General features: G+C 66.4%; 100 protein-coding genes, 1 tRNA gene and 2 pseudogenes (1 of these 103 running past the window's edge). 59 read left to right on the top strand and 44 right to left on the bottom strand.

Translation table 11 applies throughout. The annotated features are described in order from the left end of the window. From AC3WJI_RS04185 to AC3WJI_RS04170, 4 genes are all read right to left on the bottom strand, one after another. Window positions 1-628, bottom strand: the 5' portion of a protein-coding gene (locus AC3WJI_RS04185; protein ID WP_492755988.1) for a phosphatase PAP2 family protein. It extends 89 nt beyond the left edge of the window; the window shows 628 of its 717 coding nt (coding positions 1-628); the start codon lies at window positions 626-628; its stop codon lies off the left edge, out of view. Window positions 629-651: 23 nt separating this feature from the next. After that, window positions 652-2757 carry a TonB-dependent receptor gene (locus AC3WJI_RS04180; protein WP_492755987.1) on the bottom strand — a complete coding sequence of 702 codons (2106 nt, stop codon included), beginning with the start codon at window positions 2755-2757 and terminating at the stop codon, window positions 652-654. A gap of 234 nt (window positions 2758-2991) precedes the next feature. Then, entirely contained in the window at window positions 2992-4596 is a 1605-nt protein-coding gene (locus AC3WJI_RS04175; protein WP_492755986.1) for an alginate export family protein, read from the bottom strand. 108 nt (window positions 4597-4704) lie between these two features. Further along, the gene (locus AC3WJI_RS04170; protein WP_492755985.1) at window positions 4705-6561 is read right to left on the bottom strand and encodes a methyl-accepting chemotaxis protein; all 1857 of its coding nucleotides are present in this window, start codon (window positions 6559-6561) and stop codon (window positions 4705-4707) included. Between the two features lie 174 nt (window positions 6562-6735). On the opposite strand from AC3WJI_RS04170, the gene AC3WJI_RS04165 reads away from it, so the two are divergent. Next, on the top strand, window positions 6736-7440 hold the full coding sequence (locus AC3WJI_RS04165; RefSeq protein WP_492755984.1) for a Crp/Fnr family transcriptional regulator: 705 nt from the start codon (window positions 6736-6738) through the stop codon (window positions 7438-7440). Here AC3WJI_RS04165 and AC3WJI_RS04160 read toward each other — a convergent pair. Genes AC3WJI_RS04160 through AC3WJI_RS04150 form a run of 3 tightly spaced genes read right to left on the bottom strand, consistent with a single transcriptional unit; the run spans window position 7435 to window position 11510 of the window. Beyond that, window positions 7435-8961, bottom strand: a complete 1527-nt coding sequence (locus AC3WJI_RS04160; protein ID WP_492755983.1) for a tetratricopeptide repeat-containing protein — start codon at window positions 8959-8961, stop codon at window positions 7435-7437. The two genes, AC3WJI_RS04165 and AC3WJI_RS04160, sit on opposite strands and share 6 nt — an antisense overlap. Before the next feature lie 15 nt (window positions 8962-8976). Continuing rightward, window positions 8977-9789, bottom strand: coding sequence for a hypothetical protein (locus AC3WJI_RS04155; RefSeq protein WP_492755982.1), 813 nt, complete (start codon window positions 9787-9789; stop codon window positions 8977-8979). Window positions 9790-9815: 26 nt separating this feature from the next. After that, entirely contained in the window at window positions 9816-11510 is a 1695-nt protein-coding gene (locus AC3WJI_RS04150) for a TIR domain-containing protein (protein ID WP_492755981.1), read from the bottom strand. A gap of 468 nt (window positions 11511-11978) precedes the next feature. Between AC3WJI_RS04150 and AC3WJI_RS04145 the strand changes: the two genes are divergently transcribed. The 19 genes from AC3WJI_RS04145 to AC3WJI_RS04055 are packed head-to-tail and all read left to right on the top strand — an operon-like array spanning window position 11979 to window position 34562. Further along, window positions 11979-13850 (top strand): phage tail sheath family protein, encoded by a 1872-nt coding sequence (locus AC3WJI_RS04145; protein ID WP_492755980.1) that lies wholly within the window; start codon window positions 11979-11981, stop codon window positions 13848-13850. 12 nt (window positions 13851-13862) lie between these two features. After that, on the top strand, window positions 13863-14375 hold the full coding sequence (locus AC3WJI_RS04140; RefSeq protein WP_492755979.1) for a phage tail protein: 513 nt from the start codon (window positions 13863-13865) through the stop codon (window positions 14373-14375). Window positions 14376-14397: 22 nt separating this feature from the next. Then, entirely contained in the window at window positions 14398-15141 is a 744-nt protein-coding gene (locus AC3WJI_RS04135; RefSeq protein WP_492755978.1) for a hypothetical protein, read from the top strand. After that, entirely contained in the window at window positions 15138-16187 is a 1050-nt protein-coding gene (locus tag AC3WJI_RS04130; RefSeq protein ID WP_492755977.1) for a hypothetical protein, read from the top strand. The genes AC3WJI_RS04135 and AC3WJI_RS04130 overlap by 4 nt, the downstream gene beginning before the upstream one ends. Then, window positions 16184-17452 (top strand): Pvc16 family protein, encoded by a 1269-nt coding sequence (locus AC3WJI_RS04125; protein ID WP_492755976.1) that lies wholly within the window; start codon window positions 16184-16186, stop codon window positions 17450-17452. Before AC3WJI_RS04130 ends, AC3WJI_RS04125 begins: the two co-directional genes overlap by 4 nt. Continuing rightward, entirely contained in the window at window positions 17449-19566 is a 2118-nt protein-coding gene (locus AC3WJI_RS04120) for an ATP-binding protein (RefSeq protein WP_492755975.1), read from the top strand. The genes AC3WJI_RS04125 and AC3WJI_RS04120 overlap by 4 nt, the downstream gene beginning before the upstream one ends. Beyond that, window positions 19563-19820, top strand: coding sequence for a hypothetical protein (locus AC3WJI_RS04115; RefSeq protein ID WP_492755974.1), 258 nt, complete (start codon window positions 19563-19565; stop codon window positions 19818-19820). Before AC3WJI_RS04120 ends, AC3WJI_RS04115 begins: the two co-directional genes overlap by 4 nt. Beyond that, window positions 19808-20596, top strand: coding sequence for a hypothetical protein (locus AC3WJI_RS04110; RefSeq protein WP_492755973.1), 789 nt, complete (start codon window positions 19808-19810; stop codon window positions 20594-20596). The genes AC3WJI_RS04115 and AC3WJI_RS04110 overlap by 13 nt, the downstream gene beginning before the upstream one ends. A 44-nt stretch (window positions 20597-20640) precedes the next feature. Next, window positions 20641-20985 carry a hypothetical protein gene (locus AC3WJI_RS04105; protein ID WP_492755972.1) on the top strand — a complete coding sequence of 115 codons (345 nt, stop codon included), beginning with the start codon at window positions 20641-20643 and terminating at the stop codon, window positions 20983-20985. Window positions 20986-21019: 34 nt separating this feature from the next. Continuing rightward, window positions 21020-21667, top strand: a complete 648-nt coding sequence (locus AC3WJI_RS04100; RefSeq protein WP_492755971.1) for a hypothetical protein — start codon at window positions 21020-21022, stop codon at window positions 21665-21667. After that, window positions 21664-21990 (top strand): hypothetical protein, encoded by a 327-nt coding sequence (locus tag AC3WJI_RS04095; RefSeq protein ID WP_492755970.1) that lies wholly within the window; start codon window positions 21664-21666, stop codon window positions 21988-21990. The genes AC3WJI_RS04100 and AC3WJI_RS04095 overlap by 4 nt, the downstream gene beginning before the upstream one ends. Further along, on the top strand, window positions 21983-23110 hold the full coding sequence (locus AC3WJI_RS04090; RefSeq protein ID WP_492755969.1) for a phage late control D family protein: 1128 nt from the start codon (window positions 21983-21985) through the stop codon (window positions 23108-23110). Before AC3WJI_RS04095 ends, AC3WJI_RS04090 begins: the two co-directional genes overlap by 8 nt. Then, window positions 23107-23634 carry a phage baseplate assembly protein V gene (locus AC3WJI_RS04085; protein ID WP_492755968.1) on the top strand — a complete coding sequence of 176 codons (528 nt, stop codon included), beginning with the start codon at window positions 23107-23109 and terminating at the stop codon, window positions 23632-23634. Before AC3WJI_RS04090 ends, AC3WJI_RS04085 begins: the two co-directional genes overlap by 4 nt. 12 nt (window positions 23635-23646) lie before the next feature. After that, window positions 23647-23970 carry a hypothetical protein gene (locus tag AC3WJI_RS04080; RefSeq protein WP_492755967.1) on the top strand — a complete coding sequence of 108 codons (324 nt, stop codon included), beginning with the start codon at window positions 23647-23649 and terminating at the stop codon, window positions 23968-23970. Further along, window positions 23967-24341 (top strand): GPW/gp25 family protein, encoded by a 375-nt coding sequence (locus AC3WJI_RS04075; protein ID WP_492755966.1) that lies wholly within the window; start codon window positions 23967-23969, stop codon window positions 24339-24341. The genes AC3WJI_RS04080 and AC3WJI_RS04075 overlap by 4 nt, the downstream gene beginning before the upstream one ends. Beyond that, the gene (locus AC3WJI_RS04070) at window positions 24338-27094 is read left to right on the top strand and encodes a putative baseplate assembly protein (RefSeq protein WP_492755965.1); all 2757 of its coding nucleotides are present in this window, start codon (window positions 24338-24340) and stop codon (window positions 27092-27094) included. The genes AC3WJI_RS04075 and AC3WJI_RS04070 overlap by 4 nt, the downstream gene beginning before the upstream one ends. Beyond that, window positions 27091-30513, top strand: coding sequence for a putative baseplate assembly protein (locus tag AC3WJI_RS04065; protein ID WP_492755964.1), 3423 nt, complete (start codon window positions 27091-27093; stop codon window positions 30511-30513). Before AC3WJI_RS04070 ends, AC3WJI_RS04065 begins: the two co-directional genes overlap by 4 nt. Before the next feature lie 9 nt (window positions 30514-30522). Then, a complete protein-coding gene (locus AC3WJI_RS04060) occupies window positions 30523-33030 on the top strand; it encodes a DUF4136 domain-containing protein (RefSeq protein WP_492755963.1) in 2508 nt (835 codons plus the stop codon). Between the two features lie 11 nt (window positions 33031-33041). Then, window positions 33042-34562, top strand: a complete 1521-nt coding sequence (locus AC3WJI_RS04055; protein ID WP_492755962.1) for a DUF6519 domain-containing protein — start codon at window positions 33042-33044, stop codon at window positions 34560-34562. A 14-nt stretch (window positions 34563-34576) separates the two neighbouring features. Here AC3WJI_RS04055 and xth read toward each other — a convergent pair whose 3' ends face one another. Next, window positions 34577-35350 carry an exodeoxyribonuclease III gene (xth, locus tag AC3WJI_RS04050; protein ID WP_492755961.1) on the bottom strand — a complete coding sequence of 258 codons (774 nt, stop codon included), beginning with the start codon at window positions 35348-35350 and terminating at the stop codon, window positions 34577-34579. A gap of 89 nt (window positions 35351-35439) precedes the next feature. Here xth and AC3WJI_RS04045 point away from each other — a divergent pair. Continuing rightward, window positions 35440-35515 (top strand) — tRNA-Lys (locus AC3WJI_RS04045). A 551-nt stretch (window positions 35516-36066) separates the two neighbouring features. On the opposite strand, the gene AC3WJI_RS04040 is transcribed toward AC3WJI_RS04045, so the two are convergent. Continuing rightward, entirely contained in the window at window positions 36067-36948 is an 882-nt protein-coding gene (locus AC3WJI_RS04040) for an AraC family transcriptional regulator (protein WP_492755960.1), read from the bottom strand. 177 nt (window positions 36949-37125) lie between these two features. Between AC3WJI_RS04040 and AC3WJI_RS04035 the strand changes: the two genes are divergently transcribed. The 6 genes from AC3WJI_RS04035 (at window position 37126) to AC3WJI_RS04010 (ending at window position 43889) form a co-directional block, all read left to right on the top strand. Further along, entirely contained in the window at window positions 37126-37866 is a 741-nt protein-coding gene (locus AC3WJI_RS04035) for an SDR family NAD(P)-dependent oxidoreductase (RefSeq protein WP_492755959.1), read from the top strand. A gap of 237 nt (window positions 37867-38103) precedes the next feature. Then, the gene (locus AC3WJI_RS04030; protein ID WP_492755995.1) at window positions 38104-39711 is read left to right on the top strand and encodes an FAD-dependent oxidoreductase; all 1608 of its coding nucleotides are present in this window, start codon (window positions 38104-38106) and stop codon (window positions 39709-39711) included. 161 nt (window positions 39712-39872) lie between these two features. Further along, entirely contained in the window at window positions 39873-40214 is a 342-nt protein-coding gene (locus AC3WJI_RS04025; protein ID WP_492755958.1) for a hypothetical protein, read from the top strand. Window positions 40215-40830: 616 nt separating this feature from the next. Next, entirely contained in the window at window positions 40831-41856 is a 1026-nt protein-coding gene (locus AC3WJI_RS04020; RefSeq protein ID WP_492755957.1) for an NAD(P)H-dependent oxidoreductase, read from the top strand. Between the two features lie 2 nt (window positions 41857-41858). Next, complete coding sequence (locus AC3WJI_RS04015) at window positions 41859-43049, top strand: amino acid ABC transporter substrate-binding protein (protein ID WP_492755956.1); 1191 nt, start codon at window positions 41859-41861, stop codon at window positions 43047-43049. A gap of 141 nt (window positions 43050-43190) precedes the next feature. After that, a complete protein-coding gene (locus AC3WJI_RS04010) occupies window positions 43191-43889 on the top strand; it encodes a CPBP family intramembrane glutamic endopeptidase (RefSeq protein WP_492755955.1) in 699 nt (232 codons plus the stop codon). Window positions 43890-43950: 61 nt separating this feature from the next. Here AC3WJI_RS04010 and AC3WJI_RS04005 read toward each other — a convergent pair. The 7 genes and pseudogenes from AC3WJI_RS04005 to AC3WJI_RS03975 form a co-directional block, all read right to left on the bottom strand. After that, window positions 43951-44230: pseudogene (locus AC3WJI_RS04005) on the bottom strand (DUF427 domain-containing protein). Window positions 44231-44332: 102 nt separating this feature from the next. Then, on the bottom strand, window positions 44333-44785 hold the full coding sequence (locus AC3WJI_RS04000) for an OsmC family protein (RefSeq protein WP_492755954.1): 453 nt from the start codon (window positions 44783-44785) through the stop codon (window positions 44333-44335). A gap of 46 nt (window positions 44786-44831) precedes the next feature. Then, a complete protein-coding gene (locus tag AC3WJI_RS03995; protein ID WP_492755953.1) occupies window positions 44832-45842 on the bottom strand; it encodes an alpha/beta hydrolase in 1011 nt (336 codons plus the stop codon). A gap of 149 nt (window positions 45843-45991) precedes the next feature. After that, window positions 45992-46855: an SDR family NAD(P)-dependent oxidoreductase gene (locus AC3WJI_RS03990; RefSeq protein WP_492755994.1), complete on the bottom strand. Its 864-nt coding sequence runs from the start codon at window positions 46853-46855 to the stop codon at window positions 45992-45994. Window positions 46856-46869: 14 nt separating this feature from the next. Further along, window positions 46870-47928, bottom strand: a complete 1059-nt coding sequence (locus tag AC3WJI_RS03985; RefSeq protein WP_492755952.1) for an LLM class flavin-dependent oxidoreductase — start codon at window positions 47926-47928, stop codon at window positions 46870-46872. 45 nt (window positions 47929-47973) lie between these two features. Then, window positions 47974-48717 carry a nuclear transport factor 2 family protein gene (locus AC3WJI_RS03980; protein WP_492755951.1) on the bottom strand — a complete coding sequence of 248 codons (744 nt, stop codon included), beginning with the start codon at window positions 48715-48717 and terminating at the stop codon, window positions 47974-47976. Window positions 48718-48830: 113 nt separating this feature from the next. Further along, a complete protein-coding gene (locus tag AC3WJI_RS03975; RefSeq protein ID WP_492755950.1) occupies window positions 48831-49493 on the bottom strand; it encodes a hydrolase in 663 nt (220 codons plus the stop codon). Between the two features lie 141 nt (window positions 49494-49634). Between AC3WJI_RS03975 and AC3WJI_RS03970 the strand changes: the two genes are divergently transcribed. From AC3WJI_RS03970 to AC3WJI_RS03960, 3 genes are all read left to right on the top strand, one after another. Then, entirely contained in the window at window positions 49635-50507 is an 873-nt protein-coding gene (locus tag AC3WJI_RS03970) for a LysR family transcriptional regulator (protein WP_492755949.1), read from the top strand. Window positions 50508-50650: 143 nt separating this feature from the next. Next, the gene (locus AC3WJI_RS03965; protein ID WP_492755948.1) at window positions 50651-51607 is read left to right on the top strand and encodes a zinc-binding dehydrogenase; all 957 of its coding nucleotides are present in this window, start codon (window positions 50651-50653) and stop codon (window positions 51605-51607) included. Between the two features lie 76 nt (window positions 51608-51683). Continuing rightward, window positions 51684-52625: an alpha/beta hydrolase gene (locus tag AC3WJI_RS03960; RefSeq protein WP_492755947.1), complete on the top strand. Its 942-nt coding sequence runs from the start codon at window positions 51684-51686 to the stop codon at window positions 52623-52625. Here AC3WJI_RS03960 and AC3WJI_RS03955 read toward each other — a convergent pair. The 5 genes from AC3WJI_RS03955 to AC3WJI_RS03935 all read right to left on the bottom strand — a co-directional run bounded on the left by AC3WJI_RS03955 (window position 52622) and on the right by AC3WJI_RS03935 (window position 56222). Then, window positions 52622-53164, bottom strand: coding sequence for a hypothetical protein (locus AC3WJI_RS03955; RefSeq protein ID WP_492755946.1), 543 nt, complete (start codon window positions 53162-53164; stop codon window positions 52622-52624). The two genes, AC3WJI_RS03960 and AC3WJI_RS03955, sit on opposite strands and share 4 nt — an antisense overlap. Next, window positions 53161-54162, bottom strand: a complete 1002-nt coding sequence (locus tag AC3WJI_RS03950; RefSeq protein WP_492755945.1) for a zinc-dependent alcohol dehydrogenase family protein — start codon at window positions 54160-54162, stop codon at window positions 53161-53163. Before AC3WJI_RS03950 ends, AC3WJI_RS03955 begins: the two co-directional genes overlap by 4 nt. A gap of 70 nt (window positions 54163-54232) precedes the next feature. After that, window positions 54233-54529, bottom strand: coding sequence for a putative quinol monooxygenase (locus tag AC3WJI_RS03945; RefSeq protein ID WP_492755944.1), 297 nt, complete (start codon window positions 54527-54529; stop codon window positions 54233-54235). Between the two features lie 60 nt (window positions 54530-54589). Next, entirely contained in the window at window positions 54590-55231 is a 642-nt protein-coding gene (locus tag AC3WJI_RS03940; protein ID WP_492755943.1) for a hydrolase, read from the bottom strand. Window positions 55232-55352: 121 nt separating this feature from the next. Then, window positions 55353-56222: a pirin family protein gene (locus AC3WJI_RS03935; protein WP_492755942.1), complete on the bottom strand. Its 870-nt coding sequence runs from the start codon at window positions 56220-56222 to the stop codon at window positions 55353-55355. A gap of 110 nt (window positions 56223-56332) precedes the next feature. On the opposite strand from AC3WJI_RS03935, the gene AC3WJI_RS03930 reads away from it, so the two are divergent. After that, on the top strand, window positions 56333-57274 hold the full coding sequence (locus AC3WJI_RS03930; protein WP_492755941.1) for a LysR substrate-binding domain-containing protein: 942 nt from the start codon (window positions 56333-56335) through the stop codon (window positions 57272-57274). A gap of 79 nt (window positions 57275-57353) precedes the next feature. Here the strand turns inward: AC3WJI_RS03930 and AC3WJI_RS03925 are convergent, their stop codons facing one another. Continuing rightward, the gene (locus tag AC3WJI_RS03925) at window positions 57354-57959 is read right to left on the bottom strand and encodes a TetR/AcrR family transcriptional regulator (RefSeq protein WP_492755940.1); all 606 of its coding nucleotides are present in this window, start codon (window positions 57957-57959) and stop codon (window positions 57354-57356) included. A gap of 267 nt (window positions 57960-58226) precedes the next feature. On the opposite strand from AC3WJI_RS03925, the gene AC3WJI_RS03920 reads away from it, so the two are divergent. The 3 genes from AC3WJI_RS03920 to AC3WJI_RS03910 all read left to right on the top strand — a co-directional run bounded on the left by AC3WJI_RS03920 (window position 58227) and on the right by AC3WJI_RS03910 (window position 59964). Continuing rightward, window positions 58227-58397: a KOW domain-containing RNA-binding protein gene (locus tag AC3WJI_RS03920; protein WP_492755939.1), complete on the top strand. Its 171-nt coding sequence runs from the start codon at window positions 58227-58229 to the stop codon at window positions 58395-58397. A 24-nt stretch (window positions 58398-58421) separates the two neighbouring features. Next, the gene (locus AC3WJI_RS03915; RefSeq protein ID WP_492755938.1) at window positions 58422-59510 is read left to right on the top strand and encodes an NADPH-dependent F420 reductase; all 1089 of its coding nucleotides are present in this window, start codon (window positions 58422-58424) and stop codon (window positions 59508-59510) included. Between the two features lie 85 nt (window positions 59511-59595). Further along, entirely contained in the window at window positions 59596-59964 is a 369-nt protein-coding gene (locus tag AC3WJI_RS03910; RefSeq protein ID WP_492755937.1) for a DUF427 domain-containing protein, read from the top strand. A 49-nt stretch (window positions 59965-60013) separates the two neighbouring features. On the opposite strand, the gene AC3WJI_RS03905 is transcribed toward AC3WJI_RS03910, so the two are convergent. Both AC3WJI_RS03905 and AC3WJI_RS03900 read right to left on the bottom strand, forming a co-directional pair. Then, a complete protein-coding gene (locus AC3WJI_RS03905; RefSeq protein ID WP_492755936.1) occupies window positions 60014-60778 on the bottom strand; it encodes an SDR family NAD(P)-dependent oxidoreductase in 765 nt (254 codons plus the stop codon). A 38-nt stretch (window positions 60779-60816) separates the two neighbouring features. Further along, on the bottom strand, window positions 60817-61515 hold the full coding sequence (locus AC3WJI_RS03900; RefSeq protein ID WP_492755935.1) for an NADPH-dependent F420 reductase: 699 nt from the start codon (window positions 61513-61515) through the stop codon (window positions 60817-60819). 110 nt (window positions 61516-61625) lie between these two features. Between AC3WJI_RS03900 and AC3WJI_RS03895 the strand changes: the two genes are divergently transcribed. Next, window positions 61626-62528, top strand: coding sequence for a LysR family transcriptional regulator (locus AC3WJI_RS03895; RefSeq protein WP_492755993.1), 903 nt, complete (start codon window positions 61626-61628; stop codon window positions 62526-62528). A gap of 151 nt (window positions 62529-62679) precedes the next feature. On the opposite strand, the gene AC3WJI_RS03890 is transcribed toward AC3WJI_RS03895, so the two are convergent. Then, complete coding sequence (locus tag AC3WJI_RS03890) at window positions 62680-62865, bottom strand: hypothetical protein (protein ID WP_492755934.1); 186 nt, start codon at window positions 62863-62865, stop codon at window positions 62680-62682. Between the two features lie 1492 nt (window positions 62866-64357). On the opposite strand from AC3WJI_RS03890, the gene AC3WJI_RS03885 reads away from it, so the two are divergent. Continuing rightward, window positions 64358-67384, top strand: a complete 3027-nt coding sequence (locus tag AC3WJI_RS03885) for a TonB-dependent receptor plug domain-containing protein (RefSeq protein ID WP_492755933.1) — start codon at window positions 64358-64360, stop codon at window positions 67382-67384. Between the two features lie 641 nt (window positions 67385-68025). On the opposite strand, the gene AC3WJI_RS03880 is transcribed toward AC3WJI_RS03885, so the two are convergent. Continuing rightward, window positions 68026-69606 carry an ABC-F family ATP-binding cassette domain-containing protein gene (locus tag AC3WJI_RS03880; RefSeq protein ID WP_492755932.1) on the bottom strand — a complete coding sequence of 527 codons (1581 nt, stop codon included), beginning with the start codon at window positions 69604-69606 and terminating at the stop codon, window positions 68026-68028. On the opposite strand from AC3WJI_RS03880, the gene AC3WJI_RS03875 reads away from it, so the two are divergent. Further along, window positions 69590-69751, top strand: coding sequence for a hypothetical protein (locus AC3WJI_RS03875; RefSeq protein WP_492755931.1), 162 nt, complete (start codon window positions 69590-69592; stop codon window positions 69749-69751). The two genes, AC3WJI_RS03880 and AC3WJI_RS03875, sit on opposite strands and share 17 nt — an antisense overlap. Here the strand turns inward: AC3WJI_RS03875 and AC3WJI_RS03870 are convergent. The 3 genes from AC3WJI_RS03870 to AC3WJI_RS03860 all read right to left on the bottom strand — a co-directional run bounded on the left by AC3WJI_RS03870 (window position 69748) and on the right by AC3WJI_RS03860 (window position 72927). Then, the gene (locus AC3WJI_RS03870) at window positions 69748-71238 is read right to left on the bottom strand and encodes an ATP-binding protein (protein ID WP_492755930.1); all 1491 of its coding nucleotides are present in this window, start codon (window positions 71236-71238) and stop codon (window positions 69748-69750) included. The genes AC3WJI_RS03875 and AC3WJI_RS03870 overlap by 4 nt on opposite strands. Before the next feature lie 167 nt (window positions 71239-71405). Then, window positions 71406-72410, bottom strand: coding sequence for a FecR family protein (locus AC3WJI_RS03865; RefSeq protein ID WP_492755929.1), 1005 nt, complete (start codon window positions 72408-72410; stop codon window positions 71406-71408). After that, window positions 72400-72927: an RNA polymerase sigma factor gene (locus AC3WJI_RS03860; protein WP_492755928.1), complete on the bottom strand. Its 528-nt coding sequence runs from the start codon at window positions 72925-72927 to the stop codon at window positions 72400-72402. Before AC3WJI_RS03860 ends, AC3WJI_RS03865 begins: the two co-directional genes overlap by 11 nt. A 221-nt stretch (window positions 72928-73148) precedes the next feature. Here AC3WJI_RS03860 and AC3WJI_RS03855 point away from each other — a divergent pair, with 221 nt between their 5' ends. Beyond that, window positions 73149-74174, top strand: coding sequence for an alpha/beta hydrolase (locus AC3WJI_RS03855; RefSeq protein ID WP_492755927.1), 1026 nt, complete (start codon window positions 73149-73151; stop codon window positions 74172-74174). Between the two features lie 10 nt (window positions 74175-74184). Beyond that, complete coding sequence (locus tag AC3WJI_RS03850; protein WP_492755926.1) at window positions 74185-74703, top strand: cytochrome P460 family protein; 519 nt, start codon at window positions 74185-74187, stop codon at window positions 74701-74703. Window positions 74704-74800: 97 nt separating this feature from the next. On the opposite strand, the gene AC3WJI_RS03845 is transcribed toward AC3WJI_RS03850, so the two are convergent. The 3 genes from AC3WJI_RS03845 to AC3WJI_RS03835 are packed head-to-tail and all read right to left on the bottom strand — an operon-like array spanning window position 74801 to window position 77294. Continuing rightward, window positions 74801-75574: an alpha/beta fold hydrolase gene (locus tag AC3WJI_RS03845; RefSeq protein ID WP_492755925.1), complete on the bottom strand. Its 774-nt coding sequence runs from the start codon at window positions 75572-75574 to the stop codon at window positions 74801-74803. A 19-nt stretch (window positions 75575-75593) separates the two neighbouring features. Next, entirely contained in the window at window positions 75594-76007 is a 414-nt protein-coding gene (locus AC3WJI_RS03840) for an organic hydroperoxide resistance protein (RefSeq protein WP_492755924.1), read from the bottom strand. A gap of 21 nt (window positions 76008-76028) precedes the next feature. Further along, entirely contained in the window at window positions 76029-77294 is a 1266-nt protein-coding gene (locus AC3WJI_RS03835; RefSeq protein WP_492755923.1) for an epoxide hydrolase family protein, read from the bottom strand. Window positions 77295-77463: 169 nt separating this feature from the next. On the opposite strand from AC3WJI_RS03835, the gene AC3WJI_RS03830 reads away from it, so the two are divergent. Then, window positions 77464-78570, top strand: coding sequence for a redoxin family protein (locus AC3WJI_RS03830; protein WP_492755922.1), 1107 nt, complete (start codon window positions 77464-77466; stop codon window positions 78568-78570). 20 nt (window positions 78571-78590) lie between these two features. On the opposite strand, the gene AC3WJI_RS03825 is transcribed toward AC3WJI_RS03830, so the two are convergent. Next, on the bottom strand, window positions 78591-81629 hold the full coding sequence (locus AC3WJI_RS03825) for a TonB-dependent receptor plug domain-containing protein (protein ID WP_492755921.1): 3039 nt from the start codon (window positions 81627-81629) through the stop codon (window positions 78591-78593). A gap of 215 nt (window positions 81630-81844) precedes the next feature. Here AC3WJI_RS03825 and AC3WJI_RS03820 point away from each other — a divergent pair, with 215 nt between their 5' ends. From AC3WJI_RS03820 to AC3WJI_RS03790, 7 genes are all read left to right on the top strand, one after another. Continuing rightward, window positions 81845-82303 (top strand): nuclear transport factor 2 family protein, encoded by a 459-nt coding sequence (locus AC3WJI_RS03820; protein ID WP_492755920.1) that lies wholly within the window; start codon window positions 81845-81847, stop codon window positions 82301-82303. Between the two features lies 1 nt (window position 82304). After that, window positions 82305-83723, top strand: a complete 1419-nt coding sequence (locus AC3WJI_RS03815) for an aldehyde dehydrogenase family protein (RefSeq protein ID WP_492755919.1) — start codon at window positions 82305-82307, stop codon at window positions 83721-83723. A gap of 66 nt (window positions 83724-83789) precedes the next feature. Continuing rightward, window positions 83790-84758: a quinone oxidoreductase family protein gene (locus tag AC3WJI_RS03810; protein ID WP_492755918.1), complete on the top strand. Its 969-nt coding sequence runs from the start codon at window positions 83790-83792 to the stop codon at window positions 84756-84758. Between the two features lie 789 nt (window positions 84759-85547). Further along, window positions 85548-86243 carry a 3-keto-disaccharide hydrolase gene (locus AC3WJI_RS03805; RefSeq protein ID WP_492755917.1) on the top strand — a complete coding sequence of 232 codons (696 nt, stop codon included), beginning with the start codon at window positions 85548-85550 and terminating at the stop codon, window positions 86241-86243. Beyond that, window positions 86240-87946, top strand: coding sequence for a GMC family oxidoreductase (locus AC3WJI_RS03800; RefSeq protein ID WP_492755916.1), 1707 nt, complete (start codon window positions 86240-86242; stop codon window positions 87944-87946). Before AC3WJI_RS03805 ends, AC3WJI_RS03800 begins: the two co-directional genes overlap by 4 nt. Beyond that, window positions 87943-88638, top strand: coding sequence for a gluconate 2-dehydrogenase subunit 3 family protein (locus AC3WJI_RS03795; RefSeq protein ID WP_492755915.1), 696 nt, complete (start codon window positions 87943-87945; stop codon window positions 88636-88638). Before AC3WJI_RS03800 ends, AC3WJI_RS03795 begins: the two co-directional genes overlap by 4 nt. Before the next feature lie 256 nt (window positions 88639-88894). Beyond that, window positions 88895-90256 carry a tyrosine-type recombinase/integrase gene (locus tag AC3WJI_RS03790; protein WP_492755914.1) on the top strand — a complete coding sequence of 454 codons (1362 nt, stop codon included), beginning with the start codon at window positions 88895-88897 and terminating at the stop codon, window positions 90254-90256. 382 nt (window positions 90257-90638) lie between these two features. Here AC3WJI_RS03790 and AC3WJI_RS03785 read toward each other — a convergent pair whose 3' ends face one another. Beyond that, window positions 90639-91031 carry a hypothetical protein gene (locus AC3WJI_RS03785; RefSeq protein ID WP_492755913.1) on the bottom strand — a complete coding sequence of 131 codons (393 nt, stop codon included), beginning with the start codon at window positions 91029-91031 and terminating at the stop codon, window positions 90639-90641. A gap of 20 nt (window positions 91032-91051) precedes the next feature. Then, window positions 91052-91579 carry an SOS response-associated peptidase family protein gene (locus tag AC3WJI_RS03780; protein ID WP_492755912.1) on the bottom strand — a complete coding sequence of 176 codons (528 nt, stop codon included), beginning with the start codon at window positions 91577-91579 and terminating at the stop codon, window positions 91052-91054. Window positions 91580-91628: 49 nt separating this feature from the next. Between AC3WJI_RS03780 and AC3WJI_RS03775 the strand changes: the two genes are divergently transcribed. From AC3WJI_RS03775 to AC3WJI_RS03765, 3 genes are read left to right on the top strand one after another with little or no spacing between them, the layout of a single operon-like run. Then, a complete protein-coding gene (locus AC3WJI_RS03775; protein ID WP_492755911.1) occupies window positions 91629-92252 on the top strand; it encodes an SOS response-associated peptidase family protein in 624 nt (207 codons plus the stop codon). Next, a complete protein-coding gene (locus tag AC3WJI_RS03770) occupies window positions 92245-92673 on the top strand; it encodes a DUF1810 domain-containing protein (RefSeq protein ID WP_492755910.1) in 429 nt (142 codons plus the stop codon). Before AC3WJI_RS03775 ends, AC3WJI_RS03770 begins: the two co-directional genes overlap by 8 nt. 7 nt (window positions 92674-92680) lie before the next feature. Beyond that, window positions 92681-93070, top strand: coding sequence for a thermonuclease family protein (locus AC3WJI_RS03765; RefSeq protein ID WP_492755909.1), 390 nt, complete (start codon window positions 92681-92683; stop codon window positions 93068-93070). Window positions 93071-93096: 26 nt separating this feature from the next. Here the strand turns inward: AC3WJI_RS03765 and AC3WJI_RS03760 are convergent, their stop codons facing one another. Then, window positions 93097-93432 (bottom strand): hypothetical protein, encoded by a 336-nt coding sequence (locus AC3WJI_RS03760; RefSeq protein ID WP_492755908.1) that lies wholly within the window; start codon window positions 93430-93432, stop codon window positions 93097-93099. A 382-nt stretch (window positions 93433-93814) separates the two neighbouring features. On the opposite strand from AC3WJI_RS03760, the gene AC3WJI_RS03755 reads away from it, so the two are divergent. The 4 genes from AC3WJI_RS03755 to AC3WJI_RS03740 all read left to right on the top strand — a co-directional run bounded on the left by AC3WJI_RS03755 (window position 93815) and on the right by AC3WJI_RS03740 (window position 95504). Continuing rightward, window positions 93815-94258, top strand: a complete 444-nt coding sequence (locus AC3WJI_RS03755; protein WP_492755907.1) for a LuxR C-terminal-related transcriptional regulator — start codon at window positions 93815-93817, stop codon at window positions 94256-94258. 60 nt (window positions 94259-94318) lie between these two features. After that, window positions 94319-94690, top strand: a complete 372-nt coding sequence (locus AC3WJI_RS03750) for a hypothetical protein (protein ID WP_492755906.1) — start codon at window positions 94319-94321, stop codon at window positions 94688-94690. A 183-nt stretch (window positions 94691-94873) separates the two neighbouring features. Next, window positions 94874-95173: a hypothetical protein gene (locus tag AC3WJI_RS03745; protein WP_492755905.1), complete on the top strand. Its 300-nt coding sequence runs from the start codon at window positions 94874-94876 to the stop codon at window positions 95171-95173. Next, window positions 95157-95504 (top strand): hypothetical protein, encoded by a 348-nt coding sequence (locus tag AC3WJI_RS03740; protein WP_492755904.1) that lies wholly within the window; start codon window positions 95157-95159, stop codon window positions 95502-95504. The genes AC3WJI_RS03745 and AC3WJI_RS03740 overlap by 17 nt, the downstream gene beginning before the upstream one ends. Before the next feature lie 576 nt (window positions 95505-96080). Here the strand turns inward: AC3WJI_RS03740 and AC3WJI_RS03735 are convergent. From AC3WJI_RS03735 to AC3WJI_RS03700, 8 genes and pseudogenes are all read right to left on the bottom strand, one after another. Next, a pseudogene (locus AC3WJI_RS03735) lies at window positions 96081-96766 on the bottom strand (IS5 family transposase); the annotation flags it as partial. Between the two features lie 540 nt (window positions 96767-97306). After that, window positions 97307-99850 carry an excinuclease ABC subunit UvrA gene (locus tag AC3WJI_RS03730; protein ID WP_492755903.1) on the bottom strand — a complete coding sequence of 848 codons (2544 nt, stop codon included), beginning with the start codon at window positions 99848-99850 and terminating at the stop codon, window positions 97307-97309. 52 nt (window positions 99851-99902) lie between these two features. Continuing rightward, the gene (locus tag AC3WJI_RS03725; protein WP_492755902.1) at window positions 99903-100745 is read right to left on the bottom strand and encodes an aldo/keto reductase; all 843 of its coding nucleotides are present in this window, start codon (window positions 100743-100745) and stop codon (window positions 99903-99905) included. Next, complete coding sequence (locus tag AC3WJI_RS03720; RefSeq protein ID WP_492755901.1) at window positions 100745-101086, bottom strand: antibiotic biosynthesis monooxygenase; 342 nt, start codon at window positions 101084-101086, stop codon at window positions 100745-100747. Before AC3WJI_RS03720 ends, AC3WJI_RS03725 begins: the two co-directional genes overlap by 1 nt. A gap of 42 nt (window positions 101087-101128) precedes the next feature. After that, complete coding sequence (locus tag AC3WJI_RS03715; RefSeq protein WP_492755900.1) at window positions 101129-102232, bottom strand: ion channel; 1104 nt, start codon at window positions 102230-102232, stop codon at window positions 101129-101131. A 54-nt stretch (window positions 102233-102286) separates the two neighbouring features. Beyond that, a complete protein-coding gene (locus tag AC3WJI_RS03710) occupies window positions 102287-103033 on the bottom strand; it encodes a type 1 glutamine amidotransferase domain-containing protein (protein ID WP_492755899.1) in 747 nt (248 codons plus the stop codon). A gap of 73 nt (window positions 103034-103106) precedes the next feature. After that, entirely contained in the window at window positions 103107-103700 is a 594-nt protein-coding gene (locus tag AC3WJI_RS03705) for a hypothetical protein (RefSeq protein ID WP_492755898.1), read from the bottom strand. A gap of 11 nt (window positions 103701-103711) precedes the next feature. Further along, a complete protein-coding gene (locus AC3WJI_RS03700) occupies window positions 103712-104887 on the bottom strand; it encodes a zinc-dependent alcohol dehydrogenase (protein WP_492755897.1) in 1176 nt (391 codons plus the stop codon). Between the two features lie 135 nt (window positions 104888-105022). On the opposite strand from AC3WJI_RS03700, the gene AC3WJI_RS03695 reads away from it, so the two are divergent. From AC3WJI_RS03695 to AC3WJI_RS03675, 5 genes are all read left to right on the top strand, one after another. Then, entirely contained in the window at window positions 105023-107287 is a 2265-nt protein-coding gene (locus AC3WJI_RS03695) for a PAS domain S-box protein (RefSeq protein ID WP_492755896.1), read from the top strand. Between the two features lie 69 nt (window positions 107288-107356). Further along, complete coding sequence (locus tag AC3WJI_RS03690) at window positions 107357-108160, top strand: Crp/Fnr family transcriptional regulator (RefSeq protein WP_492755895.1); 804 nt, start codon at window positions 107357-107359, stop codon at window positions 108158-108160. A gap of 370 nt (window positions 108161-108530) precedes the next feature. Then, the gene (locus AC3WJI_RS03685) at window positions 108531-109247 is read left to right on the top strand and encodes an RNA polymerase sigma factor (RefSeq protein ID WP_492755894.1); all 717 of its coding nucleotides are present in this window, start codon (window positions 108531-108533) and stop codon (window positions 109245-109247) included. Window positions 109248-109315: 68 nt separating this feature from the next. Continuing rightward, complete coding sequence (locus AC3WJI_RS03680; RefSeq protein ID WP_492755893.1) at window positions 109316-110254, top strand: FecR family protein; 939 nt, start codon at window positions 109316-109318, stop codon at window positions 110252-110254. Next, window positions 110220-112136, top strand: a 1917-nt coding sequence (locus AC3WJI_RS03675) for a TonB-dependent receptor (protein ID WP_492755892.1), incomplete at its 3' end; no start/stop codon positions are given. The genes AC3WJI_RS03680 and AC3WJI_RS03675, both read left to right, overlap by 35 nt.

Genomic DNA, 112136 nt, shown 5'->3' with positions numbered 1-112136 from the left:
CGCTGGGCCAGTGGACGCCGAGATAGACGCGGCTCACGCCGATCAGCGCGACCAGCAGCATCGCGGTGGCGAGCACGAAGCCGCGCATCCGCCAGCCACGGACCAGCGGGAAGACCAGGGTCGCCAAGGTGAGGTAGACGATTGCGCTGTTGGCGGCGTGGCCGCTCGGGAAGCTGTGGGACGCCTCCGCCATCAGCTGCTGGACGATGTCAGGGCGCGAGCGGGCGATAAGCGCCTTGACGAAGGTCACCGCGAGCGCGCCGAGCGTGGTCGCGCCCACGACCAGCAGCGCCGAGCGGAAGCGGCGCTGCAGCGCGAGGAAGCAGGCGGTGATCGTCACCACCATGGTCAGCACCGTCGTGCTGCCGAGTGCAGTCACGTCGCGCACCGCCGAGGGCAGCCAATGCGGTCCTACCGGCTGCTCGGGATGGCCCGGCACGCGCAGCGAAAGGATGATCGCGCGGTCGAGCGCGGCGCCGTCGCCCTCCATGATCTCGTGCCCGAACCAGAACAGGCCGGACAGCAACACCGCCACCGCCGCGAGCGCGACGATCGGCCAGGGGATGCGCCGCGACGAAGCGGCTTCGGGCTTGAGCGTGACGACGGGCTCGGGGGACGGACTTTCCATCCGTTCCCAATGCGGCATGAAAGTTAGAGTTGCACGCGCAGCGTCGCGCGCAGGTCACGGCCGGCGAGCGGCGCATAGTCCTTGAGCACGCTGGTGTGGCGCCGCGCCTCGACGTCGAAGATGTTGTTGGCCGAGAGCAGCAGGCTGGTGTTCGAATCCGCGCCGAACGGCTTCCACGAGATCGAGGCGTTGACCAGGGTGAAGCCGCTGGTCGGCGTCTCGAAATCGGTGATGCGATCCTGCTTGAAGCTATGCTCGACTTCGACGCGGCCGGTGAGCGCGTCGGACTGCGCCTCGAGCCCGCCCATCACCCGGAGCGGCGGGATGCGCGGGACCGGACCCGCGTCGACCAATTCGGCATGGACGAAGTCCGACAGTGCATCGGCGTTGATGGCGAAGCCGCCGATCCGGGCGAGCCGCGCCGAGCCTTCGACTTCGAAGCCGTAATAGCGCGCATCGGCCTGGTTGTATTGGAAGATCGGCAGGCCATCTTCGATCGCGCCGGTCGGCGCGTCGTAAATATAGTCGCTGAACCAATTGTAATAGCCCGCCGCCGACAGGCTCCAGCCGTCGCCGCTGCCCTTCAGCGTGCCCTCGACGCCCCAGGCCTTCTCGGTGGTGAAGTCGGGGTTGCCGATCTCGAACGCCTGGGTGCCGGCATGCGGGCCGTTGGCGAACAATTCCTCCTGGGTCGGCGCGCGCTCGCTGCGCGAGGCGTTGATGCCGAGGCGGAGATGGTCGGCGAGCGCATAGCTGGCGCCGAGCGAGGCCGAGACGCTGTCGAAGCTGCGGTCGAGCAGCGGGTTGCCGATATCGGCGTCGGCCTGCGCGCGCAGGTCGTTATGCTCGTAGCGGAGGGCCGCCTCGGCCTTCAATTTGCCGAAGTCGAGCGACTGGAGCGTGAACGCGCCGTACTGGTTGCTCTCGGTGCGCGGCAGGAACTTCTCGTCGCCGACGATCCGGGTGTTGCGCGTCGAGAATTGCCCGCCGGTCACCCCTTCCCACTCGCCATGCGTCTCCTGGACGAGCTCGAGCCGGCCTTCGAGGCCCCGGCTGAAGAAGGTGGTGCCGACTTCGCCCGTGTCCTCGATCTCGCTGTGGCGGTAATCGGCGGCGGCGAGGCGGAGGCGGATCTGGTGGATGCCGGCGGTCTCGGTGGTCACGTCGCCGCGCACGTCGAAGCGGGTCTGCTTGGCATGGAGCCGCACCGCCTCGGCTTCGACCGAGGGATCGAGCGAATAGCGGATCGGCACGCCGTAGAGGCTGTCATAGCGCGACACCGAGAAGCCGAGGCTGCCGCGATCATCGACGATCGCCGCGCCGCCGGCCACGTCCCAGGTCCGCGCCGCGGTGTTCGGCACGTCGCCCTTCAGCCCGGCGAGCGCCTGGATCTCGGGATCGGCGCTCGCCGCAGCCTGCGCGCGCAATTCGGGCGTGAGGACATAGCCGCCGCTGCGCAGGTCGCCGGTCTTCGAATAGCTGCCATCGGCATGGACGACGAGCTTGCCCGCGACGGGCACGTCGGCCGAGCCCGAGACCGAGCGCTCGTCCGAGGCGCTGCCATAGGTCGCCATGCCGTCGAAATGGAGCGGGCTCTCGGGGAGGCGGCGCGGGATGCGGCTGTCGATGACGTTGACCACGCCGCCGATCGACGAGGGGCTGAACAGAAGTGCGGAGGGGCCGCGGAGGACTTCGATGCGGTCGGCGGTGAGGGGATTGATGATCGCGGCGTGATCGGCCGAGGTGTTCGACACGTCGATGCTGCCGATCCCGTCGATCAGCAGTCGCGCGCGATCGCCGGTGAAGCCGCGCAGCACCGGGCGCGAGGCATTGGGGCCGAACGAGGTCGCCGAGACGCCGGGCTGCCGGGCGAGCGTCTCGCCGATCGTCGGGCGTATCTCGCGGGTCAGCTCCTCGGCGGCGAGCACCGCGGTGCCGCCAAGCACATCGGCAGTGGCGCGGGCGCGGGTGCCGGTGATGACGACTTCCTGGCTGGGCTGGTCGTGCTCCTGCGCGCCATCGGCGGCGGGGGCCGGTGCCGCAGTGTCGGTGTTCGCGACGATCCCGTCATTGGCGTGCGCCGGAAGCGCAATCAGGGTGGCGGAGGCGAGCAGGAAGGTACGCAGCATGGAAGATCCCGAACTAAAGGGTGTGCTGCGCTGCGGTAGCTGCGATGATATATAGTATCAAGAGTTTTTGTCGCGCCGGGCGCACGGCTGGGCGAAGCCCCTCCTTCCATGAGGTGGCAGGCGCACCTGACGGACGGGGCGCCTCCACAAAACTCACGTCTCTTATCGTCATCCCCGCTTTCGCGGGGATGACGAAGATTGAGGTAGGGTGACCTCGCTCCGCGAAGGAGGAGATCAGAAGCGGAAGGTCGCCCAGCTGCCGAGATAGTGCGAATCCTCGAAGCCCGCCTGTTCGAGCAATTCGCCGGTGGCGAAATATTCGTAGCGCGCGACCAGCGAGAGGCGCGGGGTGACCTTCCACGTCGCCTGGAGGTGGATCGTGTCGCCGACATGGCTGCCGTCGAGCTTTTGCGTGCCGGCATAGGCAGTGCCTGCGCCGCGATAGACTGCGTCGGTGCCGTCGACCCGCCAGCTGCGCTGATATTCGAGCGTGACGTCGAGCGCCTTGCTCGGCGAGACCGTCAGGTTGGGTGACGCCTGGAACAGATTGGTCGGGCTCAGCGCGCCCTGGTAGCTATAGGCGACGCTGCCCGCGCTGACCGTCTTGCTGGTGTGAAGCGTGCCGGTGCCGTAGCTGCCGCCGCCGCTGCCATAATCGAAGTGCACGCCGATCTTGGGCGCGAGGCCCTTCTTGTCGAGCTGCAGGGTCTGCGCGGCGAAGACGTTCCAGGCGCTGATGTCGCGCCCGTTGAAGTCGCCGTCCTGGTACGCGACCGTCCAGTCGAGCGTCAGATCGTCATAGCTGCCCCACAGCCGCGCGCCGTAATAATGGCGAAGCTCGCGCGCAGTGACATTGCCCCAGCGGAGCTTCTGGTTGCGCTCGCGCCAGACGAACGGGTCGAGAAACAGCTTGTGAGTCTTGTCGTTGGCAAGGACCACGCCTGCGGTGACGCCCGAGAAGCGGGTGTCATGATCGGACACGTCGTCGCTGATCCCCGACATGCCGAGCTTGACCTGCTCGAAGTCGAACAGGTCGACGCGGACCTTGCTGATCTGCGCCCAGCCGCGCAGGCCGTCCATCGGGGTTCGGATCGTGTTGTTGTCCTTCTGCGAGACCAAGCCCGACGGACCGTCGGTGAATTCCTGGCGGCCGTAGCGCGCGCCGAGGGTGACGCCACCAATCGTTCCGCCGACTTCGCCGAAGAATTGCTGCGCGAACAGATCGTCGCGGAACTTGGCCGAGGGCGCGCCGTAATTGTCGCCCGCCAGCCCGCCATGCGCGAGCTCGCCATAGAAGCGGAACGGGCCGACATGGAGATCGGCGCCGCCGACCAGGCGCAATTTGTCCTCGCGGCGGTCCTCGCCCTGGGCGAGGCCGGGATGCGAGTAATAATCGGCGCGGACGCGGACCTCGCCCGAAAGCGTCAGGTAGATGTCGCCCTTGCCGTCGATCGGGAGATATTTGAGGCGGTCGAGCGGATCGTTGCGCTTCTTGGGATCGCGCATCAGCCGCCAATCCTCGGCCCAGCGCGACAGATTGTAGCCGCCCAGCTTGACGCCGTGGCCATCGGCCTGGCGCGGATAGGCGCGGACCGCGGGGTTGGCGGGGGCGCGCTCGGGCGTCGCTTCGCTGGGCGGAGTCGCAGGCTGCGGCGGCGGCACATCCTGCTTCTTGCCCGGCGTCTCGGACGCGGGATTGTACGATGCGACGACGAGGATCTCGTTCCCGCTCGCCGTCGCTTCGGTCGAGATCGGCGTCAGGGTCTGGGCGGTGGCGGGAAATGCGGTCAGCGCGAGCAGCGAGGTACCGAAGGCAAAGCGAGTACGGGGACGGAGCATGGGTGTTTCCAGCGAGGGACGGCGGGCGCCGCGCCGCGGGTGCGGCGGGCTACCTGGGAGAGAGAAGCGCTCCGTCCCTGGCGGCGCGCGGCGGTGGTTCGGACCGGCTTAGAAGCTGGCCCATTCGGGTTCGGCGCGATTGGTCGCGGCGAAGGAGACGGGGGCCGCGACGGGCGCGGGGCGAGGCGCCGGCGCGCTTGCCTTGGCGGCGGGGCGCTTGGCGGGGGTCGACCCTACGTTGAAGCGCGCCGACTGCTCGGTAAGCGCAGTGACTTCGCCGGCGAGGTTGCGCGCCGCGGCCGAGGTTTGCTCGACCATCGCCGCATTTTGCTGGGTCGACTGGTCCATGACGTTCACGGCGGTGGCGATCTCGCCGATCGTCGAGGATTGCGCACGATTGTCGTTCGCCATGGTCTCGACGAATTCGTGGACCTGCTCGACGCTGCCGGTGATCTCGGCCAATGCGGCATCGACCTTGAGCACTGCGTCGACCGCCGAGCGGATCTCGCTCTGCGTGGTCGAGAGCTGCTCGCGGGCGCGCTTGGCCTCTTCCTCGGCGCGCATCGCGAGCGCGGAGACGAGGTCCGCGACGACCGCGAAACCGCGGCCTGCTTCCCCCGCACGGCCGGCTTCGACGGCGGCGTTCATCGCGAGAACCCGGGTCTGGAAGGCGATCTTGTCGAGACCTTCGATGACGTCGTCGATGCCCTGGGCGCTGCCCGAGACGCGATCCATCGCCGAGGTCGCCTCTTCGGCGGTTGCGCGGCCGGTGCCGACGATGCCGATCGCCTTTTGCGCGCGCTCGACGGTGCGGTCGGCGACGTCGGCGCTCGACTTGAGGCGCGCGTTCATCTGCGACAGCGCCGCCGACGTCTGCTCGAGGCTGGCGGCGTTGCTCTCGGTGCGGCGGGCGAGGTCGTCCGAGGCGGCGGCGATCTCGCTCGATCCGCTCTCGATGCTGTGCGATGCGTCGGCGAGCGCAGCGATCAGCTCGCGCAGATTGGCGAGCGCGGTGTTGAAATTGCCGCTCAGCGCCTGATAGGTGATGGGAACGTTGCCCGAGATCGTGCCGGTAAGGTCGCCTTGGGACAGAGCCTCGAGCTTCTCCGAGAGCAGCGAGACGATCGCATGCTGGTCGGCATCGGCCTGCGCCTTGGCGGCTTCGGCCTCGGCCTTGGCGATGGCGTTGTCGCGGAAGACCTGGAGCGCGCCTGCCATGTTGCCGATCTCGTCGCGGCGGGCGGCGCCGGGGATTTCGGCCTTGGTGTCGCCATCTGCGAGGCTGCGCATCCGCAGCGTGATCTGGCCGAGCGGGCCGGTGATCGAACGGCTGATCACCAGGATCAGGCCGGCGAGGCCGACCAGCACGAACACCACGACCACGCCGAGCTTGAGCGTCGCGTCGTTCACCGCGGCGCGAATCTCTTCGTTGAACACGCCGGTCGCGATCACCCAGCCCCAGGGCTTGAATCCGCGGACATAGGAGATCTTGGGCTTGGCGCCTTTGCCGTCGGGCATCTTGTAATTGTACGAGACGAAGCCGGCGCCGTCGGTCTTCACGCGCTCGATCATCTCGCGATAATGGTGCTTGCCGTCGGCATCGGTATCGTCGGCGACGTTCTTGCCGACCTTCTCCGGCTTGACCGGATGCAGGACCATGTTGAGGTCGTTGTCGAGGATGAAGAAGTAATCGTCCTTGCCGAAGCGCATCGACGTGATCGCGGCCTTGGCGGCGGCCTGCGCCTGTTCGCGCGTCATCCGGCCGGCCTGCTCCTCGGCATAGAAGCGGTCGAACTGGCTGTAGGCGACGTCGAGCGACTGTTTGGTGCGTTCGTTGAAGCTGTCCGACAGCGCGCTGTCGAGCCGGCCGACGGCCAGCGCCAGCACGAGCATCAGCCCGAGCAGCGACGCCCCGCCGATGATCAGGATGCGCTTGCCGATGTTCATGCGCGCGAGGAACGACATCAAATATCTCCGGACTTCGTCCTGAAATTATAGAGCGTTCGACGGGGCGCCCTCGCCGGCTAGGGACATTCCCTTAGGGCAGCCGGCGCGGGCAACGCCTTGGTTTCGCGGCGAACACCGCTGGACAGGGCGCGGCGCAATGCCGATGAAGGGCATGCGCGCGTCTCAGCGCTTGTGCTCGGTTCCGGTGCTTTGGAGGAAGCAGGCGCAGTGCTCGATGAGGACGGACTCCGCGAATTCGTCGGCCGCGTCTTCCTCTGTTCCGCCGAGGTTGCCGAGCTGATCCTGGCGCGGGGCCGGCTGCATGCCTATGCCGGCCAGGCGATCATCGTGCGCCAGGGCGATCCGGCGACGCTGAGCTATCTGCTGGTGGTCGGGCGCGCGCGGGCCTTGCTCTATGCGGCGAGCGGCCAGATGGTGCTGCTCCACGAATATCGCAGCGGGGACATATTCGGCGCGGTCGGCGAGCCCGATGCCGCGGTGCACGAGGCCGATATCGTCGCGATCGAGGAATCGCAGGCGCTCGCGATCCAGGCGGCGCATCTCGCGATGCTCGCCCAGCGGCACGGCTGTATCGGGCTGGCGCTGTCGCGGCTGCTGATCCTGCGACTCCGCCAGGTCAACGAGCGGATGTTCGAGCGTGCGGCCTTGTCCTCGGTAGGGCGGGTCTATTCGGAGTTGCTGCGCCAGGCGCGGCTGCAACCCGGCCTCAGCATCAGCCCGGCCCCGTCGGTCTCGGACCTCGCGCTCATCGTCTCGACCACGCGCGAGACCGCCTCGCGCGCCCTCAACGCCGCGCTGCGCCGCGGCATCCTCCGGCGTGACGGCGACGCGATCACCGTCGTCGCGGCGCACCGGCTCGAGGAACTGATCCTATAGCCGCCGCAGCGCGAACAGCCCGATCGGGGCGGCGCTGCGCACATCGTCGAGCTCGCCGACATATTCGGCGTGGAACGCGGGATCGGCGACCGCCAGCGCCGCGGCGAAATCGTCCGAAACGCATACCGATCGCGGCGGCGCCGAGCGCGCGGCCGCCAGCGCGACCGCGAGCGCGCGACCGATGAGCCTCGGCCCGCCGCCGAACGGATCGGCGACGGTGTCGGCGACGCCGTAATAACCGCCCACCGTCGCGTCGGGCACTGCCGCGGCGAGCGCGGCGGCGCAGGCCGCGGCATCGCCCAGCCGCTCGAAGGCGAGCACCGCCGCCTCGCCGGTGAAGCTCGGTGGAACCGCCGGTGCTGGGCCCTGTGCGAGCATCGCACCGATCGCGGTGAGCGCCGCCGGTTCGGCGCGGACCGCCAGCGCGGCGAGGCAGCGGTGGGTCGCCGGGCTGGCGGCCGGCGCCGGCTCGACCGGCTCGCGCGGCGCGTGCAGGATGTGCTGCCGCGCGTGCGTATCCCCGCTGGCCCAGAGCGCTTGCGAGCGCCCTTCGGGTTCGCCCTCGGCGACGACGAGCAACTGCACCGCTTCGCTGGCGAGCCGGCGCGCATTGATCCGCGCCGCGCCCATCGCGACCTCGTCGGCAAGCCCGATCGCGACGGTGTCGGGGATCATGCCGATCGGCTCGATCGCACGCACCGTCTCGGCGGCGGCGATGACCGCGTCGAAACGCCGCCGCCATTCGGGTCCGAAGGGATCGACCGAGAGCGCCGCGAATGCCGCGGTCCCGCCGGGGATCACCAGATGGAGCTCCGCGCCGCGCGCCAGCAGCGCCTCGGCGACGAGGATATCCGCCCCCGCCGCGAGCGCGCCATAGCCGAAGCCGATCGTCTCGTCGGCGAGCAGCGCGGCGATGCCCTCGGTCAGCGGCGTCGGCCCGGTATGGGCGCGGAACGACATGTGTCCGCCGAAATGCAGCGAGCGCGGCGGCCGCAGCGGCGCCAGCCAGCCGGCGTCCGCTCCTTGCGCGGCGAGGATCAGGCGGAACTGGCGCAGCGTCGAGGCATGGTCCTCCCACGCCTGCGGCGCCGCCGCGACCGCCTCCGCCATCGCGGCCTGCGCCGCGTCGGCGCGGCCGAGCAGCAGCAATGCCTCGGCGCGGGTAGCAGCCTGGTAATAGGGCGTTTCGGGCTCGTCGGGGTTCGCGGCGATGCGGTCGAGCACCCGCCCCGCCAAGTCCGCCGACCGCGCCGCATCGCCCGCGAGCAGCGCCAGCGTGGCGGCGTTGATCAGCGGATAGGTCGCCCCGTTCCGCGCCGCCCGAGCGTAAGCCTCGGCAGCCTCGGCATAGAGGCGCGTCCGGTCGTCTCCCGAGGCCTGCAATGCGCGGTCCTTCAGGAGACGACCCTTGATCGCGAGCGTGGCGGGGTCGTCGCTCACCAGATACCCTTCCCGCTCGAAGACCGCCCATGCGCGATCGAGCGCGCCGGATTGGGCAAGTGCGATTATGTAAGCCAACATCGTTGCGCTACGCCCTCAAGGTTGCAACGGAGTCCCGTCGTTGACGCCGCCGGGATCGAAGATCACCTTCATCACGCCGGTTCCGTCGGCGAACTTGACGTCGAAGAAGATACTGAACTTGAAATTCTGGTGTTCGCCTGCATGAAGATCGTTGCCTTCATGATCCTTTTTCATGTGATTGATGAAAGCAACCGCCGTGCGCTGGTCGCTCTCACCCGGGTGCCGAAGGATGGGCATGGAAATGCGGAAATGGTCGGCATCGAAGAACGACTCGTTCGACGTGCATGCAGGATCCGTCGCGTTGGAGGTAAAGACGATGGCAGGATTTGAGCTGTTCGACGTGTCGAGCAGATGCCAGTTCGCCTCGTCCACGAACAGCACGATCCACGATCGCCGCCGCCAGGTGATGTCCTTGAAGTTGACCTGAGGAAGCGGTTGCGGGTTCTTGTCCTGCCAATCCACGCTGGGTCGGGCATTCAAGGCCAAGCGCTTGATGATGGCTTCGAGGTTCTGGTCGGCAGGCGAATTTTGATCGTTCTTGATGATCGGCCAGTCCGCATGATTTGCTGGATTTGTGGGATCGTCAGGATCTCCGGAAGGCCAGAAGTAATGACTGACCTTTAGCTTGCCGTTAGAGTTAAGTCGGAGATAATAGAAATATATGCAGTGCGGAGCGTTTTGATGATTGGGAAAGCTGGGCTGATTCAATCGCTTGTGATAAACGTTGTGATTGAACCTGCGTGGCCCTTGAAGCAATAACTCTTCGCTTTCGGTTTCGATCTGGTCCGTGATGAAATCTTCGAGCAGTGATTTGATTGCGTCGGTCATTAAAGGCTCCTCGATTCCGGCCCGGATCAAGAATCGACGCGCGACATGCACGACGCCAATTCCGCGAGCCGCGGGTTGTGTTGGTTTCGCAACGTGTCAGCCGCCTCGCTCACCCGCGCCCGTACGGTGGTGCGCGCCAGCGGAGGATCGACACCTGGCGGAAAGCTGAGCAACTCGCACTCGACGATAGTCCGGAGGACCAGCCAGTCGGCATTGTCCGGATCGCGCGCCGTCAATGTTCGCGCTTTTCGATAAGCGGCGGCGAATAGCCCCGACGCTTTATTCCAATTGCCGAGCTTGCTCTCAAGCCGCGCGACCGAGCGCTCGGCGCCGACCAGGGTGTAGAGCCTTTCGCTATCAGCGGGATCCGCTTCGAGCAGGGCCTGGTCGAGCGCATATTGCTGCAGTCGGGCGCCGAGCGAGTCTTGCCATAGCCCGCGATAATAGAAGCTGTCGGCAAGCCACGCATATGCCTGGCTGAGCGCGCTTGTGGCCGCTGCGTCGCCGGGACGGAGACGCCGGGCCCTGGCGAGCCAGACCAAGGCGTCGCGGAACAGCAATTCGGCGCGCCGATAGTCGCGATGCGCCTTAACCTGCAATATCCCGAGATTCTGTGCGCCCCAGCCGCGCTCCATCATGTACGTCGAGTTGCCGGGTTCGATGTCGGTCAGACGTGCGCCAGCGGCGGCATAGCGTTCGTAATGCGCTTTCGCCGCCGGCCAGTCGCGGCGCCGATCGAATATGCTGCCCAGCCAATATTCGCTTTGCGCATGCGTGAAGATGCTTTGGGGATCATCGGGATGGCGCTCGAGGATCGTGGCGGTCCCGGCATGCGCCTCGCGCGCCAATAGCATCGCGCCGTCGAGATCGCCGCGCTTCTCGCTGTCGTCTGCCATCGCGTGGAGAACTCGCGCCCTTCGCTCGATACTTTCGTCGGACAAGGTGACGAGCGCGCGCCTGTCGCCATAATAAGCGATCGCCCGTTGGTTGACCGCATCCATGACGTCCAGCCGTCCGACGCCCTTCAGCCTGGTGCGCAGATCGGTCAGCATGAACTCCACCAGGCCCTCCGCTTGTGCGCGCTGGCGCTCCGCCTCGTGGCGGGCGTTGAGCGCGATGATCGTCAACACTGCCATGGCTAGCATCGCGGCGAGGGCCGTGAGCGTGACGGCGGTCACGCGGCGAATCCGGCGTGCTGCATCGCGCTGGACCAGGGCGTCGAGGCCCACTCCGGCGAGCCCGGCCACCAGCTTGAGGAAGCCCAGCCGCCGCCCGTCGCCCGAGAGGCGCAGATCGGCGGCGAGCGGCTCGATCGGCGACCCGTCCCTCTGCGACCCGCCCAGCGCGGCGGGGAAGCAGTCGGCCGGTTCGCCGTCGAGGATCGCCGCCAGGATCGGCCGGCCGGGGTCGATCTCGCGGAAGGTCTCGATCTCGCGCGTCACCCAGAGCGAGGCGGCCGCGTGTGGCGAGCAGAGGATGACCAGCGCATGCGACGCCGCCAGAGCCGCGCGCACCTTTTGACTCAGATCGCCCGCCGCGGGCAGCTCGTCGCGGTCGCGGAATATCGGGGTGAGCCGGCGCGGGACCGGCCCGTGCTCGCCGATCGTGCCGACCAGCCGGCGCGGGATGCGATAGCCTTCGAGCCTTCGATGGAGCGCCTGCGCCGCCGCGGCGTCGCGGTGGCTATAGCTGATGAATGCGCGGTATCCCCCCTCCGCCATCTCGCCCCCCCCGAGCAGACCGCCGGCAAGGTGCCAGAACGACACCGCACCGACAACGACTCATCGGCGCGCCGAAAGGTCGTGCAAAGTGCCAAGGTGTCGTTCGCTACCGCCGGCGATCTTCGCCATCGCTAGAATAGTGTTTTATCGATTCCAATAAGATAGACCGATATCATTGCAGAACAGACCGGGTAAATCGAAAGAAAGTACCGGGCACTTGCGTCAATGGTCCAAATATGAGACGTTCTTTCTCCAGGGCCGACTCAAAACAAACAATAATTATGCTGTAAGAAAATTCGTTCTGCTGATCAAAATCGATCTTGCGGAAGGATTTAACTTCGTCGGCTTCACGCCTTGACGGAGCGGGTGCGTGCGCCTGTCTTCGGAGGCAATCCGTCGAACGTCTTTCAGCATGCCCGAAGGGCCCGCGGTCGGGCTTTTCGTCAGGATCGTGCATGGGAGGGACGAATGCCATCTGCATTGACCTATCCGGGCGTCTATATCGAGGAAGTCCCGAGCAACGTTCGAACGATCATCGGCGCATCGACGTCGATCGCGGCCTTTGTCGGGCGCGCCCAGCGCGGCCCGGTCAACTTGCCGGTGGTGATCAACAGCTTCGCCGATTTCGAGCGCCAGTTCGGCGGATTGTGGCTGAAGAGCCCGCTGAGCTTCGCGGTGCGCGACTTCTATCTGAACGGCGGCGGCCAGGCGGTGATCGTCCGGCTGTTCGCGCCGAGCTTCGCCGACGAGACGGCACGCGACGCCGCCTTCGACGCGGCGACCGCCGAAGCGCAGACCGCGGCCGACGCCGTGGCCACCGCCGCCACCAATGCGGTGGCAGGCGCCGCGAACGCCAATGACGTGGCGACCGCCGCGCAAGGCGCCGTCGCGGCGGCTTCGGCGCCGGGACCGGCAGCCGCATCGGCAGCCGCGGCCGTCGCCGCAGCGGTGGCGGCGGCAGCGGCGTCGGCGCCCTCCAACAAGGCCGCCGCCGGTACTGCGGCAACCGCCGCGGTCGGACCCGCAGTGAGCGCCGCCGCCGACTCGATCGCCGGCCCGGTATCCGCGACGATCGACGCGGGCGGGCTGAGCCTCGCGGCGGCGGCGCCGGGCAGCTGGGGCGACCGCCTGCGCGTGATTGTCGACCACGACGTGCTCGGCAGCGACACCAGCCTGTTCAATCTCACCGTCCGCGACGGCGCCACGGGCACGGTCGAGCGCTTCATGGCGGTGTCGACCGACCCGGCTAATGCCCGCCGCGCCGATCATATCCTCGAAGGCGATTCGCAGCTGATCCGCGTCGCCGGCACCCTGCCGGCTTCGCGGCCGACCGCGAGCACTGCACCGCAGCCGGGCGAGGATCCCTGGGCCGACAACAGCACGCCGACCAATTATTCGGTCGCCGACGGCAGCGAGGGTTCGGACGGCAATGTGCTGACCGATGACGACTTCACCCCACCCGGATCGGCGGCGAGCAAGACGGGGCTCAATGCGCTCGACAAGGCCGAGGCATTCAACCTGCTGTGCATTCCGCCGCACGAACTGGGCGGCAGCGTCGGCGCCGGGCTGATCGACGCGGCGCTCGCTTATTGCACCCTGCGGCGCGCCGTGATGATCATCGATCCGCCGGCCGACTGGAACGAGAAGGCCGATGCGCTCGCCGGGTTCGAGACCGATGTCGGCAGCGCGAGCGCCAATGGTGTGCTGTATTTCCCGAGGATCCTGCAGCCCAATCCCTTGCGCGAAGGCCGCGAGGAGGCGTTCGTGCCGTGCGGCGCGATCGCCGGCCTCTATGCGCGGATCGATGCGCAGCGCGGCGTGTGGAAGGCGCCCGCCGGGCTCGAGGCGACGCTGGTCAACGCGCCGCGCCTGGCGGTGTCGCTGACCGATCCGGAGAATGGCGAGCTCAACATCAAGGGCATCAATTGCCTGCGCGCCCTGCCCGGCGCGGGGCGCGTCGTCTGGGGCGCGCGGACGCGCCGCGGCGACGACCGGCTCGCCGACCAATGGAAATACGTGCCCGTGCGCCGCACTGCCTTGTTCATCGAGGAGAGTCTCTATCGCGGCACGCAATGGGTGGTGTTCGAGCCGAACGACGAGCCGTTATGGGCGTCGATCCGGCTCAATGTCGGGGCGTTCATGCACGGGCTTTTCCGGCAGGGCGCCTTCCAGGGCGCGACGCCGGCCGAGGCCTATTTCGTGAAATGCGACAAGGACACGACGCCGCAGGCGGACATCGACAAGGGGATCGTGAACATCCTTGTCGGCTTCGCGCCGCTCAAGCCCGCTGAGTTCGTCGTGATCAAGCTTTCGCAGATCACGCATCTCGATATCGCCTGAGGGGAAGCGAAGATGCCGCAATTTGCAGTCAACACCACCCGCCACGATCCCTACAAGAACTTCAAGTTCCGGGTGTCCTGGGACGGGCGCGACGTCGCCGGAATCTCCAAGGTCGGCGCGCTCAAGCGCACCACCGAGGTGGTCGAGCACCGCGAAGGCGGGGATCCCAGCAGCGGGCGCAAGTCGCCCGGGCGCAACAAGTTCGAGGCGATCACGCTCGAGCGCGGGGTCACGCACGACGACGAGTTCGAGCGCTGGGCCAACCGGATCTGGGATTTCAGCTCGGGTCCCGGGATGGAGGCCTCGCTGGCCAATTTCCGCAAGGACATCCTGATCACTCTCTACAACGAGGCGGGGCAGAAGGTGATCGCCTACAAGGTGTTCCGCTGCTGGGTGTCCGAATATCAGGCGCAGGCCGATCTCGACGCCAACGCCAACGCCGTGCTGATCTCGAGTATCAAGCTCGAGAATGAAGGCTGGGAGCGCGACCCCGACGTGGTCGAGCCGTCCGAGCCTGGCTTTTGATCCCTGAGGGTTCCGAACCGCCATGGCGCGTGCGCAAACCCGAGCCAGGGCCGAGGAACTCGATGCCCTGATCGACCTGTGGGAGCGCGGCGACGACCTGTCGCCGCCGCGTCGCGGGCTGCTGCTGCTCGGTGCGGCGCTGCCCGACGCGGCGCCCGCCGATCTGGCCGAGCTGCCGATCGGGCGGCGCGACACCGCGTTGCTCGACTTGGGCGACCGGCTGTTCGGCGCCAGGCTAGAATGCATCGCCGCCTGCTCGGCATGCGGTGAGCGGATCGACGTCGCGTTCGCCAGCGACGGCGTCCGCGCCGAGGCGGCGGCGCCGGGCACCCTCGTTACCGCGCAGGTGGAAGGCGCCAGCTTCCGCGCCCGGCTTCCCAACAGCGCCGACCTGATCGCGATCGAGAGCGAGCCCGATCTCGACCGGGCCGAGCGGCACCTGCTCGCGCGCTGCCTCGTCGATGCCGGGGGCGTGGATCGGCTTTCGGACTCCGCGCGCGCCGCGATCGGCGACGCGATGAGCGCGGCCGATGCGCAGGCCGAGATCGTGCTCGATCTGTCCTGTCCCGGCTGCGCGGCGCAGGCGCAGGTGCCGTTCGACATCGTCTCCTATCTCTGGGTGCGGCTCGATCATTGGGCCAAGGCGATGCTCGCCGCGATCGACGCGATCGCCAGCCGCTATGGGTGGAGCGAGGCGGCGGTGCTCGGCCTGTCGCCGCGCCGGCGGCAATCCTATCTCGACCGCATCGCCGGCGAGGCACGATGAGCCTGCTGCGCCATCTCGTCCGCGCGACGCTCGCGCCCGAGCAGGCGGCCCGGCCGGCGCTGCCGCAGCAATTCGCCAATTGGGGCGGCGAGGGCGGTGGCGCGGATCTCGAATGGGGCGAGGAAGCGGCCGAGCGCCCGGCGAGCCCGCTCGCGCCGCGCACCGAGCCGGCGCCCGACGACGCCCAGGCCACGCCGGAGCCCAGGGCTTCCGCCGGCGCGAAGGCCGCGATGCCGTCGCAGCGCGCGCCGCGGTTGCTTCCCGACGATACCGAAGTCCAGCCGCTTTCACCGCCACATCCGCCGCGCGCGAGTCGGCAGCAGGCGCCGGCGGCGGTGGCAGAACAGGCGCCACCGACGGCCGAACCGAACGTTTCCCGTCCGCGCGCGCGGCGCTCCGCCGAGCCGGAGGCGCCGCCCCAGATGCGTACGGAGCTTCGCGCGCCGGCCCCGCTTCCGGAGCCCAGTGTCGCGCGGCCTACGCAGGCAAGACCGGCGCAGGCCAAGCCGGACGCGCCGATCGCTGAGCCCGCCACGAGCGAACCGCCGCGTGTCATCGCACCGGCACCGCGTCCGGCGACGGCGGACATCGCGGCACCGGAAGCGCCCACTCGTCCGTCCGCTTCCCGCGATGCTTCGCAGCCCGCCCGCACTGCCGCGAAAGTCCCCAGCATCGCAGCGACTCCCGCCATCGCGCAGCCGCCCGCACCCGAGGCGCGTCGCGATCTCCCCCGGCTGGAGCGCCCACGGGTAACCGCGCCGGCCGCGCGTGCGGCGGCGCCCGCACCGCCGCAAGCGCACGAACCGCTGGCCGCGCCCTCGGTTACCCCGGCGCCCGCCGCCGCGCCGATGCTGACGGTACCACAAGTGATCGCCGCCGAGCCCGCCGCGCCGCCGTCGCTCCCCGACGTGCATATCAGCATCGGCCGCGTCGAGGTCCGCGCCGCCGCAGCGCCGCCGCAGCGGCCCGCGTCGCGCACGCCGGCCAAGGCCGAGCCGCTCAGCCTCGATGCCTATCTCAGCCGCCGCAACGGGGCCGCGCGATGAGCAACCATCTCGCCATCGCCACCGTCACCGCCGCGCTGGGCCAGATCGCCCAGGCCGCCGCGGCGAGCGCGGTGCCCGGCGTCCAGCTCCGCTTCGGCCGTCCGCCCGCCGACGACGCGCCGGCGCGCCAGGTCAATATCTTCCTCTATCATCTGATGCCCCATGCCGCGCTGCGCAACGCCGACCTCGCGATGCGCGGGGCGGATGGCGCGCTGGTCAATCGGCCCCGCGCGGCGCTCAGCCTTCATTATCTGGTCACCTTCTACGGCACCGACAGCGACTTAGAGCCCGATCGCATGGCCGCCGCGGTGGCGCGCGACCTCCATGCGCGGCCCGTGCTCACCAGCCAGGTCATCGCGGACGCGATCGCCAGCAACGCGGCGATCCTCGGCGATTCCGATCTCGGCGATTCATTCGAGCGCGTGACGATCACGCCCAGCGCGGACTCGCTCGACGAGATGTCGCGGCTGTGGTCGGTAATGGTGCAGACGCCCTATGCGCTATCGCTGCGCTACGAGGCGTCGGTGGTGCTGATCGACGCCGTCGAGAGCGCCGGGCCGGCGCTGCCGGTGCTCAACCGCGGCCCCGAGGATCGCGGACCCGAGGCGCTGGCCGGCACCGGGCCGGTGATCGAGGGTTTGTGGATCGGCCTCGCCGCCACCGACGATGGCCCGCCGCTGTTCCCGACATTGCGCGCGGCGCATCTCGGGGCGAAGCTGCGCTTCTCGGGATCGGGGCTCGTCGGCGACGCGGTGCGGCTCGAATTTCGTAATCTGAAGCGTGCGATCGGCGCCGATCTGGTGCCGGTGGCGAGCGGGCAGAGCGAGCTCCGCGTCACCCTGCCCGACGGCGCGCCCGACCAGACGCAATGGGCGCCGGGCATCTACGGCGTCACCGCAGTGGTGACGCGCGGCGGCCGCGAGATCCGCTCGCCGGTGTGGCCGATGCCGCTCGGCGCGCGGGTGACCGCGATCGCGCCCAATCCGGTCGCCTCGGGGTCGGGCATGGTGCCGCTCACCGTCACTTGCCGGCCGCAGGTACTGCCCGATCAGGTCGCGATCCTGCTGCTCTCGGGGCAGGAGATCCCTGCGCAGGATCGCGTCGCGGCGGGGGTGACGCTCGACTTCCTCGTCGACAGCGATTCGATCGCCGACGGCGACCTCGCGGTGCTGCGGATCGACGGCGCCGACAGCCAGCCCTTCGTGATCGATCCGGTCAGCGGGCGGCTGGCCTTCGACGACAGCCAGCGGGTGACGGTCGTATGAGCGACGATGTCGACGCCTGGCTGGAGCGCAACAACGCCTATCTCGCGGCGGCACTCGCGCATCTGCGCGAGCTGCTGCGCGCCGCGATCCCCCCTCCGCCGTCGACCGAGAATAGCGACGACGCGCTCACCGGTTTGGCGCCGGTCGGCGTGCCCGGCGCGGTCGAGTGGCCCGGCCTCAATATCTTCCGCCGCCGCTCGCCGGCCAATGCCGTGCCGCAGGTGCTGCTGCTCCCCGCCGCCGAAGGGATCGAGCCGCCGGCCGTGACCGCCGCCGCCGAACGGCTCGCCGAGGCGAGCGCCGGCGATCCGCCCCCCGCGCTGTTGATGCTCGCCGGGCGGCTGGGCCTGTCCGATTTCGAGCGCGACATCCTGCTGCTCTGTCTCGCCGCCGAGCTCGATCCCGGCATCCTCGAATCCTTCGCCACGGCGCAGGGCAGCCAGGGCCGTGCGAATCCCAGCTTCGCGCTGGCGATGACCCTGTTCGATCATGCTGCCTGGGACGCGGTCTCGCCCGAGCGCCCGCTGCGCTATTGGCGGCTGATCGACATCAACCAGCCTGGCGCGACACCGCTGACCGCCGCGGCGCTGCGCATCGACGAGCGCATCGCCAATTTCGCCAAGGGCCTCAACCATCTCGACAGCCGCGTCGCGTCGTTGCTCGAGCCGATGCCGGCCCCCGGCGACGCGGCGCTGGCGCAGTCGCACCAGATCCGTGCCGAGGAGATCGTACGGCTGGCGCGCTCGGTGGTTCCCGCGCGCATTGCCCTGGTCGGGCCCGATCGCGACAGCAAGCGCCGGCTCGCTTCCGCGGCGGCGGCGGCGCTAGGGCTGCCATGCTACCGGCTGCCGGTCGAAGCGATCCCTGCCGGTGCCGAGCTCGACAGCTTCCTGCGGCTATGGACGCGCGAGTCGCTGCTGCTGCCCTTCGCACTGCACGTCGACGCGCACGATTTGCCGAGCGGCGCCGAGCAGGCGCTGCGCCGGCTGGTGCGGCGCGCGGGCGGCCTGGTATTCGTCGACCTGCGCGACGGCATGTCCGGGCTCGAGATCGACGGGCGCGTCGACATCGCCAAGCCCAGCGCCGCCGAACAGCGCGCCGAATGGCAAGCGCAGCTCGCCGACCTGCCCGACGCGGCCGCGGTCGCCGCGCGGCTCGCGAGCCATTTCGACCTCAATCTCGCGGACATCGGCGCCGTGACGCGCGAAGCCCGCGCGGGCGAGGAAAGCGTTGCGATCGGCGACCGCCTGTGGCGCGGCAGTGTCCTCCGCGCGCGCCCGTCGCTGGCACAGCTCGCCCAGCGCATCGAGGTCAAGCCCAGTTGCCGCGACATCGTCCTGCCCGACAGCGAGGTGGCGCTGCTCGACCAGATCGCGGCGCAGGTGCGCGGGCGCGCGACGGTCTATGACGATTGGGGCTTCCGCGACCGGATGAACCGCGGGCTTGGCGTCAGCGCGCTGTTCGCCGGCGACAGCGGCACCGGCAAGACGATGGCGGCCGAGACGCTTGCCGACCGGCTCGGCCTCGATCTCTACCGCGTCGATCTGTCGGCAGTAGTCAGCAAATATATCGGCGAGACCGAGAAGAACCTGCGCGACGTGTTCGACGCGGCCGAGGCGGGCGGCGCGATCCTGTTTTTCGACGAGGCCGACGCGCTGTTCGGCAAGCGCAGCGACGTCAAGGACAGCCACGACCGCTACGCCAATATCGAGATCGACTATCTCCTCCAGCGGATGGAGGCGTTTGCCGGGCTCGCGATCCTCGCCACCAACATGAAGAGCGCGCTCGACACCGCCTTCGTCCGGCGGCTGCGCTTCATCGTCAACTTCCCCTATCCGGGCGCCGCCGAGCGCCGCCGCATCTGGGAAAAGGCTTTTCCGCCGGGCGTACCGCAGCGTGCGGTCGATTTCGACCGATTGGCGCGGCTCGACCTCGCCGGCGGCAATATCCACGGCATTGCGATCAACGCCGCGTTCATGGCCGCCGCGGCGGGCACGTCGGTGACGATGGAGGTGCTGCTCGACGCTTGCCGGATCGAGCTGCGCAAGCTCGACCGCCCGGTCAACGAAGCCGATTTCCGCCGCATCCGCGCAGTGGCGGGAGAGGCGCGATGACGGTGCGTCTCCACATCGAGCGCCTTGTGGTCGACGGGGTGGGTGCGGCCGAGTTGCCGCCGCTCCGCGACGCGCTTGAACGCGAACTCGGCCGCCGGCTCGCCGCCGATGTTTCCGCGCTCGCGCGATTCGGCGGACGGACCGCGCCGCTGCGCCGCGCGCAGGAAGGCCTGCCAGAGGCGGTCTCCGGCGCTGCGCTGGGCAGCGCCGCCGCCAATGCTTTGCATCAGGAGTTGCTGCGATGGGACGATTAGCGACGCTCGAACGGCCGTCCCGGCATGCCGGACCCGCCGCCACCGCCACGGCAACCGGCTGTGCCAAATGCGGTGGCGGCAAATCCGCCGGTGCCTGCCCGGCATGCGAGGCGGAGGAGAATACGCACGCGTTCGCAAGCGGACGCAATCTCAGCAGGGTGCCGCTGCATGCCGGCGCGTCGTCGCAAAGCTATGACGTTGGCGATGGCGGGGACGGGGAGACGAGCACGCTGGCCACCGGGTCGCCGGAAACCGCGACCCAGGCGGTGGATGGCGGGACCGGCGAATATTGCTCCCCGACCGGCAGCTTCACCAACATCCCGAGCGGCACGCTCACCCCGGTCCATGCAGGAGGCAATTTCAACAAGCATTTCCAGATGGAAGCGAGCTTCACCGCGCCGATCCCGTGCACCTGCGGGCTGGGCGTGTACCGCCAATATGTCCGCGGCTATTTCAAGAAGGACGGCACCGCGCTGACCCACCGGCTCCTGCCCGGCACGACGCTCGACCCGACGACGTTCCAGGAGGACGGGACCCCCGCCGGCGACGCTTATGGCCATCGCGAGCGGGCCGCCGTCGGGGGGAATCAATACCTTCCGGACCAGGCCGGCGGATGCACGTTCCAGGGGCGTGACACCCCCGGCTTTCGAAACGTCCAATCGGGGCACACGTACGAGATCAACCTCGACTTCCGCGGCGAGCTTCAGGACACGTCGAGCAGCAGCGTGCTCGCCACCAGCAACTGGTCGGTCGTCGGCACCGCCGCGATCCCCTGATCGGCGCGTTACGGACACCTTCGCACAATGGAACAGGCACTCTCATGGACCTTATCGTAGCCCCCGCGCAGATCGAACTCGCCGATGCCGTGATATCGCTCGAAGTCGAGCGTGCGGCGGGCGGGTGGAGCGTTGTGGTCGTCGTGTCGCGCCCGGCCGACTCGCCGACGCTGTCGACCTCCGCGATTGCCGTGCGCGCCGAGGACGCCAAGGGCGCCGAACTGCCCTCGCGTGCCGAGGCGGAAGGCGCCTTGCCCGAAGCGGGCGGCAGCCTCGGCACTTCAGCGAATGCGCGTTACGTCGTGGGAGGCGAGGCGCCGCCGACCATGATCACGGTGCGCTATGGCGGCGGCGCGGCGCGCTTCACGATCACGAAGCGCGGCCCATGACGCCGGTCCACACCTTTGCCGGACTGCGCCGCGCATGACCGGCCTGACCTCCTCGCCGCGGCTCATCAAGGGCGCGCTGATCGGAGTGGATCTGTTCAATCCGCTCGCGAGCATTGTCGTGTTCCAATACAATCCCGACACGATGACGCGCCGGCTCGAGCCGCGCGGCGCCGGCGCCGGCGGCGACAAGGGCGAGGCGTTTCGTCTGGCGGGACCTCCCAAGGAGACGATCACGCTCTCGGTCGAGATCGACGCCGCCGACCAGCTCGAGTCGAACAACCCGCTCGCGATCGCCACCGGCATCACGCCCACGCTCGCGGCGCTCGAGATGCTCGTCTATCCCAAGACCGCTTTGGTGATCGCCAATTCGGTGCTCGGCGCCGCGGGGATCATCGAGATCCTCCCCACCGACGCGCCGATGACCTTGTTCGTCTGGGGCCCGACGCGGGTGCTGCCGGTCAAGGTGGGTGCGCTCACCATCACCGAGGAAGCTTACGACACTTTGCTCAACCCGATCCGCGCCAAGGTCGAGCTGACGCTCAACGTACTGAGCTATCACGACCTGTCGCTCGGCTCGGCGGGCAATGCGCTCTTCATGGTCCACCACGTCACCAAGGAAGTGCTGGCGATGACCAACATCTTCGCGAGCATCCAGAATGTCGGAGCGGGGCTGAAGCTATGACCGTCACCACCAGCTTCCCGGCGAACAGCCGCTACCAGGGCGCCGAGGTGCTCCGCTACGTCGCCGAGGACGGCACCGAGATCGCCTATCTCGCGCCGCGCGTCGTCCCCGACCCGTCGCGCTTCACCCGGATCGGCGAGCATGTCGTCAACGAGGGCGACCGGCTCGACAATGTCGCGGCGCAGCGGCTGGGCGATGCCGAGCTCGCCTGGCGGATCGCCGACGCCAATCGCGCGATGCGGCCCAATGCGCTGACCGAGACGGTCGGCACGCGGCTGGCGATCACCCTTCCCGAAGCGATGGGAGGACCGCCGGTTGCTTGACGCGGGCTATCTGCTGCTGATGATCGGCCCGCTGGCGGCACCGCTGCCGGCGCCCCTGCCGCTGACCGAGGCGGTCAAGTCGATCTCGGTCAATTCGGGGGGCGCGCGCAGCGGCTTCCAGATCAGCTTTCACACCGGCAAGACCTCGCCGCTCAACCTGGCGATGCTGCCGCTGGGCTTCTTCGATCCGATGATCACCCGGGTGGTGATCACGATGGTCTATCGCGGCATCCCCCAGGTGCTGATGGACGGCGTGGTGACGCGTCAGGAAGTGGCGCCGAGCAACACGCCGGGCGAATCCACGCTGACGCTGACCGGCGAGGATCTGAGCGTTTTGATGGACGTGGTGCAGGTCCGCATGCCCTGGCCCGCGGTGCCCGAGGCGGGACGGGTGGCGACCATCCTCGCCAAATACGCCGCCTTCGGGATCGTGCCGATGGTGATCCCGCCGCTGGTGCCGAGCGTCGACAGCCCGACGAGCCGCTTCGACACCCAGGACGCGACCGACCGCGCCTATCTGACCCAGCTGGCCCAGGCCAATTCCTACGTCTTCTTCGTCGAGCCCGGCCCCGCGCCGCTGACGAGCATCGCCTATTTCGGGCCCGATATCCGCATTCCGGTCCCGCAGCCGGCGCTCAACGTCAACATGGATGCCTTCACCAATGTCGAGAGCCTGAGCTTCAGCCTCGACGGGTTGGCCAAGAAGCAGACGATCCTGCTCACCTACGATCCCGCCACCGGCAAGATACCGATCCCCGTGCCGGTGCCCAATCTCAGCATCACGCATCCGCCGCTCGGGCTGCGCCCGACGCCGCCCGCGCAGATCCTGTTCGAAGGCAGCGCCACACGGCTGACCCCCGATCGCGCCGCCAAGCGCGCTCTGGAGATCATGATGAGCGCGCGCGACGCGATCACCGGCCAGGGTTCGCTCGACGTTGGCGCCTATGGCGGGATCCTGCGCGCGCGAATGCTCGTCGGGGTGCGCGGGGCGGGGCTCACCTATGACGGCATGTATTACGTCAACACGGTTTCCCACACGATCACGCCGGGCAGCTACAAGCAGAGCTTCACGCTGTCGCGCGACGGGCTGATCGCGGCCGGACCGGCGGTGCTGCCATGACCGAGGGGCGCTATTTCGGCAAATATCGCGCGACCGTGTCGCTCAACATCGATCCGGAGCGGCGCGGCCGGATCCAGATGATGGTCCCCGACGTGCTTGGCCCGACCCCGTCGAGCTGGGCGGAAAGCTGCACGCCCTTGTCGGGGCCAACCGGACCCGGGATGGGCATCCACCTCGTCCCGCCGATCGGCGCCGCGGTGTGGGCCGAGTTCGAGCAAGGCGACCTCAATTATCCGATCTGGAGCGGTTGCCGCTGGAGCAGCGCATCGGACCTGCCGACCGATGCCAGCCTCGGCCTGCCGGTCTCGCCGAACATCGTCCTGCAGTCGCTTGGCCAGAACCGGGTGGTCATCGGCGATGCGCCGCCGACCCCAATGACCGGCGGCATCGTGCTGCAAAGCGCTACCGGAGCGATGATCGTGGTCAACGACAGCGGCATCTACATCGACAACGGCAAAGGCGCGTCGATCCAGCTCTTGGGCCTGAGCGTGCTGATCAACAAGTCCGCGCTGGTGGTGACATGAGGGAGGCGCGGCATGCCCGGAATGCTCGTTGAAGCGACCGCCAGCGTCATGTGCAGTCATGGCGGCAAGGCGACGCCGACCGCGGTCAACGCGCGCGTCACGCTGGGCGGGGTGCCGAGCATGACCATCGCCACGACGATGACCATCCAGGGTTGCAGCTTCCCGCCGCCCACCGCGGGCAACGGGCCGTGCGTCACCGGGCAGTGGCTGAGCGGCACCACGCGGGTGCTGTCGAACGGCCAGCCGCTGGTCGTCCAGTCGAGCAGCTCGCTCTGTGCGCCCACCGGCACGCCGCTGATGATCACCGTCCCCCAGGCAAGGGTCATGGCCCAATGAACACCCGCGTCGAGATCGACTTCCCCTTCGCGATCGGCCCAAGTGGGCGCACCGCGACCACCGATGCGGGCGATCACGTCCGCGACATGATCGAGCAATTGCTGTTCACGCGTCCGGGCGAGCGCGTGAACCGGGCCGATTTCGGCGCGGGGGTGATGCACCAGGTGTTCGCCTTCGCCAGCCCCGAGGCGGCGACTGCGCTCGAATTCACCACCCGCGCGGCGCTCCAGCGTTTCCTCGGCGACGTGATCGAAGTGCAGAAGCTCGACGTGACCGCGGTCGACGCGTCGCTCCAGGTCGAGATCCACTACATGATCCGCGCCACCGGCGAGCGCCCCGTCCAGACCTTCGTCGTGGGAGGCCCGGCATGAGCAGCGCACCACTCTACTGCGTCGAGGACGACAAGCGCCGCGCGGCGATCCGCGGCCATGATCTCAACGGAATCGATTCGGTCGAGGTCGATTGCGCGCAGACCACGCTGATCGTGACCTTTCTCGGCCGCGCACCCGAATGGATCCAGCCGGAGAATCTCCGCATCGAGGGCGGCCGGCGCGAACGCGACATCCAGGTGCTCGCCGTGTCGATCGAGCGCGCCGAGGACGAGGGGCTGGACGACCGCATGTTCGTCACGGTCGATCGGCCGGGCGACTTCTCGACCTATCGGCTGGTGATCGTCGCGCGCGACGAGAATGGGCGTGCGATCCCCGGCGCGCCGAGCGATTTCGACACGCGCTACGCTTCGGCGGAATTCAGCTTCAAGGCGGGCTGCCCGCAGGATCAGGACCCCGCGGATTGCGCGCCGTGCCTGCCCGACCCGGCGCCGCCGGTGGCGATCGACTATAGCGCGCGCGATTATCAGAGCTTCCGCCGCCTGATCCTCGACCGGCTCGCGCTGACCCTGCCCGATTGGCAGGAGCGCCACGCCCCCGATATCGGCATCACGTTGGTCGAACTGCTCGCTTATGCCGCCGATGACCTGAGCTATTATCAGGACGCGGTCGCGACCGAATGCTTCCTCGACAGCGCACGGCTGCGTGAATCGGTGCGGCGGCACTGCCGGCTGGTCGACTACCGGCTGCATCAGGGTGCCTCGGCACGGACCTGGGCGGTGTTCGAGCTCGACGGCGCCGACCGAGTCGAAGTCGCGCCGGCCGATCTGATGCTCACCACCGCACTCCCCGGCGCCCACGACCCGATGGTTCGCGCCGAGGACGTCGCCGAGATCGCCTGGCGCGACTATCTCGTGTTCGAGCCGTCGGGCGAGGCGGCGACGCTCGAATTCCGCCGCGCGCGCAATCGCATCCGATTCTACGATTGGGGCGGAAGCGAATGCTGCCTGGTCAAGGGCGCGACCGCGGCGACGCTGGTCGATCCCGGTGCGCCGGAGCCGCCCCCGGCCGAAGAGAGCGGCGGCGACAGCGTACCCGATCAAGGCGGAGGCGCTTTCCCGAGCGATACGCCCGGCGCCCTGGCGCGCGCCGAGAACCGCCCGGAAAAGCAGCCGAGCGCGTCCCCGCAGGACACCGCGGAAGCCACCCCGGGCGAGCGGCCCGACCGCCTCGGGCTCGCGCCCGGCGACGTGCTCGTGCTCGCCGAGGCGATCGGCCCGCGTACCGGCCAGCCCGGCGACGCCGATCCCACCCGCCGCCACGCGGTGCGGCTCACCGCGGTCGAGGAAGGCGTGGATCCGCTGACCGGCCGGCGGATCGTCGAGGTGCAGTGGTGTGCCGAGGATGCTTTGCCCTTCGCCTTCTGCCTCTCCGCGCGCAGCGAGGCGCCGAATTGCGAATGGCTGACGGGGGTCAGCATCGCGTACGGCAATGTCGTCGCGGTCGATCACGGGCGCAGCATCGAGCAGGCACTGCCGCCGGTCGGGGTCGGCCAGGTCGCGGCGGCATGCGACGATCGCTGCACGCCTGCCGAGACCCGCATCCTCGCCAAGCGCTACCGCCCACGGCTCGACCGCCCCGACGTGACCTTCGTCGCGCCGCCGGCCGGCGACGAGTCGCGCTGCGGCAGCTGCGGCGGCACCGCTGCATCGGTGACGGCGATGCCCGATCCGGTCGCCGCGCTTCCCGCAATACGCCTTACCAGCGTCCCGCCCGGCGATACCGAAGAACCCGACCCGGCCGAATTGCGCGGTCTGCGCTATAGCGGCGCACGCACTTCGGCCGGCGCCGCCAGCCTGTGGCGCCCGCGGCCCGACTTGCTCGATTCCGGGCCGCAGGACGCCCATTTCGTCGTCGAGACCGCCGAGGACGGCAGCGCGGGACTGCGCTTCGGCGACGGCGTCTCGGGGCGCATGCCCGAGGCGGGTGAGCGCTTCCTAGCCTTCTACCGCGTCGGCAACGGCCCGGCCGGCAATGTCGGCGCAGGCGCGCTCCAGCACATCGTCTTCCGCAACGCCTTCCCCGAGGGCGTCACCCTGACCGTCACCAACCCGCTTCCCGCGCAGGGCGGCACCCCCCCCGAGCCGATGGCCGACGGCAAGCTGCGCGCGCCGCAGCTGTTCCGCACCCGGCTCGAGCGCGCGGTGGCGGCGGAGGATTATGCCGCGATCGCGATGCGCGACTTCCCGACTTTGGTCCAGCGCGCCGCCGCGGCGCTCCGCGCGACCGGCGTGCGGAGCGAGGTCCAGGTCGCGATCGACTCCTTCGGAACCGCCGATCCGCCGCAATCCTTGCTCGACTGCATCGCCGCGCATCTCGAACGCTATCGCCGCATCGGGCACGACGTGCGCGTGGTCCCCGCGCGCACGGTGCCGATCGACCTCGCATTGCGCGTCTGCGTCGCGCCCGGCCATGTCGCCGAGCAGGTCGGCACCGAATTGCGCGAGGCGCTAGGGCCCCGGCGCGATCGGGCGGGGCGCCTGGGCTTCTTCAATCCCGATTCGCTCAGCTTCGGCGAGGGCGTGATGACCAGCCGCATCCTCGCCGCCGCGCACCGCGTGCCGGGGGTGGCGCACGCCGAAGTCATTCGATTCGAGCGGCTGTTCGAAGGGCCCGACGGCGAGATCGAGGCGGGCATCCTGCCGCTCGGCCCGCTCGAGCTCGCGCGGCTCGATCAGGATCGCGACGCGCCCGAGAACGGGCGGCTGTCGCTGGCGATGGAGACGGGGCGATGAGCGAGACGGGCTGCTCCTGCCAGGCCTGCGCCTCGGGCGCGGGCGCCTGCGGCTGTTGCGACGGCGTCGAGGCAGTCACGCCGCGCGCGGTCGCCAACCGGCCCGGCCTGTCGCGGCTGTCCGCGCGGATCGGCACCTACGCCGATTTCGTCGAGACGATGCACGCGCGGCTGTCGACTCATGCGCTGCACGACGGCACGCGCCCGCTCGCCGCGTTGCGCACGCGCGACTCCGCCGATCCCGCGATCGCCCTGCTCGACGCCTTCGCCGTCGCCGGCGACGTCCTGACCTTCTATCAGGAGCGCATCGCCAACGAAGGCTATCTGCGCACCGCGACGCAGGACCGCTCGGTGCGCGAGCTGGCGCGGCTGATCGGCTACGAGCCCGGTCCGGGCGTGTCGGCGAGCACCTATCTCGCCTTCGCGCTCGACAGCGACCCCGAGACCCCGGTGACGATTCCCGCGGGGACCGGCGCAAAGTCGCTGCCGCGCCAGAACGAATTGCCCCAGGTCTTCGAGACGTCGCGCGATCTCGCCGCGCGCGCGCGCTGGAACCTGCTCGGCGTGCGCACCAGCGAGCCCGAGCGCGGGCAGAGCCGCGACCCCGATAACAACACCACCGACATCTACCTCGCCGGCACCGATTCCGGCCTCAAGCCCGGCGATGCCTTGCTCTTCCAATATGGCGGCGGGACGCCGGAGCCGATGCGGGTGCTCGCAGTCAAGGCGGACACCGCGCTCAAACACACCTGGATCGCAGTAGAACCGTGGGAGCGGGTGTCGTCCAATGCTAGCCAGGCCGCCAGCTTCTCGGAGGCAGACCTCAAAGCACTGCTCGCGCTGCGCGACCAGGCGCCCGGCGGCACCATCGCCGCGGGGATCGTCGACTATATCGATCGCCTCGCAAAGGCCGGCGCCGCCGATCGCGAGGCCGCCTTGCTCGAGCTCCAGAAGGGCATCGTCGATGCGCGCGCGCGGATCGGCGGGCTGCCGCAGCCGGCGCTGCGCGAATGGCTCGACAAGGTCGAGAGCCATGCTCAATCGGTCGCGCTGGCCGGGGGCGAAGCGGGGGGGCTTTCGGTCAATGCTGCCGCGGCGAGCGGTGCTCCGCCGCCGCTACCAGCGAACTCCAGCACGCAATCGTCGGACGATCCCGACGACGATGATTGCGCGCCGCCACGCCCCACATGGATCGAGAAGCTCGCGGTCGCAGCCTCGGTCGCGCCGCGCAGCCCCGAGCGGCTCGCCCGCGACATCGCGACGAACTTCGCCAGGGGCTCCGACGCCGCCTACAAGACGCTGGGCGTCGCGGTGCCCGCGGTCGGCGCGCAGATCGGCGCGGCGCTGTCGGGCACGCGCGTGCGCGAAGGCGATCTCAAGGTCTTCGCCCTGCGGGTCCGTTCCGGCCTGTTCGGCCGCAATTTCCCCAAGCGCACTCGCGTCGACCGGGCGAACAGCGAAGGCGGCGGCACCGAGATCTTCGAGATCGGCGAATGGCCGATCGCCTCGACCGTGAACGATGGTCAGGAACTGTTCCTGCGCGAGGATCCGCATGTCCTCACGCTGGAGTCCCCGCAGGAAGGAATCCTGCCCGACAGCTGGGTCATGGTCGACATGCGCTCGATCCCGATTCCCAAGGACGACTATAAGGACCCCGTCACCGGCTCCAGCGAGAATGGTAGCAATTGGGAACGATGGCTGCTGGCGCCGACGCGTCCGCTGGTGCTCGCCCGAGTGGAGTCGGTCGATCCCAAGATTGCTCGCGCGGATTATGGCGGCATCGGCGACAGCACCGCGATTCACCTCGGCGACGCCGACGCGTGGTTCAAGGTCAGGGACGACTATTACAATTATGTCGGCGATCAGGAGATCATCGACCGCGACTATCAGCTGATCCGCAAGACGACGGTCTATGCCCGGCCGGAGGAGCTCGCACTCGCTCCGCGCCCGCTGGTGCAGGATTTCTGCGTCGAGCCCGAGCCGGGCCAGCCGCTGCCGTGGATCGAGCTCGACGGCACCTATTCGGGGCTGGAGCCGGGCCGCTATGTCGCGGTGAGCGGCGAGCGCGCCGATATCGAGGGCGTCGCCGGCGTGCTGGCCAGCGAAGTCGCGATGATCGCCGAAGTAGTCCACGGTGTGCGCGGCTCCGACGGCGAGCCGATCACGCCGGGTGACCGGGACGCCGCCTTGGGCGACGACGTCCATACCTTCCTGCGCTTCGCCAATTCGCTGTCTTATTGCTATGGCCGCGGCACCGTCGCGCTGCAGGCCAATGTCGTGAAGGCGACGCACGGCGAGACGGTTGCCGAGACACTCGGCAATGGCGACGCCGCCGCCCCCCGCCAGCGTTTCGCGCTCAAGCGCGCGCCGCTCACCTACACGTCGGCGCCCAATGCTACCGGGCTCGCCTCCAGCCTCGACGTGTTCGTCGACGACATACGCTGGCGCCCCGAGGCCAATTTCCTCGCCAACGGACCGCATGAGCGCGTCTATACCGTCCGCAACGATGCCGGCGGCAAGGCCACGGTGATCTTCCCGGACGGCCGTGACGGTGCCCGCCCGCCAACCGGATCGCAGAACATCCGCGCGGTCTATCGCGCCGGGATCGGGCGGCCGGGCAATCTCGGAGCGGGCCGGATCGACCAGCTCGTCGTCCGGCCCTTGGGCGTGAAGGGCGTGATCAACCCAGTCGCCGCGACCGGCGGCGCCGATGCCGAGCCGCGCGAGCGCACGCGCAGGAACGCGCCGGTGTCGACGATGGCGCTCGATCGGCTCGTCTCGATTCGCGATCATGAGGATTTCGCGCGCAGCTTCGCGGGGATCGCCCTCGCCAGCGCGCAGGTCATGGCCGCGGGCAGCCGCCGTGTCGTGCACCTCACCGTCGCGGCAGAGGACGATGCCCCGCTCGATCCGAACGGCGAATTGCTCGACAATCTGCGCGGTGCCTTCCGCCGGCTCGGCGATCCCGATCTGCCGGTGGTGGTGGCACCGCGCGAGCTCAAGCTGCTGATCGTCTCGGCCAAGGTCCGGATCGATCCCGACCGGTTGTGGGAGCCGGTGGCACAGGCGATCCGCGCCAGGCTGCTCGACCTGTTCGGCTTCGAGGCACGCGAGCTCGCGCAGGGCGCGGCGCCGAGCGTGCTGGTCGCGGCGATCCAGTCGGTGCCCGGCGTCGCCTGGATCGATCTCGACACCTTCGGCGGCGTCGCGACGATGGAGGGCCCCGCCGGCAAAAGACTGCCGCGCACCCCCGACGAAATCGCCAAGGGGGTGGCCAAGGCCGTCGCGCAGGGCGTGCAGCGCTGGGTGCCGGCCTATCCCGCGCGCACCGATCCCGCGGGCGCCGGGCTGCTTCCCGCCGAGCTGCTGCTGCTCAGCCCGGAATTGCCCGCCAGCCTCGTCCTCAACCAGATCAAGTAGGAGCACGCGATGCCGAGCCTCACCGTCGAACGCGATCCCCGCCTCGATCGGTTGTGGGAGCTGCTGCCGACGATCCATCGCCGCCGCGACATGGAGGGCAATGGCGCCCTGCGCGCCTTGCTCGAAATCATCGGCGAGCAGGCGCTGCTGATCGAGGACGACATCGCCCAGCGCTATGAGGACTGGTTCATCGAGACCTGCGCCGAATGGGCGATCCCCTATATCGGCGCGCTGGTCGGGGTGACGGTGCCACCGGGCGGCGATCCGCCTTCGCGCCGGACCGTCGCCAATGCGATCGCCAATCGCCGGCGCAAGGGCACGCTGCCGTTGCTCGAGCGGCTGGCGGGCGAGATCGGCGATTGGCCCGCGCGCGCGATCGAATTCGCCGCGGTGAGCGCGCAGAGCCAGTCGCTGCGGCTGCCACAGCATCTGCGCGGCCGCGCGGTCGACTTGCGCGATCCGCCGTCGCTGCTCGCCGATAGCGGCACCTTCGACATGCGCGCGCATTCGACTGCGCTCGGCCCCGTGGGCGGCACGCGCTCCGCCGATGTCGAGCTCTCGGTCTGGCGGCTGCGGGCATTTCCGGTGACCCGCGCGCCCGCCGCGAGCCTCGAGGATATCGGCCCGCACATCTTCGCGTTCAGCCTGCTCGGCAACGATGCGCCGCTGTTCGTCAATCCCGAGGGCGGCGGCACCGGGGCGGCGGCGCTGCCGGTGCGGATCGATCGCGCGCTGTTTGCCGCGCCCGAGCGCGACCCCGCCGGCTTCTCCACCGCGGCGCCCGAGCTCTGGGGAACGCGAATGGTCGACGGTCGCGAAGTGGTGCGCTCGGTCGCGGTGTGGGCGCCCGGCTGGCCGACCGCGAAGAGCCCCGGCACCGAGCCGATTCCGGCCGACAAGGTGATCGTCGCCGATCTCGACGACTGGAACTATCTGCCGCCGCGCGACCATGTCGCGATCGATCCCTTGCGCGGCCGCATCGTCTTCCCGCCGCGCCAATTCCCCCGCAAGCGCGTGACGGTCAGCTACCATTACGGCTTCAGCGCCGAACTGGGCGGCGGCGAATATTATCGCCCGCTGTCGGAGCAGGTCGGCGCGACGCGCTTCCACAGCTATAGCTGGGTGGCATCGGACGTCCCCGAGGACGAAAGCTCGGCGCTGCTCGGGCGCCTGCGCACTGCGGCCGACCGCGCGCTGCAGAAGCGCTTCCGCACCGGCGAGCCTGGCGAATTCGCAGTCGATCTGGCGGTGGCCGACGACCGGCTCGAAGTGAGCTTCGTCGACGCGGCGACGCGCAGGCCGCTGTGGCGCGGCGTGTCGGTGGAACGGCTCCACGACAATCCCGATCCGGCGCGGATCAACGCGCTGGCCGAGCAGGCCGTGGCCGGCTTCCCGCCGCCGCCCGTGATCCGGCGCGTCACCGGCGTCGCGGAATTGCGCGCCGCGCTCGAACCCTGGGGGCCGTCGCTCGACGACGACGGCGCGTTCGCCGCCGCGGCCGACCAGCCCGAGAGCGAAGTCATCGAGATTACCGACAGCGACATCTATCAGCTGCCGATCCGGCTGATGCTCGACACCGGCCGCACGCTCCAGATCCGTGCGGCGCAAGGTGCGCGACCGGTGATCCGCCTCGCCGACTGGCAGGCCGAATCGACCGATTCGATGCAGGTCGGCGGCGCGGCGGGGTCGCGGCTGATCCTCGACGGGTTGCTGATCGCCGGCCGCGGGGTCCAGATCGAAGGCGCGATCACCTCGGTGACGATCCGTCATTCGACGCTCGTGCCCGGCTGGTCGCTGGGCCCCGATTGCGATCCCAAGCGCCCGTCCGAGCCCAGCATCGCGATACTCGACAGCCAGGTATGCCTGACGATCGCGCACAGCATCGTCGGATCGATCCAGGTCAATAACGACGAAGTCGCGACCGATCCGATCAAGCTCCGCGTGACCGACAGCGTGGTCGACGCGACCGGCGCCGACTGCGATTCGCCCGAATGCGAGGCGCTGGGCGCGGCGGGGTCGCGGCTCGCCTTCGCAGATGCGTGCTTCGCGCGCTCGACGGTGATCGGCCGCGTGATGACGCACAGCCTGACCGCCGACGACAGCATCTTCCTCGGCCGGATCACCGTGGCGCGGCGCCAGCTCGGCTGGATGCGCTTCTGCCATGTCGCGCCTGCCTCGCGGACGCCGCGGCGCTTCCATTGCCAGCCCGACCGGGCCGAGGCCGACGCCAGGGCCGAAGCCAATGCGCTGCGCCTCACGCCCGCCGAGACCGAGGCTCGATTGACCTGGACCCGCGCCGCGGTCCGCCCGCGCTTCGACAGCCTGCGCTACGGCAAGCCCGAATATTGCCGCCTCGCCCCGGACTGCCCAGTCGAGATCAGCGCCGGCGCCGAGGACGGTGCCGAGATGGGCGTCTTCCACGATCTGCGCAGCGGGCGCCGCCTGGCGAGCCTGCGCACCGCCGTCGATGATCACATGCCGGCCGGCCTCACCGCCGCCATCCTCCTTGCCGACTGAAAGGGACTGACATGAAGGGCGATTTCTCGCGCGTCAGCTTCAACCCTGAACACGGGTTCACGCGCGTCAACTGGCAACAGGGGCGGATGCAGCTCGATGCCGATGCCAATGAACAGCAGGCGATCAACCTGCACCTCGTGCGAATGCTCGCCGCCGATCTGATCGGGCCGCATGGCGGGCTGCCGGGCAGCTTCGCGGTCGAAGCCGACGAGAAGGGCTATCTCGGCTTCCGCATCCAGCCTGGGCGCTATTATGTCGATGGCTGGCCCGCGCAGAACAATGCGAGCGTCGGCTATCGCGTGTCGGGCGACTTGCCGGTCCAGCCCTGGTACCCCGATCCGCCCGCGCTCGAGCAGGGCCAAGCCTATCTCATCTATCTCGAACTATGGGAGCGCCACCTCTCCGCCGCCGAGTTCGATCGGGCACGCGATCCCCACGAGGCCGACGCGGTGCGCGAAGTCGCGCTCGACGGCCCCGATACCGGCTCGCGCGCGCAACTCGTCTGGCAGGTCAAGGCGCGCACGACGGACAGCTTCAACGAGCCGCCCGAGGGCACCGACGATCCCTGGCCGAATTATCTGGCGCAGCTCGAGCCCGCGATGCGCGGTATGCTCAAGGCCAAGGCGGCCGAGGCGCCCGCGGCCGGCGGCCCGCCCTGCGAAGTCTCGCCGCGCGCGCGCTTCCGCGGCGACAGCGACCAGCTCTACCGCGTCGAGATCCGCCGCGGCGGCTATGCCACGGCCAAGGAGGGCGGCGCGACCTTCGTCTGGTCGCGCGAGAATGGCGCGGTGACCTTCCCGGTCGACACGATCGCCGGCCCCAAGGTCCAGCTCGCCGCCGCCTGGCGCGACGCGCGCTTCGCGATCGCCCCGGGCGACATCGTCGAGGTCGCCGGACCGGCGGAGGCGCTACAGGACACCGATGCGCCTCTGCTGCGCGTCGTCGATTATGATCCCGACACCGCAACGGTTACGCTCGACGCCACGCCTCAGGCGAATACCGACGATCCGCGCCAGCCGGTGCTGCTGCGCCGCTGGGACCATGGCAAGTTGCGCGGCCCTGCGGAAGATCGCCTCAAGCTGGCCGACGACAATGCGCTGCAACTGATCGAGGGCCGCTGGCTTACGCTCGAAGACGGCATCCAGGTGATGTTCGAGGGCGGCGTGGAAACCCCGCGCGACAATATCCCGCCGCGAGTTACGCCCAAGGGGGATGCGCGCAAGCTGCCGGCCAGAGGAGCGGCGGCGCTGGCCGCGACCGACATCGCCACGAAGCGCGAGGCGGCGCAGGAAGGGACTCGCGAGAACGGGTTCGGCAATGTCTATCGCCAGGGCGATTATTGGCAGATCCCGTCGCGGACGGTGCTGTCGGACGTGCTAGGGCCACGCGATGCTGCGGGCAATCCGCTCGCCCGCCCGCCGCACGGCGTCGAGCGGCATTACGCGCCGCTCGCGCTGATCCGCGTCGCAGGCGACGGCTCGGTCACGGTCGAACGCGACCTGCGCCGCGAGTTCCGCCCGCTCACCGGCTGACCCAGCTGGCCCGGTCAGGGATTCAGCTCGATCCATACGGGCGCATGGTCGCTGGTCTTTTCCCAGCCGCGGACATGCGCATCCACCTCGGCGCGCGCCAACCGCCGCGCGGCGGGCGCGTTGAGCAGCAGGTGGTCGATCCGTAGACCGGCGTTGCGCGCATAGGCGTTCCGGAAATAGTCCCAGAAGGTGTAGATCGTCTCGTCGGGATGCGTGGTGCGCAACGCGTCGGTCCAGCCTTGTTCGAGCATCCGGAAATAGGCCGCGCGCACTTCGGGCGCGAACAGGGCGTCGTCGAGCCAGCGCTCGGGCTTGTACACGTCGCGCTCGGTCGGCATCACATTATAGTCCCCGGCGATAACCACCGGCACCTCCATGTCGATCAGCGTCGCGGCATGGTCGATCAGCCGGTCGAACCAGCGGAGCTTATAGTCGAATTTCGGACCCGGCCGCGGATTGCCGTTGGGCAGATACAGCCCGCCGACCAGCACGCCGTTCACGGCCGCCTCGATATAGCGGCTGTGGGTATCGTCGGGATCGCCAGGCAAGCCGCGCCGCGTCTCGACGGGGTCGCAGCCCTTGGCGAGGATCGCGACGCCGTTCCAGCTCTTCTGTCCGTGCCAGATCGCGCCATAGCCCGCGTCGCGGATCGCCTGTTCGGGGAATTTCTCGTCCGGCGCCTTGAGCTCCTGCAGGCACACCACGTCGGGCGCGCTTTCCTCGAGCCAGCGCAGCAACACCGGCAAGCGGCCATTGACTCCGTTCACGTTATACGTCGCTATCCGCACGCGCGCCTCCTTACGCGCGACAAGGCCTGCAAGGGCGAAAGGGTTCCCCAGTTGACCCGCCCGGCACCCGCGCTTAGGGGCGGCAGCGTGGGTCCGTAGCTCAGTCGGTAGAGCAAGCGACTTTTAATCGAGAGGTCATGGGTTCGAATCCCATCGGACCCACCACGCAGAGCCAGCCACTTGTCGGGACAATCTGACCGTGCCCTTCGGGCAACCTTGTGGCGGCTTCGCCCCACATCTCACGCCCAGCGGGGCGTTCTCAGGCTAGTGGCGGAAGACTGGGCCTCGTCGGGCTCGGCTCTCCGCTGAGAGGCGGTCAACGATGCCAGGCAGGATCGAGGTGGTTAGAGGTATCGCTACTTCGGTCACACGATGGGTATAGCAGCGCTGGGCGAGGCTTGAAATCGGAGCGGGCCAAATAGCCGTGCCCGTCACCGGATTCGCGCGAGAGCGAATCGCGTATTTCCCAGGTAGTGATTAGCCGTCGAGCTGGTCACGCCGACCAGCGCTTCCAGGTCGTTCATATGCTGGATCCGCCACTGACGCAGTTCCGTCAGCTGGTCGGTCGCGACCCAGCTTGGTCCAGGTTGTGGAATGGATCGCCCGGTATGCGGCGGGGGAATGGTTTTGCTCACCGAAGAATCGCTCGCGATCCGGCATATTAGGTTTCAGATCCGACGGGTCAGCGATTTAAACTGTACGTTCAATCGCCCGCATCATCTCGCCAGGTCGGTGGCGGGTGGGCTCCCGAACATGCCCTTGTATTCGCGGCTGAACTGCGATGGGCTTTGATAGCCGACCTCGAATGCGACCCGCGCCACGTTAGTGCCGCCGGCAGCAAGCAACTTCTTGGCCTCCATCAGACGCATGTGCCGCTGAAAGGCGAGCGGGCTGTGGCCCGTGACGGCTTTGAAGTGCCGGTGGAAGGACGTGACGCTCATGCCTGCGCGCGCCGCGACGTCGGCGATCACCACGGGCTCCCGGTTGTTCGCGCCCAGCCAGTCCGCGGCGGCCTTGATCTGCCGGACGCGGTCGTTGCGCAGCCCGATCTGGCGGAGCGTGTCGCCCATGGAACTCTGCAGCAGGCGATAGTAGAGTTCGCTCTCGCGGTGTGGCGCCAGCATGGCGACGTCGGCCGGGGCGTTGGCGAGATCCACCAGGCTGACGAACGCCTCGCCGATCACGCCGTCCAAATTGCCCGCGGCAACGGCGCAGGTCCAGCGGTCCTCCCGCTTGGGCATATCGAGCATGACCCGCGTGAGCATGTCGACGTCCAGACGCAGGCTCGCCTCGACATAGGGATGGTCGTGCGACGCGTCGGCGATCTGGTGCGAATAGGGCAGTCCGAAGGACGACGCGACGCATTTGCCCGCCGCCATCTCGAACCGGTTGGCACCCATGGTCAGCACCTTGGTTCCCTGAAGCACGGCGTAGAACATCGGCTCGAACACCGACGAGATCGGCTTCGTCGGGACCCTGCTGGTCCAAACGGTGAGGCGCGGGACCGGCGTCGGCCGGCCAGCCGGCCCCGACTCCGCCGCGAAGTGAGGCGCCAGGACCTCGAGAAGATGGCGGGTAGTGCGGTTCAGGTCTGACATCCTTCCAAAATGGTGGCTTGGCAGGATCAGGCAAGTCTCAGGTACGATCGGGAATGCGGCGTCCGACTTGCGAGCCTATCTCCGCTCCATGTCGGCGACCGCTCAGACGCTTGGCACGGCGGCGATGGTGCCTTGTGAGCCTGCGCGAGATCGCGCGCATCAATGGAAGGATTTGACATGTTCGACCTGAGTGGGAAGCGTGCGCTGGTGACCGGTGGATCGCGCGGTATCGGTGCCGCGATCGCGCTGGTCCTGGCAGAGAACGGGGCGGACGTCGCGTTCACCTATCAGAGCGCGGCCGACAAGGCGCAGTCGGTGGCGAAGTCCATCGAGAGCCTGGGCCGACGGGCCTTTGCGGTGCAGGCCGACAGCGCGGATGCGCATGCCGTCGAGCGCGCGGTCGAGCAGGCGGTGTCCGCGCTGGGAGGCCTCGACATCCTGATCAACAGCGCGGCCATCGGCCTGAATGGTCCGATCACCGACATCGATCTCGACGACTATCAGCGGCTGATGGACATCAATGTGCGGGCGCCGCTCGTGTTCGCCAAGGCATCGATCCCGCATCTGGGCGAAGGTGGACGCATCGTCTCGATCGGTTCGGGTCTCGGCGAGAAGGTCCCCTTCCCGGGGGTGACAGCTTACGCGATGTCGAAGGCCGCACTCACCTCCTTCACGCGCGGACTCTCCCGTGAGCTGGGACCGAGCGGGATCACGGTAAACCTCGTTCAGCCGGGATCGACTGACACCGACGCCAACCCGGCCGATGGGCCTGCCGCGGATTTCCAGCGCGGCCTGACCTCACTCGGGAGGTTCGGCGAACCGCGCGAGGTTGCGAACGCGGTCGCGTTCCTGGCGAGCCCCGCTGCGAGCGTGATCACCGGCGCGGTGTTGAACGTAGACGGTGGCGCGCTCGCGTAACCGGTCCTGGTGGGCAGGCTCCGGCCTGCCCCGGATCGGCGGCGGCGAAGTTGCGGGCGTGCCGGGCGTCGCTGCCACGCGAGGGAAGCTGCGTGGCGTTCCCGCAGACGCGACAGCGCGTAGCACTTCCCGGTGCTATCTGACCTCCCGGCCAGATGCCAAAGCTATTCACCGAATTGGCATCGGCGCTCCACGCGCAGCGCATCCGACGGGAACCTGGAGAACGACGTGGAAAAGATGGGCAGAGATCTGGCCGAAATGCAGCGGGTGCCGTTGGCGCCGTCGCATGTCGAGGCGATCCGCGAAGCTGGGCGGGAGGTCGCCTATCCGAGCGGCAGCGTGCTCGTCCGACCAGGAGATACGGTCGAGAGCTTCGTCTACGTCGAGGAAGGCGAGATCGAGGTCGTCGACGTGTTCACCGGCGCGCGGCTGGTCCCCGCGACGATGGGCCCGAACCAGTTCATGGGCGAGATCTCGCTGCTCTCGGGCGGCTGCTGGTCCATGGCTTTCCGCGCCGCACGCGACACCCGCGTGATCGAGGTGCCACGGGACAGGATGCTCGACCTCATGACGCGGGTGCCGGAGATCTCGGACATCATCATCACGGTCCTGGCCGCCAGGCGCAGGATGCAGCTGGAGCTGGGCGTGGGCTCGCTGGTGCTGATCGGGGAGGAGAGCGACCGCGACGTCCGGCGCATAGCCGAGTTCGCCGGTCGCAATCGCCTCCCGTTCGCGTCCCACGCCCTCGGCAGCCCAGACGCACACGCGATCGCCAAGACCTGCGCCGCGGACCCGCATCGGCCCGCGGTGATCCTGGGGCGGGACGAGGTGCTGACCGATCCCACCCCGGAGAAGGTCGCAAGGCTGGTCGGACTGAACCGCGACCTGGTCGACTGCGACGCCGTCGATGTGCTGATTGTCGGTGGCGGACCCGCCGGGGTTGCCGCCGGCGTCTACGCGGGTGCCGAGGGGCTCAGGGGGCTAGTGGTGGAGGACATCGCGGTTGGGGGTCAGGCGGGCATGTCCAGCAGGATCGAGAACTACCTCGGCTTCCCAACCGGGATCTCGGGCGCCGACCTGGTCTGGCGCGGCGAAGTCCAGGCGATGAAGTTCGGGACGCGGTTCGCGATGCCGCTCCGCGTCATGGCGTGCGAGCGGCTTGCCGACGGCAGCTTCTGCAGCACGTTTCACGACGGGCGGCGGGTGCGTTCGCGCGCGGTGATCATAGCGACGGGGGTCCAGTATCGCCGCCTGTCGATCGACCGCATCGCCGAGTTCGAAGGCTCGGGCATCTATTATTCTGCGACAGAGCACGAGGCGCGCTTCTGCCGGGACTCGGAGGTCATCGTGATCGGGGGCGGCAATTCCGCTGGTCAGGCTGCGATGTTCCTCAGCCGGTTCGCGACGCGCGTCCGCGTGCTGGTCCGCGGAAACTCGCTTGCCGCCTCGATGTCCAGCTATCTGTCGAGCAGGCTGGAAGCGGACCCGGCGATCACGATCGAATACGGTGCGGCGGTGACCGACCTGCATGGCGCAGGCGATCTGGAGGGCGTCACGATCACTCGCGACGGCACGTCCGAGCGCGTGGACACCTGCGCCGTCTTCGTCATGGTCGGCGCCGTGCCGAACACCGGCTGGCTCGCTGGACTAGCGCAACTCGACGCCAAAGGCTTCGTGCTGACGGGCGCCGATGCCGGGGCCGCGTTCCCCTACGAGACATCGTGCCCGGGCGTCTTCGCCGTCGGCGACGTGCGGGCCGGCTCGGTCAAGCGCGTGGCGTCATCGGTCGGGGAAGGTTCAGTCGTCATCTCGCGCGTCTGGAGCCACGTAAACGCCGGGACGTGACCCTCATCGTGGCCACCGAAGGAGATCGAGGAGCAGGAGATGCGGACCAATCCGTGCATCCATGTTCTGCGGCCACATCGGGCGTCAGCGCCACGCCTAGTGCGCAGGGCAGCGGCGCGCCGCGCCCCATGTGAGTTTTCTGTAAGCTTAAGGAGTACATCATGATTGACCGAGGAAGCCAAAAAGCGTGCACCGCCGTGCTGTCGGCCGGTCTGGCAGCGATCCTGGTCGTTTCGGCCGGCCCAGCATCCGCCCAACGGTGGAACTCGAAGGAGCGCGAGGATGCGCGGACCTGCCAGGGGTTTGGCAACAGATACGGCACCCGCGCTTTCAGCGATTGCATGCTGGCGCAGCAGCACAGGCGCGACACCAAGCGGCTGAAGACGATGGAGGAGGCGGCAATGGCATCGCAGATGGCAAGGGACGGTCAGATCATGGCCGAGCGGGCCCGGCGACAGCGGTGCGACCGCAATCCGGATCGCCGTGAGTGCCGGCGGAAGTGACCTAGGCGCGGTCCGTCGAGCGCCCAGTCAACCCCGAGCGTCCGACGAGGCCATCGCATCGGTCTGGCGCCCGCGCAGTCTAGAATGGCGACCGGCCCTCAAGGCATAGTGAAGTGAGCCAGGGTGCAGCGCTTTCAGCGACACCCGCATGCGCCACGCGCAGGCAGGCGGCGAAGCGCTGGTCGCCCTTCGCCTCGATGCTGCCTGCTCCGATCATCAGCCGAAGCGGAAGCCGGAGATCGCCTTGCCTAGGGCATGTCCATGGAAGTCGAACCTTCCGGGCTCGCCTGGCGCGGCACCGGCCGCCGCCATCAACGGCTGCAAGTGATCCTCGTGCGGGTGCACGTCGCGGGCATGAGGCGCGCGGCTCCATCCAATCAGTGCCTAGTCACGGGACGACCCGTCGGTCATCGCGCCCCGCAGCCAGCGTCGAACGCCTCCGAGGCCGGATCGGGTGCGCTGCATGCCGCGGTGGTGAGCCTTCCGCGCTCAGTGCGGAGAGGCGATGAGCCCCGTCAGCGTTGCGGCAAACGCGACACAGTGTCCCGTGCCGCGGCGCTACTGGACCGCAACGGGCGATGCTAGCCGGCACGCAAATCGTCCGGTGGAGCCAGTCGTGAACAATATCCTTGCCGTCAACAGCAGCGTGTCGCGGGACGCATCCGTCAGCCAGGCGCTCGTTGCCTATGCCGTCGACCGCCTGTTGGAACGCGTTCCGGATGCGACCGTGGTGTCGCGCGACCTTTCCCACGGACCGGTTCCGCACCTCACCCCGGCCACCGTGTCCGGCGTGCGCGGGGTCGCTGGCACCAACGACGAGCTCGGCGCCCAGGCACTGTCCGACGAACTTATCGGCGAGATCCGGGAAGCGGACGTCCTCGTCATCGGCGCGCCGATGTATAATTTCAGCATACCCACGTCGCTGCGCGCCTGGTTCGACCACATCCTGCGGCCCCGCGTCACCTTTGCCTACAGTGAGGACGGACCGAAGGGCCTGCTGACTGGCAAGCGCGCGATCGTGATCCAATCGCGGGGCGGCCTCTATTCCGAGGGCCCGGCGAAGGCGATCGATTTCCAGGAACCCTATCTGAACCAGCTGCTGGGTTTCGTCGGCATCACCGACGTGACCTTTGTTCATGCCGAGAAGATCGGCTTCGGACCGGAGGCGCGCGAACTGGCGCTGTCGAGCGCGAGATCGCGCATCGATCAAGTGGTTGCCCGGATCGTCAGCGGCGAGGCGCAGGCACCGGCCAGCGCGCCAGCGGCCGGCGAGGCGACCACGGACTTCGATGCAATCATGCAGGCAAACCTGACCCGGGTGTTCGGTGAGCGGGACCCCTCACGGCGCATCGAGGCGATCCGAGAGATCTACCACGAGGGCGCCGTCCTGCACGAGCCTGATCGCTCATCGAGTGGCCACGAGGCGATCTCCCAGGCCGTCACGGAGTTCCTCGATCACCTGCCGCCGCAATTCGGCTTCAGCGCCATCCGGCCCGCGCTCGGGCACAACGGCATGGGGCGCTTGCAGTGGAGCTCCGGGCCTCAGGGCGGACCGGCTGCCGTGACCGGCCTCGACGTCGCGCACGTCGATGGCGGCCGCATCAGGACGCTCCACGTGTTCCTCGACCAGCAGGGCGCGTGACAATGCCAGGCACCGGCGCTCCGATCCGCATCGGCTACAGCCTCTCGCTCAGTGGGCCGCTCGCCGGCAACAGCCGCTCCGCGCAGCTCGCGCACGACATCTGGGTCGAGGACGTGAACGCCGGGGGTGGGCTGCTCGGACGGCCAGTCGAGCTGGTCCGCCACGACGACGAGGGCGACCCTGCGAAGGTCGCCGCGCTGTACGCCGGACTGCTCGACGACGCGGGCATCGATCTCGTCATTGGCGGCTACGGGACCAATACGAATCTGGCGGCGCTACCCGCGGTGATCTCCCGAGGACGCTTCATGGTCGGCTTGATGGCGCTCGGTGCGAACAACGAACTCCGATATCCGGACTACTTCGCGATGATCCCGACGGGGCCGGACCCCAATGCGTCGCTGACTGCGGGCTTCTTCGAAGTCGCGGCGCGCCAATCCCCCCGGCCGAAGACGGTGGCGCTGCTCTCAGCAGATGCCGTGTTCGCCAGGAATCCTATCCTGGGGGCCAAGGCGAACGCGGCGACGCACGGCTTCGAGGTGGTCCACGAGGCGACCTATCCGCTCACCACGACCGAGTTCGCGCCCTTCCTCGACGACGTGGCGGCAAGCGGCTGCGACCTGTTGTTCCTCTGCTCATACCTTCAGGACACGGTCGACCTGCTGAAGGCGCTGGACCACCATCCGTTCCGCCCCAAAATGGTCGGCGCGGGCATGATCGGACCGCAGAACGCCGATGTTCGGACGACCCTGGGACCGCTCCTCAACGGCGTGGTAAACTACGAATACTGGGTTCCGGCGCCTGCTCTGGCCTTCGATGGCGTCGATCGCATGCTCGCGACCTATGCCTCGCGCGCGGCCGCTAACGGCGTGGATCCGCTCGGCCACTACATGGCACCGCCCGCCTACGCGCAGATGCAGGTAATTGCGCATGCGATCGAGGGCACCGGCGGTCTCGATGACCGCGCCCTCGCGGACTTCACCCGCAGGACGAGCTTTGAGACTGTGATGGGCACGGTTGAGTTCGGCCTGAACGGCGAATGGAAGCGGCCGCGGGTGCTCCAGGTGCAATTCCAGGGAATCGAGGGACACGGGGTCGAGCAGTTCCGGAACGGGAGCAGGCAGGTCGTGGTGTCACCTTCGGAGATGGCATCGGGGGCGTTGATCTACCCGTTCGCGGACGCTCGCCGCACATAGGCAGATTTCTCGACGTCAGGGGTGGAACGGACGCCTTTCCGGCAACGAGGGCGCGGAGGCCTCGCGAAAGGCACGCCCTGCGCAACGCGAACGCGATGTCATATTTCCGCACACTGATCGCCTCGAAAGCGGAAGAGGGATATGTCAGACAATATCAGATTTAGACCGAATGGAGAGCGCGCCTCAGCGATCGAGGCGAAAGCCCTTGTGATGCGCGCGCCTACCCGGGTGCTGGTGATCCTGTTATTCCTCGGGCTTCTGATCCTCCCTGTTGCGATCCCGCTTCGGGTGGTGGTGCTCGCCTGCCTCGCGCTGCTTTGGACGCTGGTGGAGTCGCGGAACTTGGAGCCGCTAGGATTGGGGCGTCGGCGCGTCGCTTCAACCGTGATCTGGGGCGTCGGGCTTGCCGTTGCAGTCACGGCGGCAGGCGAGATCATTCAGCCTCTGATTGACCGGATTTCGGGGATGCGAAGTGATCTCAGCGGCTACGGCGCCCTCGCAGGCAATGCCGAAGCAGCAATCCGGCTTCTCGGCTTCGCCCTGATCAGCGCATCGCTCGGAGAGGAGATCTTGTTTCGCGGCTTCCTGCTGAATCAACTCACCGGCATCCTTGGCACCGGTGATCGGGCACGGTGGATATCGATTGTCGTGAGCGGCGGCATCTTCGGGTTGGCCCACATGATCCAAGGTCTGACCGGTGTTATCAGCACGGGGGTTGTCGGCATGATCTTCGGTTGGGGTTGGTTCCGAAGCGGTCGGAACCTCTGGGCTCTGATATTCGCGCACGCACTGGTGGACACTTATGGTATCACGATGTTGTTCCTCGGCCGCTTAAGCTAATCGACACCGTTGCCGATCTCATGCCGGCTCGGAGTCCGCGGGGTCGGTGTCGCCGCATCGATCAGCCGACCTCTACGCCCTTCCAGAAGGCGATGCGCCCCCTGATGCTTTCCGCCGCCCGCTTTGGATCTGGATAATACCAGGCGGCGTTACGATTCGCCACGTCGTCCACCTCGAGGGTGTAATAGCGCCGTTCCCTTCCAGGGGCAGACCGTGGTCGTGCCGCTCGGGCGTAGCAGCGAGGCATCGACGGCGTCGGCTGGAAAATAGTGGTTGCCCTCCATCATGACGGTGTCGTCGCTTCGGGCGATCAGTCGTCCGTTCCATCGTGCTTCGACCATCTCGTTCTCCATTCAAGGCAAATGGCTGTAGGGTGGAACGGCCGAAGGCAGCGTTGCCAGCGGCACAACCTTCCGCCGCGTGACCTAATCTACGTTTGATGTTCAGGTATCAAAGGTCTCGTCGAGCGGGGTGCCTGCCCGAGTCGTTATCAACGGCGTGTTCAGCAGGACGCGGTGGACCGGGCATTTCTCCGCCACCTCCATCAGTCGCGCCCGTTGATCGGCGCTGAGACGTGTCCCGCGGATCAGCACCGTCTTGCTGAAGACGTCCTGGGATTCAGCGCCACTGGCTGCCGATCGCTTGACGTGCTCAACCACGACCTCGACCTGCTCTAGCGGCCAATCCTTCTGAATGGCGAGCCAACGGACCGTCATTGCCGTGCATTCGGCGAGGGCGGCGGTCAGCAGGTCGAACGGACTGGGGCCGAGGTCGCCGCCGCCGGCTCGGACCGGTTCATCCCCGAACAGGACGTGGTCGCCCATCTCGATGCGGACGGCGAATGGGCTCTCTCCGGTCTCCACCACGGCCACGCGCGTGCGCGGCTCGCCGGTCAAGGCATCACCCGGAGGTAGCTGGCGGCGCCAGGGGGCATGGCTCGCATCACGACAGTGCCGGCGTGCCGGCGGCCGACTCGTTCCATCGGTTAGCGGCGAAGCGTTGCACTTCCGAGCGCAGCTCGAGATCCTCCGGCGTTCCGCCCCCGAAGCCGCCATGCGGCATAGCCTCGAACACGTGCAGCTCGGTGGGGACCTCGGCCTGCCGCAAGGCCCGGTGCAGGCGGGCTGCGTTCGAGAGGAAGAGGTCGCGCGTGCCCGTCTGCAGGAAGACTGGGGGGAGTCCGCGCAGGTCGCCGTATAGCGGTGACAGATGGGGATCGGTCAGATCCGCTCCGTCAGCGTAGAGCAGGTTGCCGCGCATCATGGATCGGGGAAGAACCACGTCCGCCATCTGATTCAGCGCGAAGCTGTCGCCTGATTCGGTGAGGTCGACCTGTGGAGACAGGAGGATCGCGCCCGCTGGCATCGGAAGGCGCTCGCTACGGGACCTAAGGAGCATGGCGAGAGCGAGGTTCCCGCCGGCCGATCGGCCCACCACGACGATGTCGTCGGGGCGATGACGCTGGAGGACGAAGCGATAGCCCGACATGCAGTCGTCGAGCGCCGCCGGATAGGGGTGTTCGGGCGGCGTGCGGTAGTCGATGCCGTAGCAGAGCTCGCCATGCTGGTCGGCCAGGGATCCCGCGCCATGTCGGCAGGCTTCGCCGCCGCCGAACACGAAGCCGCCTCCGTGCAGGTCGATGATCGCGCGCCCCGACGATCGCTCAGGTGACGCGATATGCACGAGACCGTCGCCGACCGTCACCGTTTCTACGCTCGAGCGGATTTCTCCCGACAACCCCTTCAGCGCTGCGGCGTAGCGTGCGTTGGCTGCGGACTTCATGGCCGCCCATGCGTCGAGGTCCGTCGGGTCGGGAAGCTCGTGCAACGCGTTCAAGGGGACGCCATCCTCCCCCACCGCCCGCTCGAGCGCAGCGCGTGCGGAATCTGAGATCGAACTCGGGAAAGGTAGGAGGCGCTGCGGCAGCTGCACGCCCTGGCCTGGATGGTTCATGTCTGCTCCTGCTTGTGCGTGATCGTTCTAATATTCTGTCGATTGCCCCCTCCGCGCGCATCGCTGGCGTCCCGGCAGCGGCGCCTCACGCCGAACGGACAGACGCACTCTGCCTCGCTCGGCATCGAATCCGTGAAGCTGCGCATGGTTCAACTTCGAGGGAATGGACGAAGCGGGTCGAGCATCTTGAGGTCGGAGCTGCGTGCGCCTGCGGACATCCCCACTCCACCGGATGCGATCGCGGCGCGCGACCGCGCAGGCATCTCCTCCGCGATCTCGACTAGGCGCGCTGCGGCGGCGGCCAGGTCCGACCCTGTCGATTGTAGTTGGTTCCGGCTGTCGACGAACGCGCCGAACGTTCGGCCGTAGAGCTCCCGCTGTATGGTCGACATTGTGGACGCCATCCTGGCCGCTGCCGTCACTGACCACGCATATTCGGACGTTTCGATATTGGCGGCGGTGACGACGACCACGTCGACGCCGAAGGGCTGCAGTTCGACGCGGTAGATGTCCGAGAACGTCTCCAGCGCGGAAGCCGCGGCGGCCGCCGATCCCGTGAACGCCAGCGGGCGTCCGGCCTCCCACGCGCTCACCTGCACGATGCGGCCCCTCGCCAATCGGAGAGCGGGGAGGAACGCGTTGGCGACCGAGAGCGCCCCGAACACGCTCACTTCGAACTCGTGCCTGACCAGATCGAGCGGCAGCATCTCGATCGGGCCGGGGGTCGCCAAGCCTGCGATGTTGATCAGGATGTCGAGGCCTGCCGTGCCCAGCGCGTCCGATACGCCTCCGGCCCAGGCTTTCACGTGATCGGCGTTGGTGACGTCGCAGACCGCCAGGCTGACGCGGCCGCCGGATGCGGCCCTGAGCTCTTGGGCCTCGGTGGCGCTTCCCGCCGTGCCGAACACAATGCAACCCGCAGCGGCGAAGGCTAGCGCGACTTCGCGTCCGAGGTCCGCGCCGGCCCCGGTGACCGCGACGGAACGGCAGCGACGGGCGGAGGAGCCTGCGATGGCGCGTCTCCCGCTCAGTTGCGTTCAGCGCTGGAGCGAGCATGTTCCCAGGCACGGACGGCCGGCGCGACGTCGGTGCCAAGAAGCTCGATCGAGCGCTTCATGGCCGCGGTCTCAAGCGAGGCGGTGCTCATCTGGAACGTGACGCGGGCGAGCCCTCCGAGGACGTCGTCGGCACGCCGGATCTTCTCGGCGACTGTCTCGGGACTGCCGATGAGGAAGGCTCCGTCCGGTCCGGCCATCTCGTCGAACTGTCGGCGTGTCGGCGGGGACCAACCGCGCTCGCGCCCGACCTTGCCCGTGAGATGGGCCCATCCGGGGAAGAACGCGTTCCGTGCGGCGGCGTCCGTCTCACCGACGAAGCCCATCGCGTGCACGCCGACCTTGAGCATACTGGGATCGTGCCCCGTTCGCCTTCCCGCCTCGCGATAGAGATCAACGAGGGGGCGGAAGCGTTCGAAGGCGCCGCCGATGATCGCTACCATCAGCGGGAGCCCGAGTAGACCCGCGCGAACGAAGGACTGCGGGGTGCCGCCGGCACCGAGCCAGACTGGGAGGCGCGGCTGGTGCGGCCGGGGGAAGACGCCCTGTCCGGCCAGGGGCGGGCGGAACCGTCCGCGCCAAGTGATGCTGGTCTGCTCTCCGAGCTTCAGGAAGAGTTCGAGCTTTTCGGCGAAGAGGTCGTCGTATTCCGCGGCGTCCAGGCCGAACAGCGGGAAGGCCTCGACAAACGAGCCGCGCCCGACGGTGACCTCGGCGCGGCCCCGGGAGATGAGGTCGAGCGTGGCGAACTCCTGGAACACCCGGACCGGGTCTGCCGCGCTCAGCACTGTCACCGCGCTGGTCAGCCGGATGCGCTCGGTGCGGGCAGCGGCCGCGGCGAGGATGACCGCCGGGGCCGAATCCAGGAACTCGGACCGGTGGTGCTCGCCGATGCCGAAGACGTCTAGCCCGACCCTGTCGGCCACCTCGACCTCCTCGAGGAGATCGGCCATGCGGTCCGTTGCCTCCGGAAGCCTCCCGTCGGAAGGATCGGGCAGGATGGCCGCGAAGCTGTCGATGCCGATCTCCATCTGTGTTCCCTCAACGCATTCGTGTCGGTGATTGTGCCGGCACCCCTAGCCTGCGACGGTGTCGTTCTCGCGCTCGCGCTCCTTGGGGTCGAACATCGCGATGCCGCCCAGGGCTTTTCCGACCGGCACCTCGTCCTGCAGCACGTCCCAGTGCTCCGCCAGCTTTCCGTCCGCGACCCGGAAGATATCGACGACTACCTGCGGAGTGGCCGCCCAGCCGCGGATGCGGCCGTGGATCGCGACGAAGTCTCCCTCCGCCACGATCAGGCCGGGTTCGTAGAAGACCTCCTCCGAAAGCCCCGCCACCAATGACTGCAGCGCGTCCCGCCCCTGCGGGATGCTCGGATTGTGCTGCACGTAGTCGGCGGCGTAGAGCCGCTCCACCGAGGCCGCGTCGCGTCGTTGGAACAGCGAGGTCATCGCATCCAGCACGAGCGCCTTGTTGCGGCGGGGGAGGTCATCGGCGGCAGTATCGGCCCGCCGCGTCACCGTGATCGGTCCGGACATGCGTATGAACTCGCCGCCGGGCAAAGTGGCGTAGGAATGGATCACCGAGCGGTCGAAATCCGGGACGTTTGTGACGGTCGCGCCGTCCTTCTCCTGCCAACTCACGGCGAAGATGCCACTGCCGAGCGGCAGGACCTGGATGTCGACCTCCTCCGTCTTCGCGAACGGTCCTTCTTTGATCTCGAAGCGCAGCTGCGTCGTCGATTTCAGTGTCAGGCTCACACTGAACGCGGGGTAGGTGACGTCCATTTGCTGGCCGACGGGGAAGCGATCGAGCGACACGTTCTTGCTCCTGGGTTCGAGGAATGGACCCCAGCCGCGGGTCGGGGGGAGTGCGGCCGGGGTCGGCGACGGGCGAGCAGGTGATCTCGAGCGATCACCGCCGCCCGCCGAGGTCAGGCGCCGACAGCCGGAGCAGTGGGCACGGGCGTGTTCAGGAGCTGCTGTTCCCAGAGGAACGCGATTCCGCTGCCGACCGCGTGCTCGACGATCACCTCGGTGATCGGCACGGCCGTCTCCATCCGCGCCCAGTCGCGCTGCCACTCGGCGGCGACGGCCAGCCACGTCATCACGTTTGCGCCCGCGCCGATCATCCGCTGGATGGCGACCTGGTGCGCCTCGACCGAGGTGCCGCCGGACGCGTCGGTGACGACCGTCACGTCCCAGCCCTCGCCGAGCGCCTGGATCGCCGGCATGGCCACGCAAACCTCGGTCCACAGGCCAGCCAGGATCAGCTGCTTGCGTCCGGTTGCTTTGACGACGTCCACGACCTTGGGGTCCTCCCAGGTGTTGATGAACGTGCGGTCGATCACCTCCTGATCGGGGAAGACGTTCGTGATCTGAGGGAAGATTACGCCGCCGCGCTCGGCGACGACGCTCGTCAGGATCGTGGGCACGTTGAAGGCCTTGGCCGCCTTGGCGAGGCCGACCGCGTTGTTCACCGCGATCTGCGGATCGTGGCTGTTGAGATTGGCGAGCTGATAGGGCTGGTGGTCGATCAGGACCACCACCGAATCCTCGGGGCGGAGCAGTGAATCGAGGCCGTTGCGGAAAGTCATAGGGTGTCCTCTGCTGTTGTCGTCCGAGCTGTTGCCGAAACAAGCGCCGCTGTCGCGCTGTCGGACGGGACATTGCCATTCCGCTTCCCGTAGCGGTAGCATGCGGAAACGACACGCTGTGTCGCAGTACGAGGAACGCTGATGGACATCGAGGAACTGCAGACCTTCGTCGAGGTTGCCGACGCCGGTGGGGTGACGCCCGCCGCGCGCAGGCTGGGGGTGTCGAAATCGATCGTCAGCCGGCGCCTCGCTCGTCTGGAAAGCGACCTCGGCATCCAGCTGCTGGCGAGGTCGACGCGGGGGGCGGCCCTGACGGAGGCGGGCGCAACTTTCCGGGACTACGCCGCGAAGGTCTTCGCCGAGATCGACATCGCGAGGGAGACGATATTGCCGGCGGGCGAGCTCCGCGGCAGGCTCCGCGTCGCCGCCCCGCTTTCATTCGGTCCCGACCACCTCGCGCCGGTGATCGCGGAGATGGCGCGCCGGCATCCCCAGCTCCATGTGCACACGTGCTACACCGATCGCTTCGTCGATCTGATCTCCGAGGGCTACGATTGCGCCATCCGGATAGGATACCTCCAAGATTCAAACCTGATCGCTCGGCGCGTCGGCCCGATCCACGGCAAGCTCGTCGCGAGCCCTGGCTACATCGAGGCGCACGGGGCGCCGGAGACGCCGGACGAGCTGCTCGAGCACGAGGCGCTGATGCAGGGCACCGAGAGTTGGCAGTTCCTCGACGGAGAACAGACCGTCACCGTCCGGCCGCAGGGGCGTTTCAAAGCGGACAACGGAACCGCTCTCGCCGCCGCGGCCGCGGCTGGCCTCGGGATCGCCTATCTGCCGGACGGGCTCCTCAATGCATATCTGGAGACCGGGCGGCTGGTGCCCATCATGTCGCGCTATCCGCCGCCGACGGCGGGCATCTACGTGATCCGCCCGCCCGCCCAGCAGCCGGTCCGGAAGGTCCGAGTGCTCACCGAGATGCTGATCGAGTGCTTCGACTCCGCGCCCTGATCGCTTGATGCGCAGCTGGGCTCGAGCGCTCTGGCTCTCTCCCTGCGTGCTCTGTTCCCCTGTAAGCGACACACCGTAGCGTTAGGGGCAACTACCGATAAGTCCCAGGCAGACCACCTACGGACCGAGAGGTGATTGCGGCCATGCGTGCAGTGACGATCATTGGCGGCCCTGGCGAGCAACGGTTCGCCATCGGCGAGTTCGACGAGCCTACCCCGGATGTCGGCGAGGTGGTCGTGGCGGTGAAGGCGATCTCGCTCAACAATGGCGAGGTCAGAGGCGCCCTGTCGGCGCCTGCCGGTTACCGGCCGGGCTGGGACTTAGAAGGCCACGTCGAGGCCGCACCGCGCGGCTCCGGCTTCTCCGTGGGCGAGCGGGTCGTCGGCCTCAAGTTCGAGGGAGCGTGGGCCGAGCGCGTCGCCGTGCCGCCCGAATTCCTCGGCTCCCTACCGGACGATGTCGGTTTCGAGGCTGCGTCCGTCTTGCCGGTCGCGGGCATGACCGCGACGCTTGCCCTCTCCAAGAAGCGGCTGGCTCCGGGGAGCCGGGTTCTCGTAACCGCCGCGACGGGCGGTGTCGGGATGCTCGCGATCCAGCTTGCGGCGGCGGCGGGGGCCCAAGTGACCGCGTTCGTGCGACGCGCGGAGGACGCCAGGTCGCTCGAGGGCCTGGGAGCTCAGTTCGTGGCCATCGGCGAGGCGCAGGCCGCGGCGCACGGCCCCTTCGATCTCATTCTCGAAGGCGTCGGTGGCGGCTTGCTCGGCCGCGCGCTCTCATGGCTCTCCTCGGGCGGGGTCTGCGTCCAGTTCGGCGACGCGGGTGGGGACGAGCTGACCACGTTCAATGCCAAGTCCTTCCGCCTCGGTCCCGGAGGAATGTTCGGCGGCACCTCGCTCTACGGTTTCTTCCTCGGCGAGGAGCTCACGCGACCAGGCGGGCCCTCGGCCAGAAAGATACTGACCGGTCTCGCCGACAGCCTGCGCACGGGGCAGCTGCACCCGGCCATCAGCGCGACGGCGTCCTGGCGCGACGTCAACGAGATGTCGCGGTCCCTCCTGTCGAGGCGCTTCAAGGGCAAGGCGGTGCTGCGCATAGACTGAGCCGGGGTCGCGATGGTGCCGCGACAACGAGCGGCACCAGCAGGGCGTCACGGTTCTTGATCAGAAGGAGGTTCTCATGGAGTTTGAGCTGCAGCGCGTCGCCTTTAAGAGCGAAGGGAGGGAGGTGGTCGGCCACCTGCGCATCCCGACGGATGGCGGCGGACGCCGTCCCCTTCCCGCCGTCGTGGTCGTCGGACCTGGCAGCAGCGTTAAGGAGCAGGCCGGCGCGGTCTACGCGGAGAAGTTGGCGCAGAAGGGCTACACGTCCCTCGTCTTCGACCCGTCCTACCAGGGCGAGAGCGCTGGCGAGCCGCGGGATCTGGAGGATCCGTCCGCCCGGATTGAGGACGTTCGGAGCGGGGTCGACTTCCTGATGACGCTGCCCTTCCTCGACGAGGGGGCGATCGGGCTGCTCGGCATATGCGCCGGCGGAGGATATGCCGTCAGCGCGGCGATGATCGAGCGTCGCTTCAAGGCGGTCGGGACGGTGGTGGCCAATGATATCGGCTCGGCTTTCCGACGAATGTCCCAGCAGGCGGGTGGCTTGGATGCCATGCTCGCGGAGGTCGGGAGGCTGCGCACCGCCGCAGCGCGCGGTGGGGAGCAGCGGCGGGTGGCTTGGCTGCCGAGTGCCGAGGAGGCTCGCGCCGCCGGCATCGAAGATCCAAGTTTGCTGAACGCCATCGACTACTATGACGAGCGCGGACGCAGCGACTCCCGAAGCAACCAGCGGCTGTCCATCAGCGACGCGCTCCTCGCCGGCTACGACGCCTTCCACCTCGCCGGTGAGCTGCTCGTGCAGCCACTGCAGGTGATCGTGGGCGGCAGGCTCGGCACCACCTTCTCCTACGAGGGAAGCAAGTCGCTATGGGAGAGGGCGAGAAACCGCAGGGACTTCGTGGTCATAGACGGAGCGGATCACTACGACCTCTACGACCGCCCGGAATATGTGGACCAGGCCGTCGAGAGCCTCGTCGCCCTCTACGACGCGCACCTGAGGACGCCGGCCGGAGGCTAGTGGAACCTCGGCGTGCCAACCGCCAAGCGGAGCCAGCGGCGCTCCAGGGTGCTGACCACCAATCCCATGACAGCGCCGGCGCAAAAGGCAGGGATCGCCATGAAGCGCACCTGCTCCAGCCATGGGACCGGGCTTGCGTCCGGCATGAAGAGCGCCTGATAGGCCATCGTCGCGGCGGTGCCGGCCACTTGACCTAGAATGGCGCCCGCCGCCGCGATGCGCACGCCGCTTCGTAGGCGCCGGGCAATCAGCACTGCCAGCGGGTAGCACATCATGACGGCAGGGAGGATGAGGACGGTTGCACCCACCGTCAGCGCGACGAGCGTGATGACGATCGCGAAGGCCGCTAGTGGGGCCTGATCCGGAAGAACACCGGGTTCAGCCGACATGACCAGGATGAAGGACTCGGCCGCTCCCGCCGCCGCGCAGGCAGCCCCGGATGCCGCCACGACGCCGATAAGGTGGTGGCGAAGCGCTCGACTGGTCCGGCTCGACGAAGGCCGTCGTCTGTCTGGCGCATTGACCAACTCGTTGATCACAGACTGGGAAGCTCGACTGTCTCGCCGACGACGTCAATCGCGACCTTGCCCCGCAATCCTCGGGCGCCGCCCGCCTCGAGCAACTCGTGCGCCTCGCCGATCCGCGCCAGGGGTAGCACGGCGCCGACGACCGGCTTGATCAGCCCGCGCTCCACGAGGTTCGTCAGGGCGTCGAGCTTGCCTCGGTTCTGCCGCGTGAAGACGAAGTGGTAGGCTGCGTTCTTGCTCCATGCCTCGATCAGGTTCTGCGGCTGCGCGATGTCGACGATGCTGACCACGCGGCCGGCATCGGCCAGCACGAGCGGGCTCCGGGTCAGGGCGTCTCCACCCACCGTGTCGAAGACGACGTCCAGTCCCTGGCCTTCGGTCAGGTCGGACACGGCGGATACATAGTCTTCCGCGGTATGGTCGATCACCTCGTCCGCGCCGAGCGCGCGTACGAAATCGTGGTTCGCGCGGCGTGCGGTTGCGAGCACCCGCGCCCCCATCGCCTTGGCGAGCTGTATCGCCACCGATCCCACTCCGCCAGCACCGCCGTGGATGAGGATCGTTTCCTGGACGCCGAGCTGTGCGCGGGTGACGAGCGCCTCCCAAACCGTGCCGCCGACCAGCGTGAGGCTGGCCGCCTCGATGTGCGTGGTGTTGCGGGGCTTGCGTGCCACCAAGTCTACATCCGCTACGTGCTGCTCTGCGTAGGAACCGGGTCCGCCGAAGATCTTCGGGGTGTAGTAGACCTCGTCCCCGACTTCGAACTCGCGCACGTCCGACCCTGTTTCCTCGATCACGCCTGAGACGTCGTGGCCGATGATGGCGGGCAGGGGCACGTAGTCGGAATAGTCGCCGCGCCGGATCTGGTAGTCGAGGGGGTTGATTGCGGTTGCGTGGACGCGCACCCGGACCTGCCTCGGCCCGACGCCTGGCACGGTTACTTCGCGCAGTTCGAAGGCGTCGTATCCGCCGAACGAGTCGAGGACGACGGCCCTCATGGTGTTGGCCATTGATTGGCTCCTTCGCGGACTGACTAATTAGATGGCTGGTTGACCGATGGCGCTGATTCCTCCGGTTACGCTAGACGACCCGCTTGAGGGTCAGTGCGAATTCCGTCGTCTCGACGTTCTTCACGCCGTGCGCGTGGAAGTGCTGGATGTGAGGCCCGTGTTCGTGATGTTTCATGCGGGTCTCGACCGAGGTCCATTCCTCGATGAACACGAAGCGTCCCGGCTCATCGATCCGCTCTAGCAGATCGTAGCGGATGTTGCCGTCCTCGCCTCGCGAGGGCTCGACGAGCACGCTCAGGTCGCGACGCAGCTCGTCCTCCTTGCCCGCCACCGCCTTCAGCGCGACGACCACCACCAGTTCGCTCATGGGTTATTCTCCTTGCGGTTGGGCGGCAACGGCCCCTGCCGTCGCCGCCCGGTCATCGTGTCAGGCCGCGCCGGCTTCCTGGGCCTTCTCGGGATTGAAGCCGTCGGAGCTCTGGAAGACATCCATGAAGCCCGGGACGGTTTTTTCGCGGGCCCAGTCGCGCTGCAGCTCGCAGTAGAGCTGGACGCGGCTGATCAGCTTGCCGCCCGCCTGCTCGATGCGGCGCAGCGCCGCCTCGTGCGCGGCGACCGAGGTGCCGCCGACCGCATCGACGGGCACGTAGACCTCGTAGCCCTCCTGGATCGCGTCGAGCGCGGGGAACGTTAGGCAAGCCTCCGTCCAGAGCGCGGTCATGATGAACTTGCGCCGTCCGAGCGCCTTCACCGCGTCCTTGAAGCCGGTGTCCTCCCAGCTGTTGATGGAGGTGCGATCGTAGGTCGGCAGGTCGCCGATCACGTCCTGCAGCTCCTGGATCGGCGGCTTGTTGCGGCCGGTCTGGACGTTGACGGTCGAGTGGATGATCGGGACCCCGAAGTTCACCGCCGCCTTGGTCGTGCTGACGATGTTGAACACCAGCTCGTCGCGCGGCATCGAACGGATCGACGACACCTGGATCGGCTGGTAGTCGATGATGATGAGGGCCGAGTTCTCCGGGGTGAGGAGGTGGTCCGTATGCGGATTGCGTATCGTCTCGCTTGCCATGCTCGTGGTTCCTTCGTGTTACTGCGCTGGGATGGGCGCGCGGCCCTGGTCGAGCGGACGTGCTAGCGCGCGCCCCGTCCGCAGAAGGAGGGGGTCGGTCCTCGCGGGACTCACCCCTCGATCACGCTGGCACCGTGACGAACCGGCCCCGGTTGAAGTCCTCGGCGGCCTGGCGGATCTCCGCCTCGGTGTTCATCACGAACGGACCGTAGCCCACGATCGGCTCGTCGATCGGCTCGCCGGTCAGGACGAGAAACTGGGCGTCGTCGTCCGCGTGGATGGAGACCGTGCTGCCCTTGCGGTCTAGGAGCAGCATCTGAGCCTCGGTGGCCGCGTGGTCGTCGCCGACCGTGACCCGGCCCGCGAGCACCACGATCATCGAGATGTGTCCTTCCGGCAGCTCGAGTTGGGCTGTCGCGCCTCGCCGCTGCCACACGTCCCAGACATTGATTGGAGTGAAGGTGCGTGCCGGCCCAGTGGTGCCGCGGTAGCCCCCCGCGATCACGCGGACCCTTCCCGCGCCGCCCGGCAGCGGCATCTCGGGGATGTCCGCCTTGAGAATGCCCTGATAGTCGCCCGGCGCCATCTTGTTCCTGGCGGGCAGGTTGACCCAGAGCTGCACCATGCGGAACGGCCCGCCCGTCTTCGCGAAGAAGGGGGAATGATATTCCTCGTGGATGATGCCGCCGCCCGCGGTCATCCACTGCACGTCGCCGGGACCGATGACGCCGCCGTTGCCCGCGGAGTCCCGGTGCTCGACCTCGCCGTCGTAGACGATCGTCACGGTCTCGAACCCGCGATGAGGATGCTTGCCGACGCCACGACGCCGCGTCGTCGGCGCGAACTCGTGCGGCCCGGCGTAGTCGAGCAGGAGGAATGGGCTGATGTGCGCGCCCATCGTGTCGTAGGAGAAGAGCGATCGCACCGGGAAGCCGTCGCCGACCCAGTGCCGCCGCTCGTTCCCGTATCTGCCCAGCACCTTCTTGCGCATCGTGATCCTCCGGCCTCGCGGGATCGCCGCATCGACGGTGGCGGATCTATCGCCGCGACGAATCCTCCGAAAGATTGCCTGCGGAGACGCAGCGTCCTACATGCAGGACGATGCAGGACCTGAATGACCTCTACTATTTCGCGGCGGTCGTGGACCACGGCGGGTTCTCGTCCGCGGGCCGCGCGCTGGGTGTCCAGAAGTCGCGGCTGAGCCGGCGCGTGCTGCTCCTTGAGGAACGGTTGGGCGCCCGCCTCCTCAACCGCTCCTCCCGCCGCTTCTCCGTCACGGACGTCGGGCGGGAGTTCTACGATCGCTGCGTCGCCATGATCATCGAGGCGGAGGCGGCGGAGCAGGTGGTCGCCAAGCTGCAGGCTGAGCCGAGGGGCCTTGTGCGGATGAGCTGTCCCACTGCCCTGCTGTCCTTCCAGTTCGGCGAGCTCGTCGCCCGCTTCATGATGGAGCACCAGGGGATCCAGGTGCAGCTTGAGAGCACAAACCGTCGGGTTGACGTGATCGCCGAAGGGTTCGACCTGGCGATCCGAGTCCGCTTCCCTCCGCTGGAGTCGACCGACCTCGTCATGCGGCGGCTCGACGATAGCTCCCAGTGCCTCGTCGCGTCGCCTTCGCTGGTCGGCGGCAGGACGATCCGTTCGCCCGCAGACCTTACCGCCGTGCCCAGCCTCGATCAGGCACGGCCTCACCGTGAACATGCCTGGGAGCTGCATCACGCGGACGGGCAGGCGGCGGTCGTGCCGCACGTGCCGCGTCTCGTTACGGACGACATGTCCGTCCTGCGGGATGCGGCCGCCGCAGGTGTCGGCGCCGTGCAATTGCCGACGGTGTTCATATGGGATGACGTTAGGACGGGACGCCTCGTCCACGTCCTTCCGAACTGGCGGCCGCGCGCGGGACTCGTGCATGCAGTCTACCCGTCACGCCGCGGCCTGCTCCCATCCGTCCGCGCGCTCGTAGATTTCCTCGCGCGCGAGTGTGCGGTGCAGCGCGCGCAGGCCGATGAGATCCTGCCACCCGCCCCGGAACGACGTGACTGAGGCCCGCAGTTTCGGGTGGCGCTTCCGCCTCAATTAGAGGCTCGGGAGCCTCGACCGGGCACGTGATGGTAGTTGCCTTTCAGTCCGGGACGAAAAGCGCAGCTATTGCGGTTTTCAGCACGCCGGCTTCCACTTGCAGCTGGAACATTTCGGTCGGCAGGGCTCGCTGGACGGCCAGTCCATCCAGGACGGCGAGTATGTAGTTCGCACGAGGTGTGTTGTCGCCGCGCGGCAGGGCACCTTCCTCAATGAGTATCGACAACCAGGACTTCACGCGGTGAGCGGCCTGCCGCCGCATCTCTAGATAGCCCAACCGATGGTCCGGCTTCGCCTGAGGGTCGATAAAGGCCTGGAAGATCTCCGCCCACGCCTTTCGGGCGTCGTCACCGACGCCGAGCGGATTGAGCATTTGCATGCAGCATTCGATGAGGCGTTCGCTCGCTGGCACGGAGCAATCTCGGATTCGCTCGTCTGGCAGCAGCTCTTCGTATAGCGACGAGAAGACCGCATCGAGCAGCTCCCGCTGAGTAGGGAAGTGGTGTCGAAGGGTGCCCATTCCGACGCCCGCTCTCCCGGCAACGGCGCGGACGCTCACGCGCGAGTTCTCGCCTTCGCGGGCGAGCGCCATCGCCGCGGCCAATATCCGTTGCCTGGTCGAGGGCGTCTTAGGGCCTTCCAAGATCATTTCCAGACAAAGTTAGCACAGCGTGCTACGAGGGACTAGCACACTGTGCTAGTCGGTGCTATGGACTGTCGTGAGGATCGGCCATCAGAGGACACGTCGCTGTTTACCTCGAACCGGCTTCGCGTTGCTTCAGCCGCGATCGCGCTTACGGCCGCGGCCGCTTTGATCGCATGCAATCCCGACCCGGCGTCGCGAGCGTCTTCGCGGCCGAGCCCGGTCATGGAGCGACCTACAAAACATTTGCCGCTACTTCGAAGGAGCAACGCGATGGACGAGTTCAAAGTTGGCGACACCGTAAAGATCACCGGTTCCGTGATGCCTGGCAGTGTCGGGACGATCGTTTCGAAGGACGACGAGCGTCAGAAGTATCTGGTGCGCGTTACAGGCGAAATCCAGAACTACTATCCTGCGCAGGAGCTTGAACTTTTCCAACCGTAAGCACCGGGTCGTTCTGGAAGGGATATGTCCCTCAGACCGGAGTTGGCCTGTCGCTTGGCACCGAGATCGCGGCCGCGATACGGCTGTTCCAGATGCATTTTCCGCTTCTCGGTCGCGACGCAATCGACACCACCATCGAGGCCCTTTTGTTGTCTCTCGGAACAACGGTCAGTTGCTCATCTGACCGGCTTCAACCGAGCAATCCCAGCCATATTTCCTGCATGCCGTCTGGCCGCGCCCCGCAGCCAGTCGAGTGCGACGAAGCGATGCCGCGCCGGCTCGCTCTCGCCGCTATCTCTCATGAAGGAAACGACGTTGACGCAGACTATCGGAATCATCGGCTCCGGCCTCGTCGGCAAGGCGGTCGCCCGCCTCGCGACGGCAGCCGGCTACAAAGTGGTCATCAGCAATTCCCGCGGCGCGGACACCATCGAGGACTTGGTTGCGGAGCTCGGTCCGCTTGCGAGCGCCGGTTCCACCGAGGAAGCCATCGCGGCGGGCGACATCGTCACACTCTCGATCCCCATCGCCGCCTCCGAGCAGCTGCCGGCTGGCAAGTTCGCGGGCAAGGTCGTGCTCGACCAGACGAACTATTACCCCGCATTCGGCAGTAACGAAGTCCTCGACAAAGGGGAGCTGACGTCCAGCGAGCTGGTCCAGCGACGTCTGCCGGGGGCTAAGGTCGTCAAGGGCCTTCATAACCTCAGCTGGCTCCACATGAAGGCCAACGCGACGTCCAAAGGCTCGGCGAATCGCACGACGCTGCCGATCGCGGGCGACGACGCCGGCGCGAAGCAGGCGGTGACCGCGTTCTTCGACGATATCGGCTTCGATGCCATCAATGCGGGCTCGCTCGCGGACAGCTGGCGCATCGAACCGAGCACGCCGATCTACTTCTGGGCCTATGCTCCGACGGTAGATCTGCAAGCGACCGGCCCGGAAGCCGAGCGCGCCTACACGCAGCCCGGCACGCCCGTGTCGCGGGAGGATGCCCAGCGCCTCATCGACGAGGCGGAACGCCCGTCGCCGATCGGCGGCACGTTTGAGGGCATGCCGCAGGTCCATGTCGATCTGTTCATGGCGCAGGCGAGCGCCGATACTGTCAAACAGTGATTGTCCCCGGCCGGGCGCTTGCGAAGATGCCCGGCCGACGGAACCCCCGCATCTCAAAATGGGGTGCGGGTTCGAGGAGAAGAACATGCAAGGTGGAAGAAAGCCCGGCCCCGATCATCCGATCACCATCGAGCCGGCGGCCAAGAAGGTCGTCGTGACGCTGGGAGGAGCGACGCTCGCCGAGAGCCGCAACGCGCTGCTGCTCAACGAGGCCAGCCTGCCCCCGGTCTACTATATCCCGCGCGACGAGATCGCGATGGATCAACTGGAGCGCAGCAAGACGAGCACGCACTGCCCGTACAAGGGAGACGCGAGCTATTTCAGCGCCCGGGACGGGGGCGCCAAAGATGTCGCATGGTCATACGAGGATCCGTTCGACCACATGCCGGAAATCAAGGACCACCTCGCGTTCTATCCGGACCGTGTGGACGCGATCGAGGTTTCGGAGGGCTGACAGCGCGGGTCAGGTGGCGCCGGGTGTCGCCGACCTGACCCGCTGCCCGCTAGAGCTTGAAGCCGCCGCTCGCCTCGATCACCTGGCCGGTGATCCACCGGCCTTCTTCGGAGGCGAGGAAGGCGATCACGGCGGCGATGTCCGCCGTCTCGCCGAACCTCCCGAGCGCGGTGTCGGCCTCGATGCTCTTCACGACATCGGCATTCTCGCGGACGGCTGCGTTCATGTCCGTGCGGACCCAGCCCGGTGCGACAGCGTTCACCGTGACGCCGCGCGGTCCCAACTCTATCGCGAGGGCATGGGTGAGGTTGTTGATCGCCGCCTTGGCCATTGAGTAGATCGGCACCATCGGTAGCGGGCGCGATCCCAGCGCGGAGGAAATGTTGATGATGCGCCCCCCGTCGGACAGGCGGCTGACTGCGGCCTGCGTCACGAAGAACGGCGCGCGGGCGTGAACGGCGAACATCGTGTCCCAGCTCTCGGGTGTCGCATCATCGAGCCCGCCCCAGCCCGAATTGCCGGCGTTGTTGACGAGGATGTCTAGCGATCCGCCGCCGCGCTTGGCGAGTTCCTGGTCGAGCGCATCGAACAGCGTCGGGATCGACCCCGCATCGGCGAGGTCCGCGCGCAACGCGAAGGCGTGCCCGCCGGAGCGCTCGATCGCCTGTACCGCATCCTCGGCGCCGTCCATGCTCGCGTTATAGGTGAGCGCTACCGTCGCGCCCTCGCGCGCCAGGCGTTCGGCAATGGCGCGGCCGATGCCACGCGAGCCTCCGGTCACAAGCGCGATCTTCCCTTCGAGAGACTTCGACATAGAATTTCCTTTCGACGATGTGTTGGTTGAGGGCATCTTCAGGCGATGCGGTCACGGATGACGGGGCCGGGATTCGCCTCGACGAGCGTCAGCGCCAATCGGACGAGGTCGGAATCGCCGCCGAATTCATGCTCGGCGATGTGATGAAGGAGGACGCCGAGCTGCTCGATTTGGCGAGCGACGGCGAGCGGACCGGCGTTGACGGGCTGAAACCCGGCGTCTTCGATCAGCCCGCGCGCGATCCTGCCTGCCGCCGCGTCGTCGCCCGCATAGAAGACGCTCGGACGGGCCGCGGCACCCGTCCACGCCGCGCGTTCGAGCACCGGGGCCGCCACTGTGCTGAACGCCTTGACGACGCGCGCTTTGGGCAGGCGCCGCTGCAGGTCCTCGGCGGTCGAGCTGTCGCGCATGAAGTCGCGGTCGTGGAAGTGCTGGAAGTCCGGGGTGACTCCCAGTGGGTTCATCGTCTCGATGACGACCTTGCCGTCGAGCGTGTCGCCGACCGCGTCGACGATTGCGGCGACGCGCGGCCAATAGACCGAGAAGAGGACGATCTCGCCGGCCTCCGCCGCCTCCCGGATCGACGCAAGTCTCGCGCGACCGCCGAGTTCGTCGATTAGCGGCGCCAGTTTGCGGTCCTCGCCGTCCTTGGCGACGATAAGTTCGTGTCCGGCCTCCGTCCATGCCCGGGCGAGCCGGCTGCCGATGTTGCCCGTGTTCAATATGCCGATCTTCACTGTGCTTCCTCATATGTTGGAAGCACGAGATGGAGATGCGGACAGACTTGAATAATCTTTGCAAATCGGAAAGACTGTTGACTATGTCGTCAACAATAGATTTGACCGAGATGCGGACCTTCGTCGCCGTCGTGGCCGATGGGTCCTTCACCGCCGCCGCGCAGCGCCTCGGCACTGACAAGGCGCGGATCAGCCGCACGGTCTCTCGAATGGAAGAGAAGCTGGGCGCCCAGCTCCTGACACGGTCGACCAGACGGCTCAGCGTGACGGAAGTCGGCCGTGACTATTTCGAGCGCGCATCGGGCATCCTTGCGGCCGCCGATGCGGCGACGGCCGCGGTGGCGCAGCGAACCCAGCGGCCGAGAGGCCGCCTGAAGATCACCGCTGGTGCCGAGTTCGGGAGCACGCGTGTGGACGTATGGATCGCCGAGTTCCTGAAGACCGCGCCCGACGTAGTCGTCGAGGCGGAGTACACGAACCGCATCGTCGACATCATCCACGAAGGCGTCGATGTCGCCATCAGGGTCGGCGAACTCGCAGACTCCGATCTTTCGGCACGCAGGCTGGGCGAGGTGGACTATGGTCTCTACGCTTCGCCGGGCTATCTACGTGGAGCGCATCGTCTGGACGAGGTCGCGGACCTGGCCTGTCACGACCTGATCATGCACACGCCGCGTGGTCGGCCTCGTTGGACGTTGGTGAGCGGTGGGCGAACGGAACGCATCGAGCAGATCCCCCGATGCACGCTGAACAACACGCTCGCGGCGGTCAACATGGCGCTCGCCGGATTGGGGATCGCCCAGCTGCCGCGCTACATGGCTGATCCTTGGCTCGAAAATGGCGCGCTCCAGCGCGTTCTGAGCGACTGGGCGCGAACGCCGGCACCGGTCCACGCGGTGTTCGCGTCGAGCCGCTACATGGATCCGAAGGTGCGCGGCTTCGTCGATCTGGCAGTCGAGAGATTCGCTGGGTCGGACAACAAATGGGTGCTCGTTCGCGCCGCAGAGCGCTAGATGCAGCGAATGCCTTGCCCGATTGGCACCGCAATGGGGGCGGTCTCAAGGAACGGTGCCCACCGTTCATCGTGTTGTTAGCAAACGTCCTCGCCGGGCACGGCAGCTCTTGCCGGCAGCAACCTCGAAGTCGTTGCGTCGATCCTGCCAGTCAGCAATCGCCCGCTAGCGGGCGTTCCTCGTTTTCGCCTTCGAACGGCGGGAGATGGGTCGTGATCTGCCTGTCCGCTTTCTCGCAGACGGGGTCACGCAGACCGTGCAAGAACAGCACCGGCAAGCTTAGTCTGCCGAAGTCGCGCGCCTCGCCGGCGTAAGTCAGATTGGCGTCATCGTTCATGTATCATGACATAGGCCCGGCCATCCGACCGGCTACGACATCGCGCGCCAGTCCGGCCAGCGTGGCACGTCGCGCGAAAGACTGTCAGTGTAGCGGCACCGAACAGCCCGCTCCGCTCGCGGTGTCGTCGCGCTGAAAGCTGGTTCATGCTTCAACGCTCGAGCAATCGCTGCGATCAGGCCATTCTTTTGGAAAGGACCGCGGCGACGCTGAATGACCGAGATTGGGGCGCTAGCTGCCGTCAGGGCAACCATGGCGACCGCGATTATTCAAGTTGCCGCAGGGCGATTCGATCGGCTCTTGGTTCGTGACTTCGCGCATCCATGCGGTTGAGGTTGCCACCGTCGGCGAGCCTGCCGGCTGGTGACGCTGACTGCGGTAACCGTGTAAGTTGTTGGTCCAGTCAGGCGGAACGGCAACGCACCCGCGCGCATGAGAGGGCCTCTTACTTGCCCGGGGCTCTCCCGAGCTCAGAGAATAATTAGGCTCGGTCTCACCTGAGCTCGACGAAAATTGCAGATATCCGCCGTGCCCAAGGCCGTGCTTACAGACGCGGGGGGTTGTGCATGGCTCTCCACGTTATCGGACAGCACCTCCGGCGAGGCGGCCGACGTCACCGAACCACGCCCGCCGTTCCAAGCACGTCTTTACGCAACGCCGCCTCGAAGGCGGATCAATGGGTCGCGTATGATTGTCTTTCATCGTCTCGCGGTCATTGACGGTTGTAAAGGTAAGGTTGTCAATCGTCATAAGTAATTGAAATACAGCAATCTATTAGGTCTTGGTAAGGAGATCCCAACACCACTGTCGAGACAACCTGACCGTGCCCGTAGGGCAACCTTAAGGTTGCCTTCGTGTCGCAGCGGGTGCAATCTGCGCCCAGCTCCAGATGCTACAGCCCTGATCGCGCCTGTCGAAGCCGATTCGCAAATCCGCGCCCCGCTCAACCTGGTGGACGATTGTCGCCGCGTGGTCGCGGCATCCGCTTTCTGAGCGGCGATGTCCAACATTGGGCGGTCAGCTGGCGTCCTGCCAACGATGAGCACTTATCCGCTTTGCGCCTCATAAGCAGTCGCGCGGCGCGCTCGTAGCAGCGCCGGTTAGCCGACATTTCGTTCAGCTTGGCCGTATAGCATCTTGTGTTGCGTCGGACAAGATCTTGCAGCCGCGCGGGTTACGCTTGCTATGCCTCAGTATCCTTGACAGAAACAATTCAGAAAAATAGCGTCGACTTCAGGCGGCGTATAGCGGGCCGACGGCACACTCAATTGTGCGTGACTCATCGACCCTACCGCAACATCGCAGCAACAAACCGTGTTATTTCGGCTACATTTTGTCAGAAACGTTTCGTTACAAACGTCGTCAGCTTTACGGCTGATGCTTGGATCTTCATGACCGCCCCTACCGGCTCGTAGGATCGCCCCGGTGGAAGCGACGGCGAGTTGAAACTTCGGATGTCGAACACCGATACCGGAACAAGTGAGGGATGTTCATGAAGCAAACGCAATCTGCACGTCTGTACGGCACGTCGGCCGTCTCTGCGATGGTGCTCGCCAGTTCGTTTTTTGCCGCTCCAGCTCTTGCCCAGGATGCATCAACCCCTGGCCAGACCCAGATCGAAGCGCAAACTGACGAAGCACAGAGCTCGGGCGAGATCGTCGTGACCGGGACTCTGTTCCGCCGAACGGATACGGAGACCGCTTCGCCAGTTACTGTCGTCACTAGCGAGACCCTGAGCCGCGCGGGTACCACCACCATTGCGGACGCGGTTCGGCAAGTGTCGGCCGACGGTGCGGGCTCAATCTCCACCGGTTTTCAGGCTGGTTTCTCGGCAGGCGGATCGGCAGTCTCACTTCGCGGTCTCGGGGTGTCATCGACGCTGATCCTGATCGACGGATTGCGCTCGGCGAATTTCCCGCTCAACGATGACGGTCACAACGCCTATACAGACCTGAACTCAATCCCCTTCAGCATGGTCGAGCGAGTCGAGGTGCTGAAGGACGGTGCATCGTCGACTTACGGTGCCGAGGCGATCGGCGGCGTCGTCAACGTCATTCTGAAAAAGCAAATTACCGGCGTGTCGGCCACTGTCGAAGGAGGCGTAGCCGAAAAGGGGTATGGGGCGCGCTATCGTGGAAACCTCACGGCCGGTTTTGGCGATTATGAGAAAACTGGCTGGAATTTCTTCGTCAACGCCGAGTATCAGCGTGACGGCCGCATCTCGGGGAGAGATGTTGGCTTCCCCTTCAACACCACAGACCTTAGCTCGATCGGGCTTCTGGACCAGAACGCAGACGATAGCTCGGTCACGGGTACCAGCAACAACGGCACCGTCGATGCGGTAGTTGCGCGTACGACCCAGCTGGACTTGAATAATCCGTTCACCGGCGGGCTCGCGCTCACCCCGAACGGCACCTACGTCAACGCGGCAGGGGACACCGTCCCCTATAGCAACTTCACATTGTTGAGCGCGAATTGCCCCAACGGGACGTTCACCGTGACCGGTGGCGCGGCCCGTGGGACCGCGTGCAGCCACAACACCACAAACGAATATAGCCAGGTCCAGCCTCTCCAGGAGCGTTTCTCGTTCTCCGGGCGCCTCAGCATCCGCTTGACCGACAATATCGAAGCCTATGTGCTCGGCAGCTACTCGCACAGCCAGGTCAACATCAACGGGACGCCGTCCTCCATTCGGCAGCGTCAGCCCTACGGCGCCTCGCCGACGGTCGCGTCCAACAATCCCGGCGTCGTGCTGCCTTATTACGTGTGCGCGGCGGGCGTGAACTGTATCACGGCGGCGGACCGTCGCCTGAACCCCAACAACCCCTATGCTACGGTGAATGGCGTGGATGCGGCTACGGCGGCAGCCAACGCTGCTCGCATCTATTACCGGTTCGGTGACATCGCAGCCGGTTCAGAGCGTGGCAACGAAGTGATCCGGGGCGCGATTGGCCTCAACGGCTCGATTGACGACTCCTGGAACTGGCGGGTGGAAGCTGTCGGCGCGCGCGACAATCTGGAGTATAACTCTTTTGGGGTGATCAACATCGCCGGGCTCCAGCAGGCGATCAATACGGGCACCTACAATTTCATCAATCCAAGCTTGAACTCGGATGCCGTGCGCCAGACGATTGCGCCCGACATTCAAGCGCTTTCCCATACGTCGCTTGCGTCACTGGACGCGTCGATCTCGCATGCTTTCTTCCAACTGCCGGGCGGCCCGCTCCAGGTGGCGGTAGGCGGACAGATCCGCCGTGAGACATTGGAAAACAACAGCCTGAACCCGACCCTGTCCAACTACGCCAACACGGCGGCGGCCTTTGGCTCGCACACGGTCTCGGCTGCCTATTTCGAAGTGAGCGCCCCGATCCTGACGCAGCTGGAGATCAGCGCATCCGGGCGATACGACCACTATTCGGAAGGTTTCAGCCACTTCTCCCCGAAGATCGGTGCCAAGTTCACACCGATCAAGCAATTGGCGGTTCGAGGAACCTATTCCGAAGGGTTCCGCGCGCCCACGTTCGCGGAGAGCAACCCGCGCTCTAGCTTCCCCGGCTTTGTGACGTTCACGCCGCCGGCCAGCTTCCAGAACGCCCATGGCGGTCTCGTGAGCGCCGGAAACACCAATCCCTATGCGCAGGCATATAGCGTTGGGGGCGGCTTCTCGGGCAACCCCAACCTGAAGCCAGAGACGTCGCGTAGTTTCACTGGCGGTCTGGTGTTCGAACCAACTCGCGCGCTCAGCTTCACCGTCGACTATTATAACATCAAGAAGAGCGATGTGATCGTTGCGGGCCCGGATCTCGGTGCCGCTCGCGCAGCGTACTTCGCAGGCCAGCCGCTGCCTGAGGGTTATACCGTCGGTGCCGTGGATGCGATCGACCCACTCTACCCGACGGCTCTTCCGCGCGTGTTGATCATCAACGCGCCCTACGTAAACGCAGGGTACTTCAAGACGGAAGGCCTGGATTTCTCGGCCAACGCGAACTTCGAGATCACCGATGGTGTCCGCTTCATCAGCCGGGTGGACGTCAACAAGATCCTCAAGTTCAACGTAGACTTCGGAGATGGCGTGGCCCGCAAATATGTTGGCACGCTTGGGCCTTACGAACTTTCGTCGGGGGCGGGCACGCCGGAATGGCGCGGCAATTGGCAGAACACGCTTGAGATCGGCGACTTTTCACTCTCCGCTACCACTTACTACGTGTCTCGTATCAAGTCGGTAGCCGCCGACGAGGTTGACCCTGACGCGAGCGGCAACATCGATCTCTCGTGTGACCAGAACCTGTATGGGACCGGTGACGACGCGTGCTACATCAAGCGGTTCATCTATGCCGATCTGAATATGGCTTATCATGTGAATGACAACTTCACGTTCTTCGCGAACGTGGGCAACTTCACGAATGAACGCGCACCCATCGCTCCCGCGTCCTACTCCGGGATCAACTACCTACCGACGTGGCATTATGCCGGCGTGGTCGGGCGCACCTTCCGGGCGGGAGCTTCTTTCCGGTTCTGAATGAACTTTGGTGCCGGCGCGGTTCCGAGTGGTTCCGCGCCCGCTTCAACTTCCACGTTGCCCGAGGAAGCTGCTAATATCTTCGCTGAAGCCTAAACGGTTTAAACACTGTTTAGGTGAGTCACAATAGTAGATGAGCTCTTTCCAATGGGGATTGATAACCTAAAATAGGTCCGCGAATACCTCGCTGGTTTCCCGTTCGCCGTCCTATCACTCGGCCGCACGCCACAACTGAGGGTGCGGCCGCTTTTTTTTCCATTGCACGCCTCTGGATTCCAGTAGCGTCTGTCAGCGCTGACTGGCCAGACTTCAGCTCCGATCACGCGGCGTTCCTGTAGGGGTTTACGAATGCTGCGCCGGCGGATCCACGGTTCATCCCCACACCTGCAGTCAGAGAAGGTGGCGGCGGCGACGGTGTGTCGCGGACCTGGTTCACGCCGGCGCGGAAGTAGAGTTGTGGGAGCGCTGGAGGCGAGGGCAGCGCAGCGCGGACGACCGCTTCGTCGGCAGCTGAATTCAAAGCAGTCAGTCTGCTACCGGCCCATTAACCGCCAGTCCGCCTCCGGCCCGAGAGCCGTCATTCGCAGACCTTCTCGCCCTTTGAAGCGAGGCGATACGCAGTGGCCAGAAGTGAGCGCGGCTCACCCGAAATCGAGGCGGTACTCCCGCTGAACGCCTATGGCGGCCAGGAAAGGCTGATCGTGGCTTACGAGCAGCAAGGCGCCGTCAAACCCCAGCAGCGCCTGCTCCAGCACCTCTAGCGATGCGATGTCGAGATGATTGGTCGGCTCGTCGAGGATCAGCAGCCACGGCGGGATTTCGCCTGACAAGGTTGCGGCCAATCCGGCGCGCAATCGCTCCCCGCCGGAAAGCGTCCCAACCATGCGCTCGGCATCGCGATTGCGAAATGCGAAGCGGGCGCAGGTGGCGCGTACCGCCTCTTCATTCAGGGCGGGATGAAGACGGCGCAGATTTTCTAGAATCGTCGCAGCGGGATCGAGCAGGGCGACATGCTGGTCGAGCGCGACGATGCGATCCGCCACGCGCTTGACCGTTCCGCTCTCCGGAGACAATCGACCGGCGGCAGCCTCGATCAGCGTCGTCTTGCCTGCCCCATTCGGCCCCGCAAGCGAAACCCGTTCGGGTCCGCGGATCGACAGCGTCCAAGGCCCGAGCCGACGCTCGCCGACGCGCACCGTTACGTCACGAAGCGCAAGCACTTCCGCGTCGAAGGCCATCTGGCTCGGTGGCAGCGTGATGGTAAGCGGGGTGATCACCTCGACCTTTCCGCGCGCTTCCCGCAGCCGGTCCGTCGCCTCGTCTAGTTTGCGGGCGGCGATATGGCGCGATTGTCCGCCGCTATTCTCCGCCCGCTCGGCCTGCGCGCCGAGCAGGATGCGCGGCTCCGACCCTTTCGCCGCGAATGCGCGCCCGGCCTTGTCGCGGCGCTCCTTGGCCTCGCGCTGGGCCTGCAGCGTTCGTGTCGTGGCGCGCAGCGCTGCCTCGCTGCGCTCGTGCTCGCTCACCGCCTGCGCGCGCTCGGCCTCGCGCTGCGCCGCGAAAGCGGACCAGCCGCCGCCGACGATACGCACTCCGAGCGGTGTCAGTTCAACGATCCGATCCATGGCTTCGAGCAGCGCCCGGTCATGGCTCGCCACCAGGACGCCGCCGCGCCAGCCGAGGATCATCGCCTGAATCGCCGCCCGGCCGGCGGCGTCGAGATTGTTGGTCGGTTCGTCGAGCAGCAGCATGTCGGGTCGTGCGAGCTCGAGCCGTGCGATGCCGATGCGCGTTCGCTCGCCGCCGGACAGGCTGCCCATGCGGCGATCGGTGGAGATGCCGGCCAAGCCTACGCCTCGCAGCGCCTCCTCGATACGGGTCGCCATTTCCCAATCGACGCTGTCGAAATCCTCCGGCGAGCCGTCGCCCGCCAATATCCGCTCGGTCCGCGAAAGGTGCCCGGCGACGCCCAGCGCCTCGCCGACCGAAATCGCGTCCGGCCAGTGTTGCGCCAAGGTCCCGGTCGAGCCGGAACGGGTGACGCTGCCGGCGCGGGGAAGTTGCTCGCCGGCGGCGATCCTCAGCAGCGTCGACTTGCCCGATCCGTTGCGGCCGACAAGGCCGACTCGTTCCCTGCCGATCGACAGCGTGAGGTCGCGAAACAGCGCGACTCCGTCAGGCGTGGCGGCGGAGACAGTGAATAGTGTGACGAAGCTGGTCATGGGCACCGGAACGAGCATGGAGGAAAAGATGGATCGCGTGGTCGTGCCGATGATTCACTGCTTCGCTCCTTATTCGGCCTCGATACAGGTCCGGCCGGCGGAGTCCAATCGAGCCGGCGGCGCGCTGCCGAAGCCGGCGGGCTAACTCGCCTGTCCGCCCTTGAAGCGCGACGCGGCCATCAGGACGATGCCGGAGGCTGCGGCGGCATGCGCCAAGCATTCCCGGACGGAATGCTTTTCCTCCGCGAAGGCGCGCATCGTTTCGGACATCCGATAGGTTGCCGTGCCGTCCGACAAACCGGAGACGATCAGCGACCCGGCGACCAGCGCGTCGACTGCGCGCGCGACGCTCTCGGGGCCGATCTCGCCATCCGCCACGGCCTCCATCGCTGCGTCAATGGAGAAGGGGCCGGTGAATACCGAGAGCCGCTCCAGCACGATCTGTTCGCGAGCGGGGAGTCGGTCGTAGCTCCAGTCGAGCAGTGCCTCGAGCGATTGGTGGCGAGGTTGCGCAGTACGCAGCCCCGACCACCAAAGACTGGATCGCGCGCCAATCTGAGCGGCAATAGCGGCAAGGCCGTGTGTAGACAGCCGCGCCGCGGCGAGCTCGATCGGCAATGCGATCCCGTCGAGGCGTCGGCAAATCGCGGCAATCAGCTGCGCCTCGTCATCGTCGACCACCAGTGCCGCGTCCGCCGAAGCTGCGCGCTCGTGGAAGAGCTGGACGGCAGGAAATGCGAGCAACGCCTCGCGCGGCATGCCCTTGACCTCTTTAGGATAGCCGAGCGGCGTCAGCCGAAGCACTTGCTCCATGCGGACGCGCAGCGGCTCGCGCGACGTGGCCAGCACGCGCGCCCCGGATGCCCCGCCCGTGATGCGCTCGACAAGGACGGCGACAGGCTCGGCAAGATGCTCACAATTGTCGAGGATGAGCAGAAAGGGCTGGTCGCGGATATGCGCGACTATCGCCGCAAGCGGATCGCCGGGTCCCGCGATGCCCATCGCCGCCGCAATCTTCGATGCCACTGCCGCCGGAGTATCGATGGAAGCCAGATCGGCGAAGGCGAGACGGTGTCGGAGCGCGGGCTGCAACCGATGACCCACCTCCACCGCCACCGCCGTCTTGCCCACGCCTGCCGCGCCGGCAACCGTGAGGAGCCGCGATTGCAGCACATGTTCGGTGATATATCCGACCTCGTGGTCGCGGCCGATCAACCGGGCGAGGCGGGGTGGGAGATCGCAATCCTGCGCCGCTTCGGGCATGCAGTTCTCGCCCGGGCTCGGCGCCGGGGCACCCTCACATTCGATCGGGGCGACAAAGGCGTATCCGACGCCGACCTGGGTCGTGATGAAACGATTGCCATCCACACCATCGCCCAACAGCTTGCGCAGCCCAGCCATGTGGAAACGCAGGCTGCCGTCCTCCACGACCACATCCGGCCAGACCCGCTTGAGCAAGTCGCGTTTGGAAAGGATGCGCCCAGGCTGCTCGGTCAACGCTACGAGGAGGTCGAAAGCGCGACCCCCGATGTCGACCGGCATGCCAGCACGCGTGAGAAGCCGTTCGCTCCGCGACAGGCAGAACGGTCCGAAGCATCGGCGTTCGGCGTCGAGCCGCTTCACTTGGGACATGACGATGCCGCCATCGCGAGGAGGTTGCGCAGTCGCGGCGCGATCGAGCGCCGTTCTGCGGCTGCGGCGCGGTCGCCAGGAAAAACCAGCGGTGCGGTCATGGGTCGCCTTTCCGAAAATCACGCCAAAGACGCGGCCGGATCCGAAACCCGCATCGTGCCGAGCAATTATTTTCGCATGAGCGCAATCTCGCCCGAGCCACGCACCACGCGAAGGCCGTGCAGCTCGGCGACCGTGCTTGCGAAGCGCTCGGGCTCGCCCGCGTGGAACTGACCCGAAATGCGCAACGCAGCGACGCGAGGATCGCCGACGACGATGCGGGTCCCGGCATAGCGATTGATTTCCGCGACTGCCGTGCCGAGCGGGACATCCGCGAAATCGACCAACCCGCGACTCCACGCCGGGTTCTCGATCGCCGCCATCGTTTCCACCGAAGCCGAGCCGGCGCGTTCTACAAAGCGTTGGCCGGGCAGCAAGGTCACGGTCTCCGCATGCGTCTGGGTCGGTTCCACCGCCACCTTGCCGCGCAGCAGCATCACTTTCAGCGCGTCTCCGCCCATATCGATCGCGAAGCGCGTGCCGAGCGCCACGACGCGGCGCGTCGACGCCGTCACCGCGAAAGGCCGTTTGGGATCGTGATTGACCTCGAACAACGCCCTGCCGCGGAGCAGGCGGATCGATCGGGCGTCGGCCATGAAGCGGGCTTCGGCGACGCTCCCGGCATCGAGGACCATCGTGCTGCCGTCCGCCAGCACGACGGTGCGCAGCTGCGATTGCGCGGCGTACCGGGTCCAGGCGACTTGCTGCGCCTCCTGTCCGCCACGGCTGGGAAGAACTGCGGCGGCCCACCATGAGCCCATCGCGACGAACAGCAGCAGCGCCGCGACCGCGGCGATTTGCGACCACCCGTGCCACGGCCGGTGCCGTGGTGCCAGCGCGTGCGTGCGCATCGCCGCCAGAATCTCGTCGTCGTCCGAACCGTCGAAAGCCGCCCAGCCGCGCTCGACCGAGGCGAAGGCACTGGCATTTGCCGGATCGGCGTCCAGCCATGCGGCGAGGAGCGCCTGGTCGTATGTCGAGTGCGCCTCGGCGCGGCGTACCGCGAGCAGCGCGGCGGCCTCGTCCGACGGCATCGCGCATAGCCGTTCGAGGGTCAGTACCTCACGCACCATCGCGCTTCTCCATCTCCGCGCTCAGATGCCGCACCGCGCGGACCATGTGCTTTTCCACCGCACTGACCGAAATGCCCAGACGGTGCGCGATCTCCTGGTGCCGATGGCCTTCGAGCCGGCGGAGCACGAAGACCGTGCGTGTCCGCTCCGGCAGCGAGAGCAGGGCCGCGGTCGCGGCGTCGAGGTCCTGCTTGCCGCTGAGCACGCGTTCGGGATCCAGATCGTCGTCGCCGTGACGGTCGGCGTCGAGCGCGACGTGCAGATCGCTGCGCCGCACGCCGCGGCGGCGCGCGCGGTCCGCCAGCACGCTCGCCGCGGTGCGCAAGACATAGCCCCCGAGACTGCGGATCGCCTCGCCGCCGTCGCGTGCGACCATCCGGGCGAAGACGTCCTGCACCAGATCCTCGACATCGTCGTCATCGCGGACGCGGCGGCGGAAATACCCGGTCAACCAGCGCCGCACCGAAACGGCTTCTTGCGCCAAAGTGGCGTGCTCGGATTGGTCCTCCCTGGCCATGCCGTCGCATTGTCTCACATCCGCCTTAGGGTAGCCAACAGCGCGAAAGGCGGTCGAGCATCGCATGGTGACGAGGACATGCCGGACATTGACCGACACCGCCAGTTAGCTGCTGTTAGTCGCCGCGGTCTGCTCGCGCCAACTCATGGCGATTAACAGGCGGTCCGGATCGCGCGAGTCTATCCTGTTTGGTGTTTCTCCACCGCAGAAAGGCGTCAGGCATGTCAAAGCCCGCTTCCGAATTGTCGAACCCGGATCGTCGCGGCTTCCTTCACGGAGCCGCTCTCGTTGCGACCTTGGCGAGTGGCGCCGCGCCCGTTGCCGCTGCCCGGCCGGCACCGCCCGCCTTCGGCCCGATCAAGCAGATCCCCGCCGGCCCCCTCGACATCGGCTATGTCGAAATGGGTCCGGCCGCCGGGCCCGCGGTCCTGCTCTTCCATGGCTGGCCGTACGACATCCATGCCTTCGCAGAAGTCGCGCCCTTGCTCGCGGCGCGCGGCTACCGAGTGATCGTGCCGCATCTGCGCGGCTATGGCACCACGGTCTTCCGCTCGCAAGCAACGCCGCGCAACGCGCAGCAGGCAGCACTGGCGGCCGACGGGCTGGCGCTGATGGACGCGCTCGGTATCCGACAGGCGATCGTCGCCGGCTTTGACTGGGGCGCCCGCACCGCGGACATCATGGCGGTGCTGTGGCCCGAGCGTTGCAAGGCCCTGGTATCGGTCAGCGGGTATCTGATCGGCAGCCAGGCGGGCAACGCAAAGCCGTTGCCACCCCAGGCCGAGTTGCAATGGTGGTATCAATTCTATTTCGCCACCGAGCGCGGGCGGGCCGGCTATGCGGCGAACACCAACGCGTTCAACCGGCTGATCTGGCAGCTGGCTTCGCCCAAATGGGCGTTCGATGCCGCCACCTATGACCGCTCCGCCCAGTCGTTCGTCAACCCGGATCATGTCGCGGTCGTCATCCACAATTATCGCTGGCGGCTCGGCCTTGCCGAAGGCGAGAAGCAGTATGACGCGATCGAGGCGAAGCTGGCCGCGGCGCCGCCGGTGACGGTCCCGGCGATCACGATGGAAGGCGATGCCAATGGCGCGCCGCACCCCGATCCGGCGCAGTATCGCGGCAAATTCACCGGGCCGTACGAGCATCGGACGATCACTGGCGGGGTCGGTCATAATTTGCCGCAGGAGGCACCCGCCGCCTTTGCCAAGGCGGTGCTCGACGTCGCCAGAATCGCCGGCTGAGGAGGCGACGATGCGGCGCTCTTCCGCCTGCCTCGCCTGCGCAGCGCTGCTGTTCGGCATTTCCGCCACATCGCCCAGGGACGCGCTCTCGCCGATCTACGGCGTCAGGCTTCCGCACGGCTATCGCGACTGGAAGTTGATCAGCGTCGCGCAGGAGAATGGCAGGAACAACGACATCCGCGCCATCCTCGGCAACGACGTGACGGTGCGCGCCTATCGCGACGGCAAGCGCCCCTTCCCCGACGGTACGATCCTCGTGCGGCTGGCATGGCGATACGAATCCTCCCCGCGCAACGACCACGTCTTTCCCGCGCCGCAGTCGTTCGTCGCGGGGCCGCCGATCAATGTGCAGGTGAGCGTGAAGGATTCGAAGCGTTACGCCGCCAGCGGCGGCTGGGGCTACGGCCAGTTCGAAAAGGGCGAGGCGAACCAGGATGCGACGCTCACCCGCGCGTGCCAGACCTGCCATACCAAGCTCGACGCGATCGACGGCGAAGCCGATCGCGTCTTCACCAATTACTCGGAATGAGCGGAACGCAGAAATCCCACGGCCGGCAGCGTTGGGGGACAAAGCCGGCCGTGGGACGGGGCGCCGGTGCGGGGGGCTAAGCAGCCGGCGCCGCAACTCAGCGGTTGGTCGCCGCTTTCTCGATCAGGCCGGCCACCGCCGGCGCGTTCGACACCATCACCACGTGCGAGGCGCCCTTGACCACGACCGTTCCGCGCGACTTCGCGCGACCGGCCATGAATGCCAGCGCAGCGGGCGGGATATTCCGGTCCGCATCGCCGTAGACGAACCACGAAGGAACACGCTTCCACGCCGGCGCGCTGGAGGCTTCGCCGAGGGCTGCGTCGGCGACCGGACGCTGGCCCGCAGCCATCAACCGCGCCTCCGCCTCCGGCACATCCGCCGCGAACTGGTCATGGAAGCGCGCCTGGAGGATGTAGAGATCGTTGCCGCCGCTCGCGAGCTTGACCGGGGGCGCCAATGTCGGTGCGAGCGTGCTGCCCGGGAACTTGCCGGTCAGGCCAAGCGCGGTCTCGCCTGCGTCGGGCGCGAAGGCAGCGACGTAGACCAGAGCCTTGACGTTCGCCGCGCCCTCTCCCGCCTCGCTGATCACCGAGCCGCCGTAACTGTGGCCGACAAGGACGACCGGGCCTTGGATGCTGTCGACGAGGGCACGTACCGCATCGGCGTCGGTGCGGACACCGCGCAGCGGATTGGCCGCCGCGACGACGGTGTAGCCGTCGCGCTCGAGGATCTTGATCACCCCGTTCCAGCTCGACGAGTCGGCGAACGCGCCGTGGACGAGCACAATGGTGGGCTTCGCGACTTGCGCCTCTGCTGCGGGGGCAAGCATCGCGGCGAGCATGAGGCCGCCGGCTATCAGCTTCTTCATCTTCGATCTCCTCAGCGTGTCAGACGAGCGTGACGGCTGCATCGATATTGCCCGCGATCGCCTTCGAATAGGGGCAGGTGCGATGCGCGGTGTCGATCAGCCGGCGCGCGACCTCGGGCTCGACGCCGGGAACCTGAACCTTCAGGCGCGCGGCCAGCGCGTAGCCGTCCTCGCCGTGGCGCAGATCGACTTCGGCATCGATCGCGAGGCCGGGCGGCAGGGTGACGCCCTCGTTCTTGGCGGCGATCGCCATCGCGCCCTCGAAACAGGCCGACCAGCCTGCGGCGAACAATTGCTCCGGGTTGGTGCCGACGCCGGGACTTCCCGGAATCGCGAGCTTGACGTCGAGGCGGCCGTCGGAGCTGCGGGCGGCGCCTTCGCGCCCGCCGGTGACATGGACGTGCGCAGTGTACAGCGTCTTGAGGTCGGACATGGATCGTCTCCTGAAATGCGTTTAGCGTAGCGGACGGAAGGCGGCGCGCACTTCCTCGACGAACAGCGCCGGCTGTTCCCAGGCGGCAAAATGGCCGCCGTCCGGCGTTTCGTTGAAGTAATAGAGCTTGGTGTAGCAGCGCTCGGCCCAGCTCTTCGGCGCGCGGAAGATCTCGCCGGGGAAGACGCTCACCGCGACGGGCAGGTCGATGAGCCCGCGCGCGTTGAAATTGTTCGAATGATCCTCCCAGTAGATCCGGGCGGCGGAGGCGCCGGTGCCGGTCAGCCAATAGAGCGAGAGGTCGTCGAGAATGGCATCGCGGCCGAGAACGCGCTCGGGCTGGCCGTCGCTGTACGTCCATTGTGCGATCTTCTCGTACATCCACGCAGCCATCCCGACCGGCGAGTCGACGAGCGCGTAGCCGATGGTCTGCGGCCGCGTGTTCATCATCGCGGCATAAGCGGCATTGTCGCGGTAGAAGGCCGCGAGCTGGTCGAACGCGCCGCGCTCCTTGGCCGAGAGGCTCGCAGGGGCGGGGTCGCCGACAGCGAGGATCCGGGCAATGTCGGCGGGGACGACCGCGGGCATGTTGAGGTGGATGCCGATCAGCCCGGGCACATGCTGGAGCGCCATGCGCTGCGAGATCACCGATCCGCAATCGCCGCCCTGGCTGACATAGCGGTCATAGCCGAGCCGCTGCATCAGCACCGCCCAGGCGCGGCCGATATGGTCCGACCCCCAGCCCGGCACCGTCGGCTTCGCGGAGAAGCCGAAGCCCGGGATCGACGGGATCACGAGATGGAAGGCGTCCTCGGCCCTGCCGCCATGTGCGGTCGGGTTGGTCAACGGATCGATGACCTTGAGGAACTCGAGGATCGAGCCGGGCCAGCCGTGCGTCAGGATCATCGGCATCGCGTGCGCGTGGCGCGAGCGGACATGGATGAAGTGGATGTCGAGACCGTCGATTTCGGTCAGGAACATCGGCAGCGCGTTGAGCTTGGCCTCGACCTTGCGCCAATCATAGTCGCGCGCCCAATAGCGCATCAGAGGCTCGAGTATCTCGCGGCGAACGCCCTGGCCGTCGTCCGGCGCCGGCTGCCGGTCTGCCCAGCGCGTGCCGGCGATCCGGCTCCGCATTGCCTCGATCTCCGCCGCGGGGATGCTCACCCTGAAGGGGCGAATGGCGGCGCTGCGCGTGGCGCGCGCAACGGCCGGAACGGCGCTGAGCGCGCCCGCCGCGCTCGCGCCGATGACGAATTGACGGCGCGAGGGATGGTTCGCCGGCATGGGGTTCTCCTGCTGATCTGGTCGCCGCCAGATTAGCGGACCGGCGCGGCGGCGCCCGTTAACTGGGGTGATCCCGCGTTAGCCTTCGCAGGCCGCCGGATGCCGACCGTCATCAGCACCTAACGGGGCCGCGCAGGCGCTAACACGCGGCGCGACGCCAGCGTCGTACATGGCGAACATGACTCGCAAACGCTTCCCAGGCTTCGTCGCCGTCGCAATCCTCGCCGCGGGCGCCACGGCCGCAGCCTGCTTCGGCGATGCCTTCGGGCTGGTGCGCTCCCCCGCGGAGGCCGCCGATACCCTCGGATCAATCCCCGCGGGCGCGACCACGCAGCCCGTCGCCGTGCTGAAGCGCGCCGGGCCGTGGCTGACCCCGCCGCCGACGCTGCGCGGCAAGGTCGTCCTGGTCAATTTCTGGACCTATTCGTGCATCAACTCGCTGCGCGCGCTCCCGTATTTGCGGGCGTGGAACGCGCGGTACGGCAGCCGCGGCCTCACGATCGTCGGCGTGCACGCGCCCGAATTCGAGTTCGAGAAGGATCCCGTAAAGGTCCGCGCTGCGATCGGCCAATTCGGGCTGAGCTACCCCGAACTGCGGGACAATGACTATGCCATATGGCGCGCCTTCGCCAATCAGGGCTGGCCGGGCATCTACTTCATCGACGCGAAGGGGCGGATGCGCGGCTATCGCTTGGGCGAAGGCAAATATGCCGAGGGCGAGCAACTGATCCGCGCGCTACTCGCCGAGGCGGGGCACGACCTGTCGGCGGTTCCGGCGGCTCCGATCCACGGCAGAGGCATCGAAGCCGCTGCGGACTGGGCCGATCTGGGCTCGCCCGAAGCCTATCTCGGCTACGACAAGGCCACCGACTTCGCGGGGCTGGGTGGCTTCCGGCGAGACGCGATCCATGATTATGCGGCCGCCAGAACGCTGGCTCGCAATCAATGGGATCTGACCGGCGGCTGGCGCGTGCATGGTGAATATGCGCAGCTCGCGCGCGGCGCGGGCTCGCTTCGGTTCCGGTTCCACGCCCGCGATGCCCATCTCGTGCTCGGCGGCGCGCTGGATGGCGACGCAGTGCGCTTCCGGGTGACGATCGACGGTCGCGCGCCCGGCGCGAGCCATGGCGTCGATGTCGATGCGAACGGATGGGGCGCGGTGCGGCAGGACCGCCTCTACCAGCTCGTCCGGCAGTCGGGCGAGATCGGCGATCGCACGGTGACCATCGCCTTCGAGAAGCCGGGCGTGCGCGCCTATGTCTTCACTTTCGGCTGATTTGCTGGACGCTGCGGCGCTCAGAAGTTCGCATTGAACGAGAGCTCGAGGCGCCGCTGGCGGATATCGCCGTACGGGCTGAACATCGGACCGATGAGCCGAAGCCGCGCGAGATAGGGCGGAGCGGTATCGAGCAGGTTCACGAGGCCGAGATCGAGGCTGAACTCCCGCATCTTGCCGGCCCAGTCGAGCCGGAAGCGGCGGCTCGCATATAGGTCGAGATAGGTCTGCGCCTTCACGAACTGGGAGCCTTGCAGCACTTCGATGCCCGTGCTGCAGCATTCGTCGGCGATGTTCGAATCGAGGACGCGGTACCGGCTGAAATACTGGGCGTTCGCACCGAGCGTTGCCTGTCCGATTGCCCATTCCAGTCCCCCATTGATTCGCCAGCGCAACGGTCCGCCCTGATAGCCCGCAAGCTCCTTCGTCGGGTCCGCCGGGCTGCTCGCGAGGTTGTGGATCTGGAAGGATGCGGCGCCGTTCACGCGAACCATCCCGCCCGCCCAGGGCAGCGCCCAGTCGAGCCTCGTGTCGATCGATTCCGCGACGAAGGTGCCGAGATTGGCCGCACGCGTGTCGAGCAGGCTGATCAATCCGCCAGTATAGCCGCGCGCCCGGTCGGCATCGCTGAGCGGCAGGCGTGCCACCCGCTCGGGCCAGCGGTCCTCGTTCGCCAACACATAGGCAGCGTCGAGCGTCACCGGATCGCGCGTCCGGCGAATGCGCGAATAGTCGAGCGATATTCGCGGCCCCGTCTCGCCGCGCGGGTTGAACACTAGCCCCATGGCCAGCGTGCCGGCGCGGATCGTCTTGAGGTCGGGCGACCCGCCGATCCTGTCGAGATAGCTGCCGGGATCGGTGAAGGGCGCGTTGCCGCGCTTCGGATCGGCGAGGATCGCGCGGGGGCTGGACAGGTCATAGGCGATCAGATCGTCGAGCGGCGGCGGTTGCTGTCCGGTCGCGTAGCTGCCGCGCAGCATCAGCCAGGACAGCGGCAGCAGCCGCGCGCCGGCGGTGAAGGCGGTACCGATGAACCGGGCGCGCAGTCGGTCGGCGGTCTGCTCGGGATCGGCGTAGAAGCGCACCGACTGGTCGTCACGGCGAACCGCGAGCTGCAGCGCGAGCCCCTTCAGCAAGGGCGTTGCGGCGGTGTCCGCGATCAACGGCGCGTCCAGTTCGGCCGAGAAGGAACGGGTGTCGCTGCCATGATCGCCGTAGCGGGTATAGGAGGGATCCACATCGTCCCGGCCGGGATCGTTCCGAAGCGTGTAGCCCGGCACCGTCTCGGTACGGTTCTGGGCAAGCAGGGTCAGCGTTGCCCGCCCGGCCTCCGTGCGGAACAGCGGGCCGGCCAGCCGCAGCGATTGCTCGCGATAGCGATTATGGCTGTCGAACCGCGCCGCCGTACTCAGCAGATTGTCCGCCAGCGCGCTCTGGAAGCGTGCCCAATCATCAAACGGGTTGAGAGCCGTGGCGCCGAGCAAGGAGGAGAGATACCCCGCCTTGCTCCCTTCGCCGCCATAACGCACCGTGCCGAAGGTCGCATCGGTCGTCGCCTTCCAGCCGCGCGTCAGCGGGAACACCACGCCGGCGGTGAACCGGTCGCTGGCATACTCGGTCTTCACGTCCTGCCGGGCCGGAGGGGCCGGAAAGGTGACCAGAACGAGGTTCGCGAACGGGTTCGCGGGATCGTCGGGGCGGAGCAGCAAGGTGCCGTTCGACGTGTATCCGCGGAAGCGCCCGCGGTTGCGCAGCATCAGCCCGTCGAGATAGGCCTCGACGCTGTCGCCGAAGCGATGGCGCAGGCTGAAGATCGCCGATGTCGTGGTCGGCGTCGAGCCGATGTCGCTCGCGCGGGTTTCGGCCGAGGGCGTGATGTCGGTCTGGCCGGCGTTGCCGGTGAGCGCCGCGACGAGATCGCCTCTCGATCCGTCGAAGCCGCGCGGCAGGAAGGTGCGGTTGCTCCCGAGCGATGCGCCGCCATATGCGGGACGGAGAACCAGCGTCTCGCTATCGAGATCATAGGCGAAGACGTTGATCGCATTGCCGCTGACGGGCGCGTGCTGGCCGTTGACCTCGTCGGGGAGGAATTGCGCCGCGAGCTCGCGGCCGCGCAGCGCATAGTCGCGCTGGCCCTCGGTCACTGCCTGGTCCCAGCTCTGCGAGAGGTAGAGCGTCAACTCGGTGTCGCCACCGTCCGGGGAAAAGCCGATCCCTCCTTCGAGCCGGAGCCGCCGCGCGTCTCCGCGCGTGCTGATTCCGGTCGTGCCGTGGAGCTCGACCCCGTGAAGGTCGCGGCGCAAGATGACGTTGACCACCCCGCCCAGCGCCCCGAAGCCATAGATTCCTCCGGCAGTGCCGGTGAGCGTCTCGACGCGTTCGATCGCGTGCAACGGAACCGCGTTGAGGTCCGGCTGCTGGAAGGTCATCGGCTCGCGCGGCGCGCCGGGGAGGCGCCGTCCGTCGAGCAAGATCAGCGTCTGGTCGGTGCCGAGACCGCGCAGGTCGATCAGCGAATTGGTCTCGCCATTCTGACTGAGGCTGGCGGGGTTGATCTGCGTATTGGCGGTGACCCGGCTGCGAAAAAACTGTTCGACATTGTCCCGGTGCGCGTTGACGATCTCCGTACGCGACGCGACCTGATAGGGCTGGATGTCGTTCTCCCGCCGGCGGAGGTCGATATTATGGGTGCGGCGGCCGATGACGAGGATCTCGGGCTCGGCGAGTTCCTCCGGCGGCGGCGCTACCGGCGTGGGCCGGCGGGCGACCAGCCAGGCACCCGAAGCGGCACGGTGCAGTGCAAGGTCGCTGTCCTGAAGCAGCGCGCGGAGCGCCGCCTCGATCGTCATGCGCCCCCGCAGCCGTGGCGCCTGCAGCCCGCGTAGCAAGGTGCGGTCGAACAGCAGCTCGGCGCCGGTCTGTCGCGCGAGCTCCTGCAGCGCGCCGTCGAGCGGCCCGCTGCGAATGTCGAGCGCATATAGTCGGACATTCGCCTGGATCTGCGCTGACGGCGCAGGCGTGGCGACGACGACGACCGATGCTATGACGGGCGCCAGCATGCCCGATCCCCCCGGGAACATTGCTCGCGCCGCTTAATCGAGCGATGTGCCATTATCCAGCGCCCAGTATCGTGGTGTCGAGATCGCGAGCGTCGACAGGCTAACGACCGCTAACGTCGGCTGTCGGGCGATCATTGGCGCCGCGCCTTTCGCGGACCGACAAGGCGACATTGCCCGGAACGACGGGCGTCACCGGTTCTGATGGGTTGTGCCGCATGATCGATCCTGCCCTGGACGAACTGTCGATATTGCGGGTCCTCGCCCGCCTTGCGCAGGCGACCGATGATCGCGACGAGCAGGCATATCGCATGTGTCTCGCGGACACCGTGATCGCGAACGAGAGGGAGGCGCTATCGGTTGCCGCAGAGACCTACGCGCGCGAGGCGATCGCGCGGGTGTGGCAGACGGACTGGACGCACCACAAGTTGTGCAATGCAGTCGTCGATCTTTCCGGCGATCGCGCCCAGGTCAATGTCGATGTCGTCGTGACGATCGCGATCACCGACATGTTCGGCCAGCCGTGCCGTGCAGATATCGGTGGTCGCTACGACATCGATGTCGTTCGGTCGCCTGGCGGGTGCCAGATCGCCCGCCGAACGTTCCACCGGCGCTACGTGGACAAGCATGTCGGCAGCCACTTGCCCGTCCCGACTTTCCAGCACGAGGGAGCCTAACATGCGGTGTATCGATCAGATCTATGTCGGCGGCCGGTTCGAAACGGCCCTTGGACGCGAAGAGCTCGAACGCATCAACCCCGCTACCGAGGAATCGCTGGGCGTCCTCGTCATGGCCAACGCCGACGATGCCGAACGGGCGGTGGCAAGTGCGCGGAATGCCTACGACAGCTTTTCGCGGACCAGCCGGCGCGAACGCATCGATCTGTTGCTCGCTTTGGCAGATGCAATTGCCGCGCGCAGCGACGCGCTCACCGAAGCCACGGTGATCGAATATGGCGGTCCGATCGAACAGGCGCGCTGGCGCGCCGGCCTCGCTGCGAACAACTTCAGGCTGGCGGCGAAACTGCTCGAGGACTTTGCGTTCGACAGGCGCGTCGGCGAAAGCCAGGTGGTGGCGCAGCCGATCGGCGTCGCGGTCCACATCGTGCCGTGGAACAGCGTGTACAACGCGATCAGCGTGAAGATGGCAGGCGCCCTCGCCGCCGGTTGCCCGATCGTGGTCAAGGCAAGCGAGTTCAGCGCCTGGCAAAACCATCTCTTCACCGAATGCCTGCATGCCGCGGGCGCGCCTCCAGGAGTCATCAACGTGCTCGCCGGGCGCGGCGACGTGGTCGGCGAGGCGCTTACCGGGCATCCTGACGTACGCAAGATCTCGTTCACCGGTTCGAACGCGGTCGGCAAGTCGATCCTGCGCAAATCCGCCGACCGGCTGACGCGGGTGACGCTGGAGCTGGGCGGCAAGGCGCCGACGATCGTGCTCGACGATGCCGATCTGGCGGAAGCTGCGACGAAGGCGCTGGCGATCGGGCTCACCAATAACGGCCAGGCCTGCATCGCCGGTACGCGCATCCTCGTCCCGCGTGGGAAGCTCGAGGCATTCTGCACGGAGATCGAGAAGGCGAGCCGAACCATCGTGCCGGGCGATCCGCGTGATCCGCGGACGACGCTGGGGCCCCTGGTCAACAAGAAGCAATTCGACCGCGTGCAGACCTATATCCGCGCCGGCGTTTCGGAAGGTGCGCGACTCCTTCTCGGCGGCGAGGGCCGGCCTCCAGGGTTGGACCGAGGCTATTTCACTCGGCCCACCGTGTTCGCCGACGTCCACGAGGACATGGCCATCGCGCGGGAGGAGATCTTCGGCCCGGTGCTCTGCGTGATGGCCTATGACGATGAGGATCAAGCCGTGGCGATCGCCAACAATACGCCGTTTGGGCTGCATGCCTATGTGATCGGGCGCGATGTCGGTCGGGCGCAGGCGATCGCCAAGCGCATCGATGCGGGCCGGGTGGCGATCAACGGTCTCGTGCACGAACCCGCTGCGCCGTTCGGCGGCTTCAAGGAATCGGGGATCGGCCGCGAGTACGGCGTGTACGGGATCGAAGATCACCTCGAGCTGAAGGCCGTCACGATTGCCTGACGAACTCGCTGCGCGAGGGCGAACTTTCGTCCATTCCGAAATGATCCTCCAACGAGAGTATCTACGATGAAGACCATTGTCATGACCGCTATCGGCGGGCCCGAGGTGCTCGAATTGCTCGACCTGCCAGAGCCGGTTGCGGGATCGGGCGAAGCGCTGATCGCGGTTGCCGCGAGCGGGGTGAACTTCATGGACGTGGGCGTGCGCCGAGGGATGGCGTGGCACGATATGCCGCTGCCGCGCGCATTGGGCGTCGAGGGCGCCGGCCGGATCATCGCCCTGGGCGAGGGCGTGACCGACCTTGCGGTCGGGCAGCGCGTCGCCTGGGTCTATGTCCCCGGCAGCTATGCGGAGCGACTGGCTATTCCTGCCGCTGCGCTCGTCCCGGTGCCCGACGATATCGACGACCGAACCGCAGCCTCGCTGATGATGCAGGGACTCACCGCCAGCCACTTTGCGACCGACTTCTATCCGGTCCAGCCGGGCGATGTCGCGCTGGTGCATGCCGCCGCGGGCGGGCTGGGACAGCTGCTCGCCCAGATCATCAAGCTGCGCGGCGGCACCGTCATCGGCCGGGTTTCCAGCGCGGACAAGGTCGAGGCGGCGAGGGCCGCAGGCGCGGACCACGTCATCGTCGATTCCGCTGGCGACTTCGCGGCCGAGGTCCTCCGTCTGACCCACGGCGAGGGCGTGCATGTCGTCTTCGATGGATCAGGCCCTGCAACCTTCGACGGCTCGATGGCGTCGCTGCGTCGCTCCGGGACCTTTTGTTGGTATGGCCCGGTGCTTGGTGGCCCCGGTCGGATCGACATCATGAGCCTGCCGCGCAGCATCAAGCTCGGCTATGCCGTCTTCTCGGATCATATCCACACCGCCGAACTGCTGCGCGCCCGCACCAACCGGCTGTTCACCTGGGTTCGCGAGGGCAAGCTGCGGATCCCGCCCGCCCGCGACTTCGCTTTGTCGGATGCTGCCGCCGCGCACGCGGCAATGGAAAGCCGCGCCACCACGGGCAAGCTGCTGCTCCTTCCTTGAGGTCGTATCCGGTACCTCGATGCCGAGCGCAGCGTCGCCATTCTACGTCGCGCAGCCGACCCACCACGTTTTCGGACGGAGCTGCCACCATGCTCTTGTCGCGCTCGCGATCAGGAACGCGCGGCCCCGCGCGAAGCCGTACAAGCTGCGCCGCGAACGATCCCTGTTCCTCTTGGTGAGGCCAAACGGCGCCAGATACCGGCGTTCACGCAATAGCACAGACGCTTGTTCGTGCCTTGCTGGAAGGCCGCGTATGGTTGTTTTTCCATGCCCCGACGGTCAGCAACGGTTGCCTAACTTAGGTTGTCAAACTTGCTAAGTAATTGAGAAGGCTGAAATTGACAGGCTAGGGCAAGGAGGTCCCAACACCACTAGCGCAAGCTAGCATTGTCCATGTTTACCGAGGACCGTCATTGGCGGCGAATTGCTCTCGCGGATCACCTTGGCACGGAGATTTCGACGGCGACGAAGTGAAGCTGCCATTTCGGATCGGCGCGAACTGCCAGCTATCGTCGCATTCCTGGGAGATAGGCTCGAGCGCACGCATAAACCCAAGCTGGCCTGCAGAGCTGCGGCATCTGGTTCCGTACAAAATAAGCCAATTTTCTTTATCGCTGCTTGAGGCTAATTTCCCTGCGTGCATCTCGAGATGCGGCACCCGGCGCACCGCCGGTGTCGCAATATCGTGCCGGGCCGCCGCAAGGGATCGCCTTATCAATACGGGCGAGGGATGGGAGAGAGTTGATGCTTAGAGGATTGATTGCCGGCGCGTGCCTTTGCGCACTGAGCGTGGCCCCGGCGACGGCCGGACAGAAGCAGCCCGCTCACAACACGCTCACCGCCGACGAACGCGCTCAAGGTTGGCAGTTGCTGTTCAACGGCCATGATTTGAATGGCTGGCGCTCGTTCGACGGTAGCGCCGCGTCGCCCGACTGGTCGGTGCGCGACGGCACGCTCATGCTCGACACGACGAGCGGAAAGATGGATGGCGGCGACCTCGTGACCGTCGACAGCTATGGCGCCTTCGAACTGACGCTCGATTGGAAAGTCGAGCGCGGCGGCAATAGCGGCGTATTCTATCTCGCGCGCAATGCTCCCGGGACCACGAATGTCTACGAGACCGGGATCGAGATGCAGGTCCTCGATAATGACGGCCATAGCGACGGCAAGATCCCGTCGCACCGCGCCGGCGCTCTCTATGACATGACAGTGCCGCCGTTGAGCGCGGCACGCCCCGCCGGAAGCTGGAACCACGCACGGCTACGCGTCGACAAGGGCCGCATCCGCCAGTGGCTCAACGGCACGCCGACTGCCGATGTGTCCTTCGGCGACGCGGGCTGGCGAAAGCGCGTGGCGGCATCGAAATTCGCCTCGATGCCATTGTTCGGCACCTTCCCGAGCGGGGTGCTGGCGCTGCAGGATCACGGCAATCCCGTCGCATTCCGCAATATCAAGATCCGCAGGCTCGGGGAGGCCGCGCAGTGACGGCAGCCGCCCTCGACCCGGCGACGACGAGCGCCGATGTCATCATCGTCGGTTCGGGCGCAGCTGGCGGCATGGCCGCCTACAGCCTCACCAGGGCAGGCCTGCGCTGCCTCATCCTGGAGGCGGGGCGCGATTACGATCCGCAGTCCGAAGTCAACATGATGGCGCCCGAAAGCGCCGCACCCCTGCGTGGCGCATCCACGCCCGACAAGCCCTTCGGCTATTTCGACGCGACCGTGGGCGGCGGCTGGGAAGTGGACGGCGAGCCCTATACCATGCGCGAGGGCAGCGACTTCCGCTGGTACCGACCCCGCATGCTCGGCGGGCGGACCAACCATTGGGGCCGCCATTCGCCGCGCTGGGGCCCCTATGACTTCAAGCCGTTCTCGCGCGACGGACTCGGTGTGGACTGGCCGATTAGCTATGACGATGTCGCGCCTTTCTACGACCGGGTCGAGCGGATGATCGGGGTGAATGGCGGCCGGCTCGAGCTCGAGAATCATCCCGATTCGCCGGCGAACTGCCTGATGCCGCCGCCCAAGCCTCGCGTCACCGAGATGCTGCTGAAGGCGACCTGTGAAAGCATGGGCATCCCGGTGCGGGCCGCGCATACTGCGGTGCTCACCCGCGACATGCCCGACGCCGTCGCACCGCGCAGCGCCTGCTTGAATGCGACGCCGTGTACCCGCGGCTGCTCGATCGGTGCGTTTTTCCAGACGACCACTTCGTTTCTGCCGGCGGCGAAGGCTACCGGCAGATTGACGATCGTCACCGACGCAATGGTCTCGAAGGTGGTGGTGGTCAGCCAGGATCGCGCCGCCGGGGTCGAATATGTCGATCGCAAGACCGGAGCGCGACACAAGGCCACGGCGCGGGCGGTGATCCTGGCGGCGGGGACCCTGGAGACGACGCGGCTGCTTCTCAACTCCGGCGAGACCGCTGCCGGGCTCGCGAACACTTCCGGCGAGCTCGGGCGCAATCTCACCGATTCGACCGGCGCTTCGTTCCGCGCGTTCGTTCCGGCGCTCGCCGATCGACCGCGCTACAACGAAGACGGAATTGGCGGACAGCACGTCTACATCCCGTTCTGGCTGTACGAGGAGCAGAAGCGCGGCGAACTCGATTTCGCGCGCGGCTACCATTTCGAGATCGGCGGGCGCTTCGGCATCCCACCGGCAGCCGCGCTGCCGCGAGTCTGGGGCGCGGGGCTGAGGAAGGCCGTCCGCGCCGCCTCGGGCGCGACGATCGGCATGACCCTGCGCGGCGAGATGATTCCCAACAAGGACACCTATTGCGAGATCGATCGGGGAGTGAAGGATCGCTTCGGCATTCCGGTGCTGCGCTTTTCGTTCCGCTGGTCGCGGCAGGAACTCAACCAGGTTGCGCATGGCCAGCGCACCGCCCACGCCGTGTTCAAGCGGATGAATGCCACGATCCTCGGTCCCGAGCTTCCGCCCGAAAAGCTGATCACTGCCGGTGGCGAGATCATCCACGAGCTCGGCACCGCGCGGATGGGGGCCGATGCGCGGTCGTCGGTGGTCGACAGCTATGGGCAGACCTGGGACGTCAAGAACCTGTTCTTGATGGATGGCGCGATCTTCGCGTCGGGTGCCCACAAAAATCCCACTCTCACCATCCTGGCGCTGGCGCTGCGCGCCTCCGAGCGGCTTGCCGCCCGCTTGAAATCGGGAGCCCTCGCATGACGCCGTCGCGCCGCCAAACGCTGCAATGGGTCATGGCCGCGGCGGCGCTGCCACTCGCCCGCTGGACGCCACCCGCACGAGCCGCTGGCCGCGAGACGCCTGCGCCTTTCGAGGTGGTGGACTGGCCCGCCATGCTGCCGCCGGCGCCGCCGGCGCAGGGCTATGGCCGCGATCCGAACCTGATGGAGCCCAAGGTGACCTGGCCGCTCACGCTGACCAAGGCACAACGTGCGACGATCGATCTGCTCGGCGATATGATCCTTCCCCCGGAGGGCAATTCGCCGGGTGCCGGCGCACTGGGCGTCGGCGGTTTCGTCGACGAGTGGATCAGTGCGCCCTATCCGGTTCAGCGCAAGGATCGCGAACTGCTGCTCGGCGGGCTGATCTGGCTCGATGCGCAGAGCCGGGGGCTGTACCAGGCGGCGTTCACGGCGATCGCGCCGTCTCATCGTGCCGCGTTGCTCGACGCGCTCACCGTCGAAGCGCCCGAGCCACGGATGGCGAAGCCGGTCGCCTTCATGGACGGCCTGCGCTATCTTTTCGTGCTGGGCTATTACAGCCTCGACGAAGGTAAGGCCGACATGGGCTATATCGGCGACCAGCCGACCCCGGGCGCCTATCCCGGCCCGACGCCCGAGGCGCTGACTCATTTTGCCGCGGTCCTCCGCGAGCTGGGTCTGGCGGACGTGTGAGAGGCAGCGCTGCCTATTTGAGAAGCTGGCGCACCCGACAGGATTCGAACCTGTGGCCTCTGCCTTCGGAGCCCGGAAATGGGATGCTCGCCGGAGGCGTCCGGGCACACGTTTTTCTGCGCTAAGCTACGACAGGAAAAGATTTTATTTCTCATTGTTGCTGCGCCACGGTATCCTCCAGCAGCCGCCAATTTGATCCCAACTGCTTCCGTGGTGCTTCCGCGGAAGCAGGCGAAACGGCGCAGAGGAGATCGCTATGACGAGGCTGAGCAAGCGCACCGTCGACGCTGCCGACGTCCGTGCCGCGGACTATTTCATTTGGGACGATGACCTACCGTCCTTTGGGCTTCGCGTGTTTGCCTCCGGCCGCAAGAGCTATGTCATCCAGTATCGGGCTGAAGGACGAACGCGTCGATACTCAATAGGCGCCCACGGCGTGTGGACGGCCGAACTCGCGCGCAAGGAAGCTCTGAAACAACTCGGTCGCGTTGCCGCCGGCGAGAACCCTTCGGAAGAACGAGAGCTGAACCACAAAGCGATCACGATGAAGGAGCTTTGCGAACGATACCTCCAGGACCTGGCCAATGGTCTGATCCTGGGTCGCGGCAACCGTCCGAAGAAGCCGTCGACCGCGATAACCGACGAGGGCCGCATCAAGCGACACGTGATTCCGCTGATCGGGACGCGGCGCGTGAAGGACCTGAGACAGTCCGACATCATCAAGCTGATGAAGGACATCATGGCCGGTAAGACCGCGATGCAGGCAAAGACCAAAAAGCTACGCGGCAAATCGATTGTCAAAGGTGGCGCCGGTACAGCGGCCCGAACGGTGGGCCTGGTCGGCGGCATCCTCTCCTATGCGATCGAACTCGGGATCATCACGGCGAACCCGGCGCACGGCATCAAAAAGCCCAAGGACAATGCCCGAACCCGGCGCCTTACCGAAGCGGAATATCGGTTGTTTGGTCAGATCCTGCGTCGCGCAGAGTCTGACTCCGAAAACGATTTCGGCACGACGATCGAGATCGCACGCCAGATCGCGCTGACAGGGTGCCGGCGAGGCGAAATTATTAAGCTGAGATGGGTCGAGGCAGATACCGACACGAGTTGCTTGCGGCTGATCGATACCAAGACCGGAGAATCGATCCGGCCCCTTGGCCTGCCTGCTGTCGAACGACTGGACGCGCTGCGCACCGACGACGATGGAGAATTCGTCTTCCGCGGCGATCGTTTCGCGGACCGGGCCTTCGGCGGCTTTCCCAAGCAATGGAAGCGCATATTCGACGGGACGCCACTTCAGGGCATTACCTCGCACTTGCTGCGGCACAGCTTCGCCAGCATCGCCAACGATCTTGGCTTTACCGAGCTCACGATCGCCGCGCTGGTGGGGCACGCCAAGGGGAGCGTGACGAGCAAGTACATCCACCATATCGACACAGCACTGATCATGGCAGCCGACACCGTGTCAGGTTATATCAACGGCTTGCTTGAGGGGATGGAGTACAAACGCTCCAATTACGCCACGGACCGAATTTCGCGCAAAGCGGCGCTGGAGCGCTTTCTCGCTGACGCTGCCAACGATACGGGCGATCCGACAGAGGAAAAGGTCGCGGCCTGAAGCGACGAAAGTTCATGGGGAGTTTCGCCGACGCTTCGGCGACGTCGCGTCCCGGGTTACTCCCGCGTGATCGCGACAGCCCTCGTCACTCGCCGAGCATCATAGGCGAGACTTGCATGCCGTTCGGTTGGAATGCGCGCTTTGACGAGTCGGCCCACAAGTCGCATCCGCCGGTCCGCCTCGAGCCAGTCGGGTGCGACTGAGTCTTCCTGCGTCCAGTGTACTATGCTCGCCTCGTCGCACCAATCTAGCAGCTTCGGCATGACTTCAGGTGGCGCCGGGCGCAGGGCGATGCCCAAGCTTCGATGCATCAGCCGCCGGTCGCTTTAGGCCCGGCTTGCCGTGGGCGAGCGAAGTTTTGCCGCACAAACCATCCTGGCCATCACCAGGGCAGATCCTCGATGAAGAGGACGAGTTCCTGGAAGCCCGCTGAATCGAAGCCAATTCCTGCCTTTGTCTCGCGCAGCGGAAACCGGGCGGCCGCCTCCAGCACCGACCGGGTGTCGGACTGCCGCTCCGGATCATGGGCGGCAGTCCATCTCGCCAGTGCGGTCACGCGGGCGTGAAGCGCCGCCGAGGCTTCTGCGGCTTCGAAGCCTGCCTCTCGCGCATAGGCTTGAAGCGCGAGCGCCTGGGCATGGGGGCGCCCACGCAGAGGCGCTGGGAGCGCCGACAGGATGTCGAGCGCCGCCTCGAGCTGGGGGCCACTGATCGCCACGGCGTTGAGGAGATCGGCTGCGGCCGGCTGGAGGACGCGATGGCTTTCCGGCTCCATTGATAGCATGTCCATGTTCCTCAAAATGCCAGTTCGGTCTGGCGAGGCTGCGGTTCGCGCGGCGCGATTTCCTCGACCAAGAAGCTGCGCTCGGGCAAAGGCCGCAGCAGGCTTTCCTGCGGCACCGTCAGGTCGAGCCAGGCCATGTTCTGCCGCCGGAGCAGGACGGCGCCCTGCCGCTCCTGATAGAAGAAGATGTCCGGATTGGCTTCGATCGTGACCACCGCGAAGCTGACCGGCCAGTCGGGATTGGCCGGGCGCCAGACGCCGGCGAGATAGAAGAAATTGCCGTCCTCGAGCGTCACCCGGAACCGGCGGTCGCCATTCTTGACTTGGAACGCGCTGGCCGGGATCAGACAACGATGGGTCGGGAAGGTCTTGCCCTCCGAGCGGATGAACTTGAACGGCTGGGCGCCTTGTCCCTCGAGCGGCTGCAGACCCCAGCCTGCCTCAACCATTTCGACCTCTTGCGCGTTGGCCGGATTCCGCCGGATGATCGCGCGGCGGGTGCCAAGGGGCGCTTCCGACTCGAAGGGACTTGCTTGCATGGTGAGAACATAATGCGAACGATCATGCGGTGCAAATCGGAGAGCGTCGATGTGCAATGACTACCGGCTCGAGGTCGACATCGCCTCGATCATGGAGGATTTTGACGATCTCAAGATCAAGATCGACCTGCCCGAGGGCATGCCGAATGTAGCGGCGCGCGAGGACATCAAGATCACCGACGCCGCGCCGATCGTGCGCAGCGCCGCCGGCGGCGGCGAGCTGGTCAACCGGCGCTGGAGCTGGCCGAGCAATGGCGAAAAGGGCAAGCCGGTCTACAACTACAAGGCCGATGGCCGCGAGTTCGGTACCAATCGCTGCCTGATCCTCGCCGACGGCTTCTACGAATTCACCGATCCTGAGGACCCGAAGCAGAAGCGGCAGGACAAATGGCTATTCAACCTGCGCGGCCACCGCTGGTTCTGTATCGCCGGCATCTGGCGAAAGAGTCCGGTCGGCGAGGCCTTCACGATGCTGACGCTGCCCCCGGGCGAGGACGTCGCGCCTTATCATGACCGGCAGGTCAATCCGCTGCCGCGCGAGCGCTGGGCCGCCTGGCTTGATCCATCGGTACCGGCCAGCGAGGTGCTCGGCGTTCTACCCAGGGGCAGCCTGGAGGTGACCCGAGTCTATCCGCCGGGACCCGAGGCGCAGCAGGAACTGGCCTATGGCTGATCCGGCATCGCTGGAGCGGTTCGTCGAGGCCCAGGCACCGATATATGCGACCGCGCTTGCCGAGATCCGGCGCGGCGCGAAGCGGTCGCACTGGATGTGGTTCGTCTTCCCGCAGCTGGCTGGGCTCGGGCATAGCGAGACGGCCAGATTCTTCAGTATCCGCTCGCGCGCCGAAGCCGACGCCTATCTCGCCCACTCGATGCTGGGACCGCGCTATCTGGAATGCGTCACCGCGTTGCAGGACCTCGCGATCGGCGATCCGGTCGCGGTGTTCGGCGACGTTGATGCAATGAAGCTTCGATCCTCTCTGACCTTATTTCAGGCGGTCAAACCCACGCCGTTGTTCGCCGCGGCGCTGCAGCGCTGGTTCAGCGGCGAGGCGGATGCCGCGACGCTCCGCCTGCTTGGGCGCGAGGGATGACGGCGCCATGCTGACGGCCTTTCTCCTACTTCTGGCCCAGCCGCCTGCGGTGGCGGGCACCTGTGTCGCGGTCGATGGCGACACGCTGCGCTGTGGCCGCGAGCGCGTCCGCCTGCTCGGCATCGACGCGCCCGAGCTTCCCGGGCATTGCCGGTCCGGCCGCCGCTGCGCGCCAGGTGATCCCGTCGCTTCGACTCGCTCGCTGCGCGCGAGCCTGAAGAGGGGACCAGTCACGATCCGGCGGATTGGCACCGACCATTATGGCAGGACGCTAGCGCTGGTACAGGCGGGCAGCGCCGATCTGAGCTGCTGGCAGCTCACGCGCAGGCAGGCGATCTACAAGCCTTATTGGGATACGGGCGGACAGCTTGCGCACATCTGTCCCGCGGCGCGCTGATCGGGCGCGCAACTCGGTTCGCGCTGTCAGGCGAGGCGCGCGAACCATTCGGCGTAAGGTGTGTTGCGGACGAGCCGGCGGTTATCGTCGGGGGCGCCGTCATCCCACCAAGGCGGGCCGCGCTCTCCCAATCCCCGTTTGGCGCGATCTACTGCCTGGCGCGCGGCCGCTTCGGCTTCGCCGTCGCCGGCGCGGCGTGCGGCACCGACCTTCCGCCGCGCCTCCATCAGCGCGGAGACTAGCACCTCGCGTTCACTGGGATCGAGCGTCGGATTTGACATCCGCCATAGCCGGCCGCGCACCACGAAATAGCGGCCATCGGGGGTGACGGGATGGCCGCCGACGCGGTCGGGTACGGGCATGGGGGTGAAACGGTCGGCACGCGACTTGGCTGCAACAGAAGAGCCACCCCGTGCGGCCGCTCCCTTCATTGCCCTGACTCTTGCGGAGACTCAGCCGAATCGGGGTCTGCGGCAACGCTTCGACGCTACCGTCACCAACTCGTCTGAGTCACCACGCGTGAATGCTAGATCGCACTACGTAATCATTCGCGGGGGCGGGTGCGCACGGCGGTCGCCGAGGCGAGGGCGCATGATCCCTTGGATCGCCGCGAAAAGGGGCAAAGCTAGCCGACCAGCACTTCCGTTTCGGACGAAAGCGGGTGCACAAGTTGAATTATTAATCATATTCTGCTCGCCCGCGCCTATCGCAAGAAACATCCGAACTGGAGGAGATCCGGGGGCCGTGGACGGTTATGCGCGTTTGTCCGAGAGGCAGAAAGAATGTCTGAGGCTTGTCAGTCAGGGCTACACATCGAAGGAGATCGGCCGCTTCCTTGCGATCAGTGATCGCACCGTCGACAATCATCTGGACCGCGCGCTCAAGCTGATCGGCATCCCCGGTCGTGCAGAAGCAGCGCGCGCGCTGGCGTCGGCAGAGGCTGAGCAGAGTCTGCCTAAGCAGTCGGCTGATCTTGCCGAGAAGCCTGAAATCCCGCCACCTGAAAGCGCTGCGGTCGACGCTGTGCCATACGGGTTCAGTCGTTTCGTGCCGCCGCTGGGAGGGATCCGCAATGCCCTCGGCGTCGAGCAGAAAATCTATGCGATAGTCCAAGTGGCCGTGCTCGGTCTCGCAAGCGTGATCATCCTGGTTCTGGCAGCCTCCGTGATGCTTTGGCTGATCCGCTAGCCTCCCGCATCAACCAAGTAAGAACTCGCGAGAAGCTGCTTCTCGCGAAAGGAGACATGTATGTATCATCTTCCGCAATCAACCGTTCTCGCCCTTGCCGAAGAAACGCGGTCTGCGGTGAGCGCGACCGATCGCGCTATCCACGCTGGAACGCAGTTACTCGCCTCGCTGATTGAGGGGGCCGCAGGCACCGACCTCCCGATCTCCGCGACCCAGCGGCTCTTCGCTCAGGCGCACGCGCACTCGGGCAAACTTGTCGAAGGACGCCAGGGGTTGTGCAACCTGATCACCTCGATGTCCGTCGTCAAAAACCATAGCGATCAGCGCGAAATCGCGTTCGGCTGTCCTAAGGGACTGCCGGAAAACGAGGCGACTGGTGTGCCCGACTTCTTCACGGGTGCGAGCCTAGAGTCCGTGCCGCAGGCCATCTGACTCTTCGTGCAGCCGGATCGTTGAGCACTGCGACATTCGGGGACGCCGATGCTGGTGGCTGTGCTCTTCTGGTCTCTCGCCTTTCTCTGCTGCGCTTTCGCCGCTGTATACGGCGGGCGCAGCGGGAGACGCGTGGCGGCGGCGGCCAAAGCCCCACCCCCCCCCCCCCCCCCCGCCACCGCGTTGGCACCCGACGGCAATTATTGGGGGGTCACTAATCTATGGGTCCTCACCATCGACACGCTGTTGCTCATCGCCTTAATTGCAATCGCATTGCGCTCGGATCGATGGTTTCCGATCTGGAGCGCCGGTCTCCAGTTGGTGGGCGTCGGCTTCCATCTCGGGAGCATTCTTGCGCCACGCTTCGGGGCCAATGTTTACTTTCTTCTTCAGGCCTTCTGGGCAACTCCTTTGCTTATGCTCCTGGTAGTCAGCGTGGCGCTCGATCGCCGTGCCGGCATCGACGATGAGCCGCGGGTCTGAACCTTTTGAGAAGGCAACGGCAAAGGCCTACCTTCGCGCGTGCGATCGTCTCTTGTGGCGCCTTGATCGTGCGCGTTGCGAACTGCGCGGCATCCTTGGCAGGACAGAGGCTATCCTCATCCAGGTGCCACGCCGCGATGTCGAGCATCTCCTATCCTGGTTTGACGCTGTGGAAGATGAAAATGAGGACGTAGTTGCAGTCAGAACAGCAATTGAGGACCGGATAGAGGCGCTGATTGCGTGTCTCGATGCCCTCGAAGCTGACCCGGACTTTGAAGAGGAGCAACTCGACAACGATGATCTGCGTGAGCCTGATGATATAGTCGCATGATCGGCTCCATCCTTTACATCGGCATGCGAGGTCGTCGATCTTTGGAAGACCGGCCCAGGCAACACTGACCTCTCATCCGAGCCGATACAGCGAGATCACGGTATCGCTGCTGGAAAGAGAGCCGGCAGTCCGATGACTAGGTTTGGAAGTGTCCTCTCACTAGAGAGCGCGACGTAATTCGCTGTTCGCCGCACAAGATGCTGATCCCACAAGCTGCCTTTCGAACGTCGGTCAATTGCAACTCGGCATATCTGTGATGGCATGAGGACCTTCTGAAATTCCGCCGCGGCGGATCAATGAAGGAAGAGGTGGTCATTGGGTACGATTTATGCGGCGAGGCACAAGCCCGGTCGCCCGCTTATGAGATCCGGACGCGCCATGCTTCCGCAATGTACGTGAGCGTCACGCCGCTAACCCAGGCACGATCATCGATTCATGACCTTGAAGCGCGATGGAGCCTTCGCCTTGCGTTGATTTATTTGCACCCCGGCTAAACTAGGCCGTAGACTCATAAGCGCGGAGCCACAGGCGCATTGAGGCGAGTTGGACCATGGCGAGGAAGTTCTCCGCCAATTAGTCGTAGCGGGTGGCGACGCGGCGGAAGTGCTTGAGTTTGGAGAAGAAGCGCTCGATCAGATTGCGCTCACGATAGAGCCGCTTGCTGAAGCAGGGTTTCCACTTTCGATTGGATTTGGCCGGGATATTGGGCGTGGCGCCTTGTTCCTCGATCAGGGTGCGAATGCGATCAGCATCGTAGGCCTTGTCGCCGAGCACGATCATGTGCGGCCCAAGGTGGTGGAGCAGATCTTCCACGACTAGGCCATCATGAGCCTGCCCAGCGGTCAGGCTGAGCCGGATCGGGAGGCCTTGCGCATCGACGACGGCATGGATTTTCGTTGTGAGCCCGCCTCGAGAGCGACCGAGACAATGATCTCGATCCCCCTTTTTGCCGTCGCAGCCTGTTGGTGCACCCGGATAGAAGTGCTGTCGATCATCTGGATGTCGCCGTCATAGGCGGCAGTGATGGCGTCCATCATCCGATCCCAAACGCCTGCCTTCCGCCATCGCACAAAGCGATTGTAGCAAGTGGTGCGCGGACCATAGCGTTCGGGCAGATCGCGCCATGGAGCGCCGGATCGCAGCACCCAGAAGACCCCGTTCAGCACACGACGATCATCGACGCGCGGCACGCCCCTTGGCTTGTTGGGCAGCAACGGCTCGATCACACGCCACTCGAAGTCGGTCAGGTCATATCGGCTCATGCCGACGCTGAATCAGAGTTAGGCGCGATATGGAAGACGTCAGTTCGCCGGCTGTAGCGCGTCGCACCAATTGTCCATAAAACGCCAATATGGTCATCGGCTATCTCGCGCTTTTCGCAGCATCGGCCTCTTCGGGCTCAGCGCCGCAACATATGTCGCACGCTTGCTACTGGGTTAGCGGTCGCCTCTCCTACTCCAATGGCACTCCAAGTGTCAGAATTTGGCCTCGCGGCAGCCGCCGTCTCCTAGGCGTGCTAAATCGTAAATCCGAGGCAGAAGCTGACGATGTTTTACCTGCGGCGGTTCAGCGGATGAACCCGAGCTTTGAGCGCAGCATATGGGGCAATTTCCGTGTCTGCCCGCTCACGCCTGAACGAGCAGGATGGATGCGCATGGTTTACATCACTGCCACCGCAAAGCTCAAAGCCTTGCCGTATCGATAGCCGCGCCGTTTATGGGTTCACGGCCTAGACAGTAGCCGACAACCGAAAATTGGAGGCACGCATATGGACGCCTGATCGGGAAGCTGTGAACCAGCAGTCAAACGGCTACAGTAGCTGACCTCGCTCGAAGCACGCGATCGAGATAGGGCCCAGTGCGGCTCTCCCGGCAGGCGGATATCACGGCCGGCGGGCCGCTCGCGACGATCCGTCCGCCTTCTTCGCCAGCGCCAGGACCGATGTCGATCACCCAGTCGCTCGCGGCCGCTACGTTCATGTCATGGTCAACCAGCATGACGGTGTTGCCGGCGTCGACCAGAGCGTTAAGCCGGCCAAGCAGGCGCTCGACATCGGTCGGGTGGAGGCCGGTGGTCGGCTCGTCGAGGACATAAAGCGCACCACCGCGCTGGGCACGCTGCAGCTCGGTAGCGAGCTTGACGCGTTGGGCTTCGCCGCCCGAAAATTCGGTCGCGGGCTGGCCGAGGCGGAGATAGTTGAGGCCGACCTCGCGGAGCACTTTGAGCGACCGACAGACGTTCGGCGCGTCGGTGAAGAACGCCCATGCATCCTCGACGGTGAGCGCGAGCACCTCGGCGATGGTCTTCCCGCGATAGCGAATCTCGAGCGTCTTGGGATTGTAGCGGGTGCCGTGACAGGCTGGACAAGGCGCGTAGACGCTCGGCAGGAAGAGCAGCTCGACCATGACGAAGCCTTCCCCCTCGCAGCGTGGGCAACGGCCCTTGGTGACGTTGAATGAGAAGCGGCCCGCATCGTAGCGGCGTTTCCTGGCTTCGGGGGTCGCCGCGAACAAGGCGCGGACATGATCGAACAGCCCGGTATAGGTAGCCAGGTTGGAGCGCGGGGTGCGGCCGATCGGCTTCTGGTCGACCTCGATCAGACGCCTGATTTCTTCGAGCCCGTCGGCGATGCGACCCTCGGTAGCTGCGGCCGGGCGGTCCTCTAGGGCAGCTTCTGTGCCCACTTCCTCGACCGCGACCGGGCCGCCAAGCGCCGCGATGACCAGCTCGACCAGGGCCTGGCTGACGAGGCTCGATTTGCCGGAACCGGAGATGCCGGTGACGGTGGTCATCACGCCAAGCGGGATAGCGCAATCCACCCGTTTGAGATTATTACGAGTGACCCCTTCCAGCCGAAGCCAGCTCGTGGGCTCGCGCTTCCGGCTTGGCATCCCGCCGCCTTCGTCGAACAGATGCCGCCTTGTCTCCGACGCGGCGACCGTGCGCAGGCCCTCGATCGGGCCGCTGTAGAGGATCTCGCCGCCATGTTCGCCGGCGGCGGGGCCGACGTCGACGATCCAGTCGGCGCGGCGGACGATGTCCATCTCATGCTCGACGACGAACAGCGAATTGCCCACCGACTTGAGGCCGTCGAGCGCCCGCAGCAGCGCCTCGGTATCGGCGGGATGGAGCCCAGAGGACGGTTCGTCCATCACATAGACGACTCCGAACAGGTTGGAGACCACCTGGGTGGCTAGCCGCAGCCGTTGCAACTCGCCCGGCGATAGCGTGGGGGTGCTGCGTTCCAGCGTCAGATAGCCGAGGCCGAGGTCGAGCAGCACCGATAGGCGACGGTACAGGTCACCGGCGATATGCTCGACCACCAGCGCCTTCTCCGGGTGGGTCTTGCGCAGCGCTTTGAGTTTGGCGGCCTTGGCCTCGGCATAAGGCGCGAAGATCTTCGAGAAGCGGGCTATGGGCAGCCGGCTCATTTCAGCGAAGTCTAGTCGCTCGAAGCGGACCGATAAAGCTTCGCGGCGCAGCCTTTTGCCATCGCAGAGGGGACAGAGGCGGGCGACCATGAAGCTCGCCGCGCGCTTCTTCATCATTGCGCTCTGGGTCGTCGCATAGCTGTGAGTGACATGGCGCTTCGCGCTCGAGAAGGTGCCCATATAAGCGGGCTCGATCTTGCGGCGGATCGCGCGCTCGATCTCCTCATGGCTCCAGCCGGGATAGACCGGGACCTGGGGCTGCTCCTCGGTGAACAGGATCCAGTTGCGAACCTTCCTCGGCAGGTCGCGCCACGGCGTGTCGACGTCGATGCCTAGGCTGACGAGGATGTCGCGCAGATTCTGCCCGCCCCAAGCCGTCGGCCACGCAGCGACGGCACGCTCGCGGATCGTCTTCGAAGGGTCGGGCACCATCGAGGCTTCGGTGACCTCGTGGATTCGCCCGAGGCCGTGGCAGCGCGGGCACGCGCCCTCGGGGTTGTTGGGCGAGAAGCTTTCGGCATCGAGATGGTCCTGGCCCGGCGGATAGTCGCCGGCGCGCGAATAGAGCATCCGCAGCAGGTTGGAGAGGGTGGTGACGCTGCCGACCGACGATCGGGCAGTGGGCGATCCGCGCTGCTGCTGAAGCGCCACTGCCGGCGGCAGGCCTTCTATCCCATCGACCTCGGGCACTTCCATCTGGTGGAACAGGCGGCGCGCATATGGCGAGACCGATTCCAGATAGCGACGCTGGGCCTCGGCGTAGAGAGTGGAGAAAGCCAGCGACGATTTGCCCGACCCCGACACGCCGGTGAACACGACCAATGCGTCGCGCGGTATGTCCACATCGACATTCTTGAGGTTGTGCTCGCGCGCGCCGCGAACGCGTATGAAGCCGGAGGCCTTGATATCTCGCATGCTGACCTCCTAGGTCGCTGATACGCCCGGACGTTCGGTCGGTTGCATGGGCTTACAGCATCGGAAGGCGAGGCGGTCGCGGGCCGAGCGGAAACGCCGCGTCGATCCGGGCAATTTCGGCATCTGTCAGCTGCAGCGCGCCTGCGCCCGCGTTTTCGGCGGCATGCTCGGTGCTGGACGCCTTGGGAATCGCGAACACACTCGTGTTCCGGAGTAGAAAGCTGAGCGCGACCTGATGCGCAGTCGCGCCATGACTTTCGGCGATCTCCTCAAGCACTTGGCCGCCCGTCGTTCTCGGGCTGGGGAAGTCGCCATGGCCGAACGGGCTATAGGCGACCACGGCAACGTCATGGTCCTCGCACCAGGGCAGTTCGGCGTGCTCGATCGCTCGCTCGTTGAGATTGTAGAGCAGCTGATTGCAGGCGATCCGTCCCGCGCCGCCGGCGCTCCAGGCCGCCTCAAGGTCAGTTATGTCGAAGTTGCTGACACCCCAGGACAGGATCTTGCCCTGTTCGCGCAGCTGCTCGAACGCTGCAAAGGTCTCGTCGAGCGGATGCGAGCCACGCCAATGCAGCAGGTAGCAGTCGAGCCGGTCGGTGCGCAGGCGCGCGAGCGAGCGTTCACATGCGGCGATCGTTCCGTTGCGAGAGGCGTTGCTGGGAAGCACCTTTGAGACAAGGAAAACCTCGTTGCGCCTGCCGGTAATAGCTTCGCCGACGACGAGCTCGGCGTCGCCATACATCTCGGCGGTGTCGATATGGGTCATCCCAAGATCGAGTCCGCGGCGGAGCGCAGCCACGGCGGATGGCCGATGCGCGTCGTCGATATACCAAGTGCCTTGGCCGACCACCGCGACCTCACGCGGCACGGGGCCGAACGGGCGTTGCTTCATCATTACCGCACCTGGCCGCTGTCACCGGGCAGCTTGTAAGCTAGGACATGACCGTGCTCGATCTTGGACATGCCGTCGAGCAGCTCGGGGGTGCGCAGCACCAGGGCGCGTCCGACCTTGCCAGCCAGGTGGGCGAGACGGCCGGTATCGTCCGGGAATGTATCGAAGATCGCAAAATCGTGATCCCCAAAGCGCAAGCCGTGCCAGGTCGTGGTATCCTGCTCGTCCAGCACCGAGGCGAGCCCGTCGCGGAGAAATGCCGCGACTTCATCGCCCTTTCCATCCTGCGCGATCAGCCGGACGAACAGTGCCTTGACGATTGACGTTCTTTGTTCGTCCACCATGATCACTTCCTTTGTATCAAGGGCTGGCGTAGCCAGCTCGGATCAGTTCTTTGAATCAATTAAGAGCCTCGATTTCTTCGCTGGTAGCCTCTGGTCGATCTCGGACATGGCGTAGCCTAATGTCGGCGCAACGCGCTGAACGAGCGGCGCCCATTTCTGACGCGCTACGACATACGGGTCGACACCATCGGTGCGCAGCGTGACTCCCGCGCCTGCGAGCGTTTGTGTGGCTGCCAGGTAGCTTTGGCGCATGCGCCAGGTGTCGCTGGCGTCATCGGTACGACTCTCGACAGTGGGAAAGTTTGCGTCGAGCGTTTCGAGCAGCAGGCGCGCGCCGTGGCGAACCGAAGCGACCGGGGCGGACGCCGCGAGCGCTTGATAGCGCCGCCGGTCGAGCGCCGTTTCGATCAGTGTCGCTGCGTCGAGCAGCACGAAGCAGAAGCGCGATACCGCGTAGCGCGGATCTTCGAAGCGGAAATAGAAGAGCAAAGGGTAGAAATGGTGCGCTTCCTTGGTAGCAGCGAGCGAGCGGATGAGATTGCCCAATTCGCCCGTCGCGTCAGCGGGGTCGCCGTTTGGCATCAGGCGCGCCAGCATCACCGCCGCATCGCCGGTGCCGTCCGTCATCAGATCGACCGTGAGCGCCAACGTGTTGCGCTCGCGAAGCGCGGAATAAACCTGAACGAGATAGCTCAGAACCAACGATAACACCGATGCCCCGATCAGCGAGTTCGTCAGAAACAGCAGGCGAGTGCCAGTGGTGCGCGGCGCATAATCGCCGCCGCCGACGATCGACAGGCTGTTGCCCGCGACGAGCAACGCCGTGACGAAGTCGGTAGAAGCAGTACCGCTCGATGGCCGGATCGCGGTGCCGAGCTCCGGCTGAACGGCGAGCGCCGCACCTAGTGCCAGCCCTGTCGCCCAGAAGCCTATCAACGAAACGATGATGAGCGGGCCGGCGAATGACAGAATGGTGGACCGTCGCTCACCGAACAGCTTCGTGGCAGCGCGAAGCACGGCCCAGACCGCCCGATTCCAGTGGGTGGCGAGGAGCCCGGTTCCCGCACGCGCGTAGAGTGCGGTCAGGAAGATGTCCGCGAGGAACAGCATCATCAGCGCCGCCCCGATGATCTGTTCGATTATCATGTCATACCCTCACAGGCGCGATCGTGTGGTGATCGGGCGACAGGCATCCGGCGTCTACACCGCCTCGGCGCTATCGCGGACCTTTGGCGCGGACTCGCGCAGCGCACGGGCGACCGCTTCGCCGACGCCGCGCGCGCTGGCCGGATTCTGGCCGGTGATCAGCAGCCCGTCCTCGACTACGTGCTTGCCAAACGGCATCAGCGCCTTGCTGTAGCGTGCGCCGCGTGCCTTCAACTTCTCTTCGAGGTTGAACGGTACGATGCCGTCGCGGTTATCGGCCTTCTCCTCGGCCCATGAGAATGCCGTCAGGTCCTTGTCCTGCAGGAGCCAGCTGCCGTCACTCAGCTTCGCCTCCAACAATCCGACCGGACCATGGCAGACGGCGGAGACGATCTTGCCGCATTCGTAGAACTCGCCAACGAGACCGCCGAGATCGGGCGAGCGAAAGTCCCACATCGTGCCGTGGCCGCCCGCCAGATAGATGGCGCCGTAGTCCGCGACGTTGACATCAACCAGCGGCAGGGTCTCGTTGAGCCGATCCATGAACTGCCGGTCGCGGTAGTGATTGGTGACGTCGCCGCCCAAGCGGCTGTTATGCCCCATTTCGGGCATCATCAGGCTTTGTGGATCGAGCGGGACCCAGCCGCCAGACGGACTCGCGATCTCGCTCAGGAAACCTTGTGCCTCGACCGCATCCCAAAAGTGCGTGAGCTCGCCCAGCCAGAGCCCGGTCCTGAACCCGACGCTTTCATATTGATCGACGTTGGTCACGACGATGAGGATCTTGCCGGGTCGTTCCATGGCTTATGCTCCTTCATGCAAATTTGAAACAGCTTGCGCGCGGGTTGCGGGCGGCCGACCGTCCCGCCGAACGCTATGTCGAAGGTAGAAGTGGGGTCGCGTCCGCCACCTGACCCTCGGCACGATAGTCAGGCGGGATCTCGAAATCCTTCCGGGCCAAGCCGCGGGAGGCTTCCGCGCCACGGGGAAGCCCCGAACGATCGGAATAATCGCGATCCGAACTGCTCGGGTCACGCCGATGCGCGGCCTTGACACCGGCATAAGCGGCGATGTCGAGCAACGTGATCCCAGCCACCAGTGCGGTGGCAATCGCGGCGTTGTGACGCTTGGGGTTGTCCTTGCTCAACGCGCCCGCCAGTGTGCCCAAGTCGAGCGCATCTCCGCCGATTCTGGCGGCCAGCCCGACAGGCTTGTCTACCGACAGCGTCGGCACCGCGCTGGCCAATTCGCGCGCGCCATAGGCGCGGATCAGGCCTTCCTTGTCCTCCAGGCCGAGCGTGCGGGCGATGCGTCCCGGCGCGACCAGCTCGGCGATACCGAGACCGATCGAAAACCAGCCGAGTGCGCGTGCCAGCCGATCCGAACCCGGGAGCGAACTCGGCCCCTTCTGCTCGACGCGCGGGTCGCCTTCTGAACGGGCCACACCCGTGAGATTGGTGAGTGACATGAGGGATTCCTTCAGGGCTGGAGCATGACCTTGACGCAGCCGTCCGCCTTGTCGCGGAACGTCTTGTACATCTCGGGACCTTCGGACAGGTCGACCTTGTGGGTGATCACGAACGAGGGGTCGATCTGGCCCTCCTCGATCCGGCGGAGGAGGTCACCCGTCCAGCGCGGCACGTGCGCCTGCGCCATGCGGAAGGTCAGCCCCTTGTTCATTGCCTGGCCCATCGGGATCTTGTCGACCAAGCCGAGATAGACGCCGATGATCGAGATGACCCCGCCGGGACGGCAGACATAGATCATTTCGCGCAGCACATGCGGCCGATCGTTTTCCATCATCAGCATCTGCTTGGCGCGGTCGAGCAGCGTGTCGGGCTGACTGGGCGTGACATGACTCTCGCTGCCCACCGCGTCGATGCACTTTTGCGGCCCCTCGCCCTCGGTCAGCTCGTTTAGCCGCTCGACGACGCTTTCCTCGAGGAAGTTGATCGTGATCGCACCCGCCGCCGCGGCCATCGACAGGCGTTCGGGCAGATGGTCGATAGCGATCACTTGTTCTGCGCCGAGCAGGATCGCCGAGCGGATCGTCATCTGGCCGACTGGGCCACAACCCCATACCGCGACCGTGTCGCCCGGCTCGATGTCGGCCTGGACCGCCGCCTGCCAGCCCGTCGGCAGGATGTCTGAGAGGAACAGCAGCTTCTCGTCATCGATGCCGTCGGGCACCTTGATGTGGGTCGTGTCGGCGAACGGCACGCGCAGATATTCCGCCTGACCGCCCGGATAGCCGCCGGTCAGGTGGGTATAGCCGAACAGCCCAGCGGTGCGATGCCCGAACGCCTTGTCGCCCAGTTCGCCCTTGCGGTTTGTCCGCTGGCAGACCGAGAAGTTACCGCGCCGACACTGGTCGCACTCGCCGCATACAATTGTGAAGGGGATAACCACGCGGTCTCCCTTCTTGAGCGAGCCCTTCGCCGCGCTGCCGACCTCAACGACTTCGCCCATCGTCTCATGGCCGAGGATGTCGCCGGGCATCAGCGCGGGGATCATGTTATGGAAAAGATGCAGGTCGGAGCCGCAAATCGCGCAGCTCGTAACCTTGATTATTGCATCGCGGGGCGCTTCGATCACAGGGTCGGACACCGTGTCGTATCGGACGTCCTCCTTACCGTGCCAGACTAGGGCTTTCATGCCGTTCTCCTCGGTTGAGAGCGGCCGAGCTAGGTTCTGCCACGCTCCAACCCCATAGGGATCATCCCTAGGGAACCATCCGGGTCCACCTGCGATTGCCGCTGGATCGGCAAACCGCCCGCAGGAGGCAGGACGATGTCGCAAGCCCCCACCAGCGACGACGGCGCGTGTCAAAACGCGGACCGCGATTGTGTAGAAAGAGCCTTGAGGGATCAGAGGAAGTTGCTCGCCTCGGTCCTTGAGAATTTGCCGCTCGGTGTCGGGGTCTATGATCGCCACGGAAATCTGGCGCATTCCAACGAATGTCTGCGGAATTACGGCGGCCTCAGTCGCCTGCCGTCGCGCCAGCCTGCCGAGTCGCGCCGCTGGCAGGCCTATGACGATGATGGGGCGGCGATCGGACCGGACGATTATCCGGGTTCACGCGCACTGCGCGGCGAGCGGGTCATGCCGGGAATCGATTTTCTCCACAGCACGGGCGATGGGAAGGAACGCTGGTTGCGGATCAGCGCGGTTCCTTTCCTGCGTGAGGGCGAACAAGACCATGAAGCTATAATCGTCGTCCAGGATGTCGATGACCTCAAGCGCTCGAGCGAAGCGATCGAAGCGGCCGCAGCGCGCTTAGCCAGTCAATCGCGCTTCATGGAAGCTACGCTCTCTTCCATCCCCGATTACGTCTACGCGTTCGATGCAGAACGGCGATTCGCCTACGCCAACCCGGTCATGCTGGCGTTATTCGGCCTGACCGCTGAAGAGATGCTGGGCCGGACCTTCGGTGATCTGGACTATCCGCCCGATCTCGAAAGCCATCTGAACGCGGACATGGATCGCGTCTTCCGGGACGGCATGACGGTCGAGGACGAAGTGTTCTTCGAAAGTCCGACCGGCCACGCCGCTTATTTCTCGTACATCTGGGGTCCGATCAGAGCTGATGATGGATCCGTCGAGCTTGTCGTCGGCGTATCGCGCGACACCAGCGAACGGCGCGGCTTCGAAGAAGCGATCAAGCGCAGCGAGGCGCGCCTACGCGCTGCCAGCGAGCTGGTTGGACTTGGCATCTATTCCTGGGATCCAATCAGCGGCGCGCTCGACTGGGATGAGCGGCTGCGCGCCATGTGGGGTCTGTCACCGGACGCAGCGATTGACATGGAAGTGTTCGAGGCGGGCATTCACCCTGCGGACTTGGCGGCGGTCCGCGACGCGATCGCTGCCTGTACCGATCCGAACGGCGATGGCTGCTATGCAATCGAGTACCGGGTCATCGGGCAAAATGACGGGGTCACACGCTATATCGCAACCTCGGGACGAGCGGATTTTGAGCATGGCCGTGCGATCGGCTTCATCGGGGCCGCCATCGATGTGTCCGAGCAGCGGCGCAACGAGGCTGCTGTTCGCGCGAGCGAGGCGCAGTTCCGCAGCTTCGCCGAGAACAGCAGCAACCTTCTGTGGATCATCGATACCGCTGCTGCCACGATCGTCTATCGCAGTGCCGCTTTCGAACGTATCTGGGGCGTGCCATGCGACGAAGCGCCCGTGACCCTCGAGGCCTGGATGGAGAACGTTCATGCCGACGATCGTTCGACCGTTACTCGTGCGCTGGACGCCGTAAAGACCGGCGAAGTCACGCAATACGAATATCGAATAATTCGTCCAGTGGATGGCGGCGTGCGCTCGTTGCGCGATACGAGTTTTCCGATCCGCGAAGATACGGGTGAGATTACGCGCATCGGTGGGATCGCCGAGGATTTGACGCAGGAGGACAGCCATCAGGCCTATATCGTTAGCGCCAAGGCTAATGAGGCGCGCCGCCTCGCGGTTCTAGTGCGCACGCTCGGTTATCGCGCCCGCATCTTCGAAAGCGCTGCGGCCTTTCTCGATATTGCTCCGGTCCTCTCATCGGGATGCGTCCTGCTCGATCTTCGCAAGGCGCGTGATGAGGGCCTGTCGATCCTACGTGAGCTCAGGGCGCGGTCGATATTCTTGCCGAGCGTTGCGTTGGAAGACGCCTGCGCAAGCGCCGATGCCGCGGTGACGGCAATGAAGGCCGGTGCGATCGACTATGTGACGGTCGGTGATGACGCCGTCTTATTGGACAGGCTGCGCGCGGCGCTAGCGGAGTGTCACGCGATCGTGCGACCTGCGACGCGCGACGAAGACGCGATTGCACATATCGCACGCCTTACTCCGCGCGAGCGCGAGGTTCTGATCGGGCTGGTTGATGGCGGAACCAACAAGATCATTGCCCAAACGCTCGGCATCAGCCCGCGTACTGTGGAGCTGCACCGCGCACAGGTGATGAGCAAATTGGGTGCCAGTGGCTTAACCGAACTTGGCCAAATCGCGCTCGGAGCAGGTATCGAGCCGTCGGGCCTAAGCGGAAAGGGGCGGAAGCTTCCCTAGGTGTTTTCCGGATGCCAATATGACCGGCCGCACGCGAGCATCGCCCACTTAATGACGCGGAGCTTTGCGATGCAACTTCAGACCGCAACGATGTTGGTGCCAGAGAGCGGTATTTCGGCGCCTCCTCCAGACGACGGGTTGCGCGATGCGCGCAGGTGGGCCTGCGATCTCATCGCCCAAAGATTCAAGGGATCAAGCTCGAGCGGTCGATGGCTTGCCAACGGTATTGAGCGCGCGATTACCGACGTCTATCTGATCGGCGATCGGCAGCCGCTGCCTGCGACATCGGTAGCGCCACATCTGCATATTCTCGTCGAGGGCTGGGTTTCTCACTCTCAGATCCTGGCGGACGGCAGGCGCCAGATCACTGACGTTCTTCTTCCCGGCGACATATGTCCTGCCGTCCCGAGCGACGAGGTGCCGACATCGGAAATCCAGGCCTGCGGACCTGCGCGCGTAGCGGTGTTGGACGAAGAGCGGCTGTGTGAACAATTCCGTGCCTTGGCCGAGCAGTACCGATGCAGGCATCGGCGCGAAACGGAGGGCCGGCTGCGCGCTCGCGTGGTAGGCTTGGGGCGCCGCGATGCGCGGCAACGCCTAGCTCATCTGATCGCCGAAACCTACCTGCGCCTCGTCGATAGCGGCTTCGCCGTGGATAACCTTTTCGCCTGGCCATTCACGCAGGAAGACGTCGCCGACATGCTTGGTCTTACGCCAGTCCACATAAACCGAGTACTGGCACAACTGCGCAGCGAAAACTTGCTCGTCATCAAGTGTCGCCAGGTAACGATTCTGGATTTCGCAGCTCTGAGTAGCATTGGCGGATTTGAACATCGCCGTGAGAATGCTGGGGGCAGCAATGACAGGCTCTGATCACGATTTCTTGGCGGCTCGTGCTCGGGAAGAACGAGAACGTGCGCGAGCAGCCAAGGACGAGTGTGCGAAGCGGGTCCATCTCGAGCTTGCGCATCTGTACGAGCAGCGTCTCGAGCGGAATCGACCGTCTGAGGCAATCGGCGCTAGCTGAGGCGGGCAGTCCGGCAGAGCTCGGTCTCGGCCCGTGCCGACTTTTACGCCCCGTCAGAGAAACGTGTCTAATTATAGTAGATAGTTACCGGCAACGTCCGCTTTCCCGCTGGTGGCCCTGGAACCCGCCAGTCAGCAAGCGGCCCACAAGCGGTTGAAAGGCTCTCGTCACAACCACCGGTCAGAATGCGCCCGATCGCCGCCGCTCACTCTGACCGTGCGCCTTGTTCTCGGCCGACAACAGCAAAAGCAGCGCCTGCTGCGAGGAGCGCAGCCGTGTGCGGTTCGACCGTTTCAGCGCGGCGGGACCGCGCCGGACCCGTCAGCCACCGCGATGAACAAGGCGGTTGGTACTTCGAGCTTGTGCCTCTCACGCCGGCGCGGCAGTCATGGCTCGAAAATTAAGCGAAACGACGTGCCTGCTTCCGAACCTTCGGGTCTTTCCCAGCTGTTCATCGAACTGCGTGCCGAACTGTTGCGGTTTCTGACCGCGCGTCTCGGCGAGACCGGGTCGGCGGAGGATGTGCTGCAGGACCTGTGGTTGCGACTCCAGACGCTCGAGAGTGGTCCGGTCGCGAACGGCCGCGCTTATCTCTACCGGGCGGCCCAGAACTTAGCGCTGGATGTGGTGCGCACTCGCCAGCGCTCCAGTCGGCGCGACGGGGATTGGGCCAGGATGCACATCGGACCCGGAGTCGACCCAGGTGATCCGTCACCGAACGCGGAGGCGAGGATGCTGCAGCGGGAGGAGAACGCGGCGCTCGCGGCTGCGATAGACGCACTTCCCGAGGGGGCAGGCCGCGCCTTCCGGCTCCACAAGCTCGAGGGCCTCCCGCATGCCGAAGTTGCGATCAAGCTCGGTATCAGCCGAAGCGGCGTGGAGAAGCACATTGCGGTCGCGATGGCCCATCTGCGTCGCGCGATGAAGGACTGAGGTATGGCAACTTGGCGGCGTCAGAAGATCGAGACCGGCTCAGGGCCGCAGCATCCAAGCGAGGGCGCATGAGCGCGGACGTGGACGAAACGGCGGCCCGTTGGCACCTCGCGCAGGCTTTGGACGACATGGACTGGCTGGCGTTCACCCAATGGCTGGAAGCCGACCCGCGCCACCGCGAGGCGTTTAACGCGATCGCGCTGCTGGATGAGCGCATCGACGCAGCGCGCCCAGCGCTGTCGCGGCTTGTCGTAGAAGAAGCGCCGCCGACGCGCCGCCCGTTTCGGAGGGTCGTGGGCTGGTCGGGGATAGCCGCTGGCGTTCTGGCACTCGTCGCGGTCGGTCTCGATCGGCTACACTCGGGCCGTCCGTCAGAGGCGGTGACCTACCAGGCGCCCGCCGGCCAGCCGTTGGGGGTGCGGTTCGCCGATGGCTCAAATGCGGTACTCGCGCCGGGAAGCAGTCTCCAAGTGGTGGAGGCTGGCGGCGTCGACGCCAGGTTGAAGGGCAGGGCGCATTTCGATGTGCGCCACGATCCTGGCCGCGTCTTCGTCGTGCGGACCGGCGGTTTTGAGATCCGCGATCTGGGTACGAAATTCGATGTCGCGTCCGGCGGCGCGATGGTTCGGGTCGCCGTGGCGGAAGGCAGGGTCGGGGTGAGGGAAAGCGGTGTACGCGGCGAAGTGACTGTCCAAGCGGGCAAGGCCCTCATCGTCGGTGGCGGCGATGCGCCGATACTCGAATCCACGAGCGCGGCTTCGGTCACTGCCTGGCGCAGCGGTCCGCTTGCCTATGAGGCGGTGCCCCTCGCGATTGTCGTCGCCGACGTCTCGCGCGCCACGGGCAAAGAGGTGACGATCGAAACCGCCCAGGCCAAGCGACGCTTCTCGGGGGTGATAGCGCAGGGAAGCAGGGAAGCGATGCTGACGGCGCTTTCCCAAATGACGGGTCTCAAGGCCAGGGTGGAGGGTGATGCGGTTCGTCTTTACAGCGATCCTCGGCACTAGCGCCCTTCTGATCGCTGGCGCCTCGCACGCCCGCGAAACGACCCTTTGGATCGACATTCAGGCATCGGAACTCTCACCGGCGTTGGCGACACTGTCGGCGCAGACCGGCGTGTCCTTCGTCTATGACGGCGTGCTGCCGCGGCGGACGGTGAGCGCGGTGCATGGCCGAATGTCGCCGCGCGAGGCGCTCGAGCGACTGCTCCGCGGCATGGATCTGCGCGCCGTTCGAATCGGTCCGCTGGCCTACCGGATCACCGGCCCGACGTCGCCCGCGACCCCAACTCCTCCTCGCCCTCCGGAACCCGCGGAGGAGATCGTAGTGACGGGGCGAAAGCGGTCGGAGTCGCTGTCGAGGATCGCAGCACCCGTCGCCGTTTACCGGTCCACCATTTCCGACCGGCCAGGCGCCGCGACCGACGCGCGGGAAGTCGCGCGCCAGATCGACGGTTTGGCCCTCACGAACAACGGAGCCGGAGGCGGCCGGTTGTTCATTCGCGGTATCGCGGACACGCCATTCAACGGTTTCAGCCAGTCGACGACCAGCGTGCAACTGGACGAAGTGCGAGCGACTTTCGACGCGCCCGAGCCCGGGCTCCGGCTCGTCGACGTCGCCCGGGTGGAAGTGCTCAAGGGGCCGCAAGGCCCCCTGTACGGCACTGGCGCGCTTGGCGGTGTCTATCGCGTCGTCACCAACCCCCCCGTCGCCGGCCGCTTCGAGGGGAGAGCCAGCCTTGGGACGACATCGGTTACTGCCGGTGGCTGGGGCGTTCACGGTGACGCTACGATCAACCTGCCGATTTTAGGAGAAGCGATCTCCATGCGCGCCGTCGGCTACTGGGCCTCCGAGGGGGGCTGGATTGACGATCCTGCCGGCCAGCACGATGTAAATGGCTCGAAGACATGGGGCGGCAGGCTAGCGCTCCGCTTCGAGCCGTTTTCGGGATGGTCAGCCGATCTGAGTGGCTGGACGCAAGACATCCGATCCGAGGGGCGCGGCTACGTCGCGAACCCCGGCTCGCGTGTCCGCTCCCGGCCGCGCGGCGAGCCGGCAAATGGTGTGTTCAGAGTCTTTCAGGCGGTGGTGCGCGGGTCGATCGGCGGTCAACGGCTGACGATCGCCAGCGGGCTGGCGCGCCAAACGCAAGACGACGTCTATGACGGATCGGACGCGCCCCAACTCTCGAATATCCTCGGTCCCGTCGATTATCTAGGCCTGCGGCGATTCGAGGTGTTCGATGCCGAAGCCCGTCTCGAGTCCGGCGCGGGCAGCAGAATAGCCTGGGTAGCCGGCGCTTCCTATCTCCGCTCCCGCTCCAGCATGGTGGCGTGGCTGCTTCCCGAGAAAACGCATGTCCCTGAGCCGGTGACCTTTGCGGACCGACAGGTCAGCGAGGCCGCCCTGTTCGCGGACGGGTCGTTCTCGCCAATCGGCCGAGTGCGGCTCGGCCTCGGAATTCGTGCATTCAGTGCGGACGTACTGGCGACCTATCGGCGAACCGATATCGCCTTTCCCGAATCGGCATACAGAGCCGAGACCTCGTACGGAATTACTCCGAGTGCTTCGGTTTCCTACGAGATCGCGGCCGATCAACTGATCTTCGCACGCTTCGCAACGGCATTCCGGCCCGGCGGTTTGGATCCGAGCAACTCCGAGACACGGCGATACGGATCGGACGAAGTCCGCACGGTCGACCTTGGCACGCGTCTCTATTTCGGTGGTGGATTCAATTTCAGCGGAAGTCTCTTCGCCTCCAACTGGCGAAACGTGCAGGCCGACTATCTCGATGCCAAGGGCGACGTCGCTACACGCAACATCGGCAACGCGGCGAATTTGGGCATGGAGATGTCCATCGACTGGAAAGCGGGAAACGGGTGGGGGGTG

It is taken from the genome of Sphingomonas sp. FW306-1B-B10E (genome assembly GCF_058782005.1).
The sequence above is the reverse complement of the archived record's forward strand: the minus strand, read 5'-3'. Positions and strand labels throughout refer to the sequence as shown.

What these genes read in the sequence shown, in the direction of transcription:
- AC3WJI_RS03855 (WP_492755927.1), top strand. Translation starts at nt 73,149, where the DNA reads ATGTCAAAGCCCGCTTCCGAATTGTCGAACCCGGATCGTCGCGGCTTC.
- AC3WJI_RS03835 (WP_492755923.1), bottom strand. Translation starts at nt 77,294, where the DNA reads ATGCCGGCGAACCATCCCTCGCGCCGTCAATTCGTCATCGGCGCGAGC.
- AC3WJI_RS03945 (WP_492755944.1), bottom strand. Translation starts at nt 54,529, where the DNA reads ATGAGCGAACTGGTGGTGGTCGTCGCGCTGAAGGCGGTGGCGGGCAAG.
- AC3WJI_RS03950 (WP_492755945.1), bottom strand. Translation starts at nt 54,162, where the DNA reads ATGGCCAACACCATGAGGGCCGTCGTCCTCGACTCGTTCGGCGGATAC.
- AC3WJI_RS04075 (WP_492755966.1), top strand. Translation starts at nt 23,967, where the DNA reads ATGAACACCCGCGTCGAGATCGACTTCCCCTTCGCGATCGGCCCAAGT.
- AC3WJI_RS04175 (WP_492755986.1), bottom strand. Translation starts at nt 4,596, where the DNA reads ATGCTCCGTCCCCGTACTCGCTTTGCCTTCGGTACCTCGCTGCTCGCG.
- AC3WJI_RS03720 (WP_492755901.1), bottom strand. Translation starts at nt 101,086, where the DNA reads ATGGTGGACGAACAAAGAACGTCAATCGTCAAGGCACTGTTCGTCCGG.
- AC3WJI_RS04035 (WP_492755959.1), top strand. Translation starts at nt 37,126, where the DNA reads ATGTTCGACCTGAGTGGGAAGCGTGCGCTGGTGACCGGTGGATCGCGC.
- AC3WJI_RS04055 (WP_492755962.1), top strand. Translation starts at nt 33,042, where the DNA reads ATGAAGGGCGATTTCTCGCGCGTCAGCTTCAACCCTGAACACGGGTTC.
- AC3WJI_RS03700 (WP_492755897.1), bottom strand. Translation starts at nt 104,887, where the DNA reads ATGAAAGCCCTAGTCTGGCACGGTAAGGAGGACGTCCGATACGACACG.
- AC3WJI_RS03695 (WP_492755896.1), top strand. Translation starts at nt 105,023, where the DNA reads ATGTCGCAAGCCCCCACCAGCGACGACGGCGCGTGTCAAAACGCGGAC.
- AC3WJI_RS04105 (WP_492755972.1), top strand. Translation starts at nt 20,641, where the DNA reads ATGGACCTTATCGTAGCCCCCGCGCAGATCGAACTCGCCGATGCCGTG.
- AC3WJI_RS03765 (WP_492755909.1), top strand. Translation starts at nt 92,681, where the DNA reads ATGCTGACGGCCTTTCTCCTACTTCTGGCCCAGCCGCCTGCGGTGGCG.
- AC3WJI_RS03815 (WP_492755919.1), top strand. Translation starts at nt 82,305, where the DNA reads ATGCGGTGTATCGATCAGATCTATGTCGGCGGCCGGTTCGAAACGGCC.
- AC3WJI_RS03960 (WP_492755947.1), top strand. Translation starts at nt 51,684, where the DNA reads ATGGAGTTTGAGCTGCAGCGCGTCGCCTTTAAGAGCGAAGGGAGGGAG.
- AC3WJI_RS04060 (WP_492755963.1), top strand. Translation starts at nt 30,523, where the DNA reads ATGCCGAGCCTCACCGTCGAACGCGATCCCCGCCTCGATCGGTTGTGG.
- AC3WJI_RS03920 (WP_492755939.1), top strand. Translation starts at nt 58,227, where the DNA reads ATGGACGAGTTCAAAGTTGGCGACACCGTAAAGATCACCGGTTCCGTG.
- AC3WJI_RS03830 (WP_492755922.1), top strand. Translation starts at nt 77,464, where the DNA reads ATGGCGAACATGACTCGCAAACGCTTCCCAGGCTTCGTCGCCGTCGCA.
- AC3WJI_RS04065 (WP_492755964.1), top strand. Translation starts at nt 27,091, where the DNA reads ATGAGCGAGACGGGCTGCTCCTGCCAGGCCTGCGCCTCGGGCGCGGGC.
- AC3WJI_RS03975 (WP_492755950.1), bottom strand. Translation starts at nt 49,493, where the DNA reads ATGACTTTCCGCAACGGCCTCGATTCACTGCTCCGCCCCGAGGATTCG.
- AC3WJI_RS03905 (WP_492755936.1), bottom strand. Translation starts at nt 60,778, where the DNA reads ATGTCGAAGTCTCTCGAAGGGAAGATCGCGCTTGTGACCGGAGGCTCG.
- AC3WJI_RS04155 (WP_492755982.1), bottom strand. Translation starts at nt 9,789, where the DNA reads ATGACCGACGCAATCAAATCACTGCTCGAAGATTTCATCACGGACCAG.
- AC3WJI_RS04135 (WP_492755978.1), top strand. Translation starts at nt 14,398, where the DNA reads ATGGCGCGTGCGCAAACCCGAGCCAGGGCCGAGGAACTCGATGCCCTG.
- AC3WJI_RS04180 (WP_492755987.1), bottom strand. Translation starts at nt 2,757, where the DNA reads ATGCTGCGTACCTTCCTGCTCGCCTCCGCCACCCTGATTGCGCTTCCG.
- AC3WJI_RS03935 (WP_492755942.1), bottom strand. Translation starts at nt 56,222, where the DNA reads ATGCGCAAGAAGGTGCTGGGCAGATACGGGAACGAGCGGCGGCACTGG.
- AC3WJI_RS03865 (WP_492755929.1), bottom strand. Translation starts at nt 72,410, where the DNA reads ATGGTGCGTGAGGTACTGACCCTCGAACGGCTATGCGCGATGCCGTCG.
- AC3WJI_RS04150 (WP_492755981.1), bottom strand. Translation starts at nt 11,510, where the DNA reads ATGGCGGAGGGGGGATACCGCGCATTCATCAGCTATAGCCACCGCGAC.
- AC3WJI_RS03895 (WP_492755993.1), top strand. Translation starts at nt 61,626, where the DNA reads ATGCGGACCTTCGTCGCCGTCGTGGCCGATGGGTCCTTCACCGCCGCC.
- AC3WJI_RS03840 (WP_492755924.1), bottom strand. Translation starts at nt 76,007, where the DNA reads ATGTCCGACCTCAAGACGCTGTACACTGCGCACGTCCATGTCACCGGC.
- AC3WJI_RS03810 (WP_492755918.1), top strand. Translation starts at nt 83,790, where the DNA reads ATGAAGACCATTGTCATGACCGCTATCGGCGGGCCCGAGGTGCTCGAA.
- AC3WJI_RS04115 (WP_492755974.1), top strand. Translation starts at nt 19,563, where the DNA reads ATGACGGTGCGTCTCCACATCGAGCGCCTTGTGGTCGACGGGGTGGGT.
- AC3WJI_RS04040 (WP_492755960.1), bottom strand. Translation starts at nt 36,948, where the DNA reads ATGTCAGACCTGAACCGCACTACCCGCCATCTTCTCGAGGTCCTGGCG.
- AC3WJI_RS03910 (WP_492755937.1), top strand. Translation starts at nt 59,596, where the DNA reads ATGCAAGGTGGAAGAAAGCCCGGCCCCGATCATCCGATCACCATCGAG.
- AC3WJI_RS04030 (WP_492755995.1), top strand. Translation starts at nt 38,104, where the DNA reads ATGGGCAGAGATCTGGCCGAAATGCAGCGGGTGCCGTTGGCGCCGTCG.
- AC3WJI_RS03775 (WP_492755911.1), top strand. Translation starts at nt 91,629, where the DNA reads ATGTGCAATGACTACCGGCTCGAGGTCGACATCGCCTCGATCATGGAG.
- AC3WJI_RS03825 (WP_492755921.1), bottom strand. Translation starts at nt 81,629, where the DNA reads ATGCTGGCGCCCGTCATAGCATCGGTCGTCGTCGTCGCCACGCCTGCG.
- AC3WJI_RS04080 (WP_492755967.1), top strand. Translation starts at nt 23,647, where the DNA reads ATGCCCGGAATGCTCGTTGAAGCGACCGCCAGCGTCATGTGCAGTCAT.
- AC3WJI_RS03995 (WP_492755953.1), bottom strand. Translation starts at nt 45,842, where the DNA reads ATGAACCATCCAGGCCAGGGCGTGCAGCTGCCGCAGCGCCTCCTACCT.
- AC3WJI_RS03885 (WP_492755933.1), top strand. Translation starts at nt 64,358, where the DNA reads ATGAAGCAAACGCAATCTGCACGTCTGTACGGCACGTCGGCCGTCTCT.
- AC3WJI_RS03795 (WP_492755915.1), top strand. Translation starts at nt 87,943, where the DNA reads ATGACGCCGTCGCGCCGCCAAACGCTGCAATGGGTCATGGCCGCGGCG.
- AC3WJI_RS03725 (WP_492755902.1), bottom strand. Translation starts at nt 100,745, where the DNA reads ATGATGAAGCAACGCCCGTTCGGCCCCGTGCCGCGTGAGGTCGCGGTG.
- AC3WJI_RS03850 (WP_492755926.1), top strand. Translation starts at nt 74,185, where the DNA reads ATGCGGCGCTCTTCCGCCTGCCTCGCCTGCGCAGCGCTGCTGTTCGGC.
- AC3WJI_RS03970 (WP_492755949.1), top strand. Translation starts at nt 49,635, where the DNA reads ATGGACATCGAGGAACTGCAGACCTTCGTCGAGGTTGCCGACGCCGGT.
- AC3WJI_RS03760 (WP_492755908.1), bottom strand. Translation starts at nt 93,432, where the DNA reads ATGCCCGTACCCGACCGCGTCGGCGGCCATCCCGTCACCCCCGATGGC.
- AC3WJI_RS03860 (WP_492755928.1), bottom strand. Translation starts at nt 72,927, where the DNA reads ATGGCCAGGGAGGACCAATCCGAGCACGCCACTTTGGCGCAAGAAGCC.
- AC3WJI_RS03780 (WP_492755912.1), bottom strand. Translation starts at nt 91,579, where the DNA reads ATGCAAGCAAGTCCCTTCGAGTCGGAAGCGCCCCTTGGCACCCGCCGC.
- AC3WJI_RS03750 (WP_492755906.1), top strand. Translation starts at nt 94,319, where the DNA reads ATGTATCATCTTCCGCAATCAACCGTTCTCGCCCTTGCCGAAGAAACG.
- AC3WJI_RS03870 (WP_492755930.1), bottom strand. Translation starts at nt 71,238, where the DNA reads ATGTCCCAAGTGAAGCGGCTCGACGCCGAACGCCGATGCTTCGGACCG.
- AC3WJI_RS03730 (WP_492755903.1), bottom strand. Translation starts at nt 99,850, where the DNA reads ATGCGAGATATCAAGGCCTCCGGCTTCATACGCGTTCGCGGCGCGCGC.
- AC3WJI_RS03770 (WP_492755910.1), top strand. Translation starts at nt 92,245, where the DNA reads ATGGCTGATCCGGCATCGCTGGAGCGGTTCGTCGAGGCCCAGGCACCG.
- AC3WJI_RS03925 (WP_492755940.1), bottom strand. Translation starts at nt 57,959, where the DNA reads ATGATCTTGGAAGGCCCTAAGACGCCCTCGACCAGGCAACGGATATTG.
- AC3WJI_RS03940 (WP_492755943.1), bottom strand. Translation starts at nt 55,231, where the DNA reads ATGGCAAGCGAGACGATACGCAATCCGCATACGGACCACCTCCTCACC.
- AC3WJI_RS04010 (WP_492755955.1), top strand. Translation starts at nt 43,191, where the DNA reads ATGTCAGACAATATCAGATTTAGACCGAATGGAGAGCGCGCCTCAGCG.
- AC3WJI_RS03790 (WP_492755914.1), top strand. Translation starts at nt 88,895, where the DNA reads ATGACGAGGCTGAGCAAGCGCACCGTCGACGCTGCCGACGTCCGTGCC.
- AC3WJI_RS03985 (WP_492755952.1), bottom strand. Translation starts at nt 47,928, where the DNA reads ATGGAGATCGGCATCGACAGCTTCGCGGCCATCCTGCCCGATCCTTCC.
- AC3WJI_RS04160 (WP_492755983.1), bottom strand. Translation starts at nt 8,961, where the DNA reads ATGTTGGCTTACATAATCGCACTTGCCCAATCCGGCGCGCTCGATCGC.
- AC3WJI_RS03705 (WP_492755898.1), bottom strand. Translation starts at nt 103,700, where the DNA reads ATGTCACTCACCAATCTCACGGGTGTGGCCCGTTCAGAAGGCGACCCG.
- AC3WJI_RS03820 (WP_492755920.1), top strand. Translation starts at nt 81,845, where the DNA reads ATGATCGATCCTGCCCTGGACGAACTGTCGATATTGCGGGTCCTCGCC.
- AC3WJI_RS03890 (WP_492755934.1), bottom strand. Translation starts at nt 62,865, where the DNA reads ATGAACGATGACGCCAATCTGACTTACGCCGGCGAGGCGCGCGACTTC.
- AC3WJI_RS04110 (WP_492755973.1), top strand. Translation starts at nt 19,808, where the DNA reads ATGGGACGATTAGCGACGCTCGAACGGCCGTCCCGGCATGCCGGACCC.
- AC3WJI_RS03880 (WP_492755932.1), bottom strand. Translation starts at nt 69,606, where the DNA reads ATGACCAGCTTCGTCACACTATTCACTGTCTCCGCCGCCACGCCTGAC.
- AC3WJI_RS03785 (WP_492755913.1), bottom strand. Translation starts at nt 91,031, where the DNA reads ATGGAGCCGGAAAGCCATCGCGTCCTCCAGCCGGCCGCAGCCGATCTC.
- AC3WJI_RS03845 (WP_492755925.1), bottom strand. Translation starts at nt 75,574, where the DNA reads ATGAAGAAGCTGATAGCCGGCGGCCTCATGCTCGCCGCGATGCTTGCC.
- AC3WJI_RS04130 (WP_492755977.1), top strand. Translation starts at nt 15,138, where the DNA reads ATGAGCCTGCTGCGCCATCTCGTCCGCGCGACGCTCGCGCCCGAGCAG.
- AC3WJI_RS04095 (WP_492755970.1), top strand. Translation starts at nt 21,664, where the DNA reads ATGACCGTCACCACCAGCTTCCCGGCGAACAGCCGCTACCAGGGCGCC.
- AC3WJI_RS03915 (WP_492755938.1), top strand. Translation starts at nt 58,422, where the DNA reads ATGTCCCTCAGACCGGAGTTGGCCTGTCGCTTGGCACCGAGATCGCGG.
- AC3WJI_RS03680 (WP_492755893.1), top strand. Translation starts at nt 109,316, where the DNA reads ATGAGCGCGGACGTGGACGAAACGGCGGCCCGTTGGCACCTCGCGCAG.
- AC3WJI_RS03930 (WP_492755941.1), top strand. Translation starts at nt 56,333, where the DNA reads ATGCAGGACCTGAATGACCTCTACTATTTCGCGGCGGTCGTGGACCAC.
- AC3WJI_RS04170 (WP_492755985.1), bottom strand. Translation starts at nt 6,561, where the DNA reads ATGTCGTTCCTCGCGCGCATGAACATCGGCAAGCGCATCCTGATCATC.
- AC3WJI_RS03715 (WP_492755900.1), bottom strand. Translation starts at nt 102,232, where the DNA reads ATGATAATCGAACAGATCATCGGGGCGGCGCTGATGATGCTGTTCCTC.
- AC3WJI_RS03710 (WP_492755899.1), bottom strand. Translation starts at nt 103,033, where the DNA reads ATGGAACGACCCGGCAAGATCCTCATCGTCGTGACCAACGTCGATCAA.
- AC3WJI_RS03740 (WP_492755904.1), top strand. Translation starts at nt 95,157, where the DNA reads ATGAGCCGCGGGTCTGAACCTTTTGAGAAGGCAACGGCAAAGGCCTAC.
- AC3WJI_RS04025 (WP_492755958.1), top strand. Translation starts at nt 39,873, where the DNA reads ATGATTGACCGAGGAAGCCAAAAAGCGTGCACCGCCGTGCTGTCGGCC.
- AC3WJI_RS04070 (WP_492755965.1), top strand. Translation starts at nt 24,338, where the DNA reads ATGAGCAGCGCACCACTCTACTGCGTCGAGGACGACAAGCGCCGCGCG.
- AC3WJI_RS04140 (WP_492755979.1), top strand. Translation starts at nt 13,863, where the DNA reads ATGCCGCAATTTGCAGTCAACACCACCCGCCACGATCCCTACAAGAAC.
- AC3WJI_RS04085 (WP_492755968.1), top strand. Translation starts at nt 23,107, where the DNA reads ATGACCGAGGGGCGCTATTTCGGCAAATATCGCGCGACCGTGTCGCTC.
- AC3WJI_RS04100 (WP_492755971.1), top strand. Translation starts at nt 21,020, where the DNA reads ATGACCGGCCTGACCTCCTCGCCGCGGCTCATCAAGGGCGCGCTGATC.
- AC3WJI_RS04125 (WP_492755976.1), top strand. Translation starts at nt 16,184, where the DNA reads ATGAGCAACCATCTCGCCATCGCCACCGTCACCGCCGCGCTGGGCCAG.
- AC3WJI_RS04145 (WP_492755980.1), top strand. Translation starts at nt 11,979, where the DNA reads ATGCCATCTGCATTGACCTATCCGGGCGTCTATATCGAGGAAGTCCCG.
- AC3WJI_RS04120 (WP_492755975.1), top strand. Translation starts at nt 17,449, where the DNA reads ATGAGCGACGATGTCGACGCCTGGCTGGAGCGCAACAACGCCTATCTC.
- AC3WJI_RS04015 (WP_492755956.1), top strand. Translation starts at nt 41,859, where the DNA reads ATGCCAGGCACCGGCGCTCCGATCCGCATCGGCTACAGCCTCTCGCTC.
- AC3WJI_RS03965 (WP_492755948.1), top strand. Translation starts at nt 50,651, where the DNA reads ATGCGTGCAGTGACGATCATTGGCGGCCCTGGCGAGCAACGGTTCGCC.
- AC3WJI_RS03690 (WP_492755895.1), top strand. Translation starts at nt 107,357, where the DNA reads ATGCAACTTCAGACCGCAACGATGTTGGTGCCAGAGAGCGGTATTTCG.